This window comes from Kribbella sp. VKM Ac-2571 (assembly GCF_004362255.1).
In the GTDB taxonomy this organism is placed as follows: Bacteria; Actinomycetota; Actinomycetes; order Propionibacteriales; family Kribbellaceae; genus Kribbella; species Kribbella pratensis.
The window spans coordinates 1-115,343 of sequence record NZ_SNWS01000008.1 but is presented as its reverse complement, the minus strand read 5'-3'; the positions used below and the strand labels follow the sequence as shown (position 1 = coordinate 115,343).

The 115,343-nt window shown below is 68.4% G+C and carries 90 protein-coding genes and 3 pseudogenes (1 of these 93 running past the window's edge); 51 read left to right on the top strand and 42 right to left on the bottom strand.

Features of this window, described 5'->3' with window-relative positions; all coding sequences use genetic code 11:
* Nucleotides 1-221, top strand: the 3' portion of a protein-coding gene (locus EV651_RS18955) for a MarR family winged helix-turn-helix transcriptional regulator (RefSeq protein WP_133786526.1). 220 nt of this gene lie to the left of the window's left edge; the window shows 221 of its 441 coding nt (coding positions 221-441); its start codon lies beyond the left edge, outside the window; the stop codon is at nucleotides 219-221.
* Nucleotide 222: 1 nt separating this feature from the next.
* Here the strand turns inward: EV651_RS18955 and EV651_RS41405 are convergent, their stop codons facing one another.
* Nucleotides 223-363 (bottom strand): hypothetical protein, encoded by a 141-nt coding sequence (locus EV651_RS41405; protein ID WP_166658659.1) that lies wholly within the window; start codon nucleotides 361-363, stop codon nucleotides 223-225.
* Nucleotides 364-639: 276 nt separating this feature from the next.
* Between EV651_RS41405 and acs the strand changes: the two genes are divergently transcribed.
* On the top strand, nucleotides 640-2,574 hold the full coding sequence (acs, locus tag EV651_RS18950; protein WP_133786774.1) for an acetate--CoA ligase: 1,935 nt from the start codon (nucleotides 640-642) through the stop codon (nucleotides 2,572-2,574).
* Nucleotides 2,575-2,622: 48 nt separating this feature from the next.
* Here the strand turns inward: acs and EV651_RS18945 are convergent, their stop codons facing one another.
* A complete protein-coding gene (locus EV651_RS18945; protein ID WP_133786525.1) occupies nucleotides 2,623-3,114 on the bottom strand; it encodes a hypothetical protein in 492 nt (163 codons plus the stop codon).
* Nucleotides 3,111-3,827, bottom strand: a complete 717-nt coding sequence (locus EV651_RS18940; protein ID WP_133786524.1) for a bifunctional 2-polyprenyl-6-hydroxyphenol methylase/3-demethylubiquinol 3-O-methyltransferase UbiG — start codon at nucleotides 3,825-3,827, stop codon at nucleotides 3,111-3,113. Before EV651_RS18940 ends, EV651_RS18945 begins: the two co-directional genes overlap by 4 nt.
* A gap of 49 nt (nucleotides 3,828-3,876) precedes the next feature.
* On the opposite strand from EV651_RS18940, the gene EV651_RS18935 reads away from it, so the two are divergent.
* The 4 genes from EV651_RS18935 (at nucleotide 3,877) to EV651_RS18920 (ending at nucleotide 7,615) form a co-directional block, all read left to right on the top strand.
* Nucleotides 3,877-4,329 carry a hypothetical protein gene (locus tag EV651_RS18935; RefSeq protein WP_238157054.1) on the top strand — a complete coding sequence of 151 codons (453 nt, stop codon included), beginning with the start codon at nucleotides 3,877-3,879 and terminating at the stop codon, nucleotides 4,327-4,329.
* Between the two features lie 132 nt (nucleotides 4,330-4,461).
* A complete protein-coding gene (locus EV651_RS18930; protein WP_238157052.1) occupies nucleotides 4,462-5,628 on the top strand; it encodes an MFS transporter in 1,167 nt (388 codons plus the stop codon).
* A gap of 162 nt (nucleotides 5,629-5,790) precedes the next feature.
* Nucleotides 5,791-7,107, top strand: coding sequence for a diguanylate cyclase (locus tag EV651_RS18925; RefSeq protein ID WP_166658658.1), 1,317 nt, complete (start codon nucleotides 5,791-5,793; stop codon nucleotides 7,105-7,107).
* Between the two features lie 49 nt (nucleotides 7,108-7,156).
* A complete protein-coding gene (locus EV651_RS18920; RefSeq protein WP_238157051.1) occupies nucleotides 7,157-7,615 on the top strand; it encodes a MarR family winged helix-turn-helix transcriptional regulator in 459 nt (152 codons plus the stop codon).
* Here the strand turns inward: EV651_RS18920 and EV651_RS18915 are convergent.
* On the bottom strand, nucleotides 7,612-8,529 hold the full coding sequence (locus tag EV651_RS18915) for a superoxide dismutase (RefSeq protein WP_133786522.1): 918 nt from the start codon (nucleotides 8,527-8,529) through the stop codon (nucleotides 7,612-7,614). The two genes, EV651_RS18920 and EV651_RS18915, sit on opposite strands and share 4 nt — an antisense overlap.
* A gap of 98 nt (nucleotides 8,530-8,627) precedes the next feature.
* Between EV651_RS18915 and EV651_RS18910 the strand changes: the two genes are divergently transcribed.
* Complete coding sequence (locus EV651_RS18910) at nucleotides 8,628-9,617, top strand: winged helix-turn-helix domain-containing protein (RefSeq protein ID WP_133786521.1); 990 nt, start codon at nucleotides 8,628-8,630, stop codon at nucleotides 9,615-9,617.
* A gap of 790 nt (nucleotides 9,618-10,407) precedes the next feature.
* Here the strand turns inward: EV651_RS18910 and EV651_RS18905 are convergent.
* From EV651_RS18905 to pseB, 9 genes are all read right to left on the bottom strand, one after another.
* Nucleotides 10,408-13,998, bottom strand: a complete 3,591-nt coding sequence (locus tag EV651_RS18905; RefSeq protein ID WP_133786520.1) for a discoidin domain-containing protein — start codon at nucleotides 13,996-13,998, stop codon at nucleotides 10,408-10,410.
* A 195-nt stretch (nucleotides 13,999-14,193) separates the two neighbouring features.
* On the bottom strand, nucleotides 14,194-15,846 hold the full coding sequence (locus EV651_RS18900; protein ID WP_133786519.1) for a cation acetate symporter: 1,653 nt from the start codon (nucleotides 15,844-15,846) through the stop codon (nucleotides 14,194-14,196).
* The gene (locus tag EV651_RS18895) at nucleotides 15,843-16,187 is read right to left on the bottom strand and encodes a DUF485 domain-containing protein (protein ID WP_133786518.1); all 345 of its coding nucleotides are present in this window, start codon (nucleotides 16,185-16,187) and stop codon (nucleotides 15,843-15,845) included. Before EV651_RS18895 ends, EV651_RS18900 begins: the two co-directional genes overlap by 4 nt.
* Nucleotides 16,188-16,266: 79 nt before the next feature.
* The gene (locus EV651_RS18890) at nucleotides 16,267-17,142 is read right to left on the bottom strand and encodes a class I SAM-dependent methyltransferase (protein WP_133786517.1); all 876 of its coding nucleotides are present in this window, start codon (nucleotides 17,140-17,142) and stop codon (nucleotides 16,267-16,269) included.
* Between the two features lie 50 nt (nucleotides 17,143-17,192).
* Nucleotides 17,193-17,945 carry a cytidylyltransferase domain-containing protein gene (locus EV651_RS18885; protein ID WP_238157050.1) on the bottom strand — a complete coding sequence of 251 codons (753 nt, stop codon included), beginning with the start codon at nucleotides 17,943-17,945 and terminating at the stop codon, nucleotides 17,193-17,195.
* Nucleotides 17,933-18,748, bottom strand: a complete 816-nt coding sequence (locus EV651_RS18880; protein WP_133786516.1) for a hypothetical protein — start codon at nucleotides 18,746-18,748, stop codon at nucleotides 17,933-17,935. The genes EV651_RS18885 and EV651_RS18880 overlap by 13 nt, the downstream gene beginning before the upstream one ends.
* A complete protein-coding gene (locus EV651_RS18875) occupies nucleotides 18,748-20,136 on the bottom strand; it encodes a class I SAM-dependent methyltransferase (RefSeq protein WP_238157049.1) in 1,389 nt (462 codons plus the stop codon). Before EV651_RS18875 ends, EV651_RS18880 begins: the two co-directional genes overlap by 1 nt.
* Before the next feature lies 1 nt (nucleotide 20,137).
* Complete coding sequence (locus tag EV651_RS18870; protein WP_133786515.1) at nucleotides 20,138-21,262, bottom strand: DegT/DnrJ/EryC1/StrS aminotransferase family protein; 1,125 nt, start codon at nucleotides 21,260-21,262, stop codon at nucleotides 20,138-20,140.
* Nucleotides 21,263-21,424: 162 nt separating this feature from the next.
* Nucleotides 21,425-22,408: a UDP-N-acetylglucosamine 4,6-dehydratase (inverting) gene (gene pseB / locus EV651_RS18865; protein ID WP_133786514.1), complete on the bottom strand. Its 984-nt coding sequence runs from the start codon at nucleotides 22,406-22,408 to the stop codon at nucleotides 21,425-21,427.
* A gap of 191 nt (nucleotides 22,409-22,599) precedes the next feature.
* Between pseB and EV651_RS18860 the strand changes: the two genes are divergently transcribed.
* Nucleotides 22,600-23,565 (top strand): PseG/SpsG family protein, encoded by a 966-nt coding sequence (locus EV651_RS18860; RefSeq protein ID WP_238157085.1) that lies wholly within the window; start codon nucleotides 22,600-22,602, stop codon nucleotides 23,563-23,565.
* On the opposite strand, the gene EV651_RS18855 is transcribed toward EV651_RS18860, so the two are convergent.
* A complete protein-coding gene (locus tag EV651_RS18855) occupies nucleotides 23,558-25,786 on the bottom strand; it encodes a hypothetical protein (RefSeq protein WP_133786512.1) in 2,229 nt (742 codons plus the stop codon). The genes EV651_RS18860 and EV651_RS18855 overlap by 8 nt on opposite strands.
* A 93-nt stretch (nucleotides 25,787-25,879) precedes the next feature.
* On the opposite strand from EV651_RS18855, the gene EV651_RS18850 reads away from it, so the two are divergent.
* The 5 genes from EV651_RS18850 to EV651_RS18830 are packed head-to-tail and all read left to right on the top strand — an operon-like array spanning nucleotide 25,880 to nucleotide 33,671.
* Nucleotides 25,880-26,632, top strand: coding sequence for an N-acetyltransferase (locus EV651_RS18850; RefSeq protein WP_133786511.1), 753 nt, complete (start codon nucleotides 25,880-25,882; stop codon nucleotides 26,630-26,632).
* A gap of 47 nt (nucleotides 26,633-26,679) precedes the next feature.
* Entirely contained in the window at nucleotides 26,680-28,950 is a 2,271-nt protein-coding gene (locus tag EV651_RS18845; protein WP_255512211.1) for a glycosyltransferase family 2 protein, read from the top strand.
* Nucleotides 28,950-29,774: a hypothetical protein gene (locus EV651_RS18840; RefSeq protein ID WP_133786509.1), complete on the top strand. Its 825-nt coding sequence runs from the start codon at nucleotides 28,950-28,952 to the stop codon at nucleotides 29,772-29,774. Before EV651_RS18845 ends, EV651_RS18840 begins: the two co-directional genes overlap by 1 nt.
* A complete protein-coding gene (locus tag EV651_RS41400) occupies nucleotides 29,767-31,527 on the top strand; it encodes a hypothetical protein (RefSeq protein WP_166658656.1) in 1,761 nt (586 codons plus the stop codon). Before EV651_RS18840 ends, EV651_RS41400 begins: the two co-directional genes overlap by 8 nt.
* Entirely contained in the window at nucleotides 31,524-33,671 is a 2,148-nt protein-coding gene (locus EV651_RS18830) for a glycosyltransferase (RefSeq protein ID WP_133786508.1), read from the top strand. Before EV651_RS41400 ends, EV651_RS18830 begins: the two co-directional genes overlap by 4 nt.
* On the opposite strand, the gene EV651_RS18825 is transcribed toward EV651_RS18830, so the two are convergent.
* Genes EV651_RS18825 through EV651_RS18815 form a run of 3 tightly spaced genes read right to left on the bottom strand, consistent with a single transcriptional unit; the run spans nucleotide 33,668 to nucleotide 36,710 of the window.
* Entirely contained in the window at nucleotides 33,668-35,122 is a 1,455-nt protein-coding gene (locus EV651_RS18825; RefSeq protein ID WP_238157047.1) for a class I SAM-dependent methyltransferase, read from the bottom strand. The two genes, EV651_RS18830 and EV651_RS18825, sit on opposite strands and share 4 nt — an antisense overlap.
* A gap of 29 nt (nucleotides 35,123-35,151) precedes the next feature.
* Nucleotides 35,152-36,201: a pseudaminic acid synthase gene (pseI, locus tag EV651_RS18820; RefSeq protein ID WP_133786507.1), complete on the bottom strand. Its 1,050-nt coding sequence runs from the start codon at nucleotides 36,199-36,201 to the stop codon at nucleotides 35,152-35,154.
* 2 nt (nucleotides 36,202-36,203) lie between these two features.
* Complete coding sequence (locus tag EV651_RS18815) at nucleotides 36,204-36,710, bottom strand: GNAT family N-acetyltransferase (RefSeq protein ID WP_133786506.1); 507 nt, start codon at nucleotides 36,708-36,710, stop codon at nucleotides 36,204-36,206.
* Between the two features lie 96 nt (nucleotides 36,711-36,806).
* Between EV651_RS18815 and EV651_RS18810 the strand changes: the two genes are divergently transcribed.
* Nucleotides 36,807-38,381 carry a glycoside hydrolase family 10 protein gene (locus EV651_RS18810; RefSeq protein ID WP_133786505.1) on the top strand — a complete coding sequence of 525 codons (1,575 nt, stop codon included), beginning with the start codon at nucleotides 36,807-36,809 and terminating at the stop codon, nucleotides 38,379-38,381.
* Nucleotides 38,382-38,385: 4 nt separating this feature from the next.
* Here EV651_RS18810 and EV651_RS18805 read toward each other — a convergent pair whose 3' ends face one another.
* Nucleotides 38,386-40,788, bottom strand: a complete 2,403-nt coding sequence (locus EV651_RS18805; RefSeq protein WP_133786504.1) for a hypothetical protein — start codon at nucleotides 40,786-40,788, stop codon at nucleotides 38,386-38,388.
* A gap of 308 nt (nucleotides 40,789-41,096) precedes the next feature.
* Here EV651_RS18805 and EV651_RS18800 point away from each other — a divergent pair, with 308 nt between their 5' ends.
* Genes EV651_RS18800 through EV651_RS18790 form a run of 3 tightly spaced genes read left to right on the top strand, consistent with a single transcriptional unit; the run spans nucleotide 41,097 to nucleotide 43,328 of the window.
* Nucleotides 41,097-41,348, top strand: a complete 252-nt coding sequence (locus EV651_RS18800) for a phosphopantetheine-binding protein (protein ID WP_130387009.1) — start codon at nucleotides 41,097-41,099, stop codon at nucleotides 41,346-41,348.
* A complete protein-coding gene (locus EV651_RS18795) occupies nucleotides 41,345-42,586 on the top strand; it encodes an AMP-binding protein (protein WP_133786503.1) in 1,242 nt (413 codons plus the stop codon). The genes EV651_RS18800 and EV651_RS18795 overlap by 4 nt, the downstream gene beginning before the upstream one ends.
* Nucleotides 42,579-43,328 carry an SDR family NAD(P)-dependent oxidoreductase gene (locus EV651_RS18790; RefSeq protein WP_133786502.1) on the top strand — a complete coding sequence of 250 codons (750 nt, stop codon included), beginning with the start codon at nucleotides 42,579-42,581 and terminating at the stop codon, nucleotides 43,326-43,328. Before EV651_RS18795 ends, EV651_RS18790 begins: the two co-directional genes overlap by 8 nt.
* A gap of 165 nt (nucleotides 43,329-43,493) precedes the next feature.
* Here the strand turns inward: EV651_RS18790 and EV651_RS18785 are convergent, their stop codons facing one another.
* Nucleotides 43,494-44,882, bottom strand: coding sequence for an FAD-binding oxidoreductase (locus EV651_RS18785; RefSeq protein WP_133786501.1), 1,389 nt, complete (start codon nucleotides 44,880-44,882; stop codon nucleotides 43,494-43,496).
* Nucleotides 44,883-45,046: 164 nt separating this feature from the next.
* Between EV651_RS18785 and EV651_RS18780 the strand changes: the two genes are divergently transcribed.
* Nucleotides 45,047-46,252 (top strand): DUF2786 domain-containing protein, encoded by a 1,206-nt coding sequence (locus EV651_RS18780; protein ID WP_238157046.1) that lies wholly within the window; start codon nucleotides 45,047-45,049, stop codon nucleotides 46,250-46,252.
* Nucleotides 46,249-46,593 carry a dTDP-4-dehydrorhamnose 3,5-epimerase family protein gene (locus tag EV651_RS18775; protein ID WP_238157043.1) on the top strand — a complete coding sequence of 115 codons (345 nt, stop codon included), beginning with the start codon at nucleotides 46,249-46,251 and terminating at the stop codon, nucleotides 46,591-46,593. The genes EV651_RS18780 and EV651_RS18775 overlap by 4 nt, the downstream gene beginning before the upstream one ends.
* Here the strand turns inward: EV651_RS18775 and EV651_RS18770 are convergent.
* Nucleotides 46,574-47,152: a TetR/AcrR family transcriptional regulator gene (locus EV651_RS18770; protein ID WP_133786499.1), complete on the bottom strand. Its 579-nt coding sequence runs from the start codon at nucleotides 47,150-47,152 to the stop codon at nucleotides 46,574-46,576. The two genes, EV651_RS18775 and EV651_RS18770, sit on opposite strands and share 20 nt — an antisense overlap.
* Nucleotides 47,153-47,274: 122 nt before the next feature.
* On the opposite strand from EV651_RS18770, the gene EV651_RS18765 reads away from it, so the two are divergent.
* A complete protein-coding gene (locus tag EV651_RS18765; protein ID WP_133786498.1) occupies nucleotides 47,275-48,753 on the top strand; it encodes an MFS transporter in 1,479 nt (492 codons plus the stop codon).
* On the opposite strand, the gene EV651_RS18760 is transcribed toward EV651_RS18765, so the two are convergent.
* The 4 genes from EV651_RS18760 to EV651_RS18745 form a co-directional block, all read right to left on the bottom strand.
* Nucleotides 48,742-49,722: a GNAT family N-acetyltransferase gene (locus EV651_RS18760; RefSeq protein WP_133786497.1), complete on the bottom strand. Its 981-nt coding sequence runs from the start codon at nucleotides 49,720-49,722 to the stop codon at nucleotides 48,742-48,744. The genes EV651_RS18765 and EV651_RS18760 overlap by 12 nt on opposite strands.
* 36 nt (nucleotides 49,723-49,758) lie before the next feature.
* Nucleotides 49,759-50,790, bottom strand: a complete 1,032-nt coding sequence (locus tag EV651_RS18755) for an esterase family protein (protein ID WP_133786496.1) — start codon at nucleotides 50,788-50,790, stop codon at nucleotides 49,759-49,761.
* Nucleotides 50,791-50,853: 63 nt separating this feature from the next.
* The gene (gene argS / locus EV651_RS18750) at nucleotides 50,854-52,536 is read right to left on the bottom strand and encodes an arginine--tRNA ligase (RefSeq protein ID WP_370352925.1); all 1,683 of its coding nucleotides are present in this window, start codon (nucleotides 52,534-52,536) and stop codon (nucleotides 50,854-50,856) included.
* Nucleotides 52,537-52,652: 116 nt separating this feature from the next.
* The gene (locus EV651_RS18745) at nucleotides 52,653-54,875 is read right to left on the bottom strand and encodes a bifunctional glycosyltransferase/CDP-glycerol:glycerophosphate glycerophosphotransferase (protein ID WP_133786495.1); all 2,223 of its coding nucleotides are present in this window, start codon (nucleotides 54,873-54,875) and stop codon (nucleotides 52,653-52,655) included.
* A 24-nt stretch (nucleotides 54,876-54,899) separates the two neighbouring features.
* Between EV651_RS18745 and EV651_RS18740 the strand changes: the two genes are divergently transcribed.
* On the top strand, nucleotides 54,900-55,673 hold the full coding sequence (locus EV651_RS18740) for a Fic family protein (RefSeq protein WP_133786494.1): 774 nt from the start codon (nucleotides 54,900-54,902) through the stop codon (nucleotides 55,671-55,673).
* Between the two features lie 271 nt (nucleotides 55,674-55,944).
* Here the strand turns inward: EV651_RS18740 and EV651_RS18735 are convergent, their stop codons facing one another.
* Nucleotides 55,945-56,742 (bottom strand): HAD family phosphatase, encoded by a 798-nt coding sequence (locus EV651_RS18735; RefSeq protein WP_133786493.1) that lies wholly within the window; start codon nucleotides 56,740-56,742, stop codon nucleotides 55,945-55,947.
* 416 nt (nucleotides 56,743-57,158) lie between these two features.
* On the opposite strand from EV651_RS18735, the gene EV651_RS18730 reads away from it, so the two are divergent.
* Both EV651_RS18730 and EV651_RS18725 read left to right on the top strand, forming a co-directional pair.
* Entirely contained in the window at nucleotides 57,159-58,835 is a 1,677-nt protein-coding gene (locus EV651_RS18730) for a chitinase (RefSeq protein ID WP_133786492.1), read from the top strand.
* 14 nt (nucleotides 58,836-58,849) lie between these two features.
* The gene (locus tag EV651_RS18725; protein ID WP_133786491.1) at nucleotides 58,850-59,752 is read left to right on the top strand and encodes a LuxR family transcriptional regulator; all 903 of its coding nucleotides are present in this window, start codon (nucleotides 58,850-58,852) and stop codon (nucleotides 59,750-59,752) included.
* Between the two features lie 20 nt (nucleotides 59,753-59,772).
* Here the strand turns inward: EV651_RS18725 and EV651_RS18720 are convergent, their stop codons facing one another.
* Nucleotides 59,773-60,222, bottom strand: a complete 450-nt coding sequence (locus tag EV651_RS18720) for an aminoacyl-tRNA deacylase (RefSeq protein ID WP_133786490.1) — start codon at nucleotides 60,220-60,222, stop codon at nucleotides 59,773-59,775.
* Between the two features lie 4 nt (nucleotides 60,223-60,226).
* A complete protein-coding gene (locus tag EV651_RS18715) occupies nucleotides 60,227-61,438 on the bottom strand; it encodes an MFS transporter (RefSeq protein ID WP_133786489.1) in 1,212 nt (403 codons plus the stop codon).
* A gap of 71 nt (nucleotides 61,439-61,509) precedes the next feature.
* On the opposite strand from EV651_RS18715, the gene EV651_RS18710 reads away from it, so the two are divergent.
* Nucleotides 61,510-62,397, top strand: a complete 888-nt coding sequence (locus EV651_RS18710) for a LysR family transcriptional regulator (RefSeq protein WP_133786488.1) — start codon at nucleotides 61,510-61,512, stop codon at nucleotides 62,395-62,397.
* A gap of 88 nt (nucleotides 62,398-62,485) precedes the next feature.
* Nucleotides 62,486-63,253, top strand: coding sequence for a hypothetical protein (locus EV651_RS18705; RefSeq protein ID WP_238157041.1), 768 nt, complete (start codon nucleotides 62,486-62,488; stop codon nucleotides 63,251-63,253).
* Nucleotides 63,254-63,287: 34 nt separating this feature from the next.
* On the opposite strand, the gene EV651_RS18700 is transcribed toward EV651_RS18705, so the two are convergent.
* Both EV651_RS18700 and EV651_RS18695 read right to left on the bottom strand, forming a co-directional pair.
* Nucleotides 63,288-64,829 (bottom strand): cellulose binding domain-containing protein, encoded by a 1,542-nt coding sequence (locus EV651_RS18700; RefSeq protein WP_133786487.1) that lies wholly within the window; start codon nucleotides 64,827-64,829, stop codon nucleotides 63,288-63,290.
* 28 nt (nucleotides 64,830-64,857) lie between these two features.
* A complete protein-coding gene (locus tag EV651_RS18695; protein ID WP_133786486.1) occupies nucleotides 64,858-66,621 on the bottom strand; it encodes a glycosyl hydrolase family 18 protein in 1,764 nt (587 codons plus the stop codon).
* A 235-nt stretch (nucleotides 66,622-66,856) separates the two neighbouring features.
* On the opposite strand from EV651_RS18695, the gene ssd reads away from it, so the two are divergent.
* The 9 genes from ssd (at nucleotide 66,857) to EV651_RS18650 (ending at nucleotide 73,716) form a co-directional block, all read left to right on the top strand.
* On the top strand, nucleotides 66,857-67,900 hold the full coding sequence (ssd, locus tag EV651_RS18690) for a septum site-determining protein Ssd (RefSeq protein ID WP_238157039.1): 1,044 nt from the start codon (nucleotides 66,857-66,859) through the stop codon (nucleotides 67,898-67,900).
* Nucleotides 67,901-67,916: 16 nt separating this feature from the next.
* Nucleotides 67,917-69,095, top strand: a complete 1,179-nt coding sequence (locus EV651_RS18685; protein WP_133786484.1) for a TadA family conjugal transfer-associated ATPase — start codon at nucleotides 67,917-67,919, stop codon at nucleotides 69,093-69,095.
* Nucleotides 69,092-69,889, top strand: coding sequence for a type II secretion system F family protein (locus tag EV651_RS18680; protein WP_133786483.1), 798 nt, complete (start codon nucleotides 69,092-69,094; stop codon nucleotides 69,887-69,889). The genes EV651_RS18685 and EV651_RS18680 overlap by 4 nt, the downstream gene beginning before the upstream one ends.
* A gap of 62 nt (nucleotides 69,890-69,951) precedes the next feature.
* Nucleotides 69,952-70,668 carry a type II secretion system F family protein gene (locus tag EV651_RS42435; protein ID WP_238157038.1) on the top strand — a complete coding sequence of 239 codons (717 nt, stop codon included), beginning with the start codon at nucleotides 69,952-69,954 and terminating at the stop codon, nucleotides 70,666-70,668.
* Between the two features lie 105 nt (nucleotides 70,669-70,773).
* Complete coding sequence (locus EV651_RS18670; protein WP_133786482.1) at nucleotides 70,774-71,145, top strand: DUF4244 domain-containing protein; 372 nt, start codon at nucleotides 70,774-70,776, stop codon at nucleotides 71,143-71,145.
* A gap of 109 nt (nucleotides 71,146-71,254) precedes the next feature.
* Nucleotides 71,255-71,902, top strand: a complete 648-nt coding sequence (locus tag EV651_RS42985; protein WP_255512209.1) for a TadE family type IV pilus minor pilin — start codon at nucleotides 71,255-71,257, stop codon at nucleotides 71,900-71,902.
* Nucleotides 71,899-72,354, top strand: a complete 456-nt coding sequence (locus EV651_RS43290) for a flp pilus-assembly TadE/G-like family protein (protein ID WP_370352922.1) — start codon at nucleotides 71,899-71,901, stop codon at nucleotides 72,352-72,354. Before EV651_RS42985 ends, EV651_RS43290 begins: the two co-directional genes overlap by 4 nt.
* A 186-nt stretch (nucleotides 72,355-72,540) precedes the next feature.
* A complete protein-coding gene (locus EV651_RS18655) occupies nucleotides 72,541-73,161 on the top strand; it encodes a response regulator transcription factor (protein WP_133786480.1) in 621 nt (206 codons plus the stop codon).
* A 138-nt stretch (nucleotides 73,162-73,299) separates the two neighbouring features.
* Complete coding sequence (locus EV651_RS18650; RefSeq protein WP_133786479.1) at nucleotides 73,300-73,716, top strand: NYN domain-containing protein; 417 nt, start codon at nucleotides 73,300-73,302, stop codon at nucleotides 73,714-73,716.
* A 38-nt stretch (nucleotides 73,717-73,754) separates the two neighbouring features.
* Here EV651_RS18650 and EV651_RS18645 read toward each other — a convergent pair whose 3' ends face one another.
* The 5 genes from EV651_RS18645 to EV651_RS18625 are packed head-to-tail and all read right to left on the bottom strand — an operon-like array spanning nucleotide 73,755 to nucleotide 79,340.
* Nucleotides 73,755-75,002, bottom strand: a complete 1,248-nt coding sequence (locus EV651_RS18645; RefSeq protein WP_133786478.1) for a CehA/McbA family metallohydrolase — start codon at nucleotides 75,000-75,002, stop codon at nucleotides 73,755-73,757.
* Between the two features lie 57 nt (nucleotides 75,003-75,059).
* Complete coding sequence (locus EV651_RS18640) at nucleotides 75,060-76,160, bottom strand: ABC transporter ATP-binding protein (protein WP_133786477.1); 1,101 nt, start codon at nucleotides 76,158-76,160, stop codon at nucleotides 75,060-75,062.
* Complete coding sequence (locus EV651_RS18635) at nucleotides 76,160-76,981, bottom strand: carbohydrate ABC transporter permease (RefSeq protein WP_133786476.1); 822 nt, start codon at nucleotides 76,979-76,981, stop codon at nucleotides 76,160-76,162. The genes EV651_RS18640 and EV651_RS18635 overlap by 1 nt, the downstream gene beginning before the upstream one ends.
* Nucleotides 76,978-77,913 (bottom strand): carbohydrate ABC transporter permease, encoded by a 936-nt coding sequence (locus EV651_RS18630; protein WP_133786475.1) that lies wholly within the window; start codon nucleotides 77,911-77,913, stop codon nucleotides 76,978-76,980. The genes EV651_RS18635 and EV651_RS18630 overlap by 4 nt, the downstream gene beginning before the upstream one ends.
* The gene (locus tag EV651_RS18625; RefSeq protein WP_133786474.1) at nucleotides 77,913-79,340 is read right to left on the bottom strand and encodes an extracellular solute-binding protein; all 1,428 of its coding nucleotides are present in this window, start codon (nucleotides 79,338-79,340) and stop codon (nucleotides 77,913-77,915) included. Before EV651_RS18625 ends, EV651_RS18630 begins: the two co-directional genes overlap by 1 nt.
* Nucleotides 79,341-79,630: 290 nt before the next feature.
* On the opposite strand from EV651_RS18625, the gene EV651_RS42430 reads away from it, so the two are divergent.
* Complete coding sequence (locus EV651_RS42430; protein ID WP_238157037.1) at nucleotides 79,631-79,801, top strand: hypothetical protein; 171 nt, start codon at nucleotides 79,631-79,633, stop codon at nucleotides 79,799-79,801.
* A gap of 65 nt (nucleotides 79,802-79,866) precedes the next feature.
* On the opposite strand, the gene EV651_RS18620 is transcribed toward EV651_RS42430, so the two are convergent.
* The 3 genes from EV651_RS18620 to EV651_RS18610 form a co-directional block, all read right to left on the bottom strand.
* On the bottom strand, nucleotides 79,867-80,634 hold the full coding sequence (locus tag EV651_RS18620) for a ricin-type beta-trefoil lectin domain protein (RefSeq protein WP_238157035.1): 768 nt from the start codon (nucleotides 80,632-80,634) through the stop codon (nucleotides 79,867-79,869).
* A 331-nt stretch (nucleotides 80,635-80,965) separates the two neighbouring features.
* Nucleotides 80,966-81,400 (bottom strand): hypothetical protein, encoded by a 435-nt coding sequence (locus EV651_RS42425; RefSeq protein WP_238157034.1) that lies wholly within the window; start codon nucleotides 81,398-81,400, stop codon nucleotides 80,966-80,968.
* 36 nt (nucleotides 81,401-81,436) lie between these two features.
* Nucleotides 81,437-83,746 (bottom strand): DEAD/DEAH box helicase, encoded by a 2,310-nt coding sequence (locus tag EV651_RS18610; RefSeq protein ID WP_202870395.1) that lies wholly within the window; start codon nucleotides 83,744-83,746, stop codon nucleotides 81,437-81,439.
* A gap of 192 nt (nucleotides 83,747-83,938) precedes the next feature.
* On the opposite strand from EV651_RS18610, the gene EV651_RS18605 reads away from it, so the two are divergent.
* The 10 genes from EV651_RS18605 to EV651_RS18560 all read left to right on the top strand — a co-directional run bounded on the left by EV651_RS18605 (nucleotide 83,939) and on the right by EV651_RS18560 (nucleotide 96,973).
* The gene (locus EV651_RS18605) at nucleotides 83,939-84,268 is read left to right on the top strand and encodes an STAS domain-containing protein (RefSeq protein ID WP_130387202.1); all 330 of its coding nucleotides are present in this window, start codon (nucleotides 83,939-83,941) and stop codon (nucleotides 84,266-84,268) included.
* Nucleotides 84,269-84,506: 238 nt separating this feature from the next.
* On the top strand, nucleotides 84,507-86,810 hold the full coding sequence (locus tag EV651_RS18600) for a sodium-translocating pyrophosphatase (protein ID WP_133786471.1): 2,304 nt from the start codon (nucleotides 84,507-84,509) through the stop codon (nucleotides 86,808-86,810).
* Between the two features lie 92 nt (nucleotides 86,811-86,902).
* Complete coding sequence (locus EV651_RS18595; protein ID WP_133786470.1) at nucleotides 86,903-88,108, top strand: DUF4142 domain-containing protein; 1,206 nt, start codon at nucleotides 86,903-86,905, stop codon at nucleotides 88,106-88,108.
* A 272-nt stretch (nucleotides 88,109-88,380) separates the two neighbouring features.
* Complete coding sequence (locus tag EV651_RS18590; protein WP_133786469.1) at nucleotides 88,381-89,373, top strand: ABC transporter ATP-binding protein; 993 nt, start codon at nucleotides 88,381-88,383, stop codon at nucleotides 89,371-89,373.
* Between the two features lies 1 nt (nucleotide 89,374).
* Nucleotides 89,375-90,124: a hypothetical protein gene (locus EV651_RS18585; protein ID WP_133786468.1), complete on the top strand. Its 750-nt coding sequence runs from the start codon at nucleotides 89,375-89,377 to the stop codon at nucleotides 90,122-90,124.
* 177 nt (nucleotides 90,125-90,301) lie between these two features.
* Nucleotides 90,302-91,096 carry a DUF2785 domain-containing protein gene (locus EV651_RS18580; RefSeq protein ID WP_133786467.1) on the top strand — a complete coding sequence of 265 codons (795 nt, stop codon included), beginning with the start codon at nucleotides 90,302-90,304 and terminating at the stop codon, nucleotides 91,094-91,096.
* A 333-nt stretch (nucleotides 91,097-91,429) separates the two neighbouring features.
* A complete protein-coding gene (locus EV651_RS18575) occupies nucleotides 91,430-92,707 on the top strand; it encodes a cytochrome P450 (protein WP_238157032.1) in 1,278 nt (425 codons plus the stop codon).
* 18 nt (nucleotides 92,708-92,725) lie between these two features.
* Nucleotides 92,726-93,184 carry an NUDIX hydrolase gene (locus EV651_RS18570; protein WP_202870393.1) on the top strand — a complete coding sequence of 153 codons (459 nt, stop codon included), beginning with the start codon at nucleotides 92,726-92,728 and terminating at the stop codon, nucleotides 93,182-93,184.
* A gap of 479 nt (nucleotides 93,185-93,663) precedes the next feature.
* The gene (locus tag EV651_RS18565) at nucleotides 93,664-95,385 is read left to right on the top strand and encodes a diguanylate cyclase (RefSeq protein ID WP_133786466.1); all 1,722 of its coding nucleotides are present in this window, start codon (nucleotides 93,664-93,666) and stop codon (nucleotides 95,383-95,385) included.
* Nucleotides 95,369-96,973 carry a diguanylate cyclase gene (locus EV651_RS18560; protein WP_133786465.1) on the top strand — a complete coding sequence of 535 codons (1,605 nt, stop codon included), beginning with the start codon at nucleotides 95,369-95,371 and terminating at the stop codon, nucleotides 96,971-96,973. The genes EV651_RS18565 and EV651_RS18560 overlap by 17 nt, the downstream gene beginning before the upstream one ends.
* On the opposite strand, the pseudogene EV651_RS42420 reads toward EV651_RS18560, so the two are convergent.
* The 3 pseudogenes from EV651_RS42420 to EV651_RS42415 all read right to left on the bottom strand — a co-directional run.
* Nucleotides 96,967-97,962: pseudogene (locus EV651_RS42420) on the bottom strand (methyltransferase); the annotation flags it as partial. The gene EV651_RS18560 and the pseudogene EV651_RS42420 overlap by 7 nt on opposite strands.
* A 536-nt stretch (nucleotides 97,963-98,498) precedes the next feature.
* Nucleotides 98,499-98,555 (bottom strand): annotated as a pseudogene (locus tag EV651_RS43285) (hypothetical protein); the annotation flags it as partial.
* Between the two features lie 49 nt (nucleotides 98,556-98,604).
* A pseudogene (locus EV651_RS42415) lies at nucleotides 98,605-102,135 on the bottom strand (NPCBM/NEW2 domain-containing protein); the annotation flags it as partial.
* A 156-nt stretch (nucleotides 102,136-102,291) separates the two neighbouring features.
* On the opposite strand from EV651_RS42415, the gene EV651_RS18540 reads away from it, so the two are divergent.
* Complete coding sequence (locus EV651_RS18540; RefSeq protein ID WP_133786464.1) at nucleotides 102,292-103,692, top strand: lipase; 1,401 nt, start codon at nucleotides 102,292-102,294, stop codon at nucleotides 103,690-103,692.
* A gap of 262 nt (nucleotides 103,693-103,954) precedes the next feature.
* Nucleotides 103,955-106,711 (top strand): type I DNA topoisomerase, encoded by a 2,757-nt coding sequence (topA, locus tag EV651_RS18535; protein WP_255512207.1) that lies wholly within the window; start codon nucleotides 103,955-103,957, stop codon nucleotides 106,709-106,711.
* Between the two features lie 6 nt (nucleotides 106,712-106,717).
* On the opposite strand, the gene EV651_RS18530 is transcribed toward topA, so the two are convergent.
* The gene (locus tag EV651_RS18530; protein WP_133786463.1) at nucleotides 106,718-107,131 is read right to left on the bottom strand and encodes a hypothetical protein; all 414 of its coding nucleotides are present in this window, start codon (nucleotides 107,129-107,131) and stop codon (nucleotides 106,718-106,720) included.
* Nucleotides 107,132-107,235: 104 nt separating this feature from the next.
* Here EV651_RS18530 and EV651_RS18525 point away from each other — a divergent pair, with 104 nt between their 5' ends.
* Nucleotides 107,236-107,664 (top strand): Fur family transcriptional regulator, encoded by a 429-nt coding sequence (locus EV651_RS18525; protein ID WP_131345764.1) that lies wholly within the window; start codon nucleotides 107,236-107,238, stop codon nucleotides 107,662-107,664.
* Between the two features lie 84 nt (nucleotides 107,665-107,748).
* The gene (locus EV651_RS18520; protein WP_238157031.1) at nucleotides 107,749-110,514 is read left to right on the top strand and encodes a glycoside hydrolase family 2 TIM barrel-domain containing protein; all 2,766 of its coding nucleotides are present in this window, start codon (nucleotides 107,749-107,751) and stop codon (nucleotides 110,512-110,514) included.
* A 102-nt stretch (nucleotides 110,515-110,616) separates the two neighbouring features.
* Here EV651_RS18520 and EV651_RS18515 read toward each other — a convergent pair whose 3' ends face one another.
* Nucleotides 110,617-112,029 (bottom strand): PLP-dependent aminotransferase family protein, encoded by a 1,413-nt coding sequence (locus tag EV651_RS18515; protein ID WP_133786461.1) that lies wholly within the window; start codon nucleotides 112,027-112,029, stop codon nucleotides 110,617-110,619.
* Nucleotides 112,030-112,092: 63 nt separating this feature from the next.
* Between EV651_RS18515 and EV651_RS18510 the strand changes: the two genes are divergently transcribed.
* Nucleotides 112,093-113,184 carry a pyridoxal phosphate-dependent aminotransferase gene (locus EV651_RS18510; RefSeq protein WP_133786460.1) on the top strand — a complete coding sequence of 364 codons (1,092 nt, stop codon included), beginning with the start codon at nucleotides 112,093-112,095 and terminating at the stop codon, nucleotides 113,182-113,184.
* A gap of 9 nt (nucleotides 113,185-113,193) precedes the next feature.
* Entirely contained in the window at nucleotides 113,194-115,179 is a 1,986-nt protein-coding gene (gene tmk, locus EV651_RS18505; protein WP_133786459.1) for a dTMP kinase, read from the top strand.
* The last annotated feature ends 164 nt before the right edge of the window (nucleotides 115,180-115,343 follow it).

Genomic DNA, 115,343 nt, shown 5'->3' with positions numbered 1-115,343 from the left:
TCAACGAACTCGAGGCCGAGGGGTACGTCGAACGCAGCCCCGACCCCGCCGACGGCCGTCGTAACGTCATCACGATCACCACGGCCGGCAAACGCCAGTACCGGCGGCTGACGACCCTGGTCGGCAAGGCGCAGGAGGAGATCTTCGCCCCGCTGTCGGCCACCGACCGTACGCGGCTGACCACGATTCTGGGCAAGCTCCTCGCCTACCACCAGGAGTAGTTCAGCGCGGGAGCTGGGCGCGGGCCGCCTTCTGGGTACGGCGAACGCGCAACTCGCGGGCGTGCACCCGGCGGCGCGCGGCCCGCGAGATCTTCCGGCGTTCCGCGGCGTCGAGAATCGGCGTCTGGACCATCGGCTGCATCTGGTTCACATACCGTCCGATGCGCAGGGCGCCTGTTTGGTTCCGCCGTACGCCGGGATTCCGCGGCCGCCCGTCCGCTGAGCCGGCCTGTTCGGCGCAGATTTGGAGCGGCTGGGCGACAGGCCGGTTCCCGTGGTGGGGTCGGCGTTGGTAGAAAGGTAACCGGGCGCTCCAGCGCGCCGAAGCCAGCGATGAGGAGTCGTCGACGTGACGAATGCAGAGTCACCCCAGTCCGAGAGCCAGTCCGGGGCCCAGTCCGAGGCGCTGTCGAACCTGATGCACGAGGAGCGCCGGTTCGAGCCGCCCGCCGAGCTCGCGGCGAACGCGAACCTGAAGGCCGACGCCTACGACCGGGCCGCGGCCGACTTCGAGGGGTTCTGGGCCGAGCAGGCCAAGCGGCTGACCTGGGCGACCGAGCCGACCGAGACGCTGGACTGGAGCAACCCGCCGTTCGCCAAGTGGTACGCCGACGGCAAGCTGAACGCGGCGTACAACTGTGTCGACCGGCACGTCGAGAACGGTCTCGGCGACAAGGTCGCGTACTACTTCGAGGGTGAGCCCGGTGACACCCGCGAGATCACGTACGCGCAGCTCAAGGACGAGGTCAGCCAGGCCGCGAACGCGCTGCTCGAGCTGAACGTCAAGCCCGGCGACATCGTCGCCATCTACATGCCGATGATTCCCGAGACCGTGGTCGCGATGCTCGCCTGCGCCCGGATCGGGGCCCCGCACACGGTCATCTTCGGCGGCTTCTCCTCGGACGCGCTCAAGGGCCGGATCCTGGACTGCGATGCCCGCGTCGTGATCACCTCCGACGGCGGCTACCGCCGGGGCGCCGCGTCGGCGCTGAAGCCGGCCGTCGATGCCGCGCTGGTCGACTGCCCGGACGTGCGCAACGTGCTCGTGGTGAAGCGCACCGGCCAGGAGATCGCGATGACCGACGGCCGCGACCTGTGGTGGGAGGACTTCGTCGGCAAGCAGTCGACCGAGCACACCCCGGAGGCGTTCGACGCCGAGCACCCGCTGTACGTGATGTACACGTCCGGCAGCACGGGCAAGCCGAAGGGCATCCTGCACACCACGGGCGGCTACCTCGTCGGTACGTCGTACACGCAGTGGGGTGTCTTCGACCTCAAGCCGGACACCGACGTCTACTGGACCGCCGCCGACATCGGCTGGGTGACCGGCCACAGCTACATCGTGTACGGCGCGCTCGCGAACGCGACCACCTCCGTGCTGTACGAAGGTACGCCGGACACGCCGCACCAGGGCCGCTGGTGGGAGATCGTCCAGAAGCACAAGGTCTCGATCCTGTACTGCGCGCCGACCGCGATCCGGACCTTCATGAAGTGGGGCGCCGACATCCCGGCGAAGTTCGACCTGTCGTCGCTGCGGGTCATCGGGTCGGTCGGCGAGCCGATCAACCCGGAGGCCTACATCTGGTACCGCGAGCACATCGGCGGGAACAAGGCGCCGGTCGTCGACACCTGGTGGCAGACCGAGACCGGCATGCACATGATCTCGCCGCTGCCGGGCGTGACCGCCGGCAAGCCGGGCGCCGCGATGAAGGCGATCCCGGGGGTCAGCGTGGATGTCGTCGACGACGCGGGCAAGCCGGTGCCGGACGGTTCCGGCGGCTACCTCGTCATCACCAAGCCGTGGCCGGCGATGCTGCGGACGCTGTGGGGCGACGACCAGCGGTTCGTCGACACGTACTGGTCGCGCTGGCCGGGCGTGTACTTCGCCGGTGACGGTGCGAAGAAGGACGAGGACGGCGACCTGTGGCTGCTCGGCCGGGTCGACGACGTGATGAACGTGTCCGGTCACCGGTTGTCGACGACCGAGATCGAGTCCGCGCTGGTCTCGCACCCGAAGGTCGCCGAGGCCGCCGTGGTCGGTGCGTCCGACCCGACGACGGGCCAGGCGATCGCCGCGTTCGTGATCCTGCGCTCGGAGGCCGGCGACGGCGGACCGGACGTGGTGCAGGAGCTGCGCAACCACGTCGCGAAGGAGATCGGCCCGATCGCGAAGCCGCGGCAGATCATGGTCGTCTCGGAGCTCCCGAAGACCCGCTCCGGCAAGATCATGCGCCGCCTGCTCCGCGACGTGGCCGAGAACCGCGAGGTCGGCGACGTCACCACCCTCGCCGACTCCACGGTCATGGACCTCATCAAAACCAACCTGGCCGCCGGCAAGTCCGACGAGGACTGACAACTCCAGAACAACAGGCCCCGGGTGCATGCCCGGGGCCTGTTGTGTTCAGAGGAAAGAAGGCATCTGCTCGAGCTCGACGACCGCAGCCGGCGGGAACGGCGCGGACGGCCCGTTAGGCCCTTCCTCCGCGCCGCGCAGGTACCGGTGCACGAACTGCTGCGTTGCGGTCAGAGCGTCCGCGCACTGGGCGGCCGTGATCTTGCCGTCCCTCAGGGCATCGCCCAGCTCTTCCAGATCCAGGACCTGATACCGGTTCAACGCCGGCGGGAACAGCAGATCGACGTACAGGTCGTGCACGATCAGGTCGTCGCCGGAGCGCTCGATCTCCACCAGGTCGACGTACCACCAGCCCTCGACCGGCCCCTCGAAGACCGCCGGCTTGGTGAGCTGGGCTGCCTCGTCGAGGAGGAGGTAACACCGATCGACAGTCGGACGGCCGGCAACCTGGTACTCGGGCAGGATCCGCACGTCGTACGCGACAACGTCTCCGACCTGCCGCGCCGGACACCACTGTCCGGTCCGGTGCAGGACTCTCATACCGGCCGGGCGCGGAAAATGATGATTCCGACGTACTGTGCGAGCCATTCCTGTTTGTGCGGGTACTGCTGCTTCTTCTCCTCGGACAGTTGTGGTTCGAGGACTCGCTCAACCCGGAAACCGTTGTCGGTCAAGGAGTTGTGGATCGACGAGAACGTGTCGGTGGTGTGAGTGATGGTCACGTCCTCGTTCCACCGCGACGGGTACGAGTACGGGCCGACCGTGTGATACGCGTCCCCGAGCCGGAGGTCGTCCCGCTCGGAGCGTTCCACCGCCCAGCGGATGGGATGCGCCATCGAGACGACGAGTACGCCGTCGTCGGCCAGCAATGATCGCACTGCGCGAAGGGTTCTTCCTCGATCCTGCGCGTACGCGAGGGACTGCAGGAACAGTACGACGTCGAACCTGCGGCCCTCCAGCGCCGGGATCTCGTCGAGGGTCGACAGGTCGCCGGTGAGCAGTGTGACGTCGGCGCCGTCCGGCGGTGTCAGGAACTGGGCGCCGACGTCTACGCCGACGGCCGCGGTCGCGCCGTGGTCGCGGACGAGTTCGATCGCCTTCTCGCCGTTGCCGCAGCCGATGTCCAGAACGGTCTTGCCCTCGACCGGGCCGATCAAAGAGCGTTGCGCGTCCCACTCCATCAGCTGGTCGAGGGAGTCCTCGCGGGCCCGGGATTGTTCGTAGTCGGTGGTCAGCGTTTGCCAGGGGTCCATGCCGCGAGGCTATAAGGCGGTGGCCCCCGCTGGGGCATATTTTCGGGGCGTGACTACCGCGACGACGGCCGTGCTGGCGATCATCCATGTCGGGCTGGCCGCGGCATGGGTCGGAGGGATGGCGTACTCGTTGTTCGTGGTGCAGCCGAAGTTGAAGAAGTACTTCGGGAAGGACCAGGAAGGCCGCGAGATGCTGACCGCGGTGATTGCCTCGGGCAACCGGTGGAAGGTGATCGGGCTGATCGGCGCGATCACGCTCACCGGTGGCGCTCTGCTCGCGATCAACCACGAGCACTGGTGGATCCACGCTGTCAAAGGATTCCTGCTGCTGATCGCCACCGCGATCTTCTGGTACGTCTCCTGGCGGCACTGGCCGCAGCGCGTGTTCGCGACCGCGGCCGAGCTGCCGAAGCTGCAGGCACGGCTCATCACGCTCGCGACGACAATGCTCGGCCTCGCGGGAACGGCCTTCGCGCTCGGCGTCCTCGCCGAGCACCTCTGAACAACCACCGGCGCACCGTAGCGTGCGCGGCCGGTTCCGGATCGTGGGTATTTTGACCTGGTGACCCGCCCAGCACACCCTTCCTCCGCAGATCCCGCTGATCAGCCCGCCACGTACGGCGAGGTGTTCGGCGTGGCCGAGTTCCGATGGCTGTGGTTCGCGCAGCTCGGCTCGGTGATCGGGGACCAGTTGGCCCGGGTCGCGCTCGCCGTACTCGTCTTCGACCGGACCGGATCGGCCGGGCTGTCCGCGGTCACGTATGCACTGACCTTCCTGCCCGACATCGCGGGCGGCCCGTTGCTGTCCGGACTGGCCGACCGCTATCCGCGCCGCCGGCTGATGATCGGCTGTGACGTCGCCCGCGCTGTGCTCGTGGCGGCGATGGCCATCCCCGGCGCCTCGCTGTGGATCCTGTGTGTGCTGCTCGTCGCGGTGCAGTTGCTCGCGTCGCCGTTCCAATCCGCCAGAGCCGCCTTGTTGCCGTCGATCCTGACCGGCGACAAGTACGTCCTGGCCAGCTCGGTGTCGAACATCACCGCGCAGGCCTCGCAACTCGCCGGATTCGTGACCGGCGGCACCCTGGTGGCAGCCTTCGGCGCCGGGAACGCGCTGCTGGCCGACGCCGTCACCTTCGCACTGTCGGCGGTGCTGCTGAGGCTCGGAGTTCGTGAACGTCCGTTGCCGGGGTCGACCGATTCGCGCCCGGGATGGTGGCCCTCGCTGTCGTCCGGCGCGCGGCTCGTCTGGAGCGATAGGCGGCTGCGGTACCTGGTCGCGCTGGCCTGCGTCGCCGGTTTCTACGTGAGCATCGAAGGACTTGCCGCGCCGTACGCCGCAGTGGTCGGAGGCGGGCCGGCCGCCGTCGGGATCCTGCTCGCCGCCAACCCGGCCGGGCAGATGATCGGAATGCTGCTGCTGACGCGAGCCGCGCCGGCGCGGCGGCTCAGGTTGATGGGCCCACTCGCGATCGGTTCCTGTGCGCCGCTGATCGGCTGTATCGCCGAGCCGGGACTGTGGGTGACTGTCGCGTTGTGGTTCGTATCCGGGTTGTGTGCGTCGTACCAGCTGGCCGCGAGTGCGGCGTTCGTGCTGAACGTGCCCGACGCGCAGCGCGGCCAGGCGTTCGGCCTGGCGCGCACCGCGCTGATCGTGTCCCAGGGAATAGGCGTGCTGGTCGCCGGGGCCGCTGCGGACCGGTGGGAGCCGGCGCCGGTCGTGGCGGCAGCGGGGATTGTGGGCGTATTGGTCGCGGCGGGCGCGGCGTACGGATACGTCCGCGCCACGCGACAACCTGAGTGATGGGTCACCAGTCGTTGTTCTGCATGGTGGCCGCCTCCTCTCGCGGGATCTGGGCGCATCGGGGTTGAGCGCAGCGAGGCAAATAACAGGGAAGCCATGACATTGCGTGCACATCCCGGCTACTCTGTGACAAGGACCGACTGTGAGGCGGGGGTCTTTTTCATGAGTATCCGGCATCGGCTGGCGCACCGTCGCCTACGCCGACGTCAAGACGCGTCCCGGAGCCCGGCACGATGGGCGCTGTGGTCGCAGCCGCGGAGCGTGCTCGGCTACGTCCTCGCGGTCGAGCTCATCACTGTTGTGGTCGTCGCGTCGACGTTCGACCTGGTGTCGGTCACCGCCGGTGACTGGATCCGGTTACTGGTCCTCGCTGCCGGATCGGCGATCCATCTGGAGGCCGCCCGCGACATCGAGCGGCTGCGCAAGGTCGGCGCCGAAGGTATTCCGTACGTCAATCTGAAGGGAATGTGGACCTTCGCCGGCGTCCTCATCCTGCCTCCGCCCCTGGCCGCGGGGCTGATCGTCACCACCTACGTACATTCCTGGCTCCGGGTACGCCGAGTTCCGCCGTACCGATCGGTCTTCACCGCGACGACTCTCGTGCTCGCAGGCGCCGCAGGGGCTGTCGTGCTGGCCACGATCCGTCCCGGTGTCTACCCGGGCTACCCGTCCGGCCCACTCGGACTCGTCGCTGTTGTCGCGGCCGGTCTGGCGTACTGGTTCGTGAACTACGCGCTGGTAGCGGGCGCGATCATGATGGCCAACCCCGATTCCCCGGGCCGCAACGCGCTCGGGCGGCTCTCGGACCAGCTGATCGTCGCCGGTTCTCTCGGTCTGGGTGTCGCGACCGCTGCGTTGCTGCTCAGCCAGCCGTGGGCCGTCGCCGTTCTGCTGCTCACCATCCTCGGTCTGCACCGCGCGCTTCTGGTCGAGCAGTTCCAGACGGCGTCACGTACCGATCCCAAGACCGGCCTGGCCAATGCGGCCTTCTGGCACGAGATCGCGCGTCGTGAGTTCGCCGGCGCCGAACGCACGAACTCCCCACTCGGCGTGCTCTATCTCGATCTCGACCACTTCAAGGCCATCAACGACACCTACGGTCACCTCGCCGGTGACGAGGCCCTGAAAGCGGTCGCTGCCGAACTGCGCCACGAGGTCCGCGACAACGACCTGGTCGGACGGCTCGGCGGCGAAGAGTTCGCCATCCTGCTCCCGCAGACCTCGGCGGCCGATACCGCCTTGGCCGCCGAGCGGATCCGGCGTCGCGTCGCGGGGCTGGCGGTCACCGTCGCCGCCCCGAACGGCCCGGTGCTGTGCGGCCCCATCACGTGTTCGATCGGCGCCGCGACGTTCCCGGAGTCCGGTGCCAGCCTCGACGAGCTCCAGATGGCCGCCGATCTGGCCATGTACCAGGCCAAGGACGCCGGCCGGAACCGCGTCGTCGCCGCACCGGCCAACGGCGAGGTGCCGCCCTCCTGACCCGCCGATTCGATCCGGCCAGAAGGCCGCAGCGGTAGGAGATGTTTGGGTGCCTGTGCCAGGATTGCGCTTCCCGACGGAGGTGATCTGGATGGCGCAGGAGGCATTGCAGCTGCTGGTCAGCATGCACCGAATCGTCAGGCACCTGCGCCGGAACAGGACCACCACGCTCCTGCACCCGACGCAGTTCCTGGCGCTGATGCTGATCGCGGACGAGCAACCGATCCGGATCGGCGAGATCGCCGCCCGGGTCCCGTGCTCGCAACCCACCGCGACCACGACGGTCGCCGGTCTGGAGGAGGCCGGCCTGGTCCGGCGCGAACCGGACCCCGTCGACGGCCGGGCGACCGCGGTGGTACTCACCGAGGCAGGGGCTGAGACGGTCGAGGCATCCGGCCGTCAGGCCGCTGAGGAGCTCGCCCACCTCCTCAGCCGCCTCGACGACGCCGACCGCGCGCTGGTCCTGCAGGCCGGCGCGGTCCTGATGCGGGTCACCGACGGCCTTTAACGCAGGCCCGGTACGACGGTCACGGTGTACGGAGGCGTACCGGGTGCGATGTCCAGTTGGCTGTTCACCCACAGCAGCCGGCCGTGGTCGCGGGCGATCGTCGTCGGGGTCGCACCGGCCGCGCCCGGGCCCGAGTCGGCGACCAGGGTCGCCGCGGTGAGATCGTCGTTCAGGATCGCGAGCCGGGTGACGTACTTCCCGCCGCCGGCGTTGTAGACGGCGTACAAGCGGCGGCCTTCGAGCAGGTACCCGTCGCCGGACAGGATGCCGTTCGGGACGTCGAGGACCGTGACCTGCCGGGTGCGGAGGTCGATCCGGTACGTGACGTCCTGGCCCTGCTCACCGACCAGGAGGACGCGTCCGTCGGTGACGATGCCGTTCAGGAAGTACGGCGTCGGCTGGATCCGGTCGCGGGTGATCCATGGTTCGAGCTCGCCGAGACCGTCGCGGGTGAGCGGCGCCCGCCAGATCTGGTTGTGCGCCGAATCGGTCACGTAGACGGCGTCGCCCGCGATCGTGAAGTCGTTGAGGAACGAGCCGTCCGACGCTTTCCGTACGGCGAGCAGCCGGCCGCGGGCGTCGTACAGGAAGAGTTTCGACGTACTCGCTCCGGCGACGAGGACCCTGCCCCAGCGGTCCAGGTGGATACCGGTGGCCGCGGTACGCCCGTCGCTGCCGGCCGGCAGGAACAGGCTGAGGCGGGACGAATGGGTGTTGCCGCGGTACACCGCGCCGGTGGCGACGCTGGTGACGTACATCGTGCCGCCGGGCGTCACCGCGATCCCTTCGAGGTTCTCGCCGGGGGTGGTCGAGACGACGTACTGCGTCGGTCGGTGGACTGCGCCGGCCCGCGCGGTGGTTGACGGGATGGCCGCCGCGAGGACCAGGACGGTGAGGACTGCGAGACGTTTCATCCGGCCAGGGTCGGAGCGTACGGCGGCCGGCCGCGACCGGATTCGGCCTGAACCGAAGAGGTCTGGGCGGATGACCTCGTGGCCGTCACAATCGAGGGATGTTCCGCGTCCACTTCACCGCGGCGGACCTCGGCCGGGTCACGTTCCCCACCGAGCCGCACCCGCTGTGGGAAGCCGCGCTCGCGGCCCGGGCGCTCGGTGACCGGTCGATCTCGCCGGTCGCGCGACGCTGGCGGCGTACGGCAGCACCGCTGGTGCGGGGATCGATGCGCCCGCTGTTCAAGCTGATCTCGCCGGGCGGAATGTTTCCGGACTTCCTGATCCCGGAGGTGGCGGGGCCCGGTCTGGAGCCGGCCGTCGAGGCGTTGATGGAGACGCCGGCCTCCGTCATCCGGGACGAGCTGGAGCCGTGGTTGCCGCCGGAGATCGACCGGTACATGCGCGGATTGCTGGACGGTCGCGCCGGGTCGCGGCGAGCGCTTGGCGGCGCGGTTCGCGACTTCCATCAGGAGGTGCTGGCGCCTTCGTCGGGGGAGTTGCAGCGGAGGTACGGCGCTGACCTCGGGATCCGGTCGCGGGCGGTCCTGCACGGTGGGATCGATGCGCTGCTGTCGTCCCTGCATCCCGATGTCGAATGGGCGACTCCGGTGCTGACGACGTACGGCCCCGTCGACGACTGGATCGCGGACATCCACCTGAACGGCCGCGGGCTCGAGCTCTATCCGTCCTCGCTGGTCTCCAACTGCCTCGCGATGGACACCCCCGACCGCCGCCCCGTCCTCGTCTATCCCTGCGCCGACCTGACCGACCCGGACGATGCCGCCACCGACGCCCTGGCAGACCTCCTAGGCCGCACACGAGCCGCCGTACTCCGTTCCCTCACCCACCCCGCCACCACAACCCAACTGGCCCGCCGAGTAGGCATCTCCCTGGCCTCAACCTCCGACCACACCAGAGTCCTCCGAGCCGCCGCCCTGATAACCACCCAAAGAACCCAAGGCACCGCCCTCCACGCCCTGACCCCCACCGCCCACAACCTCCTAACCGGGGCATCCAAGGGCATCCCGGGGCAGATCGCGAATTCCTGACCAATCCCGCCAATTTCCCGCTACAGTTGATCCCGCCGAGGGACAGGAGTCCCCCGGAAGTGAACCCGGCAGCTCACCGGACGGTGGACGAGCCGGGTTTCGCGCTGTTCAGACGTCCTTCAGCTGACTGAACGACGCCACTGCGCGCCTCCACTCACCTCCTCGCATCCAACTCCAGGCAACAGCATCCGGCACCCAGAGCAACGGATCTGCCTTGGCGAGGAGCACATCCCACCGCAACGTCTCTTGGCACCCGAAACGTCGCGTAGCCAACGGCGATCCTGTTCGTAGGTCGACTCTTCCATTTCCACCACAAGCCGTTCGGCCGCCGGAGCGCAGTCGCGGACGATCGCCTCGAGACAGCTGCGCCGATTCGCGTGTGAGTCACGATCTGTCCGGTAGAGGTCGACCAGCAGATGGAAGCCCGCAATCACGTCAAGGATCTGTTTCCGTCGGGCCGGCCTTTCGTGGTTGAAGTGCAGGCGTTCCTGGCCTGGTAGCAGGAGTGCTCTCAGAGCCTTTCGGTTGACTGCTACATCTCCTGCAGGGCAGCGTGCGGCAGCCATCAAGAGGCCTCTGGACTTGGACTCGTCGACGAATACGTGGATTGGCATTTCCTCGCCTTGGTGGGTGGCAAGGGTTGAGCTTCACACGGGGGACGACGAGTTGGTGGGTGTGACACCGGGGCAGCTCGGGGCAGTGTGGGGCAGATTCGCAGGGGGATCAGATGTGCGTAAAACAAGGGGATTGTGCCCAGGGGCCGCCGGAGGTGGCGGCCCCTGGGGTTGGGTTAGTTGCGGTTGATTGTGAAGGTTGTGGTGGTGTTTTGGATGTCTTTGGCGTTGTTGGTGAGGGTCAGGTTGTTGAAGGTGACCGAGCCTACGGCGGGGCCTTGGCCGGGTTCGGGGAGTTCGTTGGCCCAGATGCCGAAGCCGGACTTGGCGTCGAAGGCGTCGCCGGACTTGCGGGCTCCGGAGATGGTCGTGTTGGTGAAGACGGTGTCCGCGACCGGGAACTGCGGCTGGCCGCCGACGTAGTTGGTCTGGAACATGATCCCGCTGTACGTCGGATCGACGATGTCGAGATCATTGACGCGGATTCCCTGGAAGATCTTCGACGCCGAGAAGATCCACACCGCGGGGAACGCCTGGTTGCCCCAGAAATGCCCACCGGAACGTACGACGGAAACGTTCTGGAACTGTGTCGGCGGAGTGGCCCCGAACCCGTTCATCGGGATCCCGAAGTCCAGGGAACTGATGGTGATCCCGGGGTACGTGAGCATGTCCGCGGCGTACAGGTTCCGGAAAACGTTGTTCGTCCCGCCGTACACCGCGAACCCGGCGGCCCGCCAGGTCAGCGTCGCGGACAGGTTCTCGAACACGTTGTCCCGGACCTCGCCGCCGCCGTTGTCGGTGGCGTTGAACAGCGCGAAGCTGTCGTCACCCGTCGACCGGGCGTCGTTGTTGCTGACCGTGTTGCCTGCCGAACCGTTCGTCATGTTGATGCCGTCGGCGAAGGTGTCCCGGATCCGCGAGTTCTTGATCGTCGAGGTGTCGGTGTTCGAACCCCAGTACAGGCAGACCATGTGCTCGACCCAGATGTTGTCGATGGTCATGTTCGCCGTCCCCGAGAAGTCGAACACCTTCCCGGGTCCGTCGATCCGCGACGTGTAGTTGCCGAAGTACGCGAACCCGCTGAACGTCGACCCGTTCGCCGACGCCTCGGACCGGAACCCGACGTCGGTGTTGTCCTGCGTGGTCGGCGCGTGGAACCGGGTGAACCACGGCCCGGCCCCGACTACCTTGACCGCCTTGCCGTACACCTGGAACTTCGATGACGTGTCGTAGTCACCGGCCGGCAGGTACACGCCCTGCAGGTTGCTGTCCTGCCGCACCTGGTCGAGTGCGTTCTGCACGTCCTGGTGGCTGAAGCCGGCCGGCGTGACGAAGCCCGCGCCGGGGTTCGGGACCGGTGTCGCGGCCTCGGTGTCGAGGAAGTCGATCGTGTACGTCAGGCTGTTCGCCGGATCCTTCTGCAGCCGGATCTTCGTCCCGGCCGGGTAGGTCTGACCGAGCATCAGGTTGGCCTCGTCGTAGATGTGCCGCGCCGGTCCTGACCCGGGTGAGTTGTTCGGCGACGCCTCTGCGCCGTACAGCCAGGCGTACTTCGAGGTCAGCGGCAACGTCTTCGCGAAGGTGCCGTTCACGTACACGCTGATCGACGACGTCTGCCCGCCGCCGCCCGACGAGTCCGGCATCGAGAACCGGGTGACGAGCGTGTTCGTGCTGGCGCGGGTGGTGAACTCGACGTACGCGCCGTTCGCGCCGAGTGTGACCGCACGCCGCCCGGAGGCTTCACCGGCCAGGTCGCCGATCGTCCGGTTCGGTCCGATGACGGACGCGCCGCCGCCGACCGTGGCGTCCTCCGCCTCGAGGTGGTCGTACGGCATGTTCGCGCCGCGACCGACGAAGAACGGCCGCTCGCTGGTGTTGTTCGAACGCTTCACCGGCAGCTCGTTGGCGTCGTCCGCCAGCACGACCCGCACGGTGTAGCGCCCGTTGACCGCCGTCCAGTTGCCGAGAGCAACAGCTGGCGTGGTCGCACCGGCGGCGATCGATCCGTTGTAGGTCCCCGTCAATGTCGCGACAGTGGACGATCCGTTGAGAACCGTCAGCGTGATCCCATGCGCACCGGACGCGGAGGCGACACTGCCTTGGTTCTTCAAAGACACCGAGAACGCGACCGAGTTCCCGGCCGACGGGTTGCCCGGAGTCCAGTTCACCGCCGCCGCGACGAGGTCGGAGCTCGCTACCGGAGTCACCACGAGCGGACCAGAAGCGGCCGCCGTGTTGTTCCCGTCGTTCTGCTCGATCACCGAATTGGCCTCGTCGACCTTGGCGCTCAACGCGTACGAGCCCGCGTCGCGCGTCCCGATCGACGCGCTGACCGTCGCCGACGCCCCGGCCGCGAGTGCACCGACAGCGGCCGTACCGACCTTGGTCGTGCCGAGGTAGAAGTTCACGTCGGTTGCCGCGGAGCCCGCCGTACCGCCGTTGTTCACCGTCGCGCGGACCGTGATCGCGTCGGTCTCGACCGGCGACGTCGGCGTCCACGTGACGTTGGAGAGCGTGAGATCCGGGTTCGGCGCCGGTACGCCGAGCACCTGCAGTTCAGCGACCTGCCCGGCCGGTGCGCCGGTGTTGCCGGTGAAGTTCAGCCGTACGTCGGCCACTCGCGCGCTGACCGGAATCGTCACGCTGTTGCCGCTCGCCGGGTTGAAGGCGTAGCCGGCCGAAGCGACGATCGTCGTGAAGTTCGACGAGCCCTGCTCCCGCCCGAGGATCGAGAACGTCTGCGTCCGCGGTCCCCACGCCGGATCGGGGTTGAGCCGCACCACGATCGAGCTGAGGTCGGCGTTCGCGCCGAGCTCGGTGGTCAGCGTGGCCGGGTTGGCATTGCCCTCCCAGTACGTCGTCACGTCGTCGTCGTTCGCGTTCGCCGGGACGTAGGTGAACGTCGACCCGGACGCGCTGATCGGTTTGTGCAGCGCCAGGTTGCTGCCCGGGCCGCCGCTGCCGTTACGGGTGACCGTGTTGCTGTTCGCGGACTGGTTGCCAGCGGCATCTTTCGCCCGAACGGTGTACGCGATCGACACGTTGGCCGGCTGGTTGTCCGTGTACGTGAGCACGTTGCCGGCCACGCTGGTGCGTAGTTGACCGTTCGCGTAGACGTCGTACCCGGTGACGCCGACGTTGTCCGTCGACGCGCTCCAGGTGAGTTTGATCTGCCCGGCGCCGGGTTCGGTGAAAGCCAGGGTGCCCGGGGCTGTGGGAGCCTGGGTGTCACCGGTCGCCGGTCCGTAGACCTCGAGTTCGGAGAGTTGTCCGGCGGGCCAGCCGGTGTTCGCGGTGATCCGGATCCGGACGTATCGCGTGGTGGCGGTGCCGTAGTCGACGGTCACCGTGTTGTTCGGCGGGCTGAACGTGCGCGCCGCGGACGCGGACAGGTCGGTGAAGTTCTGCCCGTCGGTGCTGCCCTGGACGGCGAGGGTCTCGTCGCGGGCTCCCCAGTTCGTGGTCGGCAACTTGAGCACGACCTGGTTCGTCGCAACCGACGTACCGAGATCGACCTGGACCCACTGCGGGAACGCGTTGTTCGCGCTCTCCCAGTAGGTGCCCTGGTTGCCGTCGGTCACGTTCGACGCAACGTAGTTCTGGGTGCTGCTGCTGGCCGACGTGACCTTTCCGGCGGCGAGATTGGGACCGGCGAGTACGGCGGCAGACGCGGTGCCGGCCTTCGTCGGGTGGAGCAGTGGGCTCGCTGCGAGCGCCAGGCTCGCAGCGAGCAGGGCGACCGGCAGCCGCCATTTCGGGATTCGCATGGCCTCTCCTGGTGGGCGGGTGATGAGGAGGCAGAGGAAACAGACGCCACGCGAGAGTCGAGAACTTTCTCTACTTTTGCTCAATTCTTGCGTAGCGCTGGCTCATTGTTACGGCACGACTACGCGAGCGTCAACGGTTCATGACGCAGAAGGGCCGGCTCGCAGTGTGCGAGCCGGCCCTTGGGATGTACTGCGTCAGTGCTTGGCGGCACCCTCCGCGCCGGCGCCGGTGAGGGCGCGGACCGAGAGTTCGCTGTAGCGGTTCTCGCTCGACCGGTCCCGGCCGAGGTAGGTGCCGAGGACGCCGAACAGGAAGCCCAGCGGGATCGACACGATGCCCGGGTTCGACAGCGGGAACCAATGGAAGTCCGCACCGGTGATCATCGACTTCTCGCCGTTGCCGGACACCACCGGCGAGAAGAAGACCAGTACGACGGCCGAGATCAGCCCGCCGTAGATGCTCCAGACCGCGCCAGAGGTGTTGAACCGCTTCCAGAACAGGTTGAACAACAGCGCCGGCAGGTTCGCCGAGGCCGCGACCGCGAACGCCAGCGCGACCAGGAACGCGATGTTCAGCTTCTGCGCCGGGATCGCCAGCCCGATGGCCACCGCGCCGATACCGATCGCCGCGAACCGCGCCACTCGCAGTTCCTGCTTCTCGGTCGGCTTCTCCTTGGACATGACGTTGGCGTACAGGTCGTGCGCGAACGACGACGCCGAGGTCAGCGTCAGACCGGCCACCACCGCGAGGATGGTGGCGAAGGCGACCGCCGCGATCAGCGCGAGCAGGATCGCCCCACCCGTCGAGCCCGCCCCGCCGCCGACGGCCTCGGCCAGCAGCGGCGACGCAACGTTGCCCTTCGACGCCTCGACCGCGGATCCCTTGGCGGTGTTCAGCAGTGCCGCGGCACCGAACCCGAGGGCCAGCGTCATCAGGTAGAACACGCCGATCAGACCGATCGCCCACTGCACCGAGCGCCTCGCGGCGCGCGAGTCCGGAACTGTGTAGAAGCGGATCAGAATGTGCGGCAACCCCGCCGTACCGAGGACCAGCGCCAGGCCGAGCGACAGGAAGTCGATCTGGCCGGTGAGGTCCTTGCCGTACAGCAGGCCCGGCTGCAGGAACGCTTCGCCCTTGCCGGTCTTGCTCGCGGCCGAGCCGAGCAGGTCGGAGATGTTGAAGTGGAACTTCAGCAGCACCAGGAACGTGATCACCACCGTGCCCGCCATCAGCAGCACGGCCTTGACGATCTGCACCCAGGTGGTGCCCTTCATGCCACCGATCGTCACGTAGACGATCATCAGCGCGCCGACGAGCACGATCACGGCGGCCTTCAGGCCCTCGCTCTTCACGCCGAGCAGCAGCCCCACCAGCGAACCGGCGCCGACCATCTGGGCCAGCAGGTAGAAGATCGAGACCACGATCGTCGAGGTCGCGGCCGCCGTCCGGACCGGCTTCTGCTTCATCCGGAACGCGAGCTGGTCGGCCATCGTGAACCGGCCCGAGTTCCGCAGCAGCTCGGCGACCAGCAGGAGGGCGACCAGCCAGGCCACCAGGAAGCCGATCGAGTACAGGAAACCGTCGTACCCGTAGAGGGCGATCTGGCCGGAGATCCCGAGGAACGACGCCGCGGACATGTAGTCGCCGGCCACCGCCAGGCCGTTCTGCGCGCCGCTGAACGAGCGGCCGCCGGCGTAGTAGTCGGCCGCGGTCTTGTTCTGGCGGGACGCCCACCAGGTGATGTACAGCGTCACGGCGACGACGGCGGTGAACAGCGAGATCGTCAGTGTCCGGTTGCCGGGCTCGGCGGCCAATGGAAGGGCCAGAGGGACGAGAAGTGCGTTCACCGGCGGCGCTCCCTCTTGTACTTGGCGTTCAGGCCGTGGGCCAGCGGATCGAGCTTGCGGTTGGCGAACCGGCCGTACACCGCCGCGATCACGAACGTCGACACGAACTGCAACAGGCCGAAGATCAGCGCGACGTTGATGTGGCTGCCGCCCAGCCGGTGATCCATGAAACCGCGGGCCCAGTTGTTGCAGGCGACGTACGCCAGGTACCACGCCATGAAGGCGATCGTCCACGGTACGACGAAGTTCTTGTACCGCCGCTTCAGTTCTTTGAAATCGGCCGCGTCGTGCACCGCCTCATAGGCGCGGGCGTCCCGCTCGCGCACCACTTCCTCGTCCATGCGTTCCCCTTCGGTGGACTAGAACAGGTGCACGTTAGCCCCTGGTAGCGCATTTCTGTCCTACCGCAACCAAAACGTTCTAAAGGTGCGGTGCCACCGGGCCGTCGACCGTACGGCGGTAGTTCGCGAACTCGCTGGGGTGGGCCCGGAAGCAGTCGGTGAAGTACGGCATCCGCAACGCCTCCGGGGGCCGCGCGGTGTGCTCGTAGATCAGGTCGATCTGGTCCAGGACCTGGTCACGCCGGGTGTCCTTGAGTACGGCGACCCGCGAGTGCGACTGGGCCAACTGCCGCAGGCCCTCGCGGTTCAGGTCGTGCCAGTGCCGGAACCGGGCGCTCTCCAGGAACGTGAACAGGTTCGACTGCTCGATGATCGGCACCGGGTCGAACCGGTCACTGCCGCCACTGTGCTCCCCTTGATGGCCGTCACCCTGCATCACCTGCCAGATCCGGCGGACCCAGGGGACCACGGTGTCGGCGTTGTTCCAGAGCAGGCCGAGGGCACCGCCCGGGCGCAGCACCCGGGCGATCTCGGGCAGCGCCCGGGCGTGGTCGAACCAGTGGAAGGCCTGCCCGACGATCACCGCGTCCACCGAGGCGTGCGCGAGCGGGATCGACTCCGCGGCCCCGACCATCGTGTCGATCCCGGTCCGCCGGCGGCAGACCTCGAGCATCTCCTGCGACGGGTCGACCGCGATCACGTCGTGCCCGAGGCCGGCGGCGACCGCCGCGAGCTTGCCGGTGCCGGCGCCCAGGTCGAGCACCTGCAGTCCGCGGCCCGGGCCCAGGATCCAGGTCAGCGCCTCGACCGGGAACGTCGGGCGGCCCAGGTCGTAGGCCGCCGCGACGGCGCCGAACGACGTGGCCCGCGCGGCGTGCGCGCCGTTCCCCGCGCCGTTGTCCGCGCCGTTGTCTGGGGCACCGGCGGAGTCCCCGGCCGGATCATTGGTGGTCATCACGGTAAATCATGCCCCAGGAACCAACACAGCGGAGCGTGCGATAGCTGCTACTCGCCGAGTTTCTTCTGTTCGATGTGCGCGTTCAGCGCGGCCAGCTCCGGGTGCTCGTCCAGAATCGCGACCAGTTCGGCGCAGCCGAGCTCGGTCCCGCCGAAGTCCTCGATGAGGGCATCGAGCAACTTCCAGTCGTCCGCGGTGTCCAGCGTGAGCCGGTACTGCGCAGCGTTCTTTGACACCGAGGCGCCGGACCAGGGGAGGTTCAGCAGCCGCATCTCGCCGGACCGGTTCTGGTGCAGGTACGGCGTGACGTGCTCGCGGTCCGCCTTGAGCGTGGCGTTCGCCTCCGCGTCGTACAACCGGGCGGCGGAGAAGATCTCGAAGTCCATGCCGCGCGGGTAGGTGCGCTCGAGACAGTTCGAGATGTAGAGGTCGAGGTCGTTCTCGGCACGCCACCGATCGACGCCCGCGGCAACGATCTCGGGATCGATCAGCGGACAGTCCGAGGTGACCCGGACGACGGCGTCCAGCTCGTGCTCGCGGGCGGCGCCGGCGAACCGGCTGAGGACGTCGTCCTCGCTGCCGCGGAACACCGGGAAGCCGTCCTCCTTGCACAGCTGGACGACGAGGTCGTCGTTGAAGTTCGTCGTGGTCGCGACGATCACCGGGAGGCCGGTTCGGCTCAGCCGGTCCAGGTGGTGCTCGAGATAGGAGCGGCCGGCGACGGTCAGCAGCACCTTGGCCGGCAGCCGGGTGCTGGTCACGCGGACCTGCGTGATGATTCCTACCTTCAGCTGTTCCATCGGAACATCTCCCGGATTTCTGCGGGCCCGGCGACGTGGTCGACGCCCAGTTCGGTGTCGGTGAACTCACGGGCGACCGCCGGCGGGACGTACGGCTGGTCCATCTCCGGCCACAGCCGCTTGATCCGCGCCTGTCCGCCGAACGACGGGTGCTCGTTCTCCAGCACCATGGGATCACCGTAGACCCCCGCCCCCAGGCCGAGCGAGGCGCCGTACAGAACGGCGGAGCTGAGCCGGTTGGAGGCGACCCGCTCGTGCCGGCGGAGCTCGCGCAGTTGCTTGACCAGGAACTTGGCGTCGGTCTTGCGCCAGTGCAGGCCGCGGTAGCCGTGCGTGATGACCCGGAATCCGGCGTCCTTGTAGACGTTGCGGATGGCGGGTTTCTCGAACTCGTTCCAGTACAGGCAGACGGTCACCGGGCCGGTCTCGTGTTCGTTGATCGAGGCGACGATCCGGCCGTGGTCGCCGAGCACGTGCTGGCCTTCCCAGCCGTGGAACGGGTAGAAGATGGTGCCCTTGGCCCGTTTGGACGGGGTCGCCAGCTCGGGGTGGGTCTTCAGCAGGTACAGCCAGACAGAGCCGATCACCGAGTAGTTGCGCAGGCCGAGTGCGTGGCCGCGGCGGCGGACGCTGTCCGACCAGACGAACTTCGGCATCCCGGGCGCGAAGTTCGTGCCGTGGGCGAAACCGTCGAGGATGTTCCAGCCGTGCTGCAGGTAGCCCCAGATCCGCGGGGGTTTCGAGAGTCCGGCGTACGTCGCCATGATGTTGGCGTGCCCGTAGAAGTGGTTGGCGTGGTGCATCAGCGGCGTACCTTCCGGAGCACCCGCTTGAGGCGGCGGCGGATCACCCGGGCCGGGTTCAGGACGGCGTGGCCGACGCGATACGGGAGCGAGCGGCGGATGCCGCTGACCGTGCCCTCGAAGAGGATCGCGCGGGCGCTCGCGTGCGCGAGCTCGTCGGCGAGGCGGGCCACGGTGGTCAACTGCTCGGCGCTGCCGCGCGGGCGGACGACCTCGTCCGGGGTGAATTCCTGCTCCGGCAGAGTGATCCCCGCCATCGCCGCGAGCCGTGCGGTCAACGCATGCGGGTCGGCCGCCGCGGGCCATGGTTGCCGTGCGCCACTTTCCAGCGCTCGCCGTGCGAACTGCTGGAGGTGCTCGACAACATCCAGTTCTTGCGCCTCCCCGAACAGCCGGTACGACGTCCCGTCCAGGATCACGTTGTCCGGCGACCCGGCACCACCCGCACCCAGCCAGGCGACGTACGCCGGAATCACCCGCCGAAGCTCCGCCTGATCATCACAGCGCAGGGCGATCAGGAGGTGTTCCTCCAACAGGACACCTTCGCCCTCCGGCACCACACCTTCAGGCAGTACAGCGGGCGCTTCTGTACCAATCACGAAGTACCAGGCCGGCGCCAACTCGAAGGCAACCCCCGCGGCAGCGGCATCCAGCACCACGCGGTACGGATCCATCAACACCGGGCCTTCGTTGCGAGAGGCAACAGCCCGCGCTGCGGTGATCCCTGCGAACCCATCAACTGTCGTGAGCGCGAGGTCCGCCTGAACCAGTGACGGAAAGACAGCAAAGGTCTGCACGTCGGAGGTGCCGAGAGCAGAGAGGAGAGGTTTGAGACCTGCGGGCGGCCGGTCCGCGATGTCGCGTCCCCAGTCCTCGTCGCGGGGGAGGGCCGCCGTGATGTCCGGCTGGATCAACCGCTCGAATCCGAAGGAGTTCGTGGCGCCGAGGAGCAGTCGTCCACCCGGTCGGAGCCGCTCACGCAGCCGATCCAGCGCCTTAACCCACGGGAAGCTCGCCGTATCGGGTCCGACCAGCCGCTCCAAGCCGTCCAGCGCAACAATCACGTCGTACGTTTCGTCCACTACCCAACGATCGAGCGAGCCGCAGAAGACCTGCCCCTTGGCGTCATCGAGTTGTTCGGCGAGTTCCTCTGCGTCGGGAGCCGAGCGGAGCAGGAGGTCGACCGACGTGACCTGCGCGACCGCAGCCGTGACCAGCTCGGCGGCGTGCGGGCCGGCGATCAGGACGGCGTCGTCAGGCTGCAGGGCGGCGGCCAGGAGTGCCGATGCTGCGGGTCCGGCAGCCGCGGGACGGGCGTCGCCCGGGTGCAGATCCGACCAGTTGAGCATCTCGCCGCCGATCAGGTTCGACCGGGTCACATCGATCACGTTATCCAACCAATTGCAGCAGGGTCTCGATCACCCGGTCGACCTCGCTGTCGGTGAGGTCCGGGAAGAGGGGGAGAGAGAGTTCCTCGGCGTAGTAACGCTCGGCGTTCGGGCAGAGGCCGCGCTGGTAGCCCTGGTGGGCGAAGACCGGGTGCCAGTACACGGGGATGTAGTTCACCTGTACGCCGATCCCCGCGGCGCGCATCAACTCGAAGATCTCGCGGCGTCGGCCGCCGAGGACGCGAACCGGGTAGAGGTGCCACATCGGGTCGACGCCGGCGCGCTGCACCGGTGTACGGAGTCCGTCGACGTCCGCGAACGCCGCGTTGTAGCGGGCGGTGATCTCGGTGCGGCGGCGTTTGAACTCCGCGAGCCGGCGTAGCTGGGACAGCCCGAGTGCGGCGCCCAGGTCGGTCAGGCGGTAGTTCACGCCGTACTCGTGGACCTCCTGGTGCCACGGTCCTTCGTCCGCGATCTCGAAGCGCGACGGGTCGCGGACCAGGCCGATGAAGTGGAACTCGTGGGCCCGCTGCCCAACAACAGCATCTCTGCAGACCACCGCACCGCCTTCGCCGGTGGTGAGGTTCTTGGTGGGAAAGAAGGACATGGTGGTCACGTCGGCGAGGTCGCCTACCGGTCGGCCGTACGCCGAACCGCCGACGGAATGCGCTGCGTCGGCGAGGGTGTGCGCGCCTACTCGATCAGCCAGAACCTGCAGTGCTGGGTAGTCGGCGGCTTGGCCCGCGTAGTCGACTGCGGAGATGACCCGGGACCGATCCGTCAGGGCGGCTTCGACGGCGGCTGGGTCGATCAGGCCGGTGTCGTAGTCCACGTCCGCGAACACCACGCGAGCGCCGAGCATCGCGGCGCAGGAGGCGGTGGCCACGAAGGTCATGGGGGTGGTGACGACCTCGTCGCCCGGGCCGATACCGAGAGCGGCGTACGCGATGTGCAGGGCCGCGGTGCCCGACGTACAGCTCACCGCCCGGTGCCCGCCGGAGAGCTCGGAGATCGCGTTCTCGAAGGCGGTGACCGCTGGTCCGGTGGTCAGCCAGTCACCGCGCAGTACGGCGGTGACCGCCTCGACGTCCTCCTCCGAGATCGACTGTCGCCCGTACGGAAGCATTAGTGCCTCACCAAGGAACGTTCGGCACGTCCAGCGGCGCCCCAGACGCCCGCTGGCGGCGTTGTCGTCGTCGCACAATGCTCCGCATTGCTCTCCTCCGCCGCCTTGCCAGCGAACGACTGGACCACCGCTGGCCGCACCAACGTCCCTTGCTGAGGCACGTCAGGCGTCGCTCTCGAGGATCTTACGGATCTGCTCGATCGAGTACCACTTGTCGTTGGTGTCGGAGGCGTAGTGGAACCCGTCCGGCACCGGCGTACCGTCGCTCGGCGGCTGGTAGCCCCAGCTGGCCAGGTCGGGCTGCAGCACGAAGCGGTTGCCGAGGGACAGCGCGCGGCGGCCTTCCTCCGGGCTGATCATCTCCTCGTGCAGCTTCTCGCCGGGGCGCAGGCCGACGTCGTGCATGGTCGCGCCGGGCGCGATCGCCTCGGCCAGGTCGGTCACCTTCATCGACGGGATCCGCGGCACGTACAGCTCGCCGCCGGTCATCAGGTCGAACGAGTCGACCACGAACTCGACCGCCTCGGGCAGCGTGATCAGGAACCGGGTGCAGCGCAGGTCGGTGATCGGCAGCGAGTGGCCGGACGCGTGCAGCGCGCGGAACTTCGGGATGATCGAGCCGCGGCTGCCCATCACGTTGCCGTACCGGACGACGCTGAAGCGGGTGTCGTACGCCGCCGCGTAGTGGTTCCCGTTGATGAACAGCTTGTCCGCGGTCAGCTTGGTCGCCCCGTACAGGTTGATCGGGCTCGACGCCTTGTCCGTGGACAGCGCCACGACGCGCTTCACGCCGGAGTCGATGGCCGCCTCGATGACGTTCTGCGACCCGATCACGTTGGTCTGGACGAACTCCCAGGGGTTGTACTCACCGCTGTCCACCTGCTTCAGAGCGGCGGCGTGTACGACGTAGTCGACCCGGTGCATCGCCCGCAGCAACCGGGACCGGTCGCGGACGTCGCCGAGGAAGAACCGCAGCCGCGGGTCGTCGCCGAACGACTGGCGGACCTCCCACTGCTTGAGTTCGTCGCGGCTGAAGACGATGATCCGTCGCGGGTTCAGGTGGTTCAGCGCGTGCCGTACGAACGTCCGGCCGAACGACCCGGTACCACCGGTGACCAGGATGTCGGAGCCGGTAAGGATTGACACGCGAGCGGGACCCTTCTGACGGACAGTTCCGAACCGCACACACGCGGTGCGGACCTCGAAACAATAGCTGCCCCGTGAGCGCCGACCTCAATCCACCGTCTCAGCGCAACGTGATCAAACGTACGCTGGGGCCCGTGAAACGGGTCGGTGTGCGATGTGATGTGGGGCCGTCCCGGGGTGTCGGTCATGTGATGCGCTGTCTGGCGCTGGCCGAGGAGGTACGGCGTCGCGACGTCGAGCTCGTGTTCGTCTGCGACGCGCACACCGTGCCGTGGGCCGCGGAGCAGATCGCGGCCCGGGGGATCGCCGTACAGCCCGCAGTCTCGGGACCCACCGAGCATGTCGAGCTCGTCGGCCGGTTGGGGCTCGACGCGCTGGTGTTCGACTCGTACGACCTGAACGCGGCGGTTTACCCCGCCGTCCGGGCGACCGGGCTGCCCACGCTGGCGATCGTCGACGGTGACTTCCGCGGCGCGGAGGCCGATGTGCTGGTGGACCAGAACCTCGCGGCCGAGCTCGACCACCCGCCGCTGCCGGGGAACTCGATCCGGCTCGCCGGCCTGCCGTACGTGATGATCCGCGACGAGATCCTCGATCAGCGTCCCGCCGTACCACCAACTGACCGGCACAGCGCCGTACCGACGGTGTTCGCGTTCTTCGGCGGCACGGATGCCTTCGGCGCCGGTCCGTACGTCGCCCGCGCACTGGCCGCGACCGGTCTGCCGTTCGAGGCCACCGTGGTCGCGCCCGGGTCGGACCTCGCCGCGAAGATCGCCGCTGTCGAGCTGCAACCGCACCAGCACCTCGACGTCATCGGGCCGACGGATCAGCTGGCGGCCCGTGTGCGTGACGCGGATCTGACGATCAGTGCGTCCGGTACGTCGACCTGGGAGCTGCTGTGTCTCGGGGCGACCGCGGGATTGGTATGCGTGGTCGACAACCAGGAGATGGGCTACGAGCGCGCCATCGACACCGGCGCGGCGGCTGGGCTCGGTCTGTTGAGCGCGCTGCAGGCGGATCCGAACTCGGCGGTCCCGATGCTCAAACGACTGCTCACCGACTCGGCCGAGCGTGGTCGGCTGGCGAGGGCCGGATGGGAACTCGTCGACGGCCGCGGGCGTGAGCGAGTCGCCGACGCCCTGCTGCGGCTCACCTGAGTTCGTAGATCGTCGCGTCCAGCGTGGCGTGCCGCAGGCGGACGTAGTTGCGGAGCGCCGGTGACACCTCGCCGGCCCGGTTGTCGGCGTACAGCCAACGCACTCCGGCCTCCCGCAGGCGCTCGATCGCAGCCGGCGTGGGCGCCTTGAACGCGATGTCGTTGGCGGCGAGCTCCTCGCTGTTCCAGTACGGGATGAGGCTCGGGTTGCTGTCGTTGGCGAGGGCGATCCGGTTCGCCTGGTTGGAGTACGACCAGCCCTCGATCAGGACCGGACGCTCGGAGAGTGCGGCGAGCCAGAAGTGCCGGCTGTCGCAGAGACCGTCGCGCTGGATGATGCAGTGCGCGTTCGTCGCGATCAGGTCGCCCGGCGCGCTGTTCCGCCGGAGCCACTGCGCCGCGCCGGCCTCGGCGGCCGTCGCGCCGCCGCGGAACGGGCGCGGGAAGACCAAGTTCGACGCCTCGTCCGACACGAAGCCCTGCAACGGCACCAGGGTCGCGCCGACCATGCATGCCGCCACCGCGCCGCCGAGCAACGCGACGAAGAAGTTGCCCGGTCGCCGCGCCAGCTTCCAGACGACGGCCACCAACAGCGCGACAACTGCCACGGCGGCGATCGTCCACACCCACGGGCCCTTGATGCCCTGCAGGTCCGCGGACTGCGAGCGCGCAACTGCGAGGGCCACCAGCCCGAGCAGCCCGGCCGCGCCGACGAGCACCACGGCCCGCCGGTCTCCGAGCCGCCCGACCAGATTCGCCAGCCCGACCGCCGCGAGTACGGCGATGACCGGGAAGGCCGTCCGCAGGAAGTACAACTGGCTGACACCCGACTGGGTCGTCAGCAGCGTGCCCAGCAACCCCGCGACCGCGACCCCGGCGAGGAACACCGCACCGGAGTCCCGCCACTTGCGCCCGAGGAAGAACAACCCCGAGGCGGCCAGCGCCCAGCTCAGCAAAGTCGTTGCCCCGGACAACAGTTGGGCATGCGGGTTCGACACCAGCATCGGGTACGGCGCCAACTGGACGAACGTCTCGAACGGCTTGATCTCGGTCCCCCACGTACTGCCGCCGAAGATCGCGATCAACGCCGCCACGAACACCGTCAGCGAGAGCAACCCACCGAGGAACGCCGGCCGCGTACTCCGCCGTGCCAGCCCCAGCTGGAGAAACGCGAACGCGAACCCGGCACCCACCAACGGCAGGATCGTCGACTTCGCCCCGGCCGCGATCAGCGCGAGCAGCACCAGCAACACCCACCGGCCGCGCGGCCGACCGTCGGCCCGCAGCAGATCCACCGCCACCACGCAGAGCGCCAGCGCTATCAGGACCCCGAGGTTCTGCGTCGGACTCAGGTACGCCGCCACCGCGGTCGAGATCCCGCCCAGCCCGGCGCCCGCCAGCGGCTGCACGGCCCCACCGAGACCGGCGACGAACACCGCGAGCGGTCCGGCCCACGTGGCACCGGACTCGGCGGTCGGGGCCAGCCGACTGGTGAGCGCGAACACCAGTCCGCACCCGGCGAGGAACAGCGGCAGCCAGCTCAGCGAATGGATCAGATCGGTCAGGTCGATCCGCGTCCCCCACTGCGTCGCGGCCGTCGCCTGGTGGAAGAACGTGTGGTACCTCATCGGCTCGCCGCCGAGCCACAACGTCGAGATCGGTACGTCGTACTTCGCGCTCGCGGCCAGCGCCTGCTGGAAGGCGAGGTCGGGATACGCACGCAACGGATCGGTGTACGCCGGGAGGAACTGGCCAGGCCCGCGCCGGTACACGATCAGCAGCACGACCGCTGTCGACGCCGCCAGCAGCCAGGCCTGCAGCGGACGCAACGGCCGCTCGACCCGCCGCCAGACCCGAGCCCGCGCGTCGCCGTCCACCAGGGCGATCACCAAGACGACGGGCGCCCACACCCACGACCAGGCCTGTAGCCCGATCGACGCACTGGCCAGATAGACCAGAACCTGCCCCGCCGTACCGACCGCGAACCCGGCCGACAGGTCCTCCACGAGGTTGCGCCCGTACCCGCCGATCAGCCGCCAGAGCGCGAACCCGGGAAGCGCCACCGCGACACCGGTGAAGAGCACGAACCGGACGACCTCGAAGACCGTCGCTTGCAGCGCGAGCAGCACGATCGCCAGCACCACGACCGCGAGCCCGGCGACCAGACCGGAAAGGGACGGCCCCGCAGCCCGGGGTCCCCGCCGCCTCGCTTTCGCGCGCATGTCGTAACACTAATGTGAAATCCGTCGCGCCACGAACGCAACCTGTCACTCCAGGTGAGCCTCGTAACCACGATGCTTTAAGCTCTGCGCCCTATGAGTTGGTACGACGCGCTCGAAGCCGGTGAACTGACCCTGCGGCCGTCCGTCGACGCGGCGAAGCGGTTCGGGGTCTCCATCGACCGGATGTCGGTGTCCGCCTCGGCCGGTACGCCGCTCGCCGAGGTGCTGGCCGCCGTCGAGAAGTCGACCGCGGACGTGATCGTGCTGCGCTACCCGGCCCGTGAGACCACCTGGTTCGCCGCACTGGCCGACGGGCCGCGTCAGGCGTTGCTGGCCGACGCCGTCACCTGCTGGGCGCTGCCGGTCGGCAAGGGCCGGCGCCCCGCGCCGCTGGCCGGCTTCACCGCGCAGCTCGAGCCGGAGGTCGACGACGACCTGGTGGACGACCTGGTCGCGGACGTCTTCGGCGACTCCGGCAACCACTACTGCTCCAACCCGATGTTCGACCGAGCGGTCGCGCTGGCCGGGCGCCAGGAGTGGGCCCGGCGGCGGATCGGTGCGGCAGGTGCCGTCGTACTGCGGGGTCCGGACCGGCGGGTGCTCGCATTGGCGGCCGTCGACGTGCAGCACTCGTGGACCGAGATCCAGTTGGCCGGCGTCGTACCCGCCGAGCAGGGTCGTGGCCGGTATGGTCACCTGCTGGCCGCGATCGAGGACGTCTGTACGACGCGACGCCTGGTCGTCACCGCCCAGGCCCACCAGATCGGCATCCAGCGGGTCTGGTCCCGCTACGGGTTCGAGCCTGTGCATAACCTCCTGACGGTTCACCTCGTTGCCGCTACGTAAAGATTCGTAGCGACCGCGGAGGAGGACACACCGGAGTGACTCCGCGGTTGAGCGTTGTGGTGCCCTTCTACGGCGTCGGCGAGTACCTCGGGGACTGCCTGGACTCGATCGCCCGGCAGGCCTGGTCCGACTTCGAGGCGATCCTCGTCGACGACGGCTCGCCCGACGACAGCGCTGTCGTCGCGAAGGAGTTCTGTGCGCGGGACCCGCGGTTCCGGCTGATCCAGCAGGACAACGCCGGCCCCGGTCCGGCCCGGGACGCGGGCATCCGGGAGGCCACCGGCGAGTACCTGGCGTTCGTCGACGGCGACGACCTGGTCTCGCGGTACGGGTTCGCCGCGCTGGTCCGCACCCTGGACCGCACCGGCTCGGACATCGCCGGCGGCAACGCGCGGCGGTTCAACAACAGCTTCGGCGTCCGCCCGTCGTGGCTGCACAAGCAGCCCTTCGCCCGGGTCCGGCACGCCACGCACGTGACCGAGTTCCCCGATCTGGTCCTGGACCGGATGCTCTGGAACAAGGTCTACCGCAGGTCGTTCTGGACCGAGTACGGGTACACGTTCCCCCCGATCCGGTACGAGGACTACCCGGTCGCGCTCAAGGCGCACCTGGACGCGGTGACCGTGGACACGATCACGCAGGCCGTCTACTACTGGCGCGAGCGCGAGTCCGGCGAGTCGATCACGCAGCAGAAGTTCCAGCTCGGCAACATCCGGGACCGGGTGACCTCGGCCGGGATGGTCGTCGATCTCGTCGAGGACGCCGTACCGGTGGTCCGCCGGCGGGTGCACGCGCATCTCGCGCAGATCGACGTACTGACGCTGGTGTCCGCGTTCGGCTCGGTGCCGAGCGAGGACGAGCAGGCCTTGGTGGAGCTGTCCCGCGAGCTGCTCGACCGGCTCGACGAGGACGTTCTGGCCGCCACCCACCGGTATGACCGGATCCAGCACGCCGCGCTCCGGTCCGGCGACGTGGAGCTGCTCCGGCGGCTCGCGGACTTCCGGAACTCGGGCGGGCTCCGCGGCGGGGCGCGTGCCGTACCGCGTCCGCGCCGGTCGCGGCAGCTCGACTACAACTACCCCGGCCTCGGCGAGTCCGCCGTGCCTCAGGCGCTCTACAAGCTCCGCGAGCAGGACCTGACCCTCGCGACGAGCGTGCGCGAGGTGGAGTGGGTCGACGGCATGCTGTCGGTCAAGGGCACCGCGGAGATCCGCCACCTGGAGACCTTGCGTACGTCGACTCTCGAGATCGCACTGGCCGTCGGTGAGACGACGTACCCGCTGGACGTACGTCGGTACAACGCGTTGGACCTGCACGGGGACAAGACACTCGTCGGGTTCGAGGTGCTGCTGGACCGCGAGCTGCTCGGTCAGTGCACCGGCGCGCCGGCGCACTTCGAGGTGCGGATGCGGTCGGGGCGACGGGAGCGGAAGGGCATGCTCGGCGGTCAGGGCCCGGGGAGTCCCGGCTGGCCGCCCGGTGCGTGGATCGACGAGCTGAACTGGATCCAGCCCGGGCCGGGGAAGTACGGCTGGTTCTCGTTGCGACGGCTGACGGACCCGTGCCGGTTGACCGCGGTCGAGCAGACGGCTGACGAGCTGGTGCTGCACGGGCGGGCGTCGTTCGACGAGCCGGAGCTGTACCTGAGCCGGCCTGTTGTCGGTGGCGAGGAACAGGTTCCGTTGGAGATCGACGGGCGTGACTTCACTGCTCGGGTGCCGATCCAGGACATCCTCGCGGCCGCGAACTACGACGATCCCTTCGGCCAGCGGACAACGCGAGTGTTCCGGATGCGCGGGCCCGAGCGTCAGCAGCGCGTCCTGCTGTGGACAGCGAGCGACTCGGCGGCCTCGCGGGTCGTGGAGGACCGGGTGGTCACGCTGACCCGCTCGACCGGCGGGTACGTGAACCTGCACGAGTCGCCGATCCGCACGACGGCTGTGGCGGCGGGTGTCGAGGGCAACCAGTTGACGGTGCGCGGATCGGAGGGTCGCGATGTCACGTTCGCGTGGCGGCGGTACCTGGCCGACTCCGATGAGCATCTCGACGTCGCGTGCCGTCGTACCCTCACCGCCGAAGGATGGTCCGCGACGGTCGAGGTGGACGCGCTGGTCCCGGTGACCGCGGTGCAGGTCTCGGTCGATCCGCTGGCCGCGCTGGCCGACTGGATCCTGTTCGCCACTCCTGCTGACGGTGCGGCCCACGCCGTACAGTGCGAGCCGTTCCTGTGCAGCCGGTTGCCGTTGGCAATCACTCACGGGTCGCACGCGCTCGCTGTTCGACCCCATGCCGGCACTCTGCACGTCGAGGTGCGCTGATGCATCACCACAACCACTACTACGGTCAGACGCACATCCTGTCCCGGTACGCCGGGTTCGACTTCGACCACCCGCCGCGGTTGCGCGGATACCTGCAGCACGGCTGGAACATCGGCTGCGGCTGGAACCCGGTGCACGAGTTCTACGACGGCGCCTGGCGGTTCACCTGGAGCGATGCGCCTCGTCGTCGCGGGCACGCACTCGGCCGGCGGAACTACCACAGCATCGGTGCGCCGTTCCTGTACCTGATGGAGCTCGAGCCGGAGCCCGAGGAGCCGGTCGAGCGCGAAGGCACGCTGTGGTTCCTCTTCCACGGGTGGGAAGGCGGCAAGATCCACGGCGACCACCAGCGGCTGATCGACGAGATCCGCGAGACCGAGCCCGGCCCGGTGACGTTTTCCTTGTATTACACCGAGTACGACCGGCCCGAGGTGCGCGGGTTCTACGAGGACGCGGGGTTCCGGGTGGTGTCGTTCGGGCGGCGCGGGTTCTCGTACGAGGGGACCGACCGGCGGTTCCTGTTCAAGCAGCTGGCCGAGCTGCGCAAGCACAAGCGGGTCGCGGCCAACCGGCTGTCGACCGCGATCTTCTACGGCGTCGCGGCCGGCTGCGAGCCCGCGGTGTACGGCGACCCGATGGAGATGGACGGCGAGAACCCGTTGTTCGGCGGCCAGAGCCGGATCGAGCGGCTCTGGCCGGAAATGCTCGGAAAGACCGTCGATCTCGAAGCGGCCCGGGCGACCACCGACCTCGAGCTCGGCAAACCCTGGATGATGCCGCCCGCGGAACTGCGGTCGCTGTTCGATTGGAGAGAGCGTGTCTGAGTTGGCAGCTGGGGTTCAGGTCGTCCGCGGCGAGATGCAGCCGTGGACCGACCACACGACGCCACGACCGGCGCTCGCCGCGCTGCTGACCGACGTCGTACCCGCCAATCGGCGGACGCTGATCCTCGGGCCGCACGCCCCGCAGCTGATCGAGTCGGTGCTCGCGCACTCCGCGGACGTGACGATCCTGGTCCGCTCGGTCGCGGACGCGCAGCAGCTGGGCGAGGACTTCGGGCCGTGCCTGCAGGTGATCGCCGGTGCGCTCGACGGCCTGCAGACCGAGCCGTACGACGTGATCATCGCTTCCGACGGACTCGATCGCGTCCTGGGATACGACAGCGCCGACCTGTCGTGGACCGCGCGTCTGGGCGCGCTCGCCGCGTTGGCCGCTCCGGACGCGGTCGTCGTACTCGGGCTGGAAAACGAGTTCTCGCTGCTCAACCTGCTGGACAGCCGTCCTGCCGACGAACGCCACGGCGACGACGAGTGGCGCCCGCTCCACGACGACCCGACCCGTCCGGTCGCCGTCGACCAGCTCAAGTCCGCGCTCCCGTGGGCCTGTGAGGTGTACGCCGACTTCGGCTCCCGCAGCTTCGTCCGCGCCGATGTCGCCGCAACCGCCCGCCCCGGAGAACTCCCCACCCGCCTGGCCGGCGCCGCGCTGGAGTCGGTCGACGTCCCGCTCCTGTCACCCGCCGCCGAGGGCGTCGACACCGCCGCCCGAGCCGGCCTACTAGCCGCCATCCCCACCGGCTGGCTCGCCATCGCCGGCACCGGCGCCACCCACGACGTCTACGCCCAATCCGCCGACGTAGTCCTGACCGCCGACCAAACCCTCACCGGCTGGGACACAACCATCATCGGCGACCCCGCCCCCACGACCGCCCCCGCCACCACCACTACCGCGACCACCGCAGCCACCACCACCACGCCCACCACCACCGCGCCCCCTGCCACCGGCGGCTCGCTCTTCTTTGACCCCTCCGTTGTCCCCTCGACAGTCCCCTCGGGTGTGTCGGTTGAGAGCGTGCTGTTCCGCCTCGCCGCGGCCGAGGATGTGCCCGCCTTCCGCAAGCTGGCGGCCGACCTCGGCGACTGGGTGACCGAATCCCGCCTCGTGCTCCGCTGGGACGACGTTATCTACGACGGCGACTCGTTCGCGTACGGCATCTCGGGCTGGGTGGCCGAGGACCCCATCGATAAAGAGGACCTGCTGGCCGCCGCCTGGGCGCGGTTCCACGACCGTCTGATCGGACAGCACCGCCGCCACCCGTGGCCGCCGTGGATGCTGGGCGACGACCTCATCTCCGCGTGGCTCGGCATGTCCGGCATAGAGCCGCCCGAGCAGACCCCAGCCACGAGCCCCGACTCCCTCCCCGCCACCGCCGAACAAGTTGCCTGCGGCAAGGAGCTCGCCGCCGCGCTGGACGTCGTACTGGAGACGGGCACCACCACCACCGTCGACGTACGCACGACGCTCGCCGAAGCCGAAGAGGCCAAGCGGGAGCTGTTCGAGCTGAAGGGCCACGTCTACGGCCTCGAACGCACGCTCGGCTTCCGCAACAAGGCGATGAAGACCCGCGAGAACCGCATCCGCGAGCTTCGCGGACAGCTCCAGCGGCTGACCACGGCCCACGAGCGGATCCGCGGATCCCGCACGTACGCCGTCTCGCGGGTGATCTTCCACGCGGCCCAGGTCCGCAAGCCGAAGGTCGTCGCCCGCAAGCTCGCGCGCCGGATCAGACAACGGTGAGTACGCCGCGTCTCAGCCTGGTAGTGCCGTTCTACAACGTGGGGGCCTACATCGAGGACTGCCTGGACTCGATCGCGCGGCAGACCTTCGGCGACTTCGAGGCGATCCTGGTCGACGACGGTTCGCCGGACGACAGTGCCGTGATCGCGAAGGAGTTCTGCCTGCGCGACTCGCGGTTCCGGATCGTGGAGCAGCAGAACGCCGGCCTCGGTCCGGCGCGCAACACCGGCGTCGAGCACGCGTCGGGGGAGTACCTCACGTTCGTCGACAGCGACGACCTGGTGACTCGGCACGGGTTCGGGATGCTGGTCCGGTCGCTCGATCAGACCGGTTCGGACTTCGCCGCCGGCAACGCGCGACGGTTCAACAACAGTTACGGCGTACGGCCGTCGTGGCTGCATGCACAGGCGTTCACGGAAAATCGCCTGGCCACGCACATTTCCGAGACGCCGCAGTTGGTGCTGGACCGGATGGTGTGGAACAAGGTGTACCGGCGGTCCTTCTGGGACGAGTACGGCTACCGGTTCCCGGCGATCCGGTACGAGGACTATCCGGTCACGCTGAAGGCGCACCTCGACGCGGTCACCGTCGACGCGCTCGCGGCGCCGGTGTACTTCTGGCGCGAGCGCGAGTCGGGTGACTCGATCACGCAGCAGAAGTTCCAGCTCGCGAACATGCGCGACCGGGTCGTCTCGGCCGGTCTGGTGCTGGACGAGATCGAGGACGCGCCGCCGGCGATCCGGCACCGGGTGCACGCGCACTTCCGGCAGATCGACCTGCACGCGATCCTCTCGGCCTTCGGCACGGTCCCGCCCGAGGAGGAGCAGCACCTGATCGAGCTCACCACCGAGCTCCTGGACCGCCTGGACGAGGCCGTGCTGGTGAACTCGCCACGCCTCGCCCAGCTCCAGTTCGCGGCCTTGCGTGCGGGCGATCTCGAACTGCTGCACAAGGTGGCCCTCGACCCCGACGCGGCCCAGGAACACCTCGCGCTCACCAAGAACGACCTGACGCTGGCGACCAGCGTGCGCGAGGTGACCTGGATCGACGGCGCGTTGTCGGTCCGCGGCACCGCCGAGATCCGGCACCTGCAGTCGAAGCCGTCGAACCTCCGCATCGACTTGGTGATCGCCGGGAAGAACTACCGGCTTCCGGTACGGCGCTACCCGGCGACCGATCTCCGTGGCGAGGAAAGCATGGTGGGGTTCGAGGTTCGCGTCAGTCGCGAGCTTCTCGCCAAGTGCACAGCCGGCCCGTCGCACTTCGACGTACGGCTGCGGGTCGGTGGGATTCGGCGACGGGACCTGCTGCGGGGGCAGAAGGCCGGCAGCCCGGGGTGGCCGCCGGGCGCGTGGATCGACGGTACGAACTGGATCCAGCCTGGTCCGGGCAAGGAAGGTGCGTTCGCCGTACGGCGGTTGGCGGATCCTTGCCGGTTGACGTCGGTCGAGCAGACCCCCGATGCGCTGGTGCTGCACGGGCGATCGACGTTCGACGAGCCGGCGTTGTTCGTGAGCCGGCCGTTGTCGGGTGGTGAGGAGCAGGTGCCGCTCGAGGTGCGTGGCCGGGACTTCACCGCGTGGTTGCCGATCGGGCCGATCCTCGCGGAGATCAATCCGGACGACCCGTTCAGTCAACGGACGACGCGCGCGTTCCGGGTCCGTGGGCCGGAGGGGCAGGAGCAGGTGCTGCTGTGGACGGCGGGCGATCGGCTGGTCTCACACGCCGAGCGCGGGCGGGTGGTGATGTTGACCCGGTCGACCGGCGGGTACGTGAACCTGCACGAGTCCCCGATCCGGATGACCGCCACCGCTGCGGTTGCCGCAGGCAACATGCTGGTGGTGCGCGGGCCCGATTGGGGCGAGGTGGACTTCAGCTGGCGACGGTACCTGCCGGATTCCGACGACCACGTGGACGTCGCGTGCCGACGTACCGTCTCGGACGACGGCTGGGCCGCCGTGGTGGAGATGGCGGCGTTGGACGCGGCGGAGTGGATCCTCTTCGCCACCGCCCCGGACGGCACCTCCCACGCAGTCCAGTGCGAGCCGTTCCTGTCCAGCCGCCTCCCCCTGACCGTCACCCGATCCCCCCACACCTACGCCATCCGACCCCTAGCCGGCACCCTCCACCTCGAAGTGAGTTAGCGGCGGGCGATCATTAGTTGGTGGGTGACTGGCCAGTCGATGGGGTCGCCGTTGGGGGTGGTGATGGAGGCTACTGGGGTGATGCGGTTGTCGATGACCCAGTCGTTGCGCCAGGCGGTTGAGGACGGGTCGATGGTGAAGCCGGCGCGTTCGGCGACGGTGGTCCAGCCGGCGAAGTTCAGGCCGCAGAACTGTTCGTGGGTCTCGCTCAGCCAGTTGTCGACATAGTCCTTCCGGGTGAGGAAATCCATCGCGTCGGCGAGTCGCAGCACCAGCCCGTCGGCGCGGACCTCGTACCCGAACGGCACCTTCGCGTTCCGCCGGAAATCGTGGGCGAACTGGAAGAAGCGCGCCCGCGTAGAGAGTTTTCCGACGTACGTCGCGGGGTCGTCGAGGGACTCGAGTTCCGTGATGGCGTCCGGGTTCTCGCCGTCGCTGTCGTCCAGCCGCAGTACGACGGGACGATCCGGCTCGTCGGGACCGCACACGTCGGAGTTGATCCAGACACCGTTCGGGGCCGTGTGGGCGTAGAGCGCGTCGGCGAACCGTTGGACCGTATCGGGCCGCGAACCGTCGGCGTACGACCAGATCTCGTGGGTGAGCGCGAGCGTCAGCGTGGTGTCGATCGAGCGCGGCGGGAACACCGCGGAGCCGAGCATGTTGCGCTGGTAGAAGTAGACGTTCGGGTTGCTGAACAGGCCCTGTTCCTTCTTGTGCTCGCATTCGGCGAACAGGTGCCGCGCGACCTCCACGCCGATCAGATCCGACTCGTGGAAACGCGGATCGCGGTCGACGAACTGCAGGGTCGCACCGGTCGCGCACCCGATGTCGAGAATCCGGCCAGGGCGGACGAACGCCTTGATTTGTTGCCATTTCCGGTCGGCGGCGGTCTCGAACGCGTCGGCGTACGTCTTGTAGTCGCGGGTCGTGGTCAGTCCGCCGTCGTCGCCGACCACCGGGTCGTTCACACACCGCGCGACATGCGCGTCCAGGGCGTACCGCTCGAACACGTCGACGGTTGCCGGGTGCGCGAGTTCCTTCCACTGCTCGTTGCCCGCAGCAATCATCAGCAGCACGTCCCACGGCCGCGCCGTACCCTCGGGCTCGACGCCGATCACGGAGTACCCGAGCTGCTCGTACAGCTTGCTCACTTCAGGCGTCGAGCACGCCACGACCGTGTTCTCCGGAGTCAGCCGCACGAGATCGTCGGTCCCCGCCTCGATCGCCTTCACCGTCACCTCGGCGAACTCGTCCGTCGGCGGAGTGTCAACCACTCCCACCACCAGCGACCGGATCCCCTCCGCCGCACTGAACCGCTCGATCGCCGCCTCCCGCCGATCGAACGCCACCGGATTCCGCTTCGTCGTCCGATGATTGGCCGACGTCACCGCCCACACCACAGTCCGATCCGCGAACCGTTTCAGGAACTCCCCCTGAAACTGCGTCAACACATGATGCCGTCCGGGGAACAGCAGGTACATCAGAGGAGGTCCCACGTGAGTGGGGTGCCGGCTTTGACGTCGGTGCGGAACGGGCGGCCCTCGACCTGGGTGAAGAGGTCGGGGGCGAGGCCGCCGGCCGGGCGGATCGAGCGGACGTTTTCGAAGGTGATGAGGTCGCCGGCGTGGACGTCCTGGGTGACGAAAAGGGAGCGACGGAAGCGGAGGACGTTCTGTTCGGCCTGCTTGGGGCCGATGACCGGCTCGCCGAGCGACAGTTGCGCGACGCGCGTGCTTTCGACGAGAAGCTCCAGCTCCCGGGGCTCGAGCGAGAACGCCGAGTCGACGCCGCCGTCGACGCGCTTCAGCGTCACATGCTTCTCGATCACCGTCGCACCGAGCGCGACCGCGGCGACGGCGGCGCCGATGCCCATCGTGTGATCGGAGAGGCCGACCTGTACGCCGAGGGCGTCGCGAAGGACCGGGATACCGCGCAGATTGGACTGCTCAGGCGGCGCGGGGTAACTCGCCGTACAGGACAGCACGATGATCTGCTCGTTGCCGGTCGACCGCGCGGCGCGGACCGCGGCGTCGATGTCGGTGAGCGTCGCCGAACCGGTGGAGATGATGATCGGCTTCCCGGTCTCCGCCATGCCCCGGACCAGCGGCAGGTCGCCGATCTCGTTCGACGCGACCTTGTACGCCGGTACGTCGAGCTTCTCCAGGAAGTCGATCGCGGTGCTGTCGAACGCCGACGAGAACGCGACCAGGCCGAGGGACTTCGCGAGCTCGAAGATCGGCTCGTGCCACGCCCACGGCGTGTGCGCCTCCTCGTACAGGTCGTAGAGCCGCGCCTCGCTCCACAGCTCGTGCTCCGCCGGCAGCCGGAACGCCGGTAGGTCGAGGTCGAGCGTCATCGTGTCCGCGGTGTACGTCTGCAGCTTCAGCGCCTGCGCACCGGACTCGGCGACCGCGCGGACGATGTCCAGCGCCCGCTCCAGATCGCCGTTGTGGTTCCCCGACATCTCCGCGATGACGAACGGCTGGTGGTCCGGTCCGACCTCGACGCCGCCGATCTCGATGGTGTTCATCATCATTTCCCCTGGGTTCTACGGTCCTGGCGACGCAGGCTGATCGGAATCACGGTGATCTCGCGCCCGCCGGCGTACCGAGTCTCCGGCGTACCCTCGGTGAACCGGAACCGCCGGTTCATCTGCCGGACCACGGTGTTGTGTTCGATCACCTCGCCGGTCAGCAGCTCGAGCCCGAGCTCGTCGAACGCGTACGTCGTGGCCTCGCGCATGATCTCGATCCACGCCGGGAGTGTCTCGCCGCGCTCCGCGAGCCCGTCCGCGTCGAGGAAGAACCCCCACGCGCCGGTCGTCGGTTCGAGGTCGAAGAAGTTGACCACGCCGGCGATCCGGCCGTCCCGCTCGTAGATCAGCACGCGCCGCGAGGGATCGGCCGCGGTCTTCGCCCACCACGCCGCGTGCTCGTCGGCGGTGATCTCGTGCGAGGTGATGCTCACGTCACGGTTCGCCTGCTGATTTCGCAACCGCCGGATCGTGTCGACATCGTCTTCGGTCGCGGCGCGCAGCATGCTCTTAACCTAGGGCATGCCCTAGCGCCTTCTCTTGAGGTGCCTTGGTGTGTAAACATCTTTCGACTTCACCTTGAACGACGGTCGGAGAGTGACATGAAAGTCTGGCGAGCGATGGGTGTCCTGGGCGTGACGGCGGGGCTGTTGATGGGCGGGCTGACCGGTACGGCGTCCGCTGCGGACACGGACGGTCAGCAGACGTGTGCGCCGAACGCGTCCACGCCGCTGCGGCAGTTCCGGGCGAGCTGGGTGGCGTCGGTGGTGAACATCGACTGGCCGTCGAAGACCGGGCTGAGCGCCGCGCAGCAGCAGTCCGAGCTGATCGGCTGGCTCGACGACGCGGTGCGGCAGAACCACAACGCCGTCATCCTGCAGGTCCGTCCGACCGCGGACGCCTTCTGGCCGTCCAAGGTGGAGCCCTGGTCGAAGTATCTGACCGGCGTACAGGGCGGCGACCCCGGCTACGACCCGCTGGCCTTCGCGGTCGCCGAGGCCCACAAGCGGAACCTCGAACTGCACGCGTGGTTCAACCCGTACCGGCTCTCGATGGACACCAACATCAACGGCCTGCTCCCGACCCACCCGGCGCGGCAGCACCCGGACTGGGTGGTCACGTACGGCGGGAAGCTCTACTACAACCCCGGCATCCCGGCGGCTCGCAAGCTGGTCGAGGACGCGATCATGGACGCCGTCTCGAACTACGACATCGACGGCGTGCACTTCGACGACTACTTCTACCCGTACCCGGTGGCCGGGCAGGTCTTCGACGACGCCGCGACGTACGCGCAGTACGGCGCCGGCTTCTCCAACCTGCAGGACTGGCGACGGAACAACATCGACCTGCTGATCCAGGAGCTGAACCAGAAGATCCACGCGGCCAAGCCGTGGGTGAAGTTCGGCATCTCGCCGTTCGCCGTCTGGCGGAACAAGGCGACCGACCCGGAGGGCACCGACACCACGGCCGGCGTGCAGACGTACGACGACCTCGCGGCGGACACCCGCAAGTGGGTCCGCGAGGAGTGGATCGACTACATCGTGCCGCAGGTGTACTGGGCCGGTGGGTTCGCGCCGGCGGACTACAACAAGATCGTGCCGTGGTGGGCGGAGCAGGTCCGCGGTACGCACGTCCACCTCTACATCGGCGAGGCGACGTACAAGGTCGGTACGTCTACGCAGTCGCCGGACTGGTCCGACCCGGCCGAGCTGAGCGACCACCTGGCGTTCGACAGCACGATCCCCGAGGTGAAGGGCAACATCTACTTCTCCGCGAAGGACGTCCGCGCGGACCGGCTCGGGGCGACCACGCTGCTCAACAACACCTGGTACACGCGGCCGGCGCTGATCCCCGCGATGCCTGCGCTCGACTCGCGGGCACCGCTGCCGGTGCATGCCGTCCACGCGACTCGCACGAATGACGGCGTACAGGTCCGGTGGTCCAGGACATCGAGCGACACCACGTCGTACGCGATCTACCGCCGGGAGCTCCGCGGTGGAGACCATTGCCCCGACAACGACGCCCGCAACCTGGTCGCCACAGTCCGCTCCACCGGAGCCAGCCAGTCCTACACAGACACCACGGCCACACCCGGTACGGCGTACATCTACTCGGTAACCGCCCTGGACCGGCTCGCCAACCAGAGCATCGCCATCCCGGCGGTCACCAGCCGCTGAGCCGCTACGGGCTCTTGAGTCCCGGCGTGGTGGTGATCTGCGTCGGGACTGGGGTGGTGGGGAACGTCGGCGTGGTGCTGGGCTGGGTCGACTGAGTCTGGCCCGGGGACTGCGTGCCGGTCGGGAAGCTGGTGGACGGAGACCCTGGCGTGCTCGAAGGGAAGCCCGGGGTCTGCGTCGGGAAGCCTGGGGTCGGGCTGCCCGTCGGGGACGGTGTTCTGGTGGGGAACGAGTTCTCCGGGGGCGGCGGGTAGATCTGGTAGACGCGGACGGTTCCGAGCTGGAAGCGGAGTTCGGTCAGCTTGTCCAGGTTCTTGGGCGGGGCGCTGACGCGCTCGTCGAGCAGCAGCCATTGGACGCCGTACGTCGTGCGCAGCGTCTCGATCAACTGGCGGCTCGGGTTGCTGAACACCTCGTCGTTCAGCCGCAGCTCGTCCTGGTTCCAGTACGGTCCCTGCACGCCCGCGGGGTAGGTGTCGTCGACCCGCGCCCGGTACGCCCAGCCCTCCACGAGGACGCGGCGTTCGGCGTACCCGGCGATCCAGTACGAACCCGTCTGGCAGTGCGACGCCCGTGGCTGGTGGCAGTGCACGTTCGTGGCGATCCGGTCGTTCGAGCCCGAGTTGCGCCGGATGAAGCGCGCCGCCTCGATCCCGCCCGGCGCGATCGACTCGTACGACGTCAGCGGCGGGTTTGCGAACCGTCGTACGGACGCGACAGTCGGCGACACCGTCGTACCGACCAGCACTGCCACTGCGATCACAGCCCAGGTACGCCGGGAACCGCGCAGGACCAGCCCGAATACGCCGATCCCGAGGGCGGCGATCACCAGCGCGACCGCAAGGCCCTGCCCGAAGCAGTTGGCCGTCGTACACGACTTCGGCGACCGGTACCGGCCCCAGTAGATCGCGGCGACCCCGATGGCCACCGCGATCCCGGCGACCCAGTAGTGCCGGCGCTCGAGCGAACCCAGCCCCCAGGTCGCGAGCAGTACGCCGAAGATGAACCCGGTCCGCACGAAGAACAGTTGGGTGTCCCCACGATCGGCCAGCAACGACGCGCCCAGCACCGCGGCGACGAACCCGGCCACCAGGAACACCACCATCGGATCCCGAGCCACCCGCCGCGTGATCAGCAACGCGCCGACCACCGGCATCGCCCACCCGACGACGACCACGACCGCGACCATCGCGACCGCGGATCCACCACCCATCCGATCCGCGAGACTCTCGAAAGTCGCGCCCGGATCGAACCGCACACTCGACGCCGCGCCCCGCAGGACGAAGAAGAACGTCAACGTATAGGCCCCCGCAACGCCGACACCGAGTACCAACGCCCGCAGATTCAGTCGGCCCCTACGAACCGTCAGATAGATCCAGGCAACTGCGAGGCCCGTCGCGTACACCGGCAGCGTCGTCGCCTTCGTCAACGCCAACGCGGCAATCAGCACGCCCGCGACGACGAACAGCCGGAACAACTCGGCCCGCGTCGTCCCCACCCGCCGTCGCAACAGCAATGCCGTCACCGCAATCAGCGGCAGCAACAGCACCGTCGAGAACGCCTGCGGCGGATTGCTCAGCCCGCTGAGCGAGAACGGCCCGTCCGCGAACACCCGGTCCGACACGGCCCACGGCCAGGCCACCAGGTCGCCACCGGCCACCACGAGCCCGGCAGCGATCGGAGCGGCGACCGCACGACCGGTCAGCAGCATCCCGACCGCGGCAGCGCCCAGGACGGTGAGCAGGATCCAGGCGAACGGCACCATCCGATGCGTCAGTACGTCGAGCGGCACGCTGGTGATCCAGTGCGCGGACGCGATGTGCTCGTACGCCGCCCAGTGGCTGGTCAGCCACCCGCCGTCGGCGTACGGGATCTTCGGCGGGAAGTGGTGCGTGACCTCACCGGCCAGCGCGAGATTGTGCGGAGTGTCGGAGTTCGGCCGCAGGGCGTCCGATCCGTTGAGCGGAATGAGCTGCGAGCCGACCCGGACGAACCAGGCGGCCGCGACGCCGACCGCGACCATCGCGCCCGCCATCGACCACCACGGCGTCGGCCGTTCCGGCAGTTTGCGGCGCGGCAGCCCGCGCCACATCCCGAGCGCCAGCGCCGGCATCAGCAACGCCGCGAACGGCATGTCGAACAGCATCCCGACCGGGTAGAGCAACGCCTCGACGGCCAGCCCGAACGCCGTACCCAGGATCACGTCCGCCGACAGCCAGCCGGCACCGCCGGTCAGCCGCCGCCAGAACATCGTGCCCGGTACGACGATCACGATCAGCAGATAGGCCAGGTACGCGGCCGGCATCCACGGCGGGTGCTCCTGCAACGCGACGAACCAGGCCAGTGGAAGCACGGGCAGGCTCACCAACGCCGCGGTCCGCTTGCCCCGTCCCGCCGCTCTGATCATCTCAGTCCTTCGGGTCTTGTCGGTACGGTCGGACAGTGTTCTCACCGGTTGCGATAGCCAAGCAACCGGGCACTTGCAGGACCAGCAACTAACCGCGGCCGGGCGGGCCGTGGCAGTGCGGGGAGCCTTCTTGCGCAGTAAGGCACGGCTGTGAACCGCGAACCTCAACCCGCAAGGGTTGGAATCCCCGCCTTCGGGCGGTGGAGGACGTCAACGGAGCAGTGTATGAGTTACAGAAGTCGCGGTGTCCGGGGGCTCCACGCAGCACGCGTGGAGTCCCCGAGCCTCGGGCGCTAGGCTGCGGGACTATGAGTTCGGTGGATCGGAGTCGGGTCAGGGAGTTGATGGGTGAGGTGATGACGGCCCAGGGCCGGGCATTGCCGGCCGAGGACACGGCGGACCTGCGCGAGATCGGGTTCCGGTCGCTGGACTTCTCCGAGCTGGCCCTCCGGGTGGAGGACGAACTCGGTGACGAGCTGAACTTCGATGCCCCTGGGCTGCGCCGGATCGCGACGGTCGGCGACGTACTGGACTTCATCGAGCAACTCCAGTCGGCGTGAGCACCCGGCGCCGCACGACCGCCCTGATCGGCGACGACAACACCGTCGTCGTCGCCGGCAAGCGCCTGACCTGGCGGACGCTGCACAAGCTGCCGCAGATCCCGTCGCCCGCGGCCGTTCTGGTCGACAACGGCGCCGACGCACTCGCCGCCCTCCGGCACCACGCGGTGCACGGCACCGAGTTGCTCGTTGCGACCGAGTCCCGCGTCGACGAGCACATGCGTGAGGAACTGGGCGAGTCCGGTTTCGCGATCGTCCTGCCCGATGGGGCAATCACCCCCGCGCGACTGAAGCGGGTCGAGGAGTCCGGTCGCGCCTGGCTGCTCACCTCCGGCTCCACCGGCCGCCCGAAGCGCATCGGCCACACCCTGGAGTCGCTGACCACCGTCACCGCCGACCAACCGCCACGCACCTGGCTGCTGCCGTACTCGCCCGGGACCTACGCCTGGTGGCAGGTCGTCACGCTCTCGCTGACCCAGGCCGATCAGGGCCTGGTCGTGATCGAGCCGAGCGAGCTGGAGGACTGGCCGAAGATCGCGACCGAGCACGGCGTCACGGCCGCCTCCGGTACGCCGACGTTCTGGCGGCAGGCGATCTACCGCGACGCCGACGCGCTCGCCGGCGTACCGCTGGAGCAGATCACGCTCGGCGGCGAGCCCGTCGACCAGGCGATCCTCGACCAGCTCCGGGAGATCTTCCCGACGACACGGATCTCCTGGATCTACGCGTCCTCGGAGGTCGGCGCCTCGATCGTGGTGCACGACGGCAAGGCCGGGTTCCCCAAGTCCTGGCTGGACCGCGACCCGCACCCGGAGCGCCCGGTCCTGAGCGTCGACGGCGACGAGCTCGTGATCCGCTCGCCGCACCACGGCGCCGGCCTGATCGGCGCGATCCGCACCGGAGACCGGGTCGAGTACGACGGGGACCGGGTGCTGATCACCGGTCGCCTGGACACCGACGAGATCAACGTCGGCGGGTCCAAGGTCTCGGCCGGCGTGGTCCGCAACGTGCTGATGGGCCACCCGGGCGTGTCCTGGGCGCGGGTCTTCGCCCGCAAGGCGCCCTTGGTCGGCCGGATGGTCGCGGCCGAGGTGGTCCCGAACCGGTCGCTCGGCCCGATCACGGACACCGACCTGGTCCAGTGGTGTTCGACCCGGTTGCCGGACTACGGCGTACCGCGGCGGATCAAGTTCCTCGACCAGATCCCGCAGAAGGAAACCCTGAAGAGCGATGTCTGAAGCCCCCAGTGTCGTCCCGCCGGCCTCGGTCGTGCTGGTCTCCGGCGGTTCCCGCGGTCTCGGTCTCGCGATCGTCACCGACCTGCTCGCGGCCGGTCTCAAGGTCGGCGCGTTCGCGCGTACGGTCACACCGGAGCTGACCGCGCTCGGCGAGAAGTACCCGGACCACCTGCACTACGGCTCGGTCGACATCAACGACAGCGCGGCCGGGCAGACGTTCGTCAAGGCGGTCGAGAGCACGCTCGGCCCGATCGATGCCTTGGTCAACAATGCGGCGATCGGCCAGGACTCGTTGCACGTCCACACCTCCGCCGACCACCTGGCCGAGATCATCCGGACGAACCTGACCTCGCCGCTGATCCTCACCCGTTTCGTGCTGCGCCGGATGCTGGCGAAAGCCCTGAAGGGCCGGATCGTGAACATCACCTCGATCTGCGCGCAACGCGGCTACCCCGGCCTGGTCGCGTACTCGGCCACCAAGGGCGGGATGGACGCGGCCACCCGTTCACTGGCCCGTGAACTCGGTGGCCGCATCCTCGCCAACGCCGTCGCGCCGGGTTTCTTCGCCTCGGAGATGTCCGCGGTCCTCGGCCAGACCCAGCTCGACCAGATCGTCCGCCGGACGCCGACCGGCCACCTGACCGAGCCGGAGGACGTCCTTCCGGTCGTCCGCATGCTCCTCCTGGAGAACACGAACCTCAACGGCCAGGTGCTGGTCGTGGACGGCGCCGCCTCGATCTAGCCGGGGTGTGAACACGTACCGGGGGCGGTGCCCAGGCAATAACGTTTGCACCGGCCCCGCCACGTGGGTCCACCCCCTACACCCTGCACGCCCGTCAGACGGGCGGGACGTCGGGGCCTCCCGGCGTACCGCCCGTCTGCTCGTCAGAGGTGTGTATCCACTCAGCTAGGGCCTGATGTTCTGGTTGCGGTGGAACACGTTGTCCGGGTCGTACTTCCGCTTGATCTCCAGGAGCCGGTCGTACTTGTCGCCGTACGACGCACGGATCCGGATCTCGTCGGGCTCGGCCATACCGTTCACGTAGCTGCCGATGTTGATCGTGTGCGGCTGCAGGGCGTCCCACAATGTCCGCACCCACGTGCGTTCCGCATCGAGAGCCTCCAGGACCGGCGTACTCGCGATGATGAACATCGCGTACCGCTCGGTGCGTTGGCCGCTGAACGCCGTCGCATCGTCCGCGGTCTCCAGGTAGCCGTGGTCGAGGTGGTAGAACATCGAGACCGACATCGGCGACGTCTTCCGCGGGAAGTGCTCCGTGATCACCTCGATCGCCTCGTCGGACAATGACTCGAGGTAGGCGCCCTTCTCGTAGTGGTAGCCGCCCCAGGCGTTCGGCTCGTCGAGCAGTTGCTGTACGGCGACGTACGGCATCGGCGTGGCGAACTCGAACAGCGGCGGCAACGCCTCGCGGAACCGCTCCATCGCGTCGGCGTGCTGCTCAGGCGGCCCGAAGCCCACAGCCACCAGGGCGTACCCGAGCTTGAAGTGGTGCTCTTCAGGGACGAACGGTGCCGGCGGTGCGTTCAGGCAGGCGATCACCACGTTCACCTCGCGCGGCAGGGCCGGGATCACCTCGCGGGCGAGCCGGAACAGTTCAGTGCCCTGCTCCGCCCCCCAGAACGCGATCCCGTAGTTCACCATCGGCCCCGCCGGGTGCAACCGGAACTCGAACTCGGTGACCACGCCGAAGTTGCCGCCACCACCGCGGACGGCCCAGAACAGATCCGCGTTCTCGTCCTCGGCCGCGCGCAGAATGCTGCCGTCCGCGGTGACGACCTGGACCGACTCCAGGTTGTCGATGCTGAGCCCGTGCAGCCGGGTCAGCAGACCCATGCCGCCGCCGAGCACCAGCCCGCCGACTCCCGTGTGGCTGACAATGCCGGCCGGTACGGCGAGACCGTGCGCCTGCGTCGCGGCGTCGAGATCCCCGAGCAGCGCACCACCGGCGGCACGCGCCCGGCGGGCCTCGGGATCCACCGACACCTGGTTCAACAGGCTCAGGTCGATCATCAGGCCGTCGTCCACCGACGACAGCCCGGCCATGCTGTGCGCGCCCCCGCGGACAGCGATCTCCAAGCCCTCGGCGACCGCGTAGCGGACGGCGGCCTGCACATCCGCGGCCGACCGTGGCCGCACGATCACCGCCGGACGGCGGTCGTGCTCGGCGTTCCAGAGCCGCCGCGCCTCGTCGTACCCCTCTTCACCCGGCCGCAGCGCAAGCCCCTCCAGGATCGCGCGCAACGCGTCGAATCCGGTTTCCGCAAGTTGAGTCATTGCTTCCCCTCCCGATGTGATGCCGTCAGGCCAGGTGCCTGACCCCCTGGTGACAGCGATCCCTAGTGCGCTGTCTTCAGTTACTCTCGGGAGTCGCGGGGTTATCCACAAGGGGATGGATTCCCGTTTGGGCGGGAACTTCGGTGGGTGCCAGACTCGTCGGCGTGAGTGACCAGGAAATCCTGCGGTTGTTGCCGATCACGGCGGCCGTCGTTGCCGTGCGTGACGATCGCGCCGACGCGCACCTGGCCCAGCTGGGTGCGTACGACGAGCGCGACCAGGCGCAGGTGGATCGGTGCGTGCAGGCGTTCCTCACCGGTCTGCTCCGCACTGCCTGGGAGCGCGGCTGGTCGCCGGCCGACGTGGTCCAGCACGGCCGCCGCAGCCTGGATGCCGGCGTCGAGCCGTTGCTGCTGGCAGCGATCTCGGCCGAACACCGCGGTTACCGTCCCGCCACCATCGACCCCCGCTGGCTCGGTCAACTGACAGATCTCGGCGTGCCGCAGCCCTTCACCGAGTTGAGCCTGACCGCCTGGGCGGCCGGCGCCCGCGTCGGCCGCTACCTCACGCTGCACCACGCCCTGTCCCTGGCCGGCTTCCTCCAGACCCTGCCGGTCCTGGCCAGGCTCTACCCATTACCCGGTACGCCGGTCCGCCGCGCGCAGCCCGCCGTACCGGCGAACGGGAAGATGCTGGCGCGGATCCGCGGCCTGCTCGCGAAGGCGGAGGCGACCGAGTTCCCGGACGAGGCGGAGGCGCTGTCCGGTAAGGCGCAGGAGCTGATGGCGAAGTTCTCCTTGGACAGTGCCCTCCTGGACGCAGAGGTGGAGATCCCGGATGATTCCGCGGGGCGCCGGCTCTGGGTCGAGACGCCGTACGTATCGGCCAAGGCGCAGCTGGTCGGCGCGGTCGCCGCGGCGAATCGGTGTCGCACGGTCGTGATCGACGAGCTGGCCGTCGTCACCATTGTCGGCGCCGAGGTGGACCTGCAGCACACCGAGATCCTCAGCACTTCCCTTCTGGTGCAGGCGAATCGCGCGATGCTTGCTGCTGGCAAACACATCGGTCACCGGGGCGAGTCCCGGACGCGATCGTTCCGCCAGTCGTTCCTGATGGCCTACGCGCAACGGATCGGCGAGCGCCTGGAGCAGACGGCCGCGGCGACGCAGGCCGCCGTACCCGAAGCCGCTGCGGACCGGCTGCTGCCGGTGCTGGCCAAGCGGGAGCAGCAGGTCGACGCATTGTTCGCCCAGCTCTTCCCGAACACGACCACCCGTCGGACTCGCATCACCAACGGCGCCGGATGGAACGCGGGCGTGACCGCTGCCGATCAGGCCCAGCTCGAGGCCCGCCGGCAGGTACGCCGGTGAAGATCGAGGAGACCGCGATCCCCGGCGTACTGCGGATCGAGCTGGAGGTGCAGCCGCACGACGACGGATGGTTCAAGGAGAACTTCCACCGCGAGAAGCTGGCCGAGCTCGGTACGTCGGACGCGCTCTACGTGTCCCGTGGTGTCGGGAACTCGTTCTGCACGCTGACGCCGCACACGACGTACAACTTCCTGGTGAACGAGCACTGGTCGCCGGAGAGGGTGGCCGTGGACCTGTTCGATCCGGAGCTGGCGATCGCGTGGCCGCTCGAGCAGCTCAAGTACACCGAGCGGGACGCCGGGAACCCTTCGCTGGCAGCGCTCAGGAGGCAGCGGGCCTGAGCCCGCAGAGCACGATGTCGAGGAGGCGCTGGGCCTGCTCCGGCTGGGTGTCGGCGTTGTGAGCGATACCGCCGACCAGTCGCAGGATGTCCGCCAGCTCGAGCTCGGGCCGGACGTCGCCGGCCGCCTTCGCCTTGTCGAGCAGGAGTCGCCCGGCCTCTTGCACATTCGCCTTGCAGGCCTGGAAGAACGGCGAGTCCTTGCCTAGGGCATCTATAAGCTCACCCGACAGGCTCTTCTTGGACAGTCCGTACCCGACGAAGCTGCGCAGCCAGGCGGCCAGGGCGTCGAACGGCTCGAGTTCCCGGTCGAAGTCGTACGCACGGTCGCAGACGGACTGGATCTCGTCGACGTAGACCGCCTCGAGCAGCGCGGTCCGGCTCGGGAACCGGCGGTACAGCGTGCCGATGCCGACGCCGGCCCGGCGGGCGATCTGTTCGAGTGAGGTGTCGGTGCCGTGCTCCGCGAACGTCTCCCGGGCGGCCGTCACCAGGCGGTCGTAGTTCCGGGCCGCGTCCGCACGGGTCGGACGTGCGCACGGCAAGGGTTGTGGCGCCATCCAGCCTCCTCGCAACGTTCGGCCACAATATCGCTTGCAAAGCGGAGGATGCCTCCGTATCGTATCCGGAGGAGCGCTCCGCTTTCTGTCTCAACTGTAGCCCCTCAGGGGTAAGGAGCAATATGTCGGCAACATCCGCGGCGCCGGCCGGCGCCACCTCGGGCACGCCTGCGCGGCGGCCGGGGATCGTTCTCGCGGTCATCCTTGTCACCCAGTTGATGGTGATCCTGGACGCGACCGTCGTGAACATCGCAATGCCTCACATCCAGCAGGCCCTGCACTTCAGCCCGTCCAGCCTGTCGTGGGTGCAGAACGCGTACGCGCTGGCGTTCGGCGGTCTGCTCCTGCTCGGCGCCCGTGCCGGTGACCTGCTCGGTCGCCGCCGGGTGTTCCTCACCGGCGTCAGCGTCTTCACGCTCGCCTCGTTGCTCGGAGGCCTCGCGCCGAACGCCGAGTTGCTGCTCGCCGCCCGCGTTCTGCAAGGCATCGGCGGTGCGATCGCGGCGCCGGCGGCCCTGACGCTGCTGATGCTCACGTACCGCGAAGGTCCCGAGCGCATGAAGGCACTCGGGTACTACAGCCTGATCTCGTCCGGAGGCGGCAGCGTCGGCCTGGTGCTCGGGGGCATGCTGACCGACTGGGCGTCGTGGCGCTGGGGCCTGTTCATCAACGTGCCGATCGGTGTGGCGCTGATCCTGACTGCCCGCAGGGTGCTGACCGAGACCGAGCCTGAGACCGGCCGGTTCGACGTGGCCGGAGCGGTCACCTCGACCCTCGGAATCACGTCGCTCGTCTACGGCTTCATCCGGGTCGGCGAGAAGGGCTGGACCGCGACCGAGGTCCTGGTGGCATTCGCCGCGGGCGTGGTGCTGCTGGTCTCGTTCGTCCTGATCGAGCGCCGCGTCAGCCACCCGATCGTGCCCCTGCGGCTGTTCCGGTCACCGACCCGGGCGGCGTCGTACCTGACCATGCTGCTGATCGTCGGGACGATGTTCGGGATGTTCTTCTTCCTCACGCAGTACCTGCAGGGAGTGCTCGGACTCAAGCCGTTCGCGGCCGGGCTGGCGTTCCTGCCACTGACGGGTCTGCTGTTCGCCCAGTCGCGAGTGGTGCCGAAGCTGATCGCCCGGATCGACGGCGCGAAGCTGATGCTGATCGGCTCCACGCTGGTCACGCTCGGCACGATCTGGCTGACCCGGCTCGGGTCCCACAGCACCTACCTGCACGACGTGGTCGGTCCGCTGCTGCTGTTCGGTGCGGGCGCCGGGATGATCTTCATCCCGCTCGTCGGCCGCGCCATCTCGGGCGTCGCGCCGGAGGACTCGGGTGCCGCGTCCGGCATGCTGAACGTGGTCCAGCAGGTCGGCGGCGCGCTCGGCCTGGGCATCCTGGTCACGATCTTCGGTACGGCGAGCCGCAACTCGACGTCGACGATCCCCCGCGAGGTGCTGGTCGACGGCGTCCACGCCGCGTTCGTCGGATCGCTGGTCTACGCGGCGGTGAGCCTGGCGATGATCGTGTTCACCGTCCAGCCGTGGAAGTGGTTCCGCGGAGCGCCGGAGCCCGTCGAGACCCCGGTCGTCGTGGACTCACACGTCTGACGGGACGGGCAGCGCGTAGCTGATGAACTTCTGGTGAGTGACGAAGCCGAGGCCCTCGTACAGTCCGAGGGCTCCGGTCGGGTTGTCGGCGTCGACGCCGAGCGCGGCCCGCTGGTACCCGGCCTCTGCGGCCTTGGCGAGCACCTTCGCCAGGGCCGCACGGGCCAGTCCGCGGCCACGGTAGGCCCGTCGGGTGCCGACCTGGCCGATGTACAGCTCCCGGACCCCGGTTGCCTCGGTGTCGGCTTCCCACTCGTAACAGTTGGCGTACGCCGCGATGGTGTCGCCGTCGAGGACGTAGTACGACTGCGCGCCGCGGAACGCCCGTGATCCGACGTTCCGGGCCCGCCACGCCTCCGTGGTGGGCGGCGTCCAGCCCCAATGGTCGGAGAAGGCCTCGAAGTGGGTCTGCCGCAACGCTTCCTCGTAGGACGTGTCGTACGACCTGAGCTGCAGGCCACCGGCCACTGGCGCGGGCGGGACCGGCTGGTCGAGCGGCCGTCGCATGTCGAAGAAGAACCGCTCGGCCTTGAAGCCCAGGCCTTCCAGGAGGCTGGTCAAGCTGACGTTGTGGCTGCCCGCGCCGACGCCGACCTGACCGGGGGCGTCCGGGTGCGTGGCGGCATGCAGTTCGCCGGCGCGACGGATCAGCCAGCGCATCAGCGTCGTGCCGAGGCCCTGCCGGCGCCACTCCGGATCGATCGTGCCCTCGGTGTTGACCCGATCCACGTCCACCACGGTGGTCCTGCTGTGCACGATGCCATAGCCGATCATCCGGCCGCCGGACCACAGGCTGATGCTGTCCTTGGCCAGATCGAGTTCCGGCCGCTCCAGCTGCTCGGCGAGATCCTCGGCACTGTAGTTCTCGCCGACCTGGTCGACCTTCTCCTTGGCGGCCGTCAGCGCCGCCCACGCCTCGACGTCGCCCTTGTCCATCGGACGCGCTTCGATCCCCTCCGGCCAGTTCATTGCTCGACCGTACGGCGTTCGCTCGGTGACAGCACGTCAATTAGTCAGTTGCTCGGCGAGCCAGCGCACTGCCATCGGATAGCGGTACTCGATGCCGCCGTGGGTGCCCTCGAACAGCTCGAAGTGGATCCGCTCGTCCGGGAGACCGGCTTCCCGCGTAGCACGATGGAACGCCGTGGCGCCGAGGTCCAGGTAGTACTCGTCGTGCCGGCCGGCGTCGATCCACACCGCGCGGAGCGATCGCAGCGCCTCGGCGTACTGCGGCTCCTTCACCATCTCGACCGGGTCGCGGGACAGCCAGCGGGCCCAGATCTCCGGGACGATCGCGCCGAGGTCGTCGAACGGCAGTAGTACGGTGCCGTCGGCCTCAGCGGAGTACGCCGACGCGTAGCCGTACATCTCCAGCAGGTGCAGGTCCTCGTTGGTGGTCCGGCCGGTCTTGGTCGCGAGCACCTCGAAGTACTTCTCGTAGCTGCCGTCGTACTTGTCCCGCAGCGTCCGCGCGCGCTCCGGGAACTCCGGCCGGTAGCAGACGTCGAAAAGCGCGTCACCGGCATGCGTCGCGAGCGCCCCGAACACGTCCGGACGCAGCAGCGGCGTCACCATCGCGGTGTAGCCGCCGCTCGACTTACCGGTGACCGCACGGTGATCGCGGTCCGGGATGGTCCGGTACGTCGCATCGACCCACGGCACGATCTCGTCGCAGAGGTACGACTGGTACTGCCCCGTCCCGGGGGAGTCGAGGCACTGGCTGCCGCCGTACTTCGTCCACGAGTCGACGAACACCACGAGGGCCCGCGGCACGCTCTCGTCGGAGAACATCGCGTCCAGCAGCTCCGGGTACGGCTGCCGGAACGGGACCCGGTTGAACCACATGCCGACGTGGCCGGTGTAGCCCATGGTCACGTAGATCGACGGGTAGCGGTCCTCCGACTCGTCGTACCCCGGCGGGAGGTAGACCAGCACGGGACGCTCGTGCGGGTCGCCGAGCGGGTTCCCGCGCAGCAACTCACTCGTGTACGTCGTCTGGTCCAGGCGTCCCTTGAACTCGGCCGACCACGGCAGCATCCGTCCTCCAAAGACTCACAGTGAGTCAGACTCACAGTGAGCCAGACTCACAGTGAGCCAGGCTCACATTGCGTCGGGGGCCTCGATCCCCAGCAGGCCGAGTCCATCCTGCAACACCTTCCGGGTCGCGGTGCACAGGGCGATCCGGCTTGCCCTCGTCGCACCCTCACTGCTCAGGACCGGGCACTGCTCGTAGAACACGGAGAGCGCGGACGCGACGTCGTACAGATAGGTGCAGAGCCTGTGCGGCTGGAGCGTCTCCGCGACCTGCTCGACGGTGGCGCCGAAGCCGGTGAGCAGGAGGGCGAGCCGCTGCTCAGCCGGGGCCTTCAGCTCGGTGAGCTCACCTGTTGTCCCTGCTTTGGCGAGCAGCCGGGTGAGCCGGGCGTGCGCGTACTGGAGGTACGGGCCGGTGTTGCCGGTCATCGCGACCATCCGGTCCAGGTCGAACACGTAGTCGTTGCCCCGGTCGCTCGACAGGTCGGCGTACTTGACCGCGCCGATCCCCACGGCCCGTGCGGTCGCGGCCCGGTCGACGCCCTCCCGGCCGGCCAGCAGCGCGTCGGCCCGGGAGACCGCGCTCTCCAAGAGGTCGACGAGCTTGACGGTGCCGCCTTCCCTTGTTTTGAAGGGCTTTCCGTTCGGGCCGAGTACGGTGCCGAACGAGACGTGTTCAGCCGGTACGGTTGCCGGCAGCCAGCCGGCGGTCCGCGCGAGCGTGAAGATCATGTCGAAGTGCAGGGCCTGCCGGTGGTCCACGACGTACACGATCCGGTCCGCGTGCAACGTGCTCACCCGATGCCGTACGGCGGCGAGGTCGGTCGCGCTGTAGCCGAATCCGCCGTCCGACTTCCGCACGATCACCGGCAGCGGATCGCCGTCGCGACCGAGGAATCCGGGGAGGAAGGCGCACATCGCGCCGTCGGACTCGGTCAGCAGGTCTTGTTGTTCGAGCTCGGCCACGACCCGCGGCAGGTCGTCGTTGTACGCGCTCTCGCCGACGACGTCCGTCCGCTCGAGGTTGCTGCCGAGCAAGGCGTACACCTTGTCGAAGTCGTCCAGCGACACGTCGACCATGTGCCGCCACATCGCCCGCGTCTGCGGATCACCCGACTGCAACGCGACGACCCGCAGCCGCGATGTGTCCGCAAAGGCGCCGTCGGCATCGAAATGCTTCCGGCTCCGCTCGTACAGGTGCTGCAATCCCTCCAGATCAAGGGATTCCGCGGTGATCCCTTCCTCGAGCAGCTGCTCGATCATCATCCCGTACTGCGTGCCCCAGTCGCCGACGTGGTTCTGCCGGACCACGTCGTACCCGGCGAACTCGAGCACGTTGCAGAGCGCGTCGCCGATCACCGTCGACCGGAGATGGCCGACGTGCATCTGCTTCGCCACATTGGGCTGCGAGTAGTCGACGACAACCCGCTGCCCCTTGCTGGCAAAGGATTCCGGCTCATTGACCGCCTTCGCCAAAGTCTGCGGCAGCAACGTCAGGTTGATGAAACCCGGACCGGCGATGGACGGTTTCTCGCAAAGGTCCTCGACCTGCAACGAGGCGACCAGGCGTGCGGCGACGTCCCGCGGCGATTGGCCGAGGGCGTTGCCGATCCGGAGCGCGAGATTGCTCTGGTAGTGGCCGAACTCCGGTTTGGTACTCGACCGCAACTCGGGATCGTACGACGTACCGAATGCGGCCTCGGCGGCAGCGGACAGTCTGGTGGACAGGACAGGCAGAACTGCGGACATGACAAGGTCCTTCGGAAGACGCGACTGGAACAGGCTGAGGTGTTCAGACAGTGCGTCGTCGTCGCAGGCTGAAGCGCACGCGCACGGCGTGGGACGACTTCAGGCTGATCGACATGTCAGCCATTATGCACGAAGTACGCCGACGGCGCCGGAGACCGCTCGGCCAACGGCGTGATCGGCGGTACGTCGGTGTCGTCCAGGAACACCCGCCGTACGACGCGTTCTGCCGCGCGCCCGTCGTCGAACTCGCAGAACTTCTCCCGGTACAGATGCCGGTGCTTGGCCGCCTCGGGCGCGGCGAACGTGCCGTTCCGGAGCGCGGCGTACAACTCCTCGGCGGACCGTGCCACCACACCGGGCGGGAACTCGGCGACGTCGAAGTACGTGCCACGCCGGCCGTCGTAGAACGCCTGGTCCTCGACGTGCAGCATGATCGGCCGATCGAGGTTCGCGTAGTCGAAGGTGATCGACGAATAGTCCGAGATGAGTACGTCGGCCGCCAGCATGAGGTCCTCGACCCGCGGGTGCCGCGACACGTCGATCACCACGCCGGAGTGGGATTGCGGTGCTGCGGACAACGAGTAGTGGGTGCGCACGAGCACCCGGCCGTGCTCACCGGCCGCAGCCGCCAGTTGGTCCAGGTCGAGCCGGACACCGGTCCCGCCGAGGTCTTGCAGCCCGGTCGGCAGCCGTACCGAGTCGACGCCGTCGCGGAACGTCGGCGCGTACAGGATCACCAGGTGAGAGTCGTCGAACCCGAGCGCTGCGCGCACCGCCCGGACCTGCTCCAGGGACGCGTTGAGCAGCCGGTCGTTGCGCGGATAGCCGTACTCGAGCTCCTCGAAGTACGAAGGGTAGGTGCGCTCCCAGATTTCCGACGAGTACCGGTTCGAGGACAGGTTGAAGTCCCAGCGATCGACCTGACGCATGAGCTCGTCGAGATCGAGGTCCCTGCACGCCTGGGGATGGTGCCGTAGGTCGGTGCCCATCGTCTTCAGCGGCGTACCGTGCTGGGTCTGCAGGTGGATCTGGCCCTCGCGCTTGTCCAGGTTCTTCGGCCAGTTCATGTTGCTGACGAAGTACGTCGCCTTGTCGAGCAGCTTCTCGTACGCCGGGGAGTCCGCGACGACGTACTCGACGCCCTCCGGGATCGCGTCGACGTGCTCGTTGTCGACGACCCACACGCCGCGCAGGTGCGGCGCCAGCTCGGCCGCCTTCTCGTAGATCGCGCGCGGGTTGCAGGCGTACTGCTTGAACCAGTAGGCGGCGTACGCGACCAGGTTCGGGTCGAGCTTGCCGCGCCGCAGCAGTTTGCCGACCGTCTTGCCCGCACTCGGGACGTGCAGCATCCGAGCGCTCAGCTTGAGCGTGGAGTAGGTCGCATAGTCGTCGTGGATCAGCAGCCAGCGTTTGAACCCGCGGGCGGTCCGGTCGGCGCCGTACCCCTCCGGCTTCCACCGCTTGGCGAAGGCGTGCGCCGCATGGAAGAACTCGGCCCGGTCGTCGGCGTCGATCCGCTCGGGCTTGGCGAGTACGGCGAGGATGTGGTCCAAGGACCGGTCGAACGCGAACCGGCGCCAGCCGGCCAGCTCCGGGTCGGACTGGATGAACGCGTGCACCCGGTCGTACTGGTCGAAGATGTCCCACTGCTGGCGCCCGCTGGTGGCGTGGATGTTGCCGCCGGTGCGATGCTGCCGGTAGTGCACGACGACCCGGTCGAGGGTGGCGATCCGCTCCGCGGTCAGCATCGTCGAGTACGTCCAGGGCGCGTCCTCGTAGAAGCCGCCCGTGAACGCGAATCCATGCCGGGTCAGGAACTGGCGGCGGTAGGCCTTGTTCCAGACCACCTCGAGGAAGGTGAGGAAGATCGGCCGCTCGGCCGCCGTGAACACCCCGGCGCCCTCGCGCGCGAACGCATCATGGCGCTGGCTGCCCATGACGCGGCCGTCCCAGAAGACCCGCTCGTAGTCGAACAGCACGAGGTCCGGCTGGTTGGCGGTGTCTATGCGGGCCGCGATGGCCTCCAGCGAGCCCGGCAGGTAGACGTCGTCCGCGTCCAGGAACAGCACGTACTCGCCGCGGCACTCCTTCAGGCCGGCGTTCCGGGCCGGTCCGAGGCCGACGTTCTGCTCCAGGTGCAGCGCCCGGACCCGCGCGTCGGCGGCGGCGTACTCGTCCAGGATCCGGCCGGAGCCGTCCGGATCGGCGTCGTCCACCCCGATCACCTCGAAGTCGGTGAACGACTGCCCGAGCACCGAGTCCAGACACGGCCGCAGCCAGGCCCGCGAGGCATGGCAGGGAACCACGATGCTGAACCTGGGGACGGTGCCGAGCGCCATGCCTAGTCATCCTATGGTGCAGCTATGAGTACTGATGTGTTCGAGCCGTTGGCCGGTCTCGAGGGGGTCGGGTCGGCGGCACGGGCGGCCCGGGACGCGGTCGACGTACTGCTCCGGGATCGCGGGCTGCGCCGGGTCGGTTCGGACATGACCGCCGAGGCCCTGCTGCGGGGCGCGCACGCCTCAGCGGCGCTGGCCGGCAGCACGGCTGTTCTGGACGACGTACGGCGCGGTGACACCGACGGACTGGTCGCCGGTGCGGTGCGGATGACCGGCGAGCTGATGTCGCTCGCGCCACAGGTGGACAAGGCGCCGGTGCAGGTCTGGACCAGACTGCACCAGTTGGCCGCCGCCGACCTGGTCGCGGAGGACCAGTTGGGCCATCTCCGGACCAGGGCCGAACCGCTGCCGGACGACATCCCCGGGCTGCCGCCGGCGCCCGGTGCGGACGAGATGTGGGAGCGGCTGAGCGCCCTCGCGCAGAACCTGACCCGCCCGACCAAGGCGCCCGGTCTCGTCGTCGCGGCGATCGTGCACGCCGAGCTCGCCGTCCTACGCCCGTTCCCGGCGGCCAACGGACTCGTCGCCCGGGCCGCCGAGCGCCTGCTGTTGGTTGCCCGGGGCATCGACCCGGTGGCGGTCACGGTTCCGGAGGGCGGTCACTATGTGTTGCGGGCGACCTATGCGTCGGGTCTCACCGACTACACAGCGCGAGGACTGACCGGCGTTCGTGATTGGTTGCTGCGGTCCTGCGAGGCCGTGACACGAGGTGCCGAGCTCTCGCCGCTCTCGTCCTGAGAACATGCGAACGGCGTTCTCGAGTGAGAACGCCGTCGCTGGCACGTCGCCCTGGTTACCATGCGTGCACCTGTTTGCCGCCACAGGACGAGCCTGGGTCGCGCTGCCCGTTTGGGATGGGCTGGTCGCCGCGTGGGTACCTGGGTTGTCGTGCAATCTCTACCGGACCCTGAGGCCCTTTGTTGATTCCTTTGTACTCCTGAAACCCCTTTCTGTGAAGGGGAAGCGGAGGCCTTCATGGAGTTGAGAACAATGAAGCGCGCTTCAGCTTTCAGCTCGTCCGGGACCGCCGCCGGGAGGCCAGCAGCAGTGCTCCGGCGGCGATCGCCGCGACCAGGCCGGCCGCCAGCGCGGGGCGTCGTACGGCGTGGAAACCTGCACGCTCGCCCGGCTCCGCGAACACCAGGATCGGCCAGCCGCGCTCGAGCGCGACCCGGCGCAACGCCTTGTCCGGGTTGACCGCGTGCGGGTGCCCGACCGCGGCCAGCAGTGGCTCGTCGGTGATCGAATCCGAGTATCCGTAGGAGCTTGCGAGGTCGTAGCCCTCGGTCGCGGCCAGTGCCTTCATCGCGGTCACCTTGTTCGGACCGTACGCGTACTCGGCGATCTCTCCGGTGTACTTGCCGTCAGCAACGACCATGCGGGTGGCGATCACCCGGTCGGCGCCGAGCATCGCGCCGATCGGCTCCACCACCTCGGCGCCGGACGACGACACGATCACCACGTCCCGGCCGGCCGCGTGGTGCTGCGCGATCAGCTCGACCGCCTCGGTGTGGATCATCGGCCGGACGATGTGCTCCAGGGTGTCGGCGACGATCGCCTGCACCGTCGAGACGTCCCAGCCGGTGCACATCGCGGAGATGTACTCGCGCATCCGCTCCATCTGGTCGTGGTCCGCGCCGCCGAGCAGGTAGACGAACTGGGCGTAGGCGCTGCGCAGGACCGTCCGGCGGTTGATCAGGCCGCCGGCGTAGAACGGCCGCGAGAACGCCAGCGTGCTCGAGCGGGCCAGAATGGTCTTGTCCAGATCGAAGAAGGCCGCCGATCGAGCCGTTCCGGGATGCGCCATGCAGTCGAGGATAGGCAGTCGGGAGAAACGCCGGGGGACCCGGGCTTTTGCGGGGGCCGGTATCCCGTTAGACTAGTCGGCAGTGTGACAGTGACACTGGCTGGAAGCACCCGATCGGGTGGGACTGGCGCTTGGGCGAAACGCAAGCAGTTGAAATTGAACTGAGATGTGTGAAGCCCGAACTCGGGGGGTACAAACTCTCTGACAGTGGCAGACTGTCGCCTCCTGAACGGCCCCCGGCTCCTCCCCCCGAGCCCGTGGCCGAAGACGGCCCCCGGTCACCCCCCCGCCGGGGGCCGTCGCCTTTCTCCGATCAGCGAAGTAAGCGTAAAGATTCTCGCTTTTCTGCGCGTGGGAGCGTTCTCACTTTATGTAGGGTCTTGACAATGTAATTGAGCAGTCACAGGTTGTAAGGCATGAAACCGCCTGCACACCGCCCCCAGGCAGCGGTCGTCATCAGCCTGCTCGCCGTAGTCATGGCCTTCCTGGTCCCCGGCTCCGCCTCCGCGGCCGCCAATCTCGTCACCAACGCCGGCTTCGAGTCCGGCACGCTCTCCGGCTGGTCATGTCCGGCCGGCGGCGTCACGGCGTCCGCGCCGCACTCCGGTTCGTACGCCCTCGAGGCGACGTCGAATGGGAGTGACATCGCCCGGTGTTCCCAGGCGATAGCGGTCCAGCCCAATACGGCGTACACGCTGTCGGCGTGGGTGAAGGGGTCGAACGTCTACCTCGGTGTGGACGGTGGTCCTTCGACGTGGACCACGAGCTCCGGGTGGAGTCAGCTGACCGTGCCGTTCACCACGGGTGCCTCGTCTACCGTGACGATCTACGTCCACAGTTGGTACGCGCTCCCGGCGTACCAGGTTGACGACGTCGTACTGGACGGGCCTGGTGGGACGCAGGACACCACGCCGCCGTCGACCCCGGGTGGTCTGGCGGTCGGCAGCCCGACCTCGAGCTCGCTGAAGCTGACCTGGTCCGCCGCGTCCGACGCGAACGGCATCGACCACTACGACGTCGTCCGAGGGACCGGGGCCGCGCAGAGCGTCGGCAATGTGACCAGCTGGACCGCTACCGGGCTTACTGCGTCGACGACCTACTCGTTCAAGGTCCGGGCGTGTGACCCCAGCGGCAACTGCTCGCCGTACGGCGCGGCTGTCTCGGGGACGACGTCCGACGGCGGCACCAACCCACCGGTCGGCAGCCTGCCCGCCCACGTGCTCACCGGGTACTGGCAGAACTTCAACAACGGTGCCACGGTGCAGAAGATCTCCGACGTGCCGGCGGCGTACGACCTGATTGCTGTGGCCTTCGCGGACGCGGACGCGTCGAAGCCGGGCGGCATCACATTCAACCTGGACAGCGCCGGGCTCGGCGGGTACACGGTCGCGCAGTTCAAGGCGGACATCGCGGCGAAGCAGGCGGCCGGTAAGAAGGTCATCCTGTCCGTCGGCGGTCAGAACGGCACCATCTCGGTCGCCGACCCGACGGCAGCGTCCAACTTCGCGTCGAGCGCTCTCTCGGTGCTGCGCGAGTACGGGTTCGACGGGATCGACATCGACCTGGAGAACGGGGTCAACGCGCAGTACATGGGTCAGGCACTGCGGAGCCTGCAGAGCCAGTTCGGCAGCGGGCTGGTGATCACCATGGCGCCGCAGACGATCGACATGCAGAGCACGTCGTTCGAGTACTTCAAGCTCGCGCTGGCGATCAAGGACATCCTGACCATCGTCAACGTGCAGTACTACAACTCGGGCTCGATGAACGGCTGTGACGGCCAGGTGTACTCGCAGGGCTCGGTCGACTTCATCACCGCCCAGGCCTGCATCATGCTGCAGGGCGGCCTGCGTCCCGACCAGGTCGGGCTCGGCCTGCCGGCGTCGTCGCGAGCGGCCGGGAGCGGGTACGTGTCGCCGACTGTGGTCAACAATGCGCTGGACTGCCTGGCCAAGGGCACCGGGTGCGGGAACTACAAGCCGAGCACCCCGTGGCCGTCACTGCGCGGTGCGATGACCTGGTCGACCAACTGGGACGCGTCGAACGTCAACCAGTTCGCGACTCAGGTCGGCGGCCACGTGCACGCCTTACCCTGATCGCGCGCCTGATCATGCACAGCTATCGACCGGCTCCGCTGCTGGAGGCGCTCGGTGTCTGCTCGGAGGACGAGCAGCTCTACCGGGCGCTTCTGGCCCGCCCGGAGTCCACAGCGACCTCTCTGGCCATGTCAGTCGACTGGCCGGCCAACCGAGTCGGCCGGCATCTCAAGTCACTGCTGTCCCTCGGCCTGGCGTCCCGGACGCCGGGCCGGCCCGCCCGCTACGTGCCCGCCGTACCAGACGCTGCGGTCGAACTGCTCGCGCTGCGGAAGCAGGCAGCGATCGTGGAGGCCCGGCTAGGTGCTGCGGCGCTGACAGCCGAGTTCAGACAGCCGGACGCGTTCACGGTCATCCGTGGCGCCGAGGCGATCGCACAGCGGTTCTACCAGGCGCAGCAGTGCGCACAGGACGAAGTACTCGTGGTGGACCGGTTGCCGTACGCCGTGTTCGCGGCCCGTGGTGTGACCTACCGGACGATCTACGACATGGCGTCACTGTCCGAGCCCGGCGATCTGGCCGCGGCTCGATCGTCGGGCTGCTGCCGGATGCTGCGCGACGTACCGCTGAAGCTGGTCATCGTCGACCGTCGTACGGCGCTCCTCCCGACCGGGCCGGATGTCGTCGTAGAGCTAGGACCGTCGAGCCTCCTCAACGCCCTACTGCGGCTGTTCGACCTACTGTGGCGAGAGGCCAGTCCGCTGACTCCGTCCCTCTCCGAAGGCCCACTCACGGCGGACGACCAGCAACTCCTGTCCCTGGCTGCCGCCGGACTGACAGACCAAGCCATCGCCCGGCGTCTGGGTGTGGCCCAACGGACTGTAGAACGCCGAATGCAGCGCATCCTCAGGGCCCTGGACGCCACCACCCGATTCCAAGCCGGCCTCCGAGCCGGGCAGCAGGGACTGCTCGTGTAGCCGCCTGCTTTCGCTTGGGTTCAGTCGGTGACGTCCGCCACGGTGGCGCTCAGGGCCTTGGTCAGGGCTTCGGCGTCCACCGTGATCCCCACCCCGTGGTCACCGCCGCCGATCGAGATGGTGCCGGTGATTCGCTCGTCCGCGATCACCGGCCAGGCGTGGGTGCTTCCGAGCGGTGTGATCGTCCCGCGGACGTAGCCGGTGACGTCGAACGCCGTGTCCTTGTCCGGCATCGAGATCCGGTTCACGCCGAGCAGCGTCCGCAGCTTCGGCCACGCGATCTCACGGTCGCCCGGCACCAGCACGAACCGGTAGTCGTCGTCGGACAGCCGCACCACGATCGTCTTGATCAGTCGCGCCGGCTCGATGCCGCGCGCCGCGGCGGCCTCCTCCAGCGAGTTCACCCGGCCGTGCCTGGTCACCTCGTAGGTGAGCCCCAACTGATCAGCCGCATCGGTCGCTTTGGTCACCCACTTAGTTTTGCACTCGGCTGGGAACGTTCTTCAGCAGCAGCGCGAGCACCAGCGTCACGAGGAACAATGCTCCAGCCTCGGCCGCCACCCCGGTCCACTCGGCGCGGCTCCACGCCGTACCCGCGAGCCCTCCGAACACCGAGGAGCCCAGGTAGAACGCGAAGAGGTACATACTCGACGCCTGTCCGGTCCCGACGCCGCTCGCATGCGCCCGAGCCGGTACCCAGCCGCTGGCGACCCCGTGTACCGCGAAGAAGCCAGCGGTCATCACAGCCAGCCCCAGCACGATCAACGGCAGCGGAGCCGCCAGCGTGATCGCCACACCGGCCAGCGTGATCAGGCACCCGACCGGCACCACGGCCCGCCGCCCGTACCGATCGGCGAGCGCCCCTGCCGTCGCTGAACCGGCTGACCCGAGGAGATAGACACAGAAGACCAGTCCTGCCGCGCCGGCGCTCAGCCCGTACGGCGAACCGGACAGCCGGAAGACTGCTCCGTTGTAGACAGCCACGAACGCGCCGACCGCCGTCGCAGCGATCCCGTAGAGCGCGAGCAGCGCCGGGTCACGCAGTACGCGGAACAGGTCGTGTGGTCGCGCAGCGCTCGGGTGGAAGTTCTTTGACGCGGGGAGCAACAGCCAGACGACAGCCGCGCACAGTACGCCGACCACGGCGATCCCGGCGGTCGCAAAACGCCACCCGCCGAGGTCCGACAACCCGCCTGCGATGAGGCGGCCCGCCATACCGCCGACCGCCGTACCCGCGATGTAGAGGCCGCTGGCGCGCGCGTGGCTGTCCTGGTGCACCTCCTCGCGCAGGTACGCCATAGCGACCGCCGGCAGCCCGGCCATCGCGATTCCTTGCAGACCGCGCAGCGCGAGCAGCAGGTGCCACGTCGGCGCGAAGGCGCTGAGCAGCGCGAACACCGACGTCGCAGCGACCGACCAGCGCATCAGATTGGTCCGGCCGAGGACCTCGGACGCTGGACCGGCGATCAGCAAAGCCAGACCGAGGCCGAACGTCGCGAACGACACGCTGAACGCACTCTGACTGGGCGAGACGTGGAACGCGTCGACCAGTTGGGGCAGCAGCGGTTGCGTGCTGTAGAGCAGAGCGAACGTCGCCAGCCCAGCCGCAAACAGCGCGACGGACAACTTGCGGTACTCCGGGTCTCCGGGCAGGTACCCGGTCTGGCGGGCGACGGACTGGTGCATGTCTTCGACGGTCGCACGGCCGGAGTGATACGTAAAATGTCGATCTCGGCAGAAATCGATACGCTTCTCGCATGCATGTCGAGGATCTGCGGTGGTTCGTCGTACTCGCCGAGACCGAGCACCTCACCGAGGCGGCTGCCGCGCTGGGGACGAGTCAGCCGAATCTGTCCCGGTCGCTGCAGCGGGTCGAGCGAGCGTTCGGGGTGCCGCTGTTCGAGCGGGAGCGTCGCGGCGTGCGACTGAATCCGTACGGCCGGCTGGTGCTGGATGCGGCGCGAGCAGGGACTGCCGCGGTGGATACGGCGAAGCGCCGGATCGACGCGTTGCTCGACCCGGAGTCCGGCACGGTGCGGCTCGCGTTCCTGCACTCGGTCGCGACCAGCCTGATGCCGGACCTGCTGAAGGCCTTCCGGGCGGTGGGGCCGAACATCGGGTTCGCGCTGCGACAGGAGCCGGCGCACGACATCGTCCAGGACCTGGAGAGCGGTGAGGCCGAGATCGCGATCATCGCGCCGCGACCGGACCCGGCACGCTTCGGCTGGCACCTGCTCGAGCGGCAGCGGCTGTATCTCCACGTGCCGCCCGGTCACACGCTCGCCTCCCGGCGCCGGGTCGAGCTGGAGTCGGCCCGGGATGAGGCGTTCGTCGGTCTGCAGCCCGGGTTCGGCTTCCGGCGGGTGACAGACCGGTTGTGCGAGGAGGCCGGGTTCAGTCCGCGGCTGGCGTTCGAGGCGACCGACCTCGCGACGATCGACAGCCTGGTCGGTGCCGGTCTCGGTGTGGCGATCCTTCCGGCCGGTGCGGTCCGTGGGAACGACAGCGGCGCGGTATCCGTTCCGTTGGCCGGCGTACGGGCCCGGCGGGAGATCGGTATGGCGTGGCGGCTGAGCATGCCGCTGACGCCCGCGGCCGAGCGGTTCCGGACGTTCGTCAGATCGCGCCCGGTGACGACCAGCTGACCGCGTTGGCCGTGACTTCCGTAGCGTTCGTCCCAATTTCGCGGTGTCGACTTGCACAGAGAGGGCTTTCCCCCGCACCCTTTCCCTCGTGAGGAAGCGTCTGGGTTCGTTCCGGCCGAGTCGCCGGCTGCTGTTCGCGGCCGGGACCGCGGCGGCTGCGTCGACGGTTGCCGCCGCCACCGCGGCGGAGGCGGTCCCAGGCTCGCCGGCGGCCGGACTGCTTTCCCTCGGCGCCTACGGCTCGGGCGTGCTCGGTGCCTGGGAGCGCCAGGCACGGGCGATCTCGAACGAGCAGCAGATTCGCAAGGCCCGGGAGACCGACGGTGTCTTCATGTTCGGCGACAGCATCGGCGTCCAGGACGGACCGGCGCTCGCCCGGCAGCTGACCCAGCTCGGGATCAACATCGCCGTCCACAACTGGGCCGGACGGCCGGTGACCCCCGCGGTCGACGCTCTCGACCTGTGGGCGCAGCAGTACGGCCTGCCGCACCGGATCCTGATGTCGGTCGGGTCCAACGACATCTTCATGCCGCCGGCCTTCGAGGCCCAGGTCGACCGGACCATGCGCATCGTCGGCGAGGAGCGGATCGTCTACTGGGTCAACGTGCAGGCAGCCCGTACCGCGCACGGTCCCGACATCAAGGTGGCGGACCAGCGCAACAGCGCCTGGATCAACCTGCAGCTCGCCGACGCCCAGCGTCGCTACGACAACCTGCGGATCGTGCGCTGGGCCGAGCACCTGGCCTCCAGCCCGAACCGGCTGGCCCGCCTGCTCCGCGACGGCCTGCACCCTTCGAAGCCGCTCGGGCAGAACGCCCGCAACGGCCTGATCATCGAAGCGATCAAGGCCGGCTGAGTGCGGCGCTGACGCCGCACCCAGCCTCTCTTTCTTAGAAGCCTGCAGTGATGCGGGTGAAGTCCCAGTCGGCCTGGGCGATTCCGCTGCAGTTGGACACCACGCCGCCGCCGGCGCAGCCGCGGTCACGGTTGACCGACCAGAACGCCAGCCGGCTGAGCCCGTTGCTCTTCGCCCAGTTGGTGATGTTCTGCCAGGTCGCGGTCGTGGTCATCTCCTGCTGGTCGGACAGACCGTTCATACCGGAGATGCCCTGGTGCGCGTACGCCTCCGCGGTGGACCAGCCGAAGGTGGCCTTCAGCTTGTTGTTCAGGCCCTGGGACGCGCCGACCGTGTCGTTGTAGATGTTCGAGCTGCCGAAGTCGAACGGCATCAGCGTGAACACGTCGATGTTCGCGCCGAGTTCCTTCGACCGGTCGATCAGCCGGTTGCCGTAGTACGTCGGACCGGTCGTCGACGTACCGAACGTGACGATGGTCCGGATCCCCGGGTTGTTCTGCTTGACGATCTTCAGCGCGTTCAGGATGCGGTCCTGGACGGCCTCGTTCTCGAACTCGTCGGAGTTCTCGATGTCGATGTCGATCGCCTTCAGGCTGTAGGCGTTGATGACCTGCTGGTACGCGCCGGCCAGCGCCTCGGGGGTGCCGCAGTTCGGGCCGAGCTTGTTACCGCTCCAGCCGCCGAACGACGGCACGATGTCGCCACCGGCCGCGCGGATCTGGGCGATCGCGTTGGCGTCGGCGCTGCCCTGCAGCGGACGGCTGCCGTCCCAGGCCGGGTTGCAGCCACCGGACGACAGGACGAACGCCATCGTGAACCACTTGATACCCGTCGCGTTCATCACGGTCGCCGGGTTCGGCGGGTCACCCCAGCCCATGTAGAGGTACGGCGCGGCCTGCTTGGTGCCGGTGTTGCCGCCACCGGTGCCGGTCTTGACGGAAATGGTGCTGCTCTTCGCCCCTTCTCCGGCGCTGTTCGACGCACTGACCTGGTAGCTGTACGTCGTGTTCGCGGCGAGTCCCGAGTCCGTGTACGACGTACTGGTCGGGCTGCCGACCTTCGTACCGTTCCGGTAGACGTTGTAGCTGGTCGCACCGGACGCGGCCGACCACGTGAGGCTCACCGACGACGCGGACGACGTACCGGAGAGACCTGTGGGTGCACCGGGGACGGTGCCGCCACCGCCGCCTGAGCACGAGCCGCCGTTCAAGCGGCACGCGGCGAGACCGGGGAAGTTGCCCGGGCTACCGTTGAAGCCGAAGCTGACAGTCGCGCCAGGAGCTAGCGGGCCGGCCCAGCTCGGCGGCGTGAACGTGTGCGTCTGTCCGCTGCTGGTGTGGGTTGCGTCCCACGTAGAGCTGACGGTGTAGCCGGACGGGAAGTCCAGCGCGACCGACCAGGTGCTGAGAGAGCTGGTGGTGCCGTTGGTGACGGTCACCTTGCCCTCGAAGCCGGTGCCCCAGTCGGACACTTTGGTGAAGCTGGCAGTGACACCTGCCGCGTTGGCTGCCTGTGCGGTCAGCAGGGCGACAACCACGGCCGTGACGGCCGCTATCGCCAGAGAGATGCGTTTCATGATGCTCCGATCAGTGGGCGGTACGTGATCAGACCCGGCCCCAGAGTGCGGGGACGTTCGGCGGCTCCCAGCCGACCAGGGACGTGTGGCCCTGGATGCACTTGTAGGTGACGCCGTCGTAGCTCACGAGCGCACCGGTCGCGTACGTCGTGTTCGGGGCCCACGGGGTGGCCGAGCCGGGCGGTGTGGTCGGCGGCGTCGTCGGGGGAGTCGTCGGGGGAGTCGTGGGTGGCGTGGTAGGAGGTGTGGTCGGCGGCGTCGTAGGAGGCGTCGTCGGCGGTGTTGTGGGTGGTGTGGTGGGAGGTGTGGTGGGCGGGCTGCTGCATCCGGCCGTGCCGGCGTTGACGGAGTCGACCACGTTGTTGAAGAGGGTGACCCCCGGGTCCAGCGCCTCGAGCGAGTACATCATCGCGCCGGCCAGCCCGTTGCAGTGCTGATAGTCGGCCTTCGCCTTGATCGACTGGGCGTTGTCACCGGACCAGAAGGTGCCGTTGCTGTAGAACCAGGACGACTTGGTCGTGTCGTCGAAGTGCGCGGCGGACGGGTTGTCCACGAAGCCGGTGAGCTCCTTGTAGAACGAGACCCCCGGCACGTTGCCGCTCAGCGCGTGTCCGTCGGCCGGTCCGCTCGCAGCCTGGTACTTGCCGTTGTCAGCGGCCGGAACATCCTTCCATCCCCTGTAGTAGAAGGGATATCCGATACTGAGCTTGTTCGCCGGGAACCCTCCCGGGATGCCGTACGCCGAGTCGCCGGTGGTCCACGCCTTCACCGCGGAGTCGACCGAGTACTTGCCCTGACCCGGCGGGATCGGGTTGCTCGGGTCGTTCGGCGCCGTGTAGAGCGGGTCCTGGAAGTTCGTCGGCCCGGTGGCCTCCCAACCGCCGTGCATGTCGTACGTCATCACGTTGTTGTAGTCGAGGTACTGCCCGATCTTGTCGGTCTCGATCGTGGCGATCTTGTCCTGCCCGGCCGGGGTGGCGGCAGTCAGGTAGTACTTCTTGCCGGTCTGCCCGCCGTACGCGTCCAGCTGTGCGCGGAACTCGGCCAGCAGCAGTGTGAAGTTGTGCTTGTCGGCAGCGCTGTAGTGATTGCCGACGTGACCGTTGGGCGAGCCCGGGTACTCCCAGTCGAGGTCGACACCGTCGAAGATGCCGGCCGCCGTACCGGGACCGCCGAAGCCGTCGATCACCGGCAGGTCGCCCTTGAGGAACATGTTCACGCAGGAGCTGACGAAAGCCTTGCGCTTGGCGTCGGTGGAGGCCGCGTCGGAGAAGTACTTCGAGTACGTCCAGCCGCCGATCGAGATCAGGATCTTCAGGCTCGGCACCTTCGCCTTCAGCTTCTTGAGCTGGTTGAAGTTGCCCTGGATCGGCTGGTTCCAGACGTCGCCGACCCCGTCGACGCTGATGTCCGCGCCGTACGACTTGCCGTAGTCGGCGAACGCATCTCCGGCGCCGTCGCCGGCGTTCGGGTTGTTCTCGTCCTGCGACGCGGCCTTGTTGGCCATGAAGCAGGTGTGGTTGACCGGATCGATGTTGGCGAACGCGTAGTTCAGGAAGTCCAGCTTCGCGCCGGCTCCGGTGGTGATCAGGTTCTTGGGATAGAAGGCGTTGGCGTAGATCCCCCACTGGGTGAAGTACGCCGTCTTGACGCCGCCGCTGGTCGCCTGTGGCGCCGCGACGGCTGCGTTGGCCGTCGTGGCGTCCGAGCTCGCGAGGGAGACGCCGGCGGCGGTGATCAGGGCGGTGGCCGCGACACTGGCTGTGGCGGCGAGCATGCGCAATCGACTCATCTGTTCCTCCGGAGCGATGGGGCGGAAGCGGTCCGGTGAAATTTAGTTAAAGACGCTTCGAAAGGAACCGTAACCGTTCCCGGCGGGTTGGTCGCGGGCTCGTCGTGGCGGGTTCCCGCTCCTGACGGAAACCCGACAGCGCTTTGTCCACAGGCATCCGGTCGCGTTCCCGGAAGCGGCCCGGCAACGGCATGTTCTTGGTATGGACACGAACTCACCAAGCTCATCGGTGCTGATGGCAACTACCAACGAGGCCCTGCTCGACGACCTGCTCCGGTTGGCCGCGGCCGCATCCGTCACGCCCCTCGTCGAGCTCGATCTGCTCAACCTGCGGCGCAACTGGCATGCCTGTTCACTGGTCGTCCTCGGCCGCGACCTGGCCGAGCCGCTGGCGCGCGTACAACCCGCGCCCCGGTCAGGTGTGGTCGTGGTCGGTTCGACGTCGGACGGCGACGACCTCTACCGGTGTGCCTTCGACGTCGGCGCCGATGCAGTCTGCCGACTACCCGACGACGAGCCGCTGCTCGCCGGCAAGCTTGCGGACGCCCTGGACGGCGTCGACCGATCTGCCGTCACCCTGGCGTTCGTCGGCGGCTGCGGGGGAGCAGGGTCGACCACGCTCGCCGCCGCGGTGGCCGTCGTCGGCAATCGGCGCGGGTTCCGCACGATGCTGATCGACGGCGATCCGCTCGGAGGCGGCATCGAGCTTGCCCTCGGCATCGAGCACGACCCCGGCGACCGCTGGCCGAAGCTCCTGAACGCGTCCGGCCGAGTCAGCGCCGTCGCTCTGCGCTCGGCACTGCCTTCCGTCGACGGTTTGTCGGTCCTGTCCTGGGATCAGTCGGATGTCACCGTCCTGCCGCCGGACACGATGAGCTCGGTGATCGGCGCCGCCCAACGCAGCACCGACCTGGTCGTCCTCGACCTCCCGCGCCGCGCAGACCCCGCCGTGGAAGAGGGCTTCATCCGCTCCACAGCAACCCTTCTGGTCGTGCCGTGTGACGTCCGCTCGGTCGCAGCCGCCAAACGCCTCTCCGGCCCTCTCCGAGCCGTCGCCGGCGACCTCCGCGTGGTGGTCAGAGACTCCCGCCGCGGCCTCGCCCCTGCCGACGTCGCCGCTCACCTCTCCTTGCCTCTAGCAACAAAGCTCGGCCACGACAAAACCCTTCCCGTCGCCATGGACCAAGGGCATTTCTCCCTGAACCCCCGCAGCCCTCTGACCCGAACCGCCACCACCCTGCTGGACCTCTTCCCACCGCCCCACCCAACCCCAACCTGAGTAGAGAGGTGCCCGCATGACCAACACCGTCGTACCTGCAGGCCTTCTGGACCGCGTCCGCAGCACCCTCGCACTCACCGGCTCCGAGCCGACCCCAGTGCACGTAGCAGCAGCTCTCCGCGCCGACGGCACCGTCTGCGGCGACGCAATGGTCCTCGCAGTAGTCACCGCCCTGCGCAGAGAAGCCCTAGGAGCCGGTCCACTCGACAGCCTGCTCGCTGAGCCCGGCGTCACCGATATCCTGGTCAACGGCCCCGACGAGGTCTACATCGACCGTGGCCGCGGCCTCGAGTTCGTCGCGATCCGCACCGGAGACGAACCGGCCATCCGCCGCCTCGCCACCCGCCTCGCCGCCGCCGCAGGCCGCCGCCTCGACGACTCCACCCCGTACGTCGACGTCCGCCTCGCCGACGGCACCCGCTTCCACGCCGTCCTGGCCCCGATCGCCGCCCCAGGCACCTGCCTGTCCCTGCGCGTACCGTCCCGCAAGGTCTTCACCCTCGACGACCTGGTAGCCGCCGGTGCCCTCCCGCAAGCAGGTGCCGCAATCCTCCAAGACCTCCTCGACTCCCGCCTGGCCTTCCTCATCAGCGGCGGCACCGGCACGGGCAAGACCACCCTCCTCAATTCCCTGCTCTCCTTGGCGAATCCCGCCGAACGCCTGGTCGTGGTCGAAGACGCCAACGAACTCCGCCCCGATCACCCACACGTGGTACGCCTCGAAGCCCGCCCACCCAACATCGAGGGCTCCGGCGAGATCTCCCTCCGAGACCTCGTCCGCCAAGCCCTCCGCATGCGGCCCGACCGCCTCGTCGTAGGCGAGGTCCGAGGCCCCGAAGTAGTAGATCTCCTGACAGCCCTGAACACCGGTCACGAAGGCGGCTGCGGAACCATCCACGCGAACTCCGCCTCGGATGTACCCGCCCGCCTGGAAGCCCTGGGCGCCCTCGCGGGCCTGTCCCAATCCGCCGTCCACAGCCAAGCAGCCTCCGCCCTACACGCCGTCATCCACCTCACCCGGACCCCCACCGGCCACCGCCGCATCACCGAAATCCACACCCTCGCCAAACCCCCGAACGGCCCCCTGACCACCCACCCCGCAGTCACGTTCCACCCCGACAACACCCTCACCCTCCACCCGCCGTCCCACCTCTTCACCGCCCCCACCCAGGCAACCCCCGCAGGTGCCGCATGAACCCAGCCGCCCTCGCCGCCCTCCTAACCTTCCTCGCCTGCACCTTCGCCCGCCCACCCCGATCTGCAGGCCTCCACCGACTGACTCCCGCCGCCCGCACACGACGAACCCACCTCAGATCCCCCAACTCCCGAATCTGGCTCCTAGCCCCACCGACGGCATTAGCCACCGCCCTCCTCGGCCCCCAAGCGCTCGTCACCGCCCTGGCAACAGCAGCCGTCCTCGCCTTGATCGCCCACCAACGAGCTCACCACCAAAACCAGAAATCAATCGCAGCCCGCCGAGCCAACATCATCGAAGCCCTCGACGTCCTCTCCGCCGACCTCACCGCCGGCCGCCCACCCATCGCCGCCCTGGAAGGCGCCGCGTCCATCAGCCCCGACTTCGAACTGCCCCACGCCGCAGCCAAACTCGGCGCCGACGTCCCCGCCGCGCTCACCCGAGCCGCAGCCAAACCCGGCGCGACCAGCCTCCGCGCCCTGGCCGCAGCCTGGCGCGTCACCGAAGAATCCGGAGCCGCCTTCGCCACCCTCACCGAACGCCTGGCCGATTACCTCCGAGCCGACGAGGCAATCCACCGCCAAACCGAATCCAGCCTCGCGGGCGCCCGCTCCACCGCCCGAATCCTCGCCGTCCTCCCGGCGTTCGGCATAGCCCTGGGCTACCTGCTGGGAGCCGACCCCCTCACCTTCCTAACCACCACCCCACCCGGCTGGCTCTGCCTAGCCGCAGGCCTCGCCCTCACCGCAACAGGCCTCCACTGGACCACCCAAATAGCCACCCCCCAACCCTGAAGCCCACCCACCGCCGCTCGCACTGTGCCCGCCCCTTCACCCGCACCCCCACGAGACTCCGCATGCTCCACGCACTGACCGCAGCCGCAGCTGTTGCCCTAAGCACCTACCTCCTGATCCCACCCCGACCCGACCTCCGACGCCTCACCCCACCGCCACCTCGCGTCCGCAACCAAGCTCCGCGATCCCACCGACTAGCCGCACTAACCGCGACACTCGCCGCCCTCGCACTCATCGGCCTTCCGTGGGGTCTCATCCCAGCCGCGATCGCGTACTACTCCATCCCCCGAGCCCTGTCCCGTCTCGAACCAACCACCACCAAACAGCGCAACGCCCGCATAGCCCGCGACCTCCCCCTCGCGATCGATCTCCTGACCGCCTGCCTCCGAGCCGGCCGCCCACCCCAACACGCCCTGACCCTCGTAGCCGAAGCCCTCCCCGGCCCACTAGCCGATGTCTTCACCAAAATCGCGCACTACTTGGCGCTAGGAGCCGACCCGACCACCGCTTGGGCTCACCTACGCACCGAACCGTCCTGCGCCCCCATCGCCCGAGCCATCACCCGCTCACTCCGCTCCGGAGCCCCACTCACCAAAACCCTCGAACACCTCGCCGACGAAACCCGCCGAGCCCACCACCACACCGCCGACCAACAAGCCCGAGCCGCAGAATCCCGAGCCGCCCTGCCCCTGGGCCTCTGCTTCCTCCCCGCCTTCGTACTCCTCTCAATCGTCCCAACAATCGCCGACGCCCTAATCCCCTACCTCCTCCACCCCTAACAACCCGCCCCTTATCCACAGCCCAGAACTCCTTTGAAAAAAGGCGATCCAACAACGGCATGTTTACCGACAACCCCCGCAGCACCCAAGCCCGCAGGAGCCCAAATGCCCAAGGCAGCAGCCACCAGCAACCGTCCACTCCTGACCCAAGCTCAAGCCGCCTCGCACCCCGTCCCAGACCTCCACAACCAACTCGAGCCCCGCACGCGTGACATCACCAGCCGGGTACGTCGCGCGCGCGCCACCCCCGTCCGCGCTACAAACATCCGTCGCCTCTGTGGCAGGGGCATCAACCGCCTCCGCAACCGCCCAGAACGCGGAGCCGTAACAGCCGAATACGCGATCATGATCGTCGGCGCCTGCGCCATCGGCGGCGTTCTGGTCGCCCTTCTCAGATCCCCCGCCATGCAGAACGCCCTCAAAGCAATCATCAACTACGGCCTGAAAATCGCCGGCGTAGAAGGCGTACACCTCTGACCCAACGCCACGAACCAAGCAGGCCAATCGCTCCCGACAAGCCGGCAACCCCTCAATCCGGCGGCCGGCCGATGCCCCCTCCCCGGCCGGCCGCCACCCAAGGATCCCCATGCCCCACCACCCGGCCTCGCCAACCCCACGCGCTCCTGCCGCACGAACAACCACCGCAACCCGAGCCGACCACCCAACCCGAGCCAACCACGCAGCCCGAGCCGACCACGCAACCCGATCCGACCACGCAACCCGAGCCGACCACGCAACCCGAGCCGACCACGCAACCCGAGCCGACCACGCAACCCGATCCGACCACGCAACCCGAGCCGACCACGCAACCCGAGCCGACCACCCGACGCGAGCCGATCACGTGAGCCGCGCCGACCACCCGACCCGCGCTGGGCGCGCGGACCGAGGTGAGCGTGGGGCTGTTACGGCTGAGATGGCGTTGGCGCTTCCGGTGCTGGTTTCTCTTCTGCTCTTGGGGATGTGGTCCATCGGTCTCGTCGTGCTGAACATCCGCTGCATAGATGCTGCCCGCGATGTGGCCCGGGCCGTCGCCCGCGGAGAGTCGCTCGATCAGGCGAAGGCGATCGGTCGCCGCACCGTCCCCACAGGCACGATCGTCATCAACCGCGACGCATCAGACATCCAAGTGACAGTCACTGCCATTCCAGCCCACAAGCCACCCCTCCTCACCTTCCTGTCTCCCACAAGCCTCAAAGCAACCGCCACCCTCCAAGCGGAACCGGACACGCCATGACCCGTACCGAACGAGGCAGCGCCACCCTCCACACCCTCTTCGCGGCCGTACTCCTCTTCACGGCTTTCACTGCAGCAATCCTCTGGTCGGCAATTTCCACCGCCCGCCACAAACTGGCCAGCGCCGCAGACCTAACCGCCCTAAGCGCCGCCCAATCCCTAAGCACCGCCCAGCCCTCAAGCACTGCCCGGCCCTCAAGCACTGCCCAGCCCTCAAGCGCTGCTCGGCCCATCGATTCCTCCGGTCAGCTCGAGCGTGACGAGCGGACTGAGGGCATCGCGCCGCCTGCAACACCTTGTGCGACAGCCGCTCGGGTAGCTGTGCTCAACAAGGTGCGGCTTACTGCGTGCGTTGTCGCTTCCGACGCAGTAACCGTTGAAGTCTCGCTCCAGCTTGATCTCCGGCTGACCCGTCCAACTCTGACCGCGGCGGCACGCGCCGGGCCGCTATGAACTCGCCGCGTCAACCACTCGTTGCGTGCTCGGTTCTGGAGTGATCGCGATCTGGTCGCAATCTGGTAGAGATGCCGCGTTGATGTGGACGACGTACGGGAGGTCGCTCCATGATCGGGAACCGAGTACTGCTCATGTTCCCGGACGTACTTCCCCGACGCCCGGACGGTAACCTCGGAGGCTCGCTTGCCCAACCGGATTCGGCTGCTGCTGGTCGACGACCAGATCCTCAGCCGAGGCTTGCTCCGCAGCGGTCTGGAGCGTGAGCGCGATCTGGAGATCGTTGCCGAGCTCAACCGATCTGACGATGTCGTCGGTGCGGCCAAACGGCACCGTGCGAACGTCGCGCTGGTCGATGCGGGCGGGCCGGGCAGCGACAGCATCACTGTGACGACCAGGTTGCGTACGTCGATGCCGGAGTGCCGGGTCGTGATGCTCACGACGTACGGGCGGCCGGTGCACCTGCGTCGCGGGCTCGATGCCGGGGCGAAGGGGTTCGCGTTGAAGAGCAGTCCGGCGCCGCAGTTGGCGGATGCGGTACGGCGGGTGCACCTCGGTCTGCGCGTCGTCGACGCGAACCTCGCGGCCGAGAACCTCAGGTACTCCGACACGCCGCTCAGCGAGGAGGAGACAGACACGCTCCGCGCCGCCCGCAACGGCGGATCGGTCGCGCTGATGGCGCAGAAGCTGGACGTGTCCGAACGCGTGATCCGTAGCCGCCTCTGGTCCGCCATCGGGAAGACGGGCGCACGCACCCGCTCCGACGCCGTCCAAATAGCCGAACAAAACGGCTGGTTGCTCGACTGACAGCGCCGGCATGGCTGGTCGCTCCAGACAGTAGCCCGGCCGGTGCCGGCGATCCCGCTGGATGGCAGTCGTACGGCGGGTGCCTGACATCGCCTGCCGCCAGTCGCTCGCGCGATCAGTGGGAGGGAGACTGAAGCGGTGAATGGTGACCGGAGCAGTGTGATCGTGGTTGATGCTGCGAACGTTGTCGGGTCCCGGCCGGACGGGTGGTGGCGGGATCGTGTCGGCGCGGCTCGGCGGTTGTTGACGCGGCTGGCGGCGTTGGAGGAACGGTTGTCTGACACGGATGTGGTCGTGGTGCTGGAAGGCGCTGCTTGCCGGGCGGTGTCGGGGGACGACGCGCCGGAGACGGGTCGTGTTCGGGTGGTGCTGGCGTCAGGGTCTGGTGACGACATCATCGTGAGCGTGGCCGCGGAGGTTGCCGCGCAGTCGCATCATCCGGCAGTCACTGTGGTCACCGCGGACCGCGAGCTCAGGCAACGAGTCGAAACCATCGGCGCGACGACTACCGGCCCTCGCTGGCTCCTGGACCAGCTGGACGCCCTGTCTGAATAGGCAGCAGACAGCTGCATCGCGTGTGTCGGAAGGTGGCGTCAGGTGCAGGTGGAGAGGAGTTTGCCCGTGTGGGTTATGAGGAGGTGGGGGCCGGGCGTAGCTGGGAGGCGTGCCCTGTCGGTGCGGATGGGGTGACGGGTGCCGTCGGGGGAGATGACTAAGGAGTTGGGGGCGTTGAGGGCTATGAGTTCGTCGTCGGCTCGGACCAGGACGGGTGCGGTGTAGGACCAGGAGAGGGCGGTTCGGCCGGCGGCCAGGGCTTCGAGGGTGGCGGCGGGGAGTTCGTCGGGGCCTTCGGCGGAGGCGTCTACGGCGGTCCAGGTGGTGGGAGAGCCGGGTGGCGTGATGGACGTCGGGTTGTGCCAGTCGCTGCCGCCGATGGGCGTGGTGCCTTCTAGGCCCCAGGCTTGCCACCACGCAATGGGTCCGCCCCACGTGTGGTCGAGCCAGGAGGAGTGCCAGATCTCGGCGAGCGGTGGATGTTCGGGGAGTGGGTGACGCCAGGAGCAGTCGCCGCCGAGTGGGTGGTTGATCGAGAGCAGACCTCCGCGGCGGGCGACCTCCGTGACCCAGGTGGCGGCGGGTTGGCGGAAGTCGATCGGGCCGATGGCGCCGAACGCGTTCGCGTGGCCCGTGTCGGTGGTGACTTCCTGGCCGGGGATGAGGCCGAGGTCGAAGCGTTTGCTGCGCGAGGGGAGTTCGGCGTGGTGGGAGGTGGTGTTGTGGTCGGTGACGGCCAGTACGTCGAGACCGGCCGACACACCGAGTGCGGCGAGGTTGGCGACCGGGGTCGAGCCGTCGGAGTGGAGGGAGTGCGCGTGAAAGTCGCCGGCGATCCACTTCAGTCCGGAGGATGCGGGGAGGGTACGGCGCGGTGGTCGCGGGGGTACGGCGATTGCCGCCGCGGCGTCGGCGTACTCGGTGAGGCCGGGGATGGTGTCGACCGGGCCGGTGACTGCTTCGACGAGGAGTTCGACGCCTTCGACCGGTACTCGGTGCAGGCCTAGGACGACCCACCAGGTGCCTGGTTCGAGTTCGCCGGGGACGTAGCCGGGGGTGGCTGCGTCGGGGGTGATCGCGAAGGTCTGGCGGGCGCCGCCGGACCACCCGCGCCAACCGGCCGCACCTTCGCAGCCGACGTCGATGACGGCGCCTTCGACGGGCGGGACGGTCAGGGTGACGAGCAGGCCAGGGCAGTTGGCCGGGATGTCGACGGGCAGAGAATGCCAGACCGACTCGGCGCGGTCGTCGAGTGTCCAGCGGCGACGGTACGACGTGACGGCCATCAGGCGATCCCCCCGCTCACGGACGAGCTCTGAACAGCCATCAGGCGATCTCCCTGCTCACGAACGAACTCTGGCGGTGCTGTCTGCGGAGGTGAGGAGTTCGCCGGTGTCCTGGGTATAGAGGAGGACTCGGGAGGTGGGAGCGGTGAGGACCACCGGGGTGCCGGGGGCAGGCTCGGTTTCCTCGGGAACGGTGACGCCGATGAGGGTGCCGGCGCAGTCGACGCTGACGAGGGACTGGGTACCGAGGTTTTCCACGACGACAACCTCGCCGCGGAGGGCGGGGCCGCTGACGTCGCCTGTCGACAGCGTCAGGTACTCGGGCCGGATACCGACCGTCACCTCGGCGTCCGCCGGGGTGGAGGAGGTTGTCGCAGGCAACGAACCTCCGGCCACGGTGACGGCACCGTCGGCGGTGACCTTGCCGGGGAGGAGGTTCATCGGGGTCGAGCCGATGAAGTTCGCCACGAACGTGTTGGCGGGGCGCGCGAACACTTCCCGCGGGGAACCCAGCTGCCGCAGCTTGCCCGAGTCCATGACGGCGATGCGGTCGGCCAGCGCGAGAGCCTCGGCTTGGTCATGGGTGACGAAGACCGTGGTGATGCCGAGGTCGCGCTGGAGCTTCTTCAGGAAGGTGCGGGCCTCGAGGCGGAGCCGTGCGTCGAGGTTCGACAGCGGCTCGTCGAGCAGCAGGACCTTGCCTTCGGACGCGATCGCGCGGGCGAGGGCGACCCGTTGCTGCTGCCCGCCGGACAGTTGGCCGGGCTTGCGTTCGAGCAGCCCCTGCAAGGACAGTTCGCCCGCAGTGCGCTCAGCCGTCGCGGAACGGGTGGCGGCAGCGACCCGGCGTACCTTCAACGGATAGGTGATGTTCTCGGAGACGCTCATGTGGGGGAAGAGCGCATAGTCCTGGAACACCATCGCGACGCCGCGCTTGCCCGGCTCGGTGCGGGTCACGTCCGCCGCGTCGATGCGGATGCTGCCCTCGCTCGCGGACTCCAGGCCGGCGATCGTCCGCAGCAGCGTGGTCTTGCCGCAGCCCGACGGGCCGAGGAGGGCGAAGAACTCGCCGTCGGCCACGTGCAGGTCCAGCCCGTCGACGGCGCGGACGCCGTTCGGGTAGACGGTTGCGAGGCCTTCGATGTCGATGCCCGCCATCAGCTCTTGATCCCTCCGTGGAAGCGGAACCCGTAACGCGAGTTCACCAGCAGGTACAGCACGACGACCGGGATCGAGAACAGCAGCGAGAACACCGGCAGCACCTGCAGGTTCACGCTGCCGCCTTCGTCGGTGAGGGTCTGCATCAGCACCGCACCGGGCTGCTTGTCGATCGACCGGATGAGCAGGAAGGGCACCAGGAAGTTGCCCCAGGAGTTGACGAACGCCCAGACCATGATGGTCGCCAGCCCGGGGCGTGCGACCGGGAGTACGACGTCGCGCAGGATCTGGCCGGTGGACGCACCGAAGACCCGCGCCGACTCCTCGTAGGACTTGGGAACCGCGTCGACGAAGTCCTTCAGGATGAAGATGGCCGCCGGCAACAGCCCGCCGGTCATCACCAGCGCGACGCCGAACCGGGAGTCGATCAGCCCGAGCTGGAACATCATCACGAAGATCGGCACCATCGCCGCCGTCCCGGTGACGACCGAGGACAACAGCAGCAATCCGTACAGCAACGCGTCCCGCCCGGGGATGCGGACCCGCGACAAGGCGTACGACGCCAACGCGGCGAACGCGGTGACCGCGACAGCCGTCGTCACGCAGATCAGCAGCGAGTTGACCATCGAGTGCATCGCATACGGGTGGTCGAGCGTCTTCCGGACGTTCTCCAGCGTCCAGTCCGGCCAATGCACTCCAAGGCCCGGCGACGCATCGAACGGCGCCGACGCGATCCACAGCATCGGTACGGCGAAGAACAGCGTGATAGCGCAGATCAGCACGTAGAAGCCGATCCGGCGCACGACGTAGCCGGGCCTCATGAGCGCCTCCGGAGCAGCCGCAGATAGACCAATGAGACCAGGAGGTTCGCAATCAGCAGCAGGAACGAGATCGCCGACGAGTACCCGAGCTCACCGCCCTGCAGCGCCACGTTGTAGATGTAGACCGGCACCGTCTCGGACTCGTGGTTCGGCCCGCCCTTGGTGAGCAGGAACGGCGAGAAGTCGTTCGCCGTCCACAGCGAGATCAGCAGCGTGTTGGTCAGCACATGGCCGCGGATGTGCGGAAACACGATGTCCCGCAGCGTCTGCCACCCCGATGCGCCGACCATCCGCGCCGACTCGAGCTGTGACGGCGGGACGGCCTGCAGCGCCGACGAGTACAGCATCATCGAGAACGCCGTACCGCGCCACGTGTTGAACACCACCAGGCACGCCATCGGGTAGTCGATGAGCCACGCGGTTCCCGGCGTACCCAGGATGCCGTTGAGTGTGCCGCCGTCCCGGTCGTAGAAGGCGACCCACAGGTACGCGACCACGGTCGAAGGCAGGATCCAGGCCAGCAGCGTGAAGGCCTCGACCGTACGGCGGACCACCGGGCGGGTGCGGCGAAGAACCCACGCCAGTGTGAACCCGAGGATGTTCTGCCCGATGATCGCGGAGCCGAGCACGAACAGCAACGTCAGCCACAACGCGTTGTGGAAGAGCGCGTCGTTCAGCGCTTTCGTGTAGTTCGACAACCCCACAACCGACGGCGACACGGCCTCGACGCCGGTCAGCCGGTAGTTGGTGATGCCGATGTAGATCGTCCAGATCGCGGGGAAGACCAGGAACGCGCCGATCAGCAGCATCGCGGGCGCGACGAAGCCGAGTGCGCGGCCGACGCCGAGTCCCGCGACGTCCCCGGCCGGACCACGTGTACGCCGTGCCGGCTCAGGGGGCCGAGCCGGCACGGGTGCGGAGGCGGAAGTCATCAGTTACTGGTGACCTTGTCCTTGCCGCCGGCCGCGGTCTCGACGACCTTCTGGTACGCCGTCGCGGCGGCGTCGGTGCTCTTACCGCCGACCACGTCCGCGGTCGCCTGCTGCAGTGCCGCGGAGACCTTCGGGTACTCGGCCCGGCCCGGACGGTACTGCGTGATCGGCAGCACCTTCTCGGCGACGAAGCTCAGCATCGGGTCGCTCTTCAGCACCTCGCTGTTGACGTCCGACCGCTGCGTGATCTTGGCGGCACCGGCCAGCGACGCCTTGACCATCTCCGCGGAGTTCATGAACTGCAGGAACTCCCAGGCCTGCTGCGGGAACTTGGTGTTCGGGTTGATCACGGTCGCGCCGCCGCCCGACATCGACACGAAGTCCTGGCCCTTCACGCCGGCACCCGGCTTGCTCGCCGGGATCAGCGCCCAGCCGACCGCGGCGTCCCGGTCGGCCATCTTCGCGACGCCTGCCTTGGGCTCGACGACGCTGCGCCAGAAGTAGTCGCTCTCGAGCAGGATGCCGATCTTGTTCGCGGCGAACTCGGCGAACGACTTGTCCCGGCCCTTGGCTTCGCGCTGCAGCACCGGGTCGCCGAGGCCCGTCGAGTAGACCTGGTGGTAGAAGTCCAGCACCTGGCGCAGTTGCGAGGTGTTGCCCAGCCACTTGCCGTCGGAGAACACAGTCGCGCCGGTGCCGACCAGCAGCGGCAGTACGCCCTGCATGGTGGTCGCCTCACCCATCGCGGTGCCGGCGTTGATCTGGATCGGCGTCACACCGGAGATCTTCTTGAGTGCCTGACCTGCGGAGATGATGTCGTCCCAGGACTTCGGCTGCCAGTCGGCGGGCAGTCCGGCCTGCTGGAAGAGCTTCTTGTTGAAGTACAGGACCCGTCCGTCGGTGCCACCGGGTACGCCGTACCGCTGGCCGTTGTAGCTGCCGAGCGCCTGGACCGACTCCGGGATCTGCTTCCAGCCGTCCCAGTCGTCGACCTTGGCGGCCTCGCCGACGGTGTCTTTGAGCGGCTTGATGTAGTTGGCCTGGGCGAACTCGCCGACCCAGATGCCGTCGATCTGGAACAGGTCCGGTCCGGACTTGTTCGACAGGTCGAGGGAGAGCTTCTGCTTGTAGACCTCGTCGTCGGAGCCGTCGCCCTGGAACTTGACCGTGACGTCGACGCCCTTGCCCTTCTGGTCGGCGACGAACTTCGGGATCAGGACGTCTTGGATGAAGGTTGCCCCGGCGCTGCTCTTGCCGCCCTTGACCGAGTTCGACCCGAAGGTCAGCTCGACCTTCTTGGCGTCGGCGTTCCGGTTCGCGTCCTGATCGCCGCTGCCGGAGTCGGACGAGCCGAGGCATCCGGTGAGCAGGGCGAGGGCCGCGGCGCCGAGTACGCCGGCGGTGGTCAACCGCGAGAGTGATCGCATCAGGGCTCCTTGCAGAAGTGGTCCAGCGACAGTGCCGGTCAAACATTGGCACTCATCGGCGACTATGTGAAGACTTTTTCCCAACCCCGAGGCGAACGTTGTCAGGGGGCTGTGGGCAACCAACCGTGAACTGTCAAGTCCGGTTCCCGCGTGATGCGTTGCGGAAGAGTTAAAGGATGCTCAAGGTTCTGTGACAACCGGTAATTACGTAGATACAGAGGGTGAATGGTCGAGCTACTGTCTAGCCGTTCGATTCAGCGGATCGGAGGTGAATGACGTGTCACTGCTCCATGGAGTCGCTTGCCTTGTCGACGACCTGCTCGGGCATTGCTGGTGCTGGTGGTGACCTTGGCCTGCGCGGTGACGACACCGGGCTCCCGCTGACGCGCAAGCAGCGGGACATCCCGGAACTCATCCCCGAGCACCGCTTGGCCCCACCGCGAGCGAGAGACAAGGAGTGAAAAACGGCCGACCCCGACGATGTCGGGGCCGGCCGTCCTCTCGTTGGCCAGTGTTCGAACTCGACTCAGCTCTGAGCCAGCTGCATCATCTGCTTCGGCAGTGTCGTCATCTGGGCCGGGATCGGGACCTGCGGCCTGAGCAGCGAGAGCAGGCTGGCGGCCGCGCCCGCGATCGGCAGCGGCAGGGCCAGGCCCAGCGACGCCAGCAGCGCGTTCACGAGGGCCAGCACCGCGCCCAGGATGTCCAGACTCGGGATCGGCAGACCGCTCCAGGCCTGGATCGGCGTGCCGGCAGCGCTCATCGTGCCGGTCGGTTGCGCCTGCTTGGCCTTCCCCTTGCCAAGCAGCGACGTCAGGGCGAGTCCACTGGCCTCGTTCACGAACGTGCCGGTGTCCTCGTCGTAGTTCCACTTCTGCCCGGTGCCGCTACGGCAGGGCAGGACCAGCAGTGGAGCGGAAGCCGGCACCTTGGCCAGGTCCGCGCCGCTGTCCAGGCAGGCTCCGGTCGTCGCAAGGGCGCCACCGACGCTCTTGCTCATCGCGACCTGCAGCTGGCCGGACTCGGTGTAGATCCACTCCTGGGTCTTGCCTTCCTTGCCCGGGGCGCACGCCATCATGACCGCCATCGGGACCTTGTCGGCCGCGACGAACGTCAGGCAGTAGCGCGTGTCGGAGCGGGTGGCGATCTGTTGTGCCACACCCACCGATACGCCCGGGGCCTTCGAACCACTGGGTGCCGGGTTCGCGGCTTGGGCCGGTACGGCGGTGGCGAGGGCCACGCTGACCGCGAGCACCACCACGCCGGTGCGGCTGAACAGCTTTCGGATGATCAAGACAACCTCCAGAGGTCGTGCCATCTCATGGCGTCAGGTCGTCGGGACCCCGTGGCGCGAGCCGGGTGTGCCGGCAGTGACTCAGCGCGACGTTGACGCCACAACCAGTAAGGCATAGGTGTGACCGGGGAGGTTATGCCGATTCGGCGAAACTTGATGCCAATGGCAACTAACTGCCAGGCGCAGTTGGTTGCGCCAGGCATCTACATCGAGCCGTCGGCTAGCTGTGCAGTCGCCGTGCGGAGGCTGTGTTTCGATCGAGATCTTACAGCAATCCGGTGGGATGCCGGTGATCGTCAGTGCATGGTTGATGCCCTAGGCAACAGAGTGGTCAGTGGTGCTGCTTGGTGTCCTTGGGGTCCGGCGCCAGCTCCTGCTCGGTGGCCAGGCGCTCGTCGCCGGGGGCTTCGCGGGTGCTGTCGACGCCGGCGGGGAGGTCGGCGGACGCATCACTCTGCGTGATCTCGCCTCCGACCGTGTCGCTTGGCGCAGTCGAAGTCACCGCAGGGGTGCCGTTCGTCGCCTGGGCGCGCAGTTCGCGCATCTCCTTGCGGCGGCGCAGGTCGCGTCCGAGGCCCTTCTTCAGCAGCCACAGGGCGACGACGAGGGCGGCGCCGGTGACCGCGCCGAGGAAGAACACGGTCGGCACCGAGACGCCGAAGTCGACGCCGAAGACCTCCAGCTTGGTGGAAGCGTTCGACGAGACCGAGACGCCCAGCCCGAACAACACGGCCAGCACGATCAGGACGATTCCGAGAACGGCCATGGCGACCCGCCTATCTGCCGGCCCGGAGCCGGCCCTTCAGGCCTCACTGCTTAACAGTGCGGAGAGCAGCGCGACCGCGCCGCTCTTGTCGAGTGGGTTGTTCTGGTTCCCACACTTGGGTGACTGTACGCACGACGGGCACCCTTCCGTACATTCACAGTGTGCAATCGCCTCGCGTGTCGCCGTCAACCACTCACGCGCCGCGGCGTACCCGTGTTCGGCGAAGCCGGCCCCGCCGGGGTGGCCGTCGTACACGAAGACCGTGAGTTGGCCGGTGTCGGCGTGGCGGGCGGTGGAGACGCCGCCGATGTCCCAGCGGTCGCAGGTGGCGAAGAGTGGGAGTAGGCCGATCGACGCGTGCTCGGCGGCGTGGGCCGCTCCCGGCACGTCCTCCAGCCCGAGGCTCTCGACGACGGTGTCAGGCATGGTCCACCACACGGCTTTGGTTCGCAGGGTGCGCTCCGGCAGGTCGAGCGGCTGTTCGTCGAGTACGTCGCCGGTGGCGATCAGCTTGCGCTGGTACGAGATGACCTGGCTCGTCACCTGGACCCAGCCGCGCGACAACTCCGCCGTACCCCACGAGCACGTCTCCTCGGTCGCGAGGATGCTGATCTCGGTGACGTCCCGCGCGAACGTCGTGTAGTCCGGGGAGGCCGGCTCCACGACCGCGGCGTGTCCCTCGAGGTCGAGCGAGCGCACCAGGTACGACTCGCCCGCATGGACGTAGACGGCGCCCTCGTGGACCGACGCATGGGCCGAGCCGCCGTCGACCGTGCCGAGCAGACGGCCGGTCCGGTCCTCCACGATCTGCACCGTCTTCCCGCCAGCAGACCGGATGTCGATGGCGTCGACGGCTCGCTCGCGGCGCGTCCAGAACCACCCGTGCGGCCGTTCGCGCAGCGCGCCCTGCCGCACGAGCTGGGCGATCACCTGCGCCGTCGTCTCCCCGAAGATCTCGTAGTCGTCGGGCGTCAGCGGCAGCTCTTGCGCAGCCGCACACAGCTGAGGCCCGAGCACGTACGGGTTCTCTGGGTTGAAGACCGTAGCCTCTACCGGGCGCCCGAAGATCGCTGCCGGGTGTCGCACCAGGTAGGTGTCCAGCGGGTCGTCCCGTGCGATCAGCAACGCCACCGCGTCCCCACCTGCCCGGCCAGCGCGTCCAGCTTGTTGCCAGAGCGATGCGCGTGTACCGGGCCAGCCAGAGAGCAGTACGGCGTCCAGCCCGGCAATGTCGATGCCCAGCTCGAGAGCGTTCGTTGCCGCGACTCCCGTGAGCTCACCGCTCTGCAGCATGCCCTCGAGCCGCCGGCGTTCCTCAGGTAGATAGCCGGCGCGGTACGCCGACACCTGATCGATCAGTGTCGGGTCGACCTCGGCCAGGTTCTCCCGGGCCGTCATCGCAACCGACTCGGCTCCACGCCGCGACCGGACGAAGGCGACCGTACGGACACCTGTGACGACCAGATCGGTCAGGAGGTCGGCTACCTCGGCTGTGGCGGACCGGCGTACCGGTGCGCCGTTCTCGCCGTGCAAAGAGGTCAGGGGCGGCTCCCACAGGCCGAACGCGATGCCACCGCGCGGAGAGCCGTCCTCGACCACCTCCACCATCGGCAGCCCGGTCAGGCGCTCACCTGACACCGCCGGCTCGGCCACTGTCGCCGAAGCGCAGACAAAGATCGGATGCGCCCCGTACTGCGCGCACACCCGACGCAGCCGCCGCAGTACGCCGGCGACATGCGCACCGAAGACGCCGCGGTATTGGTGGCACTCGTCAACCACGACGTACTGCAGGCAGCCCAGGAAGCGCGCCCAGCGTTGATGGTTCGGTAGGACCGACCGGTGCAGCATGTCCGGGTTGCTGAGCACGTACGTCGCGTAGTCGCGCGCCCAGTCGCGCTCGGTCCGCTCCGAGTCGCCGTCCAGCGTCGTGGCCCGCAGACCGGGCACGGAGTACGCCGAGACCGCGCGGAGCTGATCGTGGGCGAGTGCCTTGGTCGGAGACAGGTACAACACAGAGGCGGTACGGCGGTGTGGTGAGGCCGCCTGCGCGATGCTCAACGTGGCGAAGGCCGGCAGCAGGTACCCGAGCGACTTGCCGGACGCCGTCCCGGTCGCGACGACCACGTGTTTCCCGGCGTACGCCGCCTCGGCCGTCGCCACCTGGTGAGTCCAAGGGGCCGTGATGCCGGCGTCCCGCAGCTGGTCGAGGACCTCGGGCGGGACCCAGCGCGGCCAGTCACACGTTTGTCCCACGCGCGGCGGCACCGACTCGACATGCGTCAGCCGGTCGTCGCGACCAACGGCCAGGCGCTTCAGGACAGCAGCCGCCTCACCACCTGCACGCATACCTGGCACCTTAGGCCCTGGCATAGACACTTGCTCGCTGAGGACCAGCTGAGAGCTGCACGCTCGGATGCACGCGCTTTTTCGGGACGGGAATCGACTTCGGGTGGGCGAGATGAAAGAGTTTTCGGCAACGGGTCTCACTCACGGTCCGTACATGGTTGAATGCAGCAGTTCACGGGATCGGAGGCCGAAGTGGATCTGTCGCTGACCGCGCGCGCCGAGGGCGGGCGCACCGTCATCGAGGTTGCGGGGGAGATCGACGTCTACACCGCACCGAAGCTCCGCGAGAAGATCGCCGCGCTCGTCGACGAAGGGGTCTACGACCTGGTCATCGACCTGGAACGCGTGGAGTTCCTGGACTCCACCGGCCTGGGCGTTCTCGTCGGCGGACTGAAACGGGTGCGCACCCACGACGGATCCCTGTCCTTGGTCTGTACCCAGGAACGGCTGCTGAAGATCTTCCGGATCACCGGCCTGACCAAGGTCTTCGACATCCACCCGGACGTCGCCTCGGCGATCTGATCGCAGCGAAACGGTGGTCGCTTCACTACGTTCGGTGAACGTTGCGCCCAGGTTGCGGCGCAGGGCTTGCCGGGTCGGCCGGGTATGGCGTAGACCACCCTGTCGTCAGGTCTGGTCGGGAACCCGTTAGAGTAACCCACCGCGCCAGGCCACTGGCGCTGTGTCGTATTTCCCCAACCCTTCGGTTGCGGCAGACGGGGGCCGTCAAGCCTGGATGGGTTGCCTACAAGGAGGACGGATGTCCGCGCTGCTTGCTCCACAAGCGGTGGATCTTTCGTCGAGCAACACCACACTGGTGATCGTCGTCGGGGTGATCGCGATTCTCGCGGTCGTCATCGCGATGGTCTTCCGGGGCCAGGTGCTTGCCGCGAACGATGGCACCGAGAACATGAAAACGATCGCCGCGGCGGTTCAGGAAGGCGCTTCGGCGTACCTGAACCGGCAGTTCCGGACATTGTCGATCTTCGCCGTGGTCGCGTTCCTGTTGCTGTTCCTGCTGCCGGCGCACACCGACGGCGGCAACGAGACCACGCTGAAGATCTTCCGCTCGGTGTTCTTCCTGGTCGGCGCGGGCTTCTCCGCGGCGATCGGCTACCTGGGCATGTGGCTCGCGACGCGCGCCAACGTCCGGGTCGCCGCGGCCGCGCGGGCCGAGGGCCGCGATCCGGCCATGCGGGTCGCGTTCCGTACCGGCGGCACCGTCGGCATGGCGACCGTGGGCTTCGGCCTGTTCGGCGCCGCGCTGGTCGTGCTGCTGTTCAAGGGTGACGCGCCGACGGTGCTCGAGGGCTTCGGCTTCGGCGCCGCGATGCTCGCGATGTTCATGCGGGTCGGCGGCGGTATCTTCACCAAGGCCGCCGACGTCGGCGCCGACCTGGTCGGCAAGGTCGAGCAGAACATCCCCGAGGACGACCCGCGGAACGCCGCGACGATCGCCGACAACGTCGGGGACAACGTCGGCGACTGCGCCGGTATGGCGGCCGACCTGTTCGAGTCGTACGCCGTGATGCTGGTGGCCTCGCTGATCCTCGGCAAGGCCGCGTTCGGCGAGCAGGGCCTGATCTTCCCGCTGATCGTGCCGGCCATCGGCGCGCTCACCGCGGTCCTCGGTGTCTTCCTGACCCGCCCGCGGACCGGCGAGAACGGTCTGCGCACGATCAACCGCGCGTTCTACATCTCCGCGGTGGTCTCCGGTGTGCTCTGTGCGGTGGCGGCGTTCGTCTACCTGCCGAGCAGCTTCAAGGACCTCACCGGCGCGACCGGCTCGATCGCCGCGACCGACGGTGACCCGCGGCTGATCGCGACCATCTCGGTGATCATCGGCATCGTGCTGGCGGCGATCATCCTGGCGCTGACCGGTTACTTCACCGGCACCGAGGACAAGCCGGTCAAGGACGTCGGCAAGTCGTCGCTGACCGGCGCCGCGACCGTGATCCTGTCCGGTATCTCGGTCGGCTTCGAGTCCGCCGTCTACACCGCCGTGGTGATCGCGGCAGCCGTGTACGGCGCGTTCCTGGTGGGCGGGTCCGGTGTGGTCGCTTTGTTCGCGATCGCGCTGGCCGGATGCGGTCTGCTGACCACCGTCGGCGTCATCGTCGCGATGGACACCTTCGGCCCGGTCTCCGACAACGCGCAGGGCATCGCCGAGATGTCCGGTGACGTGGACGGCGAGGCGGCCCAGATCCTCACCGAGCTGGACGCCGTCGGCAACACCACGAAGGCCATCACCAAGGGCATCGCGATCGCGACCGCCGTACTGGCCGCCACCGCGCTGTTCGGTTCCTACACCGACGCGATCCGCACCTCGCTGGCCGAGAACTACGCCAAGTTCGAGGCGGACGCGCTGGTGTTCAACCCGGGCACGCTGGTCGGCCTGATCCTCGGTGCCGCGGTCGTGTTCATGTTCTCCGGTCTCGCGATCAACGCCGTCGGCCGCGCCGCCGGTGCGGTCGTCTACGAGGTACGCCGCCAGTTCCGCGACATCCCCGGGATCATGGAGGGTACGGGCAAGCCGGAGTACGGCAAGGTGGTGGACATCTGCACCCGCGACTCGCTGCGGGAGCTGGCCACTCCGGGTCTGCTCGCGCTGACCGCGCCGATCGCCGTGGGCTTCGGTCTCGGCGCCGCGGCGCTGGCCGGCTACCTGGCCGGTGCGATCGGCTCCGGCACGCTGATGGCGGTCTTCCTGGCCAACTCCGGTGGTGCCTGGGACAACGCCAAGAAGCTGGTCGAGGACGGCAACCACGGCGGCAAGGGCTCGCCCGCGCACGAGGCCACCGTCATCGGTGACACCGTCGGTGACCCGTTCAAGGACACCGCCGGACCGGCCATCAACCCGCTGATCAAGGTGATGAACCTGGTCTCGGTGCTGATCGCGCCGGCGGTCGTCGGGATGTCGTCGATCGGCGACGACACCAACACGCCGCTGCGGATCGTCATCGCGGTCGTCGCCGTGGTGATCCTGGCCGCGGCCGTGTACGTCTCCAAGCGCCGGGAGTCGGTCATCTCCGACACTCCGGCCGAGGTGAACGCCGCAGCCTGATCGCAGGATGTGCCGCTACGGCCCGCCGGTTCCGACCGGCGGGCCGTTGCGTATGTCTGGACCCGAACCGTCCGCTCACTTACTGTCATGGTGTGAGGATTGCCCGGGTGTCCGCGCTGCTGCTTGCCGTTGCGGCGGGCGTTCTGGCAATGCTGCAGCCGGCGAACGCGGCGACACCGCAACCGGATGTCTCCTATCTCAACACCGCCCACCAGCTCAACCTGACCATCATCGAGGCCGCCCACACGGCGGCGGTCAAGGGCCGGACCTCTTGCGTACGGCGGGTCGCCGGCCAGCTGGAACGTGACCATCGCAAGCTTTCCGCTCAGGAGCTCGACGTCGCCACGCGGCTCAATATCCTGCTGCCGACGGCACCTTCGGCGGCCCAGCGTCGCCAGCTCGACGTACTTGCGGCCAAGGCCGGTACCACGGCGTACGACGCCGCGTGGCTGGCCTACCAGCGTCAGGAGCACCAGCAGTACCTGGCCCTGGTAGAAGGCGAGCTGCCGATCAGTGCGTCGCCTGCCGTCGAGGCACTGGCTGACGGCGCCAAGCCGGTCATCCAGATGCACCAGCGCTCGATCACGGGTACCTGCCGCGTCGGGACCACCACTCCGGTGGTGCCGACCGGAGAGGGCGGCCAGCAGGCCGCAGCCAACCTTGCCCGCACCAGGGCCGCGCTGGTCCTGATGGGTATCGGAGTGGTGCTGCTTCTGGTTGGCAAGTCGATCTCGCTGAGGCGGCGCGTCCTGGGGATCGCAGCACTCGCGGCGGGTCTGGTGATGATGTTCGGCGGCCAGCCCGCCAACACTGGCAAGGTCCCGGATGCGGGTAAGTCGACCGCGGACCGAGAGGCCGCCGTACCGCCTGTCCGTCTGAAACTGCCCGGTGTGCTGGAGGCCTCGGTGCAGCCGGTTGCTACCGGCGGCGACGGTCGGCTGGAGGTACCTAAGTCGGCCGGTGACGTGGGCTGGTGGGCCGCGGGTGCGGCGCCAGGCTCCGTTGGCGGCACAGTGCTGCTCGCGGGTCATGTGGACACCACTCGCGGGCGCGGGGTGTTCGCGCCGCTCTCCGGCGTACCCGTCGGCACCAGGGTCGCGGTGACGGGTGGAGACGGTGGCGAGCACTGGTACCGCATTGTTGCGCGCCGTACCTATAAGCAGGAGGCCCTGCCCGCCGACCTGTTCCACGGTGCAGCCAAGCCCCGGTTGGCGTTGGTGACCTGCACGGGTTCCTATGACCGTACGGCCCACCGCTACAGCGAGAACCTCGTGCTCTACGGCGTTCCGCTGGACTGACCTTTTGGTAGTCACTTCCAGACCGAAGTACGTCGTACGTCGACTTTCGGCTGATGTGCGGACCCTCGGCATGGGGGATCGTCGGGGTTGTGGTCAGGGGCATAACCGATAGCAGCCGCCCGCGGACCGGCGGCAGAATCAACCCAGGGGTGGACACACCGGATCCGCCCGGGGTCCGATGCCCGGCACCCGTCTGGCCTCGATACTGATCTCATCACGAGACAACCCGCCCGACCGGGAACACTTCACGCAGGCGAACGAGGAGCACGGCGATGATCGAGGCAAAAGGCCTCACCAAGCGATACGGCGCAACAGTTGCCGTTGACAACCTGTCTTTCGAGGTGAAACCCGGCAGGGTGACCGGCTTCCTCGGCCCGAACGGGGCCGGCAAGTCCACCACCATGCGGATGATCCTCGGACTCGACACCCCGACGGCCGGCGAAGTCACCATCGACGGACAGCGGTACCGCGACCTGCACCGGCCGCTGACCAAGGTCGGCGCGCTGCTGGACGCCAAGTGGGTGCATCCGAACCGCTCGGCGCGAGCCCATCTGATGTGGATGGCCGCGTCCAACAAGTTGCCGAAGTCATCGGTCGACAAGGCGCTCGACATGGTCGGCCTGACGTCGGTCGCGAACAAGCGGGCCGGCGCCTTCTCGCTGGGCATGTCCCAGCGGCTCGGGATCGCCGGCGCGCTGCTCGGGGACCCGGAGGTGCTGCTGTTCGACGAGCCGGTGAACGGTCTGGACCCGGAGGGCATCGTCTGGATCCGGACCTTCATGCACCGGCTGGCCGACGAGGGCCGCACCGTGCTGGTCTCCAGCCACCTGCTGTCGGAGATGGCGCTCACCGCCGAGGACCTGGTCGTCATCGGCCGCGGCAAGCTGATCGCGCAGAGCACCACCCAGGAGTTCGTCGACCGCGCCAGCGGTACGACGGTGAAGGTGCGGACGCCGCAGCTCGACCAGTTCGCCGGCGTGCTGAACGCACAGCACCTGACCACCCGGATCGAGGACGTCGAGGACCAGGGCAAGGTGCTGTTCGTCGAAGGCGACCTGACCACCGACCAGATCGGCGAGGCCGCCGCCGCGCACGGCATCGTGCTGCACGAGCTGACGCTGCAGCGCGGTTCGCTGGAGCAGGCATTCATGCAGATGACCGGTGACTCGGTCGAGTACCACGCGCACGAGGAGATCGCCGCTGTGACCTCGCTCGACGCACCCGACGCCGCCGGGGTGGCCGCGGGTCCGAAGGAGGACAACTGACATGTCGGTGATCGCTGTCGAGCGCATCAAACTCTTCTCCACCCGCTCACCGTGGTGGTGCATGATCGTCGCCGCCGTGCTGACTCTTGGCCTGGCCGCGCTGGCATCCGGGTTCAGTCAAGGCCCGGTGACCATCGGCCTCACCCAAGGCGGAGCGCAGCTCAGCCAGATGGTCATGATGGTGATGGCGGCCCTCGCGGTCACGACGGAGTACCGGTTCGGCACCATCCGGACCAGCTTCCAGGCCGTCCCGCAGCGCACTGCGCTGCTGCTCGGCAAGACCGCGGTGGTCGCCGGGCTGTCGGCTCTCGTCGGGCTGATCGCGTCGTTCGGCGCTTGGGGTATCGGCAACATCTTCAAGGACGGCGCGGACCTGTCGATCAACACCGCCGGGGAGTGGCGGCTGCTGGCCGGTCAGGGCCTGGTGTTCGCGCTGTCCGCGGTGATCGCGGTGGCGGTCGGCATCCTGATCCGGCAGAGCGCCGGTGCGATCGCGATCCTGATCCTGTGGCCGCTGCTGGTCGAGAACCTGTTCAACCTGATCCCGAAGATCGGCGACGACATGTCGCGGTGGTCGCCGTTCCAGAACGCCGGCTCGTTCCTGAACCAGGGGCAGGACTTCGGGGTCAACGGTCCGCAAGCCGACGCGCAGTACGCGATGGGGCCGTGGTGGGCCTTGCTGTACTTCGCCGGCTGGGCGGCCGCGTTGATGACGATCGCCCTGGTGTCGGCGAGCAAGCGCGACGCATGACAAGGCCACCCCGGTCGAAGGTTGAGGGGCCCTTGACCGGGGCAGGGGCCCGGCCAGGCTGAGGGGTCCTGGTCGCGACGGCCCGTGGTGCATCCGGTCTCCGGATGAACCACGGGCCGTTTCCCATCCTGATTCGGCGCTGGCCGGGTGGCCCGCCGACGGTTTACGGTGCCGCGCATGACGGACTGGGCGCGGGTGCGGGATGCGGGTTTCGAGGTTCCGGAAGGACGGCGGGTGGGCGAGATGGTGGCCGAGTTGGCCGGGATGCTGCGGTCGCCGGATCCCGTCGTACGGGATCGGCAGGCGTACTCCGTGCTGGCGACCTGGATCGGGCGCGGCGTGCTGTCGACCGACGAGCTGCGGGCGCTCGGCGACGAGATGGTGCTGCGGTTCACCGACCCGGAGATCCAGGCGCGGACGTTCGCTCCGCTGATCCTGGACTCGATCGTGACCGCCGGCGTCTTCGAACCGAGCTGGGTGCCGCCGTTCGAGCGCTGGTACGTCGCCGAGGAGGACCTCCGGGGGTACGACGAGAAACTCGGCTGGTTGCACGCGGTGGCGCATGGTGCGGACCTGCTCGGGGCCCTCGGGCAGCACGCGGCGGTGGAGCCGGTGCAGATGCTGCGGCTCGGCATCGGGCGGTTGCTGACGCCGACGCCGTACGTGCTGCGGGACATGGAGGACGACCGGCTCGGGTACGCGCTCGCGGCGACGCTGACGCGCGACGACCTGACCGGCAGCGACGCGACCGACTGGCTGGACCCGGCGATCCGGCAGCTGTCGAACCCGCCGGCCGAAGGGATCACGCCCGAGGTGACGAACACGATCCGCACGCTGCGGGTGCTGTACGTGCTCGCCGACCACGGTCTGCGGGTCGGGGATGCGAAGAAACTCACACGGATTCCGCAGGCCGATCAGGTCAAGACAAAGCTCGCGGACGTGCTCCGGGTCGTCACGCCGTACTATCTCTGAGCCTGAAGTGGTCGGCGGCAACGACCTGCAGAGGTATGACGCATCCGACTTTCGTCTGGACTTTCCCTGAATCCTCCCCGAGGAACGGCGAGTCGTAGTCCAGGGCGGAGTACAGGTGGTTTCAGGTGGCAGTGGAGACTCGGTCCGTGACAAGGTCTCTGCTGGCACGCCATGGCCCCCTCCCATGGTGGAGCCAACGCCACTACCGGAGTAGTGCCAACACCATCAGATCTGGTCCCCGGCGAGGTTAGCTTTGGTTACACAGCCGCTGGGGGCAGCGGGTTTCAGAGAGGGCGCGTGGAAGTCATGGTTGCGACATACCTGAAGAGATGGGTGGGCAACCGCATTCTCAACAGGACCACCCGCAAGGGTGGCCTCGACCTGTCGAAGATGCGGATGTTCCCGCGCCAGGTCTCGATGCCGTTGCGCCGCGAGGGGCTCGATCCGGTCCCCGAGCTGGCTCAGGTGCGCGAGACCGAGCCGGTGCACAAGCTGGCTCATCTGTTCGGGCTGAACGTCTTCGTCGTGAGCGGTCATGCCGAGGCGAAGGCCGTGCTCGCCGACAGCACGAACTTCAGCAACGACATCCGGCCGCTGGTCGGCTCGGACCCGAACAAGCCGTCCGAGGGCATCGGGGGGCTCGGGTTCACCGATCCGCCGGACCACACCCGGCTGCGGAAGCTGCTGACGCCAGAGTTCACCAAGCGCAAGCTGGCCCGGCTGGAGCCGGCGATCGAGAAGATCGTCAACGACCAGCTGGACCTGATGGAGGCCAAGGGCCCGGTCGCCGACATCGTCGCGGACTTCGCCTTCAACGTGCCGTTCCTGCTGATCGCGGACCTGCTCGGCGTCGAGGAGTCCGACCGCGATCGCTTCCGTGCGCTCGGGCCGGCCCGGTTCGACCTGTCCGGCGGCGGCATCGGGGTGTTCGGGTCGGCGTCGGAGTCGCGGGACTTCCTGTTCGAGATCGTCCGCAAGCAGCGGGAGAACCCCGGCGAGGGGCTGATCGGGTCGATCATCCGTGAGCAGGGGGACGACCTCGACGACATCGAGCTCGGCGGGCTGGCGGACGGGGTGTTCCTGGGCGGGTACGAGACGTCCGCGAGCATGCTGGCGCTGGGCACGCTGGTGCTGTTGCGCGACCCCGCGAACTTCGAGCGGATCCGCAACGAGCCGGCCGCGGTCGACGTGATCGTCGAGGAGCTGCTGCGGTACCTGACCGTGGTGCAGGTCGCGTTCCCGCGGTTCGCCCGGCACGACCAGGAGCTGTTCGGTCAGCAGGTGAAGAAGGGCGATCTGGTCGCGGTGTCGCTGTCCGGCGCGGATCGGGACAAGAAGGTCTTCGGCGAGGACGCCGAGGACTTCTACCCACGCCGTACGGTGTCGTCCGCGCATCTGGCGTTCGGCCACGGCATGCACCGGTGCGTCGGCGCCGAACTGGCCCGGATGGAGCTCCGCGCGGCGTTCACGGCCCTCGCGCACCGCTTCCCGGACCTGTCACTGGCCGTCCCCGAGGAACAGCTCCGCTTCCGCGACTTCTCGATCGTGTACGGCGTCGAGTCCCTGCCCGTCCGCCTCCACGCCTCCCCCGCCGAACAGGTCGCCGGCTGACCCGTGACAGCGGACTACGTGGCCAGCCTCCCTCGGAAGCGGATGGCGGCGGGTGTCCTGTTCCGGTCGTCCGACGGGCGGGTCCTCCTGGTCGAGCCGTCGTACAAGCCCAACTGGGAGATCCCCGGCGGCGCAGTCGAAGCTGACGAGTCGCCATGGGCCGCTGCGGCGCGCGAGCTGTTGGAGGAACTCGGCACTGAACGTCCGCTGGGACGCCTGCTGGTCGTCGACCACGTGCACCCGTACGACGGACGGCCGGACGCCATGGTCTTCGTCTTCGACGGAGGTGTCGTGACTGACGCTGACGTCGCGGCCTTCACGTTCTCTGACGGCGAGATCCTGTCGGCCGGCCTGTACACGCTGGCGCAGACCCGCACCCTCGGCAAGCCAATGCTCGCAGCCCGCCTCGAAGCCGCTGTCGAGGCGGTCGAGGAAGGCATCGTTGCCCTCTGCGAACACGGCAAGCGCGTGGCTTAACGCCCTACACCGAACCAGCCCTCCCTGACGCGCCACTCCTCCCCAAACCAGTTCGGGGCGTCCTACCCTCCCGAATCGAGCAGTCCGCCTCCCCAGTTCACGCACAGAGCGTCCCCAAACCGGTTTGGGGAGTCTTGCCCTCCCGAATCGGGCAGTGCGGCTCCCCGGTTCGCGCACAGAGGCGCCCCCAAACCGGTTTGGGGAGGCTTTCGATCGGGGCTGGGGAGGGCGTCTGCACGATTCGGGAGGGTAGGACTCCCCGCGCGCCTCACCCTGTTACGCCTGGGTGATCGCGTTGCTTCGGGGCTGGTTGGTAAGTGAAGACCCTGTACGCCGAGTGTGGTTCTTGTGGCACTAGGTGGCCGTTGGCTGGATCAGGTCGTGACAGGACCGGGGGTGGGTGGTCACAATGGGCGGTCCGGCCCGAGGTGCGGGTGACGGAAACAGGGAAAGGCCGTCGCGGTATGGGGAATGGCGAGATGGCGGCGGACGATGCGCTGACCGCACGGATCGCCGCCGCGATGACCGCGGCCCAGTCGGGTGGGCATGCGACGGCGGCAGCGGAGATCGACGCGATCCGGGCCGAGCTGGGCGGCGTCCCGAGCTACACCTTGGCGGCCGCGGAGTACGTCCGGGGCGTGACCGCCCACCATGCCAGTGACGCCGACGAGGCACTCAGAGCGGTCGACGCCTGTATCGAGATCGCCCGAGCGATCGACGAACCGGGCTGGGAAGCGAACGCCCTGCCGATCCGCATCATCAACCTCGCCCGCAGCGGCCGCGGCGGTGACACGGTCAACGACCTGGTCGCCGCTGAAGCAGCCCTGAACCGCACCAGGGACGCCGGCCTGACCGCCTGGGCGCACACCGGCCTCGGCTACGCGTACGACGTCCTGCGGCTCTTCGAACTGTGCATTCCGCATTACGAGCTCGCCGCCCAGCTGGACGCGGACGTGTTCGAGTTGGCGGAGTCGCAGGCGATCGACCGGCTGAACCTCGCCGAGACGTACCTGCGCTGGGCGCACGAGCTCGAACGCCTCGGCGATCCTTTGTATACGAAGGAGATCGAGGAACGCCTGGCGTCGGCGGCGTACTGGGCGCGCGAAGCCGAGCGAGTCGTGGTCGACGACGAGACCCAGGAGTTCTGGAAACTCAGCGCGCGGCTGTGGATCGCCGCCGCCGCGACCGCCGAGAACCCGGACCAGGCGGTCGCCGACCTGACCGAGCTCCGCGACGAGATCAGCAAACTGGGCGAGACCGAGCGGCTCGCGATCGCCGGCGCCTACCTGGCCCGCGCCGTGCAGGCGCAGGGAAAGTCCGAGGAGGCCAAGGCCGCGGCGGACCGGGCGGCCGACGACCTGATTCCGTTGGCCGACCCATCGACCCACGTCCTGGTGCTGCAGACCCGTTCAGAGATCGAGGCGGTCGACGGTACGGCGGGTGCCGTGGCGGGCCTGGCCTACGCGCGATCGGTGGCGCGGGGCTGGTGGAAGGAGCGGCAGCGCGCGCTGAACGCCGTACGGCATGCGCTTGCCGCGCACGACCTGCCGGCCCGGCACGACGCCGAGTGGCACGCGGCGCGGCAGGATCCGCTGACCGGGGTGGGGAATCGCCGGGCGCTGGACGAGCGGCTGACCGCGGCCCGGGACTCGGGCCGGGCGGTGACGTTGCTGGCGATCGACGTGGACGATCTGAAGCTCGTCAACGACACGTTCGGGCACGCCTGCGGGGACGAATTGCTGCAGGTTGTTGCAAATCTGCTGGTAGAACAGGCGCGAGCGACCGATGCCGTGATTCGATCAGGTGGCGACGAGTTCTTCGTGGTGCTCGACCAGCCGGACGCCAAGGGCGGTGCCCAGCTGGCCGAGCGGATCCGGGTCGCCGTCGAGGCGATCGCGGCGACCACGGAAACACCGTGGCTGCGCCGGCTCGGGTTGAGCCTCGGGTACAGCGCAACTGCCGAAGGAATCGCCGTGGAGCAGTTGATCTCCCGGGCGGACGAGCGTCTGTACCGGGAGAAGCGCCGAAGGAGGTCATCTGGAAACCCTGCGCCTACTGCGCGGCACTCGGCGGGCACCTCGCCGAGCGGGAGCGAAGGGAACGATGAAACCACATCGACCCCTCCGCTCCCGCTCACCGAGGCACTCCGCCGAGCACCTGCTCGCGACGGCGCAGGGTTCCCAGATGACCTCAAGAAGTGACGAAGGGTGGGGAGGTGTGGTGCCGGAGACGTCCGGGGTGACGACGCGGATCGCGGCGGCGATGACGAGGGCGCAGTCGGGCAATCCGGCCGAGGCAGCGCTCGAGCTGAACGCGCTGCTCGCCGAGCTGGGCCCGGAGCCCACCCACGAACGGGCCGCCGCGGAGTACGTGCGAGCCGTCGCGGCGCATCACGCCACCGACTCGGTCGAGGCGCTGGACGCGGTCGACAGTTGCATCCGGGTGGCGCGCGCGATCGACGAGCCGGGCTGGGAAGCGAACGCGATCGCGCTTCGGATCGTCACGCTGATCCGGACCGGCGAGGGCGGTGACTCGGTTGCCGACCTGGTCGCCGCGGAGAACGCGCTCTCCCGGACCCGCGACCTCGGCCTGGCAGGCTGGGCGCACACCGGCCTCGGCTACGCCTACGACCTACTTCGGCTGTACGAGCTGTGCATCCCGCACTTCGAGCTCGCCGCCGAGGGCGACCACGACCCGCTCGGCCTGCCCGAGGCACCGTCGATCAACCGGCTGAACCTCGCGGAGTCGAACCTGCGCTGGGCCCACGAGCTCGAGCGGCTCGGCGACACGTCGTACGACGAGGAGATCAAGGAACGCCGGCGCGCCGCGCACCGCTGGGCCGGCGAGGCGGTCGAGGTGATCCTCGCCGCCGACCTGCTCGGGTACTGGCCGATGGCCGGGCGGATGTGGCTCGCGGCGAGCAACGACACCGCGGATGCGGGCGAGGCGGCCGTGATCCTGAAGGACTGCCGGGACCAGCTGGCCAAGCTCGGTGATCTCGAGCTGGCTGCGATCGCGGGCGCGTACCTGGCCAAGGCGTACCTGGAGTGCGGGCGGATCGGTGAGGCGATGGACGCCGCGGACCGGGCGGCGAGCGACCTGCCGCCCACGTCCGATCCGCCCGTGGAGGCGTTGGTCCGGCACACCGCCGTACAGATCAGTGCGGAGTCCGGGGACGCTGGTGCGTCCTCCGGGCTGCAGTACGCGCGGGCGATCAGCCGGGGCTGGTGGGCGGAGCGGTTGCGTGGGTTGTACGCCGTACGGAGCGCACTGGCCAACCACGAGCTCTCGATCCGGCACGATGCCGAGTGGCGCGCTGCGCGTGAGGATCCGCTGACCGGCGTGGGGAATCGGCGTGCGCTCGACGAGCGGATGTCGGTGGCGCAGGACTCCGGCCGCTCGATCGCGGTGATCGCGATCGACGTGGACAATCTGAAGGTGATCAACGACAGCTACGGGCACGCCAGCGGCGACGAGGTGCTCCGGCGGGTCGGGACACTACTGACCGAGCAGTGCCGCGCGGAGGATGTCGTGGCGCGCGCGGGCGGGGACGAGTTCGTCGTCGTACTCGACAACCCGGACGAGCGTGGTGCGCCTGAGCTGGTCGAGCGGATCAAGTCCGCGGCGGATCGTGAGGCGGTGCGGGCCGAGGAGCCGTGGTTCGCGCTGCTGAGGTTGAGCGTCGGGCAGGCGAGCAGCACGGACGGTACGGCGGTTGCGGAGCTGCTGACGGAGGCGGATCGGCGCATGTACGCCGAGAAGCGCCGACGCCGGCGCCCCGCTCAGTAGGTTAGGAAGCCTTCTATTACGAGGTTTCTGATCTGTGGGAGGTAGTCGGCCAGTACGTCGACCACCGGGCGGTCCATGAGGTCGGCCAGCGCGGCGAGGATCTGTCCGGTGCTCAGGTCGCCGTCGCACGCGCCGACGAAGCCGGCCATCACAGTGTCGACCTGCTCGGCTCTCCGCATGCCACGCTGCCGTCGGAGCACGATCGTGGCAGGGTCCTCGGCTCCTGGCTGCCCGGTGGTCTCCTGGATGACGTCCTCGGCCACGCGCAGGTGCAGAGCGGTGAGGTCGGCCGGGAGGCCTTCGAGGCGTTCGAAGCGGTGCAGGACGTGCGGGCCGATCGGGCGCTCGATCTCGTACGGCCAGGCCTCCGCGGCGAGGGATCCTTCCACATTGTGCAGGGTGATCCAGCCCATGCCGATCGCCTCGACGTTGTGCTCTTCGAGGTAGCGCATCCATTCGTCGTACCTGGTGGTGTACTGCGGTGTGCCGTGCAGACCGGCGTCGCGGAGCCAGAGCTCGACGTACTCGGACGGGTCGAGTTGCTCGCGCTGGACTGCCCAGGCGGAGCGGTCGCCCGTCCAACCAGCGATGCGGTCCTGCCAGTCCTCGCCGCGGACACAGGTCCAGTTGGCGAGCAGTTGGCACCATCCGCCGTCGGTGAGGTGATCCGGCGCCTGGCGGACAAGCTGCTCGACCACACCGTCGCCGATGAACTCGGTCTCGCGGTACGTGAGATCGCCGCCCGGCGGGGAGATCACGTACGGCGGGTTGCTGACGATCAGGTCGAAACGCTCGCCGCGGACGGGTTCGTACAGGCTGCCGTCGCGGAGATCGAGGTCGATGTGGTTCAGCGCGGCCGTGGCTTTGGCGAGTTGAAGGGCGCGCGGGTTGACGTCGGTGGCTGTCAGCTGGTTGACGTGGTCCGCGAGATGCAGCGACTGAATGCCACACCCGGTGCCGATGTCGAGCGCCCGGTCAGCCTTGATCGGGACGGTCAGGTGGATGAGGCTGAGGCTGGCCGGCGCGATGCCGAGCACATACTCCGACCGCATCGTCTCCCGCCGCCCGTCGAGCCCCGGCGTGAGATCCGCCACCACCCACCAGTCCCGCCCATCCTCCGCAAACGGCCTGATATCCAGCACCGCCCGCACCTCGCCGCCACTACGTTCCAAGATGCCCAAAGCAACCAGATCAATCCCCGGAAACGCCTTCTCTACAAGGCTTTCGGGAACCGTCCGCTGGAGGAGGAACAACCGGATCATCGTGTCGAGCGCATCGCCCGATGTGGTACGACGAGCCGCCGCCGCAGTCTCGTTCCGCGCCAACGCGGCGTTCGCCTGTACGCCGAGCTGCTCGGCAACCCCGTCCGTGGTGTACCCCGCGCCGGCAAACGCCGTACGCAGCCCCTCAACCACCTGCCCCGTCAGTTCCCGCATGCCCACATCCTCGCACTCCGGGCACTTGCCTACTGAGCTGGAGGGTTGCCCCCTGAGATTTCCGGTGGGCAACCCTCCAACTGTGGGGGCTAGGGGGTGCAGGTGAGTATGGCGTCGGCCCAGTCTGCGTGGTCGCTGGTGTTGCCGTCGCCGCCGTCGGTTACCTGGAGGGTGAGGGTTTTGGGCGCCGGTGACGTCGACCGTGGTGGTGGCGGTCGGGGAGGTGCCGGTCAGTTGGTCCGACGTGTAGCGGGCGGTGCCGTCGGTCAGGATCTTGAAGGTGACCTTGCCGCGGTCCTCCATCTCGTCGTCGATGCCCAGTTTGCTGGTGAAGCTCGTGCAGTTGCCGCCGAGTCGGACGCTCACCGACGAAGGAGCGTGAGCGCCCAGACCCTTCGCGTACTGGACGCCGTCGAGCGTGATCGGGCCGCCGTCGCCGGCTGCGTCCTCGCCGTTGCTGTGGTCGCGCTCGACCGGGCCCCACCCGTTGGTGGAGTCAAGGAACTCGAGGTCGCTGACCCAGTTCTCGCCGGTCGGTGCCGGCGGCAACGGCTTGTCGGCGATCGTGGCCGCGAAGAAGCCCAGTCCGCCGCCCGGCAGCTTGATCGCCTTCACGGTCTTCCCGGGATCGAGCGGTACGGCGGTGTAGAACACCCGGTAGTCCGTCGTCGTGTTGCTCAGCCCGGCCGCCGTGTACCGCCCCTTGACCGAGACGGCCAGCTTGGCGCCACCCGTCGTCGGATCCTGACAGCACCAGTTCGGCAACTGGAACGTGCCCTCGGACGTCGACCCGTCGGTGTAGATCACCGTCACCGTCCCGCGGGCGTTCAGGCTCGCGCCGGCGCCTAGCAGTGCTAGATGTGATCCGGTCCCCGACACGAGGATCGGAGCCGACTGGTTCTTCACGAGGTTCGGCGTACCGGGCGCGCCGCTCGGCCAGGTGAAGTCGGCGCCCTGCACGTTCACGGTCGCGCCAGGTGTGTACCCGGCCGCCGCCAGCGCCTCGCCGTTGAAGCTGTTGCCCGACCCGTCGAAGTTCCCTTGCTTGTACGTCGATGCGTCGCTCACCCCGACCACGTTCGCGGCCTGCGACACCGAGGCGTACGGCAACTGCGCCGTACCTGTCGAGGTGTTCGTGTAACTATTGCCCTGAGCAACGTACGACGCCTTCAACGTCAACGTGAAGCTCGCGGGTTTCACGTCCGCGCCCGGCGTGACCTGCAGCTTGGTCGTCACGGTTCGGCCGGGATCCACCGACGCGAAGGTGTTCGCGCCGCTGACGTTCCACCCGGCCGGCACCTGGACGTCGAGCCGTACGTCGCGCACCGTCGTCGCGGTGCCGTTGCGGAAGGACGCGGTCACCTCGGTCGCCTGACCCGGAGCGTTCCACAGCGACGGCGTGGTGAGCTCAGGCGTTCCGAAGGTGTTCGTGACATCAGGTCCGCCCACTGCGGACGTTCCCGACAGCACCACGACGGCGCTGCGGGAGGTTGGGATCGATGCTGTCTGCACGCGGACGATGCCATTGGCATAAGTGAAGGCAGCCGGGCGCCCGTCGATCGTGACGTTGTGCGGGGCGGAGCCGGTGTGGACGGTCAGCTCGTACGGGCGGGTTGCCGGCTTGCCGTCGTACGACCCGATGCTGGCGCCGATCTTCACGGTCACGTCGCCGCGGCCCTGCGTCGGTGCGTCGACCGCGAACGTCTGCGTCGCGGACTTCCCGGACCGGGTCACGCGATCGTCCTCGTACATCGAGAACGACGACGTCCCGGACGGGTAGATGTCGACGCTCACCCGATCGCCGAAACCCTGCTCGGCGGCCGTGTTGATCCCGGGCTTCCACATCGGCACCACCGCGCCCGCCTTCACGAACAGCGGCAGCGTGTCGAGTGCAGCGTGGTACCCGTTCACAGTCGTCGGGCCCTGGTACACACGGCCCGTCCAGTAGTCGATCCACCGGCCCGCGGGCAGGTAGATCCCGTTCTTCACCTCGTCCGCGCCGTACATCGGCGCGACCAGGAACTCCTTCCCGGCCAGGAACTCGTACTTCGTCGTGTCGTCCCACGTCTTCGGGTCGGTCGGGTACTCCAGCACCAGCGACCGGTTCAGCGGAGCGCCGGTCCGGTGGGCCTCGGCGGCGTACGTGTAGAAGTAAGGCAGCAACCGCTCCCGCAGCTTCAGGTACTTGCGGTTGATCGAGGTGTACGGAGCGCCGTACGCCCAGGGCTGCTTGTACGCCGGGGTCGACCAGCCGGACATCGTCATGAACGCGGGGTTGAACACCTTCCACTGCAGATCCCGCACGTACGACGTCGCGGAGCCACCGAAGATCCCGTCCACATCGCCCGCGCTGTAGGCGATGCCGGAGTTGCCGGACCCGGTGATCGCCGGGATCTGCCACTTGATGGCGTCGAGCGAGCCGCTGTGGTCACCGGTCCACTGCACCGCGCACCGCTGCGCGCCGGCCCAGCCCTCGACCATCCACGCGAACCCGCGGGCGTTGCTGTACTGCTCGATCCCGTCGTGCGCGGTGTCGCAGGCAGTCAGTGCGTACCGGTACCCCGGGCCGACCCACGCGACGTCGAGCTTCCGGACGCGGACACCGGCCTCGCCGACCTCGGCGGGCTGCCGGTCCAGGTTCGACTGCGTCCACAGACCCATCTGGATGTTCCGTGCCCGCAGGTCGTCACCGGCCTGCTTCAGCGCCGGGATGTCCCGCTTGCCCCACCAGGTGCCGTCGACCTGCTCGGACTCGGTGTTGGCGGAGTACCCGCAGCCGTAGTCGTCGTTGACGAGCATCCAGCCGCCCGGCATGTCCTCGTCCTTGAAGCGCTGCGCGACCTTGACCGCGTCCAGCGTCGTCACCTTGTCCGGGTTGACCTTCCAGTCGTTGCTGGGATCCGGATCCGTCCCGTAGTGACCGCGGTTGTAGCAGTCCGAGTCGCCGTACTCGAGCCCGTAGATCGGCGGCATGAACGGCCGGCCGGTGAGCTCGGTGTAGCGGTCGAGCGAGGTCTTGAGGTCGCCGATGAAGTAGTACGCGTCGAACCGCTTCTCGTCGTGCGTAGTGACAACGGGACTAGTGAAGTTGTAACTACCCGGGCTGAAGGTGTTGCGGAGTACGCCGTACCCCGCGGTGCTCATGTAGTACGGCGAGGCGTTCGGGTTGCCGCCGTCCTCCCAGTTGAAGTCCCGCGAGATCTTGATCGTCTGGTCGCGGTGCGAGAAGCGGCCGTTCTGCATGCCGCCGCCGAAGAACTGCTCGTTCGCGCCGCGGCCGAGGGTCTGGGTGGTGGACGTGTCGGTCCAGGACAGCGGAGTCGCCTCGGCCCACACGAGCTGGCCGTTCGAGCGGTACACCGAGAACTTCAGCGGCTGCTTCTGCGCGCGGACCTCGATCTTCCCGGTGCTCAGCGAGTAGTAGGCGCCGCGGTCCCGCCAGGTCGTCGTCGGTGTCCCGTAATCGGTCTTGGTAACGATCTTCGAGCCTTCACCGGTGTTGGCGGGATCGGTGAAGTTCCCGTCCGGCGCCATCCAAAGCCGGAACACGTCGTCCTTGAGGAAGGCGACCCGAACCTTCGCGGTCCCGGCGCTGAGGGTGTACGTCGCCTGGTCGGCGGAGAACCCGCTGACGTCACCGAGCGTGGTGCCGGCGGCCTGTGCGGAACCGGCCGTGTACACGAGCGCACCGGCTAGCAACGCTAGCGCGATTACTGAACGTTTCATGCGGACAAAGATGCTCACGACTGCCTCACTTCACGCATCAATGAACAAGATGCGCACATTGAAACCCACCGACCGTGGATTGTCATCAGGTCGGCTTCATCAAGTTGAGACAGTGTCGCTATCACGGAGTGAAACGCCGCGATGACGATGAGTCGCATGACGAACAGGCGTCCCACCAGCCCCAGCGGCCACGTCTTCACCAGACGTCATGTCCTGTCGGCCGGTGTGCTGGCCGGTTTGGCGGCGGGTGTCGCGGCGGCGACGCCGGACCGGGCCCAGGCCTCGCCGTTCGATCCGGCGACCCGGGACAGCTTCGACGCCGGATCCCGAGGCAGCCTCGACCCGGAGCGGGCCGAGCGGATCCGGCCGTCCGGCGATCCGGACTTCCACCCGGTGAAGTTCAGGCTGCCGATGCCGACCGGGCGCAAGGCACTCGGGACGACGGCGATCCACCTGATCGACAGCTCCCGCCCGGATCCGAGCATGCCGAGCGGGCAGCGGGAACTGATGATCACCGTCTGGTACCCGGCGGGCATGTTCGGCCAGGCACCGTTCGCGAAGTACATGCCGTCGAGGACCGCGGTCGAGGTGGACGACCTGTGGACGGGTGACTACGGACTCGCCCTGCCGAGCGGTTCGTTCGACTTCGCGAACACCGAGACGCATGCGCGTGTCGACGTACCGATGCAGCGGATGCGGCATCCCGTCGTACTGTTCTCTCCCGGCTACCAGTACAGCCGGTTCGTGAACACCGCGCAGGTGGAGGATCTGGCCGCCCGCGGGTACGTCGTGGTGACGATGGACCACTCGCACGAGACGCCGGTGGAGTTCCCCGGCGGGCGGTTCCTGCCCGGCGCGCCGACCGCGGAGCCGGCCGGTCCGGCGGAGATCCGGAAGGCGGTCGAGACCCGGACCGCGGACGCGCGGTTCGTGCTGGACCAGTTGGAGCGGCTCGCCCGCGGCGAGAACATCGATGCCGAGGGCAAGGATCTCCCCGACGGGCTGGCGGAGGGGCTGGAGCTGCGCAAGATCGGCATGTTCGGGTTCGCGCTCGGCGGTTACACGGCCGCGAACACGATGCTCGAGGACGAGCGGGTGCTGGCCGGGCTCGACCTGGACGGCACGTTGCAGGACGACCGGCTGAAGGGCCCACTCGGCGAGGTCGCGGAGAGAGGGCTGGACCGGCCGTTCCTGCTGTTCGGCTCGGCCGAGACGCAGCGGACCGATCCGGGCAAGGAGTACTACGACAGGTCGTGGGCGAGTTTCTGGGAGGCGCAGCGCGGCGGGAAGCTGAACCTGACGCTGGCGGGCACGAAGCAGCGGGCGTTCACCGACTACCAGTTCATCTTCTCCCAGCTCTTCCATGACATCTACGGCGAGGACCCGATCATCACATCGGTGATGAAGGCGCTGGTGGGCAGCGCCAAGCCGGCGCGGAGCGTGCTCGCCCAGCGCGAGTACGTCGCCGCTTTCTTCGACCGGACGCTGCGCCGCCGCCCGTCTCTTCTGCTGCGCGGAGACTCCTCCAAATTCCCCGAGGTCCGCTTCACCCGCTGAGACGGCGTACGCTCGTTAGGCGCCCCAGGGCAGTCTGTGGCAGTCTCGCGACGCGCGGTGACGGTGGGTTGTTCGCCACTTTCTGGAACCCTGAGGGGCATAAAGGGGGCCGCAGCGGTTACCGTGCGTTGAGAAATGCGTTGCCGTCGGCCGTACCCTGTCCTCGGACGGGCTACGCCCGTCTGTGCCCGGGGGAACAGACGACGACTGTGTTTGTTTTTTTGGGAGAGGCGTTGTCGGCAGGACGAGAGTAGGGAGCGCAGTGGCAGGGGCAGCAGGGACGAAGACAGCCGCAGGGACCCGTCTGGTGATCGTCGAGTCGCCGAAGAAGGCGCGGATGATCGCCGGTTTCTTGGGGTCCGGGTACGTGGTGGAGTCCAGCTTCGGCCACATCCGCGACCTGCCGAGCGGGGCGGACGAGATCCCCGCCAAGTACAAGGGCCTCCCGTGGGCCCGGCTCGGCGTGAACGTCGAGGACCACTTCGACCCGCTGTACGTCGTGCCCGCCGACAAGAAGGCCCAGATCCGCAAGCTCAAGGACCTGCTCAAAGGCGCCGACGAGCTCTTCCTGGCGACAGATGAGGACCGCGAGGGCGAGGCGATCGCCTGGCACCTGCTGGAGGAGCTGAAGCCGACCGTCCCGGTCAAGCGGATGGTCTTCCACGAGATCACTCCGAAGGCGATCCAGGACGCGGTCGGCAACGCCCGCGACATCGACGAGGACCTGGTCGACGCGCAGGAGGCACGCCGGATCCTCGACCGGTTGTACGGCTACGAGGTCTCGCCGGTGCTGTGGAAGAAGGTCATGCCGAAGCTGTCGGCGGGCCGGGTGCAGTCCGTTGCGATCCGGATGGTGGTGGACCGCGAGCGCGAGCGGATCGCCTTCCGGAGTGCGTCGTACTGGGACCTCGACGCCACGCTGGACGCCGGTGAGAGCCGGACGCCGCGGCAGTTTCCCTCCCGCCTGGTCTCGGTGGACAGCAAGCGGGTGGCGCAGGGCCGCGACTTCAGCTCGACCGGTGAGCTCAAGGGCGCGAACACGGTTCATCTGAACGAGCAGACCGCGACCGCGCTTGCGTCCGCGCTGCGTGACTCGCAGTTCACCGTCCGGTCGATCGAGTCCAAGCCGTACACCCGCAAGCCGTACGCGCCGTTCCGAACCACCACGCTGCAGCAGGAGGCCGGCCGCAAGCTCGGCATGTCCGCGTCGCAGACCATGCAGGTGGCCCAGCGGCTGTACGAGAACGGCAACATCACCTATATGCGTACCGACAGTGTCACGCTGTCGGACACCGCGATCACCGCGGCCCGGGCCCAGGTCCGGGAGCTGTACGGCGCGTCGTACCTGCCGGACAAGCCGCGTGTCTACACCTCCAAGGTGAAGAACGCCCAGGAGGCGCACGAGGCGATCCGGCCGGCCGGCGAGGTCTTCCAGACCCCGGCGCAGACCGGTCTGAGCGGTGCCGAGTTCCGGCTCTACGAGCTGATCTGGATGCGGACGATCGCGTCCCAGATGAAGGACGCGGCCGGGAACAGCGTGTCGATCAAGATCGACGCGACCGCCTCCAGCGGTGAGAAGTGCGAGTTCACGTCGTCCGGCCGGGTGATCACGTTCCACGGGTTCCTCAAGGCGTACGTCGAGGGACAGGACGACCCGTCCGCCGGGAGCGACGACCAGGAGACCCGGCTGCCCAATGTCGAGGAGGGCGATGTCCTGCCCGCGATCGACGTTGTCGCCTCGGGCCATGAGACCAAGCCGCCGGCGCGCTACACCGAGGCCACGCTGGTCGGCGGGCTGGAAGAGCGCGAGATCGGGCGGCCGTCGACGTACGCCTCGATCATCGGCACGATCCAGGCCCGCAAGTACATCTACAAGAAGGGCCAGGCGCTGGTTCCGGCCTGGCTGGCGTTCGCGGTCGTCCGGCTGCTCGAGGAGCACTTCACCCGGCTGGTGGACTACGCGTTCACCGCGACGATGGAGGACGTGCTCGACGAGGTCGCGGCCGGTGACCTGCAGCGTGAGGGCGTGCTGTCCCGGTTCTACTTCGGCGACGACAACCTCGAGGGCCTCAAGTCGATGGTGACCGACCTGGGCGACATCGACGCCCGGGAGATGTCGACGTTCCCCGTCGGCGGCGACGACAGCGGGATCGTCGTCCGCGTCGGACGGTACGGGCCGTACGTCGAGGACAAGGACGAGCGGCGCGCGAACGTGCCCGAGGACCTGCCGCCGGACGAGCTGACCGTCGACAAGGCGAAGGAGCTGCTGGAGCAGCCGTCGGGTGTCGAGCACGAGCTGGGTACGGCGCCGGACACCGGGCTGAAGGTCGTCGCGAAAGCGGGGCGTTTCGGGCCGTACGTGACCGAGGTCCTGCCGGAGGACGCGCCGAAGAGCGCGAAGCCGCGGACCGGGTCGCTGCTGAAGTCGATGACGTTGGAGTCGATCGGGCTCGACGACGCGATGAAGCTGCTGTCGCTGCCGCGCGTGGTCGGGAAGGACCCGGAGTCCGGTGACGAGATCACCGCGCAGAACGGGCGCTACGGGCCGTACCTGAAGAAGGGCACGGACTCGCGGTCGCTGTCGTCCGAGGAGCAGATGTTCGACATCACGCTCGAGGAGGCGCTGGCGATCTACGCCGAGCCGAAGCAGCGCGGCCGGCGGGCCGCCGCGCCGCCGCTGAAGGAGCTGGGCGAGGACCCGGAGTCCAAGAAGCCCGTCGTGGTGAAGGAGGGTCGCTTCGGGCCCTATGTCACCGACGGGGAGACGAACGCGACGCTCCGCAAGGACGACTCGGTCGAGACCATCTCGCTGCTGCGTGCGGCCGAGCTGCTGGCGGAGAAGCGCGCCCGCGGTCCGGTGAAGAAGACGGCGAAGAAGGCGGCCAAGAAGACCGCGGCCAAGAAGACCGCGGCCAAGAAGACGACCGCCAAGAAGACGACTGCTGCGAAGAAGGCGGCGGCGAAGAAGACCGCCGCCAAGAAGACGACCGCCAAGAAGACGGCTGCGAAGAAGAGCTGACCGGCCTCAGCCGCCGACGCTGAAGAAGCCGCGGATGATGAAGTACAGCACGAACGCGAAGAGCGCGATGAAGAGGATCGTGACCGGCACCGCCACCCACAGCGGCGGCCGCCGGGCGCGGACCGAGGCGCCGGTGGTCTGGCTGACCACCTCCTTCGCGACGACGCGGCCGTTGCGCCACTTCCCGGCGACGGTCACCTCTTCGCCGTCGGCGACCTGACCCTCCAGCGACGGTCCGCGCAGCTCGACCAGCACAGGCTGCAATTGCTTGCCGACGGCGTCGTGCTGCTCGAGCTGGAAGGTCAGCACCTGGACGGAGCCGTTCTCACCGCGCAGCTCGGAGCGGAACTGAACGTTCCGCACCACACCGCTCAGCTCGGCGGCGCCGCGGCGTACGACGGCGTTCGACTGATCACTCATCGCAGTTCCCCAAGGTGTGAGACGTCGTACGCGGAAAGTACATTGGTTTGGGTGCTCACCGGGGGACGGCTCGGTAGCTGAAGCCCGATTGCAAAGGAGCGCCTGTGACGAGTGCGGTGGAAGTCAGCGCGCAGCGGTTGCGGGAGCGGGGGGAGCGGGTCACTCCGGCGCGGCTCGCGGTGGTCGAGGTGCTGGCCGGCACCGAGGAGCACCTGAGCGCCGAGCAGATCGGTGAACGCGCCGAGCAGCTTCGTCCGGGGATCCACCGCGCCACCGTCTATCGGGCGCTCGACGCGCTGGGTGAGTTCGGTCTCGTCACACATGTGCATCTAGGTCGGGCGGGTACGACGTACCACCTCGCCGGGGACCTCGCGCCGCGGCACCTGCACCTGCGCTGCTCCGAGTGCGGGACCGTGTACGACGCGCCCGGCGACGTCCTGGAGTCCGCCCGGAAGAAGCTCGCCCGCGAACTCGGCTTCCATCTGGCTCCCGAGCAGGTGGCACTCGTCGGGGTCTGTAAGGACTGCCAGTAGCCGGGTGGCCCACTGCGGTCACATCTGTCCATATCTGTTCATCAGTGTGGATTCATGAATAGAGTTGGCTTAGGGTCAGGGTCTGTGACCTATGTCGAAGACTTTGCTGCCGGTGAGAACGTGCTGGCGCCGCGGGCCTGGCTGGATGACGACTCCGGGCGTGTGGCCCTCAGCGGGGACTGGAGCTTCCGGCTGTCCCCGACCGTGGCGGACGCGCCGGACGACCTGAAGGACCCGGACATCTCCGGCTGGGACACGATCGCGGTGCCGGGCCACTGGCAACTGAGCGGGTACGGCGCGCCGGCGTACACGAACGTGGTCTACCCGTTCCCGCTCGAGCCGCCGTACGTGCCGACCGACAACCCGACTGGCGACTACGTCCGGACCGTGACGGTGCCGGCGGACTTCGAGGGCGCCCGGATCGTGCTCCGGTTCGAGGGCGTGGACTCGCGGTTCGCGGTGTACGTGAACGGCGAACGGGTCGGCTGGTCGTCCGGCTCCCGGCTGCCGTCGGAGTTCGACGTCACCTCGTTGGTTGCTCCGGGCAAGGAAGCGCGGATCGCGGTCCGCGTCCACCAGTGGTCGACCGGCAGCTACGTCGAGGACCAGGACATGTGGTGGCTGTCCGGGATCTTCCGCGAGGTCAACCTGCTCGCGCTGCGTCCGGACGCGCCGACCGACGTCTTCGTCAAGGCCGCGTGGGACCACATCGACGGCGCGGGCACGCTCCTAGTCGAGTCCGACGTACCGGGCACGGTGTCTGTCCCCGAGTTGGGGCTGGAGCTGCCGACCGGCGAGCACACACGGGTCGAGGGTGTGCAGCCGTGGAGCGCCGAGGTGCCGCGGCTGTACGACGCCGTACTGCGGACCGCCGGTGGTGACGTGCGGCTGCGGATCGGGTTCCGGACCGTCGCGATCGTCGACGGAATCTTCACGGTCAACGGCAACCGGGTGCTGTTCAACGGCGTCAACCGGCACGAGTTCCACCCGGACCGGGGCCGCTCGCTGACCGAGCAGGACATGCTGGACGACGTACTGATCATGAAGCGGGCCGGGATCAACGCGGTCCGCACCAGCCACTACCCGCCACACCCGCACTTCCTGTCGCTGTGCGACGAGTACGGGCTGTACGTGATCGACGAGTGCGACCTCGAGACGCACGGGTTCGGGTACGAGCCGGAGCCGCCGAAGCTGCCGAACCCGGTGATGGACGAGCGGTTCCGCGACGACATGGTGCTTCGGATGCGCCGGACCGTCGAGCGGGACAAGAACCACCCGTCGATCGTGATCTGGTCGCTCGGCAACGAGTGCGGGATGGGCGACAACCTCAAGGCGATGTACGACCTGGTCAAGGAGCTCGACCCGTCGCGGCCGGTGCACTACGAGCGCGACCGGGACGCCGAGTTCGTCGACATCTACTCGAGCATGTACACCTCGCCCGCGGGTGTCGCGGAGATCGGCGAGGACACGTCGTCGTACCGAGGACTGCCGTTCATCCTGTGCGAGTACGGGCATGCCATGGGGAACGGCCCGGGCGGGCTGGTCGACTACCGCGAGGTCTTCGAGAAGTACCCGCGCTGCCAGGGCGGGTTCATCTGGGAGTTCATCGACCACGGCCTGCGGACCACGATCGACGGCCGCGAGGTCTACGCGTACGGCGGGGACTTCGGGGAGACGATCCACGACGGGAACTTCGTCTGCGACGGTCTGCTCTTCCCGGACCGGACGCCGTCGCCCGGGATGCACGAGTACATCAAGGTGATCGAGCCGCTGCGGGTCGTTGCTGACGGCAACCGTGTGTCGATCACCAACCGCTACGAGGTCCTCGACACCAGCCACCTGAGCTTCAGCTACGTCGTCGAGACCGAGGGCTCACGTGTTGACGGCGGGAGCCTGCCGGTTCCGGTGATCGCACCCGGCGAGACCGTGACGGTCGAGCTGCCGTCGGTGGATGCCTCGAAGCCCGAGACCTGGGTGACCGTGACCGCTTCGTTGACCGAAGCGACGTCGTGGGCGGAGGCGGGGCACCGCATCGCGTGGGGCCAGCTCCGGCTGGACGAGCCTGCGGCCGCCGAGGTTGTGGTGAACCGTTCTCCGGCCACGGGTGAGGCCGGGATCGACGGGATCACGGTTGCCGGCGTGAAGAACGCTCGGCTGGATGTCTGGCGGGCGCCGATCGACAACGACGCGATCCCCGGTGTCGCGGCGGCCTGGCGCGAGGAAGGGCTGCACCGCGTGCAGCACCGGATCGTGTCGCAGGGCGAGCGCGACGGGGCCTGGGAGGTCGTCACCCGGACCGCGCCGCCGCAGTTGCAGTGGGGCCTGCGCAGCACCTGGCGCTGGACCGCTGTCGAGGACGGCGTTGTGCTCGAGCTGAGCGTCGTACCGGAAGGGCTGTTCCCCGAGGTGCTGCCACGGCTCGGCATCACGTTCGAGCTGCCGAAGGTGCAGCGGGTCGAGTGGTTCGGCACCGGCCCGAACGAGGCGTACGTCGACACCCGCGAGGCCGCCGCAGTCGGCAAGTACTCCGCCACGGTCGCCGAACTGCAGACGCCGTACGTCCGCCCGCAGGAGAACGGCCACCGCATCGACACCCGCTGGGCCACGCTCGACGGCCTGCGGATCGAGGCGATCGACCAACTCTTCGGCCTGACCGTCCGCGACTGGACATCGGCCGACCTGGAGAACGCGAGCCACACCGCGGCCCTCACCCCGGGCGACACCACCCACGTCACCATCGACGTCGCCCAAACCGGCGTAGGCACCGCCGCCTGCGGCCCCGCCCTCCCCGACCGAGACAAGTTGAAGACCGCACCAGCTCAGCTGTCCCTCCGCTTCACCACCCGGTGATTGCCGGACCGCCAGGCCATCACATTTGAGCAAATCGGAGCGGTTCCCGCGGGGAACGCCTCCGGATCGGCCTTTGTGATGGCCCGGCGGTCCGCTTCAGCCTCAAATGGCGATGGTTGGGCGGGGGTGTACTCGGTCGGTTGGTGGGTGGTAGGCCGACCAGGCTTGGGTTAGGCGGTGAGTGGCTTCGGTTAGGTCGGTGGGGTGGGCGCGGAAGTGTAGACGGACGTAGGCGTCGCTGGCGCCGGTGACGTCGAGGCTGGCGCCGGGGAGGATGGCCAGGCCGTGGCGGAGGGCGGTCTGGGCGAAGGACGTGCCGTCGCCGTACGGCAGGCGGGCCCAGATGCACTGGCCGCCTGTCAGAGGTGTGGTGTGCAAGGTGGGCAGGGCCCGGGTCAGCTCGGCAAGTAGGTGGTCGTGGCGGGACTTGAGGGTCTCGTGCAGGGCCGGGCCGTCCAGGAGCGGTAACAGGTGTACGGCAGCCAGCTGGGTCGGGACGTTGCCGCCCAGGTCGTGGACTGCTCGGAGCCGGGCCAAGCGGTTGATCAAGGGCGGCGTTGCCCGGATCCAGCCGATTCGCAACCCGCCCCAGATGCTCTTGCTGAGCGAGCCGATCGAGATCACGGACTCGCCGTACGCCGCTATCGGCGTGGGCAACTTCTCGCCAGGGAACCCGAGGTCGGCCGGCACCTCGTCCTCGATCACCGGGATCCGCGCGCCGGCCACCCGCTGACGGGCGAGTGCGGACATCACAGTGCCGGTCGGGTTGTGGTACGTCGGGATCACGTACGCAAGCGCCGGTCGCCGCTCCCGGATCGCCGCCTCGAGGCCCTCGAGTCCCACCGGCAGACCACGCAGTACGGCGCCTTCCTCCCGGAACACCTCGAGCGCGCCCGGGTACGTCGGCGCCTCGACGAGCACCTGGTCCCCAGGCGACACCAGAGCGTGAGCCAGCAGGGACAGGGCCTGTTGACCGCCGTTCGTCACCAGGATCTGCCGAGGACCGGTTGGTACGCCGCGAGCCGAGTAGCGATCCGCCAGCGCCTCACGGAGTGCCGGGTGACCGTACGGGTAGTAACCGATGTCGTCGGTGACACGGGCGAGCTCTGACGCGATCTTGGCGAACGCCTCCGCCAGTTGCGGCGGCGGATCACCTGGTGCGGCACAGATGGCCAGCAGTACGTCGTCGTCCCGGGCCTCCAGGGAGTCCAGGAAGATCGGGTCGACCGGAGCGTCCTCGACCTGGCCGTTGCGAGGCACGCCGGCCACGCGTGTGCCGCTGCCCTGCTTCCGCGTGATGCGCCCTTCGGCCCGGAGCAGGTCGTAGGCGGCGACCACCGTCGTACGGCCGACTGCCAGCGCACCTGCGAGCGCCCGGTCCGGTGGAAGCAGCACGCCAGGCGGGAGTTCGCCGTCGTCGATCAGTTGCCGCAGGCGGGCCGCGAGCAGCACGTACAGCGGGCCGCGGCCGGACGACCAGCGGCCCAACCGGTCGACTACCTCGATTGGTCTCATCTGCGAACCAATTCTGCCGGATTGGCTCTCCACCGACCAGTGCGAGTCCAGAACGATGGCGGTATGCCGACCTTTCCGAGAAACCCGATCATGTCCCTGACCGCCGAGCAGCCGCGGCACGAACTGGGCGAGAGCTACGGCCCGGACCTCCGGCTCGCGGACCTGCTCACACCCGAACTGGGCGACCTCGAACTCGGCTACGGCACGGCGGCCGGTGACGTGAGGCTCCGTACGGCGATCGCCGACCGGCACGGTGTACGGCCCGAGGACGTGGTCGTCACCGTCGGCGGGATGCACGGGATCTTCCTCCTCGCCTACTTGCTGGAGGGGGAGGTGGTGACGACGGCGCCGCAGTTCCCGATGACGCGCAACGCGTTCGAAACGGTCGGTGCGGCGGTGCGGGTCGTTCCGCTGACCTTCGACGAGGGCTACCGGCTCACTGCGGACGCGGTGCGTGCGGAGCTGACGTCGGAGACCAAGCTGGTGAGTCTGGCAACGCCGCAGAACCCGTCCGGTGTCGCCGTACCGCTGGAGACGCTGCGCGAGATCGTCGAGGCGATGAGCGAGATCTGCCCGGATGCGTACCTGATGGTGGACGAGACCTATCGGAGCGCGGCGTACGGCGACGATCCGATCATGGACACGGCACTCCGGCTCGGGCCGAAGGTGGTGTCCGTCGCGTCGCTCTCGAAGTGTCACGGCGCGGCGGGGTTGCGGATCGGGTGGGTGATCAGCACGGACAGCGGCCTGGTCGAGCAGTTGACGACGGCGAAGTTCAGCACGGTGGTGTCCGCGTCCACGGTCACGGAGGCGCTGGCGATTCGCGTGTTCGAGCAGGAGGACGAGATCCTCGCCGTACGGCGGCCTTGGCTGGAGCAGAACCTGCTGATCACGCAGGACTGGGTGAACGCGAACAATGAGCTCGTCGAGTGGGTTCGGCCGGATGCCGGGGCGTTGTGCGTGATCCGGCTCAAGTCGTCGGTCGATCTCGAGCGGTTCCGGCGTACGGCGGCGGAGGCCGGCGTCCGGCTGGCCGAGGGAGACTGGTTCGGGGACGAGCCGCGGGTGTTCCGCCTCGGGTTCGGCTTCCTGCCGGCAGGCGAGTTGAAGGCCGCACTGGATGCGCTGGCCGAGGCTGTCCACGCTGCCCACTAGGCTGGCCGTGTGCCGGAGGTTTATGACCCGTTGACTGATCCTGCACCGGCGCACGATGTGCGGGCGGTGTTGCGGATCCGGGCGTTCCGGCGGCTGTGGATCGGGTTCGGGCTGTCCAGTCTCGGGGACTGGATCGGCCTGCTGGCGCTGACCGCGATGGCGAAGTCGTTCGCCGGCGACGACTACCAGGCGGCCAACTTCGCGATCGGCGGCGTGCTGTTCCTGCGCGTGCTGCCCGCCCTGGTGATGGGCCCGGTGGCGGGCTGGATCGCGGACCGGCTGGACCGGCGCTGGACGATGATCGTGGGCGACCTGATCCGGGCTGCGTTCTTCGTCAGCATCCCGATCGTCGGCACGCTGACCTGGGTGCTGGTGGCGACCGTCCTGATCGAGATCGTCAGCCTGGTCTGGGGTCCGGCCAAGGACGCGAGTGTGCCCAACCTGGTGCCGCGGCACCGGCTCGAGTCGGCCAACCAGCTCAGCCTGATCACGACGTACGGGACCGCGTTGCCGGCCGCGGTCATCTTCACCGCGATCACGCTGGTGTCGCGCTGGGCCGGCGACTTCGCGATCGACCTGGCCGTGTACGTGAACGCCGCGACCTTCGTCATCTCGGCGTTCGCGATCGTGTCGGTCGCCGAGATCGGCCGCGCGATCCACGAGCACGAGGACCATCCGACACTGTGGCGGACCGTGGTCGAGGGCTGGTCCTACGTCACCGGCACTCCGGTGGTTCGCGGTCTGGTGATCGGGATCTCCGGCGCGTTCGCGGCCGGCGCGGTCGTGATCGGCCTCGGTCGCACGTACGTCGAGGGGCTGGGCGCCGGCGACCCGGGGTACGGCGTGCTGTTCGGTGCCGTGTTCGGCGGTCTCGCGCTCGGCATGGGGTTCGCGCCGCGGATCTTCTCCGGGCTGTCCCGGCGCCGGCTGTTCGCGGCCGGGCTGGTCGGGTCGGGGATCTGCCTGGCCGGGCTGGCGTTGATCCAGCAGATCGAGATCGCCACGATGATCGCGGTCCTGCTCGGGTTCTGCGCCGGCGGCTCGTGGGTCTCCGGGTACACGTTGCTCGGTCTCGAGGTGCCGGACGCCGTCCGCGGGCGGACGTTCGCGTTCGTACAGTCCGCTGTCCGCACGGTGCTCGCGATCACGCTGGCGATCGCGCCGTTCGCCGCGGGCGCGATCGGCCGGCACACGTGGACGATCGGCGGCCGTTCGGCGACGTACAACGGCGCTTCGATGACGATGGTCGCGGCGGCCGTTCTGGCCGGGGTGATCGGCCTGCTCGCGTGGCGGCAGATGGACGACCGCCCGGGGGTTCCGTTCTGGCGCGACGTACGGCGCAGTTTCGGCAAGACGCGGGGTGACTATCCGACGACCGGCCTGTTCATCGCACTCGAGGGCGGCGAGGGCGCCGGCAAGTCGACGCAGTCCGCGCTGCTGGTGAAATGGCTGGAGGAGCAGGGCCAGCAGGTGCTGCTGACCCGCGAGCCCGGTGCGACCGAGCTCGGCAAGACGCTGCGGCAGATCGTCCTCGACCCCGCGACCGGTGACATCTCGCACCGCGCGGAGGCGCTGCTGTACGCCGCCGACAAGGCTGAGCACGTCGACTCGGTGATCAAGCCGGCGCTGAAGTCCGGCGCGGTCGTGATCACCGATCGGTACGTCGACTCCGCGCTGGCGTACCAGGGATCCGGGCGGGACCTGGACCTGTCCGACGTCGAGCGTGTGAATCGTTGGGCCACCAACGATCTCCGGCCGAACCTCACGATTCTGCTGGACCTGCCGCCGAAGAAAGGGCTCGGCCGGTTCGCCGAACGGGACCGGATCGAGGCGCAGTCCGACGCCTTCCACGAGCGGGTGCGGAACGCGTTCCTCGAGTTGGCCGCCGCCGAGCCCCAGCACTACCTGGTCCTCGACGCGACCCAGGACCGCGAGGACATCGCGCAACAGATCCGCGCCCGGCTGCAACCGATGCTCCCGAAGGTGGGCCTATGACAGTACTGATGCCGCGACTCCGTCGCGGCGGGTCATGGGGCTGTTGCTCCCGGCCTTCCCTCGTCGCTCCGGTCGCTTCGCTCCCTCCGCTCCTCAGTCCAGGCCGGGAGGCCCCATGACACTCCCTGTGTCAACCTCAGGCAGCGACGGGCTTGTTGAGCGCT

What these genes read in the sequence shown, in the direction of transcription:
- EV651_RS41405 (WP_166658659.1), bottom strand. Translation starts at nt 363, where the DNA reads ATGCAGCCGATGGTCCAGACGCCGATTCTCGACGCCGCGGAACGCCGG.
- acs (WP_133786774.1), top strand. Translation starts at nt 640, where the DNA reads ATGCACGAGGAGCGCCGGTTCGAGCCGCCCGCCGAGCTCGCGGCGAAC.
- EV651_RS18945 (WP_133786525.1), bottom strand. Translation starts at nt 3,114, where the DNA reads ATGAGAGTCCTGCACCGGACCGGACAGTGGTGTCCGGCGCGGCAGGTC.
- EV651_RS18940 (WP_133786524.1), bottom strand. Translation starts at nt 3,827, where the DNA reads ATGGACCCCTGGCAAACGCTGACCACCGACTACGAACAATCCCGGGCC.
- EV651_RS18925 (WP_166658658.1), top strand. Translation starts at nt 5,791, where the DNA reads ATGAGTATCCGGCATCGGCTGGCGCACCGTCGCCTACGCCGACGTCAA.
- EV651_RS18915 (WP_133786522.1), bottom strand. Translation starts at nt 8,529, where the DNA reads ATGAAACGTCTCGCAGTCCTCACCGTCCTGGTCCTCGCGGCGGCCATC.
- EV651_RS18910 (WP_133786521.1), top strand. Translation starts at nt 8,628, where the DNA reads ATGTTCCGCGTCCACTTCACCGCGGCGGACCTCGGCCGGGTCACGTTC.
- EV651_RS18905 (WP_133786520.1), bottom strand. Translation starts at nt 13,998, where the DNA reads ATGCGAATCCCGAAATGGCGGCTGCCGGTCGCCCTGCTCGCTGCGAGC.
- EV651_RS18895 (WP_133786518.1), bottom strand. Translation starts at nt 16,187, where the DNA reads ATGGACGAGGAAGTGGTGCGCGAGCGGGACGCCCGCGCCTATGAGGCG.
- EV651_RS18890 (WP_133786517.1), bottom strand. Translation starts at nt 17,142, where the DNA reads ATGACCACCAATGATCCGGCCGGGGACTCCGCCGGTGCCCCAGACAAC.
- EV651_RS18885 (WP_238157050.1), bottom strand. Translation starts at nt 17,945, where the DNA reads ATGGAACAGCTGAAGGTAGGAATCATCACGCAGGTCCGCGTGACCAGC.
- EV651_RS18880 (WP_133786516.1), bottom strand. Translation starts at nt 18,748, where the DNA reads ATGCACCACGCCAACCACTTCTACGGGCACGCCAACATCATGGCGACG.
- EV651_RS18870 (WP_133786515.1), bottom strand. Translation starts at nt 21,262, where the DNA reads ATGCTTCCGTACGGGCGACAGTCGATCTCGGAGGAGGACGTCGAGGCG.
- EV651_RS18860 (WP_238157085.1), top strand. Translation starts at nt 22,600, where the DNA reads ATGCGCTGTCTGGCGCTGGCCGAGGAGGTACGGCGTCGCGACGTCGAG.
- EV651_RS18855 (WP_133786512.1), bottom strand. Translation starts at nt 25,786, where the DNA reads ATGCGCGCGAAAGCGAGGCGGCGGGGACCCCGGGCTGCGGGGCCGTCC.
- EV651_RS18850 (WP_133786511.1), top strand. Translation starts at nt 25,880, where the DNA reads ATGAGTTGGTACGACGCGCTCGAAGCCGGTGAACTGACCCTGCGGCCG.
- EV651_RS18840 (WP_133786509.1), top strand. Translation starts at nt 28,950, where the DNA reads ATGCATCACCACAACCACTACTACGGTCAGACGCACATCCTGTCCCGG.
- pseI (WP_133786507.1), bottom strand. Translation starts at nt 36,201, where the DNA reads ATGAACACCATCGAGATCGGCGGCGTCGAGGTCGGACCGGACCACCAG.
- EV651_RS18815 (WP_133786506.1), bottom strand. Translation starts at nt 36,710, where the DNA reads ATGCTGCGCGCCGCGACCGAAGACGATGTCGACACGATCCGGCGGTTG.
- EV651_RS18810 (WP_133786505.1), top strand. Translation starts at nt 36,807, where the DNA reads ATGAAAGTCTGGCGAGCGATGGGTGTCCTGGGCGTGACGGCGGGGCTG.
- EV651_RS18805 (WP_133786504.1), bottom strand. Translation starts at nt 40,788, where the DNA reads ATGATCAGAGCGGCGGGACGGGGCAAGCGGACCGCGGCGTTGGTGAGC.
- EV651_RS18800 (WP_130387009.1), top strand. Translation starts at nt 41,097, where the DNA reads ATGAGTTCGGTGGATCGGAGTCGGGTCAGGGAGTTGATGGGTGAGGTG.
- EV651_RS18790 (WP_133786502.1), top strand. Translation starts at nt 42,579, where the DNA reads ATGTCTGAAGCCCCCAGTGTCGTCCCGCCGGCCTCGGTCGTGCTGGTC.
- EV651_RS18785 (WP_133786501.1), bottom strand. Translation starts at nt 44,882, where the DNA reads ATGACTCAACTTGCGGAAACCGGATTCGACGCGTTGCGCGCGATCCTG.
- EV651_RS18770 (WP_133786499.1), bottom strand. Translation starts at nt 47,152, where the DNA reads ATGGCGCCACAACCCTTGCCGTGCGCACGTCCGACCCGTGCGGACGCG.
- EV651_RS18765 (WP_133786498.1), top strand. Translation starts at nt 47,275, where the DNA reads ATGTCGGCAACATCCGCGGCGCCGGCCGGCGCCACCTCGGGCACGCCT.
- EV651_RS18760 (WP_133786497.1), bottom strand. Translation starts at nt 49,722, where the DNA reads ATGAACTGGCCGGAGGGGATCGAAGCGCGTCCGATGGACAAGGGCGAC.
- EV651_RS18755 (WP_133786496.1), bottom strand. Translation starts at nt 50,790, where the DNA reads ATGCTGCCGTGGTCGGCCGAGTTCAAGGGACGCCTGGACCAGACGACG.
- argS (WP_370352925.1), bottom strand. Translation starts at nt 52,536, where the DNA reads ATGTCCGCAGTTCTGCCTGTCCTGTCCACCAGACTGTCCGCTGCCGCC.
- EV651_RS18745 (WP_133786495.1), bottom strand. Translation starts at nt 54,875, where the DNA reads ATGGCGCTCGGCACCGTCCCCAGGTTCAGCATCGTGGTTCCCTGCCAT.
- EV651_RS18740 (WP_133786494.1), top strand. Translation starts at nt 54,900, where the DNA reads ATGAGTACTGATGTGTTCGAGCCGTTGGCCGGTCTCGAGGGGGTCGGG.
- EV651_RS18735 (WP_133786493.1), bottom strand. Translation starts at nt 56,742, where the DNA reads ATGGCGCATCCCGGAACGGCTCGATCGGCGGCCTTCTTCGATCTGGAC.
- EV651_RS18730 (WP_133786492.1), top strand. Translation starts at nt 57,159, where the DNA reads ATGAAACCGCCTGCACACCGCCCCCAGGCAGCGGTCGTCATCAGCCTG.
- EV651_RS18725 (WP_133786491.1), top strand. Translation starts at nt 58,850, where the DNA reads ATGCACAGCTATCGACCGGCTCCGCTGCTGGAGGCGCTCGGTGTCTGC.
- EV651_RS18715 (WP_133786489.1), bottom strand. Translation starts at nt 61,438, where the DNA reads ATGCACCAGTCCGTCGCCCGCCAGACCGGGTACCTGCCCGGAGACCCG.
- EV651_RS18710 (WP_133786488.1), top strand. Translation starts at nt 61,510, where the DNA reads ATGCATGTCGAGGATCTGCGGTGGTTCGTCGTACTCGCCGAGACCGAG.
- EV651_RS18700 (WP_133786487.1), bottom strand. Translation starts at nt 64,829, where the DNA reads ATGAAACGCATCTCTCTGGCGATAGCGGCCGTCACGGCCGTGGTTGTC.
- EV651_RS18695 (WP_133786486.1), bottom strand. Translation starts at nt 66,621, where the DNA reads ATGAGTCGATTGCGCATGCTCGCCGCCACAGCCAGTGTCGCGGCCACC.
- ssd (WP_238157039.1), top strand. Translation starts at nt 66,857, where the DNA reads ATGGCAACTACCAACGAGGCCCTGCTCGACGACCTGCTCCGGTTGGCC.
- EV651_RS18685 (WP_133786484.1), top strand. Translation starts at nt 67,917, where the DNA reads ATGACCAACACCGTCGTACCTGCAGGCCTTCTGGACCGCGTCCGCAGC.
- EV651_RS18680 (WP_133786483.1), top strand. Translation starts at nt 69,092, where the DNA reads ATGAACCCAGCCGCCCTCGCCGCCCTCCTAACCTTCCTCGCCTGCACC.
- EV651_RS42435 (WP_238157038.1), top strand. Translation starts at nt 69,952, where the DNA reads ATGCTCCACGCACTGACCGCAGCCGCAGCTGTTGCCCTAAGCACCTAC.
- EV651_RS18670 (WP_133786482.1), top strand. Translation starts at nt 70,774, where the DNA reads ATGCCCAAGGCAGCAGCCACCAGCAACCGTCCACTCCTGACCCAAGCT.
- EV651_RS42985 (WP_255512209.1), top strand. Translation starts at nt 71,255, where the DNA reads ATGCCCCACCACCCGGCCTCGCCAACCCCACGCGCTCCTGCCGCACGA.
- EV651_RS43290 (WP_370352922.1), top strand. Translation starts at nt 71,899, where the DNA reads ATGACCCGTACCGAACGAGGCAGCGCCACCCTCCACACCCTCTTCGCG.
- EV651_RS18645 (WP_133786478.1), bottom strand. Translation starts at nt 75,002, where the DNA reads ATGGCCGTCACGTCGTACCGTCGCCGCTGGACACTCGACGACCGCGCC.
- EV651_RS18640 (WP_133786477.1), bottom strand. Translation starts at nt 76,160, where the DNA reads ATGGCGGGCATCGACATCGAAGGCCTCGCAACCGTCTACCCGAACGGC.
- EV651_RS18635 (WP_133786476.1), bottom strand. Translation starts at nt 76,981, where the DNA reads ATGAGGCCCGGCTACGTCGTGCGCCGGATCGGCTTCTACGTGCTGATC.
- EV651_RS18630 (WP_133786475.1), bottom strand. Translation starts at nt 77,913, where the DNA reads ATGACTTCCGCCTCCGCACCCGTGCCGGCTCGGCCCCCTGAGCCGGCA.
- EV651_RS18625 (WP_133786474.1), bottom strand. Translation starts at nt 79,340, where the DNA reads ATGCGATCACTCTCGCGGTTGACCACCGCCGGCGTACTCGGCGCCGCG.
- EV651_RS42430 (WP_238157037.1), top strand. Translation starts at nt 79,631, where the DNA reads ATGGAGTCGCTTGCCTTGTCGACGACCTGCTCGGGCATTGCTGGTGCT.
- EV651_RS42425 (WP_238157034.1), bottom strand. Translation starts at nt 81,400, where the DNA reads ATGGCCGTTCTCGGAATCGTCCTGATCGTGCTGGCCGTGTTGTTCGGG.
- EV651_RS18610 (WP_202870395.1), bottom strand. Translation starts at nt 83,746, where the DNA reads ATGCGTGCAGGTGGTGAGGCGGCTGCTGTCCTGAAGCGCCTGGCCGTT.
- EV651_RS18600 (WP_133786471.1), top strand. Translation starts at nt 84,507, where the DNA reads ATGTCCGCGCTGCTTGCTCCACAAGCGGTGGATCTTTCGTCGAGCAAC.
- EV651_RS18590 (WP_133786469.1), top strand. Translation starts at nt 88,381, where the DNA reads ATGATCGAGGCAAAAGGCCTCACCAAGCGATACGGCGCAACAGTTGCC.
- EV651_RS18585 (WP_133786468.1), top strand. Translation starts at nt 89,375, where the DNA reads ATGTCGGTGATCGCTGTCGAGCGCATCAAACTCTTCTCCACCCGCTCA.
- EV651_RS18580 (WP_133786467.1), top strand. Translation starts at nt 90,302, where the DNA reads ATGACGGACTGGGCGCGGGTGCGGGATGCGGGTTTCGAGGTTCCGGAA.
- EV651_RS18565 (WP_133786466.1), top strand. Translation starts at nt 93,664, where the DNA reads ATGGCGGCGGACGATGCGCTGACCGCACGGATCGCCGCCGCGATGACC.
- EV651_RS18560 (WP_133786465.1), top strand. Translation starts at nt 95,369, where the DNA reads ATGACCTCAAGAAGTGACGAAGGGTGGGGAGGTGTGGTGCCGGAGACG.
- EV651_RS18540 (WP_133786464.1), top strand. Translation starts at nt 102,292, where the DNA reads ATGACGAACAGGCGTCCCACCAGCCCCAGCGGCCACGTCTTCACCAGA.
- EV651_RS18530 (WP_133786463.1), bottom strand. Translation starts at nt 107,131, where the DNA reads ATGAGTGATCAGTCGAACGCCGTCGTACGCCGCGGCGCCGCCGAGCTG.
- EV651_RS18515 (WP_133786461.1), bottom strand. Translation starts at nt 112,029, where the DNA reads ATGAGACCAATCGAGGTAGTCGACCGGTTGGGCCGCTGGTCGTCCGGC.
- EV651_RS18510 (WP_133786460.1), top strand. Translation starts at nt 112,093, where the DNA reads ATGCCGACCTTTCCGAGAAACCCGATCATGTCCCTGACCGCCGAGCAG.